Consider the following 115,343-nt stretch of genomic DNA (forward strand, 5'->3'; position numbering starts at 1 on the left):
CCGGTGCCGTCGACGTGGCCCTGCACGATGTGGCCGCCCATCCGGGCGCCGACGGCGACGGCGCGCTCCAGGTTCACCGGATCACCGGCGGTGACCTTCGCCAGGTTGCTCCGACGCAGGGTCTCGGCCATCACGTCGGCGGTGAAGTGGGCACCGTCGGTCTCCACCACCGTCAGGCACACCCCGTTCACGGCGATCGAGTCACCGTGCCGCGCGTCGGAGGCCACCAGCGGGCCGTGGATCGTGAGTCGGGAGGCGTCGGGCAGCGCGTCGAACGACCGCACCTCACCCAGCTCCTCGACTATTCCGGTGAACACGATGCGTGCTGCCTCCTCACGAGCCCGACCGAGGGCTCACCCCGTCCGACACCTCTACTCTCCCACTGGACACGGCGCGCGGACAGGATCGGGTTGACCAGTTGACGGGCCTCACACACGGCACCGGCCGCTGACCAGGCGTGATCGGTGGGGGTGAGCCTGGCCGGCCGACCGGTTGACCAGCGTCGACCCAGGGTTCCCGGCCGCTCAGCCCCGGTCGGGGGCCGCCGAGCGGGCCCGGTCCCGCAACGCCTCCACCGCCGCCCCGGGGTCCTCCGCCCCGTACACGGCCGACCCCGCCACGAAGCAGTCCACCCCGGCCTCGGCCGCCGCCTCGATGGTGTCGGCGCTGATGCCGCCGTCGATCTCGACCAGCACGTTGAGGTGCCCGGTGTCCACCAGCCGGCGGACCTGGCGCACCTTGTCCAGGACCTCCGGCATGAACGCCTGCCCGCCGAAACCGGGCTCGACCGACATCACCAACAGCGTGTCGTAGTGCCGCAGCACGTCCAGGTACGGCTCCAGCGGGGTTCCCGGCTTGAGGGACAGGCCGGCGAGGGCGCCGGCGGCCCGGATGTCCCTGGCCACGCCGATCGGGTCGGTGGCCGCCTCCACGTGCACCGTGACGTTGTGCGCACCGGCCTCCGCGTAGCCGACCGCCCAGCGGTCCGGGTCGGAGATCATCAGGTGGCAGTCCAGCGGGATGTCCGTGGCCGCGCGCAGCGAGGTGACGACCGGCAGGCCGAGGGTCAGATTGGGCACGAAGTGCGCGTCCATCACGTCCACGTGCAGCCAGTCCGCGCCTCGCCGGTCGGCGCTCGGAGCCACGGCGGCGGCCTCCTCGGCGAGGCGGGCGAAGTCGGCGGAGAGGATGGAGGGCGCGATCATGAGCTCGGAGGACACGGGGGCAGTCTAGGAGCGGGCCGACCGGCGGGGCGCGCCCAGGCGCCCAGGGCAACGGTGGGAGGCCGCCGGCCACGGCGCTCCGACGACCCCGGACCGACGGGAAGGAGCCGCCGGGCACGGCGCTCCCCGAGTGGACCACGCGGCGGAACGCCTCCGACGCCCCCGGCTCAGGGCCGGTGGCCCGCCGGGCCGGCCAGTGCCGCCGCCACCTCCGCGACACCGGCCGGCCCCACCCGACAACACCCCCCGACGAGGCGGGCACCGGCCGCCACCCAGGACCGCACCTCGCCGGCGTCGAACACGGCGGGACCACGCCAGCTCGCCGACCCCGCGTCCCACTCCTCGCCGCTGTTCGGGTAGGCCACCACCGGCTTGCCGCTGGCGCTCGCGGCCAGCCGCACGACCTCGGCGAGCCCCACGGGCGAGACGCAGTTCACCCCCACCGCCAGCACCTCGGGCCGCTCCCGCACCAACGCGAACGCCTCGTGGAGGTCCTGACCAGCCGAGGTGCGGCCGTCCCGGACGGTGTAGGAGAGCCAGGCCGGCGGTCCGCCGAGGGCGGCCAGCTCGTCGAGGAGCACCTCGGCCTCCTCGACGTCTGGCACCGTCTCGCAGGCCAGGAGGTCGGCTCCCGCCTCGGCGAGAACGGCCAGCCGGGGCCGGTGGAACTCGCGGAGCGACGCGCGGCTGACGCCGTACCGCCCCCGGTACTCCGACCCGTCGGCCAGGTAGGCCCCGTACGGGCCGACCGAGGCCGCCACCAGCAGTCCCGGGGGGACCCCCCGGCCCACCGCCCGGTCGGCCGCGTCCCTGGCTACCGCCACCCCACGCCGGAGCACCCCTTCGGCGTCGCGGCGGTCCACGCCGCAGTCGGCCAGGCCCGGGAAGCTCGCCTGGTAGGTGGCCGTCGTGGCGACCCGCGCGCCCGCCAGGTAGAAGGCGAGGTGGGCACGGGCCACGGCCTCGGGGCGTTCGGCCAGCACCCGCGCCGACCACAGCCCACCGGACAGGTCGAGACCGGCACGTTCCAGTTCGGTGGCCAGCCCGCCGTCGAGGGGCAGCGGGGTGGTCAGGTCGGGCGCGGCGGGCGTCATCGCGCCACTGTGCCACGGCCTCGCGGCCGTCGACCCGTCCGCACCGCCCTGGACCCCCACCGTGTCGGGGTGGGATCGAAGCGTCCCGGCCTGGGCTGGCCCGCCAGCGGAGCGCTCGGCCGCGCACGAGCCGCCCCACCCACCGCCGGCCCGGCGGTGTCCCCCGCCACCGGGCTCCCGCCGGACGCGCCCGCCCATGCCAACCCGCTCCCGGGACTCCCCTGGGGAGCACGACACCACGCCGCCCGCGACGCCGGCGACGAGTGGCATGGGGCGGGACACCGTCCGCGCGGCGTGCGCTGGCACCAGGCGCGCGGCGGCACCGTGTCACGGCGCGACCTCGCTCACCGCTGGTCGCCGCCCCACCGCACTCCCGAGGCGACCCGCTGAGCACGACCGGCGGGCCGCACGGCACGCACCAGCGCAATCCGCCCCGAACCCGGCCGGCGGACCGAGGGGGTCGGAGCGGCTGGCCCCGCCTCCCCCCGGACGACCGGCCGGCGGCGCGGATCGCGGAACCGCCAGCGGTGGCGGCAGCGGTGGCGCCGGTGGGGGCGGGGAGACACCCCGCATGACGGGAGGATCACGGTGGTCACGAGGCGTGGACCGGCGGTCCCGCCACCGCATAGGGTGATCTCGTCCCGCTCGCGGTGGACTGGTCACAGGGGGCCGAGATGAGCCTGCCGATGGGGTTCTCCTTGCTGCGCGTCACCGCCGTCCGGCGGATCACCCCCCGCCTGGCGCGCATCAGCTTCGGCGGAGACCTCGACGGTTTCCGCGACGTCGCTCCCGACCAGCAGGTGAAGCTCTTCTTCGCCAAGCCCGGCCAGGCCGTCCCCGCCCCGCCGCCGATGCCGGAGGACGGCGACGCCCTGCGCTGGTACCAGGCGTACCTGGCGATGCCGGACGCGGAACGACCGTGGATGCGCGCCTACACGGTCCGCCGCCACGACCCGCGTGCCGGCCGCATCGACATCGACTTCGTGCTCCACGACCACGACGGCCCGGCCGGCACCTGGGCGGCGTCCGCCCGGATCGGTGACCTGGTGGGGATGGTGGGCCCCGCGCCCAGCCACCGCCGGACGGCGGTGGAGCACGACTGGCAGCTCCTCGTGGGGGACGAGACCGCGCTGCCCGCCATCGCGGCGATCCTGGAGAGGCTGTCGCCCGGCGACCGGGCGGTCGCCTTCGTCGAGCTCGCCGACCCGGCCGAGCGCCAGGTCATCGACAGCGCCGGAGACGTCGACCTGCGCTGGATCGGCCGCCGCCCCGGGGCGCACGGCGCGGCGTTGCTCGACGCCGTGCGCGCGGCCACGTTCCCGCCCGGTCGGGTGGCGCCCTGGATCGCCGGCGAGGCGTCGACCGTCCGGGCGGTGCGCCGCCACCTGGTCGGCGAACGCGGTGTCGACCGGCGGTCCATCGCCTTCACCGGCTACTGGCGCGTCGACCGCAGCCAGGACGACCCCGCCCCCGAGGAGGACCCCACCGACGCGGAGGACCGGGTGGCGCGCGCCTGAGCACCGGCCACCGCTCCCCGCGCCCCGACGCCGGGCCACCGCTCCCGACACCACGGGTGACGCCGGTGCCTCGCTAGACTCTCGGGCCCGTCCCCGTCAGGAGGCGACCCGCGCCCGTGAGGGGAGGAGCAACCCGTGACCGCCCAGCCCCTCCGGCTCTTCGGGGACCCCGTGCTCCGCGCACCCGCCGTCGAGGTCACGGCGTTCGACGACGACCTCCGCCGACTGGTGCGCGCCCTGTGGGACACGATGGAGGCCCACCGGGGCGCCGGCCTGGCCGCACCCCAGATCGGGGTGGGCCTACGGGTGTTCACCTACCACTGCGACGGCGCCGCCGGTCACCTCGTCAACCCCACCCTGGAGGTGCTGGGCGACGAGGTCCGGGAGGCCGGGGAGGGGTGCCTGTCCATCCCCGACCTGACCACCTCCTGCCGCCGCCACCGCTCCGTCCTGGCCCGTGGCTGGAACATGCGCGGGGAACCCGTGGAGGTGCGGGGCGGTGAACTGCTGTCCCGCTGCCTGCAACACGAGACCGACCACCTCAACGGGGTGCTCTACCTCGACCGGGTCTCCTCCGACACCCGGCAGGACGCCCTGGAGCGGATCCGGACGGCCGACTGGTTCGGTCACGGCCGCTCCACCCCCGACGACAACCCGAACCCGTCTCCCGGAAGGGGCCGCTGACTCGTGCGACTCGTCTTCGCCGGAACCCCGGAGGTCGCGCTGCCCTCGCTGCGCGCGCTGCTCGCCTCCCCACGGCACGAGGTGGCGGCGGTCGTCACCCGCCCCGACGCCCGCGCCGGCCGGGGCCGCCGCGTGCTGCGCTCCCCGGTCGCGGAACTCGCGGCCGACCACGGCGTGGAGGTCCTCTCCCCCGCCAGGGCCGGCGACCCCGAGTTCCGGGCCACCCTCACCGACCTGGCGCCGGACTGCTGCCCGGTCGTCGCCTACGGGGCGCTGCTCCCGCAGGCCACGCTCGACATCCCCCGGCACGGCTGGGTGAACCTGCACTTCTCGCTGCTGCCCGCGTACCGTGGTGCCGCCCCGGTGCCCGCCGCGGTGCGGGCCGGGGAGGACCACACCGGTGCGTCCACGTTCCGCCTGGTGCGTGAGCTCGACGCCGGCCCGGTGTACGGGGTGGTGACCGAACGGATCGACCGGCGGGACACGGCGGGGGACCTGCTGGACAGGCTCGCGGTGTCCGGGGCCGACCTGCTCCTCGCCACGCTCGACGGCATCGAGGACGGCTCGCTGCGGGCCCGGGACCAGCCGGCGGAGGGCGTCAGCTACGCCCCCAAGATCGAGGTGGCCGACGCCAGGGTCGACCTGACCAGGCCGGCCCTCGCGGTCGACCGCCTGGTGCGGGCCGTCACACCGGACCCCGGTGCCTGGGCGGAGTTCCGGGGCGAACGGTTGAAACTGGGCCCGGTGCTGCCGGTCGTGGTCGACGACCGACCGCCCCCGGGCCGGATCGTCGTGGAACGCCGGCGGGTGCTGGTGGGCACGGCGACCGACCCGGTGGTCCTCGGCGAGGTCCAGGCACCGGGGAAGAAGCGGATGGCCGCCGTCGACTGGGCGCGCGGCGCCCGAGTCGAGGCAGGAGAGGAACTGGCGTGAGCAACCCCGACCGACACGGCCGACGCAGGCCCCGACCGAACGACAGGTCCCGGCCGCCCCGGGGCAGGAAGGGACCGGCCCGACCCCCGGTGGAGGACGCCGCCAGGCAGGCCGCCCTGGACACGGTGGCGGCGGTCCGCGAACGCGACGCCTACGCCAACCTGGTGCTGCCCGGGCTGCTGCGGGAACGGCGGATCTCCGGCCGGGACGCGGCCCTGGCCACCGAACTCGCCTACGGCACCTGCCGGGCCAGGGGCCTGCTCGACGCCATCCTCGACGAGTGCAGCGACCGGCCCTTCGACAAGGTCGACGGCCCGCTCCAGGACGTCCTGCGGCTGGGCGCGTACCAGCTGTTGCGCACCCGGGTTCCCGAGCACGCCGCGGTGTCCACCACCGTGGATCTGGCCAGGGCCGCCGTCGGGTCCTTCGCAGCCGGGTTCGTCAACGCGGTGCTGCGGCGGGTGCTGGAGCACGACGAGGCGGGCTGGGTGGACCGGTTGGCTCCGGACCCCGCTCGCGACGCGGTGGGGAACCTGGCCTTCCGCCACGCCCACCCCCGGTGGATCGCGCAGGCCTTCGCCGACGCGCTCGGCGACACCGGCGAGGAACTGCGGGAGGCCCTGGCGGCCGACGACGCCCGGCCGGCCGTGCACCTGGTCGCCCGCCCCGGTGAGGTCAGCGCCGACGAACTCGCCGCGATGACCGGCGGCGACGTCGCCCCCTACTCGCCCTACGCGGTGCGGCTCGACCCCGGTGCCGGGGACCCGGCCGACCTGGAGCCGCTGCGGGAACAGCTCGCGGCGGTGCAGGACGAGGGCAGCCAGCTCGCGGCACTGGCGCTGACCAGGGCCCCGCTGACCGGGTCGGACCAGCGGTGGCTGGACCTGTGCGCCGGGCCGGGCGGCAAGGCGACCCTGTTGGGCGCGTTGGTCGGGCTGGACGGGGGCACCCTGGACGCCGTGGAACCGTCCGCGCACCGCGCCGCCCTGGTACGCGGGGTGACGGGCGACCTGCCGGTCACGGTCCACGAGGCCGACGGTCGCGCGCCGGAGCTGCCGGCCGGCTCCTACGACCGGGTCCTGGTCGACGCGCCGTGCACCGGGCTGGGAGCGCTCCGCCGCCGCCCGGAGGCCCGGTGGCGTCGCCAACCCTCGGACCTCGCGGCGTTGGCCCGGCTCCAACGGGAACTGCTGGCCTCCGCCCTGGGCCTGGTCCGACCGGGCGGGGTGGTCGCCTACGTCGTCTGCTCGCCCCACCTGCGGGAGACCGTGGAGACGGTGGACGACGTGCTGCGCGGCGGCGGGGTGGAACAGCTCGACGCCCGTCCCGCGTTCCCCGGGGTCGACCAGCTGGGCGACGGGCCGCACGTCCAGCTGTGGCCGCACCGGCACGGCACGGACGCGATGTTCTGCGCCCTCCTCCGGAAGCTCTGACCCACGAGGTCGCGCGCGGGCCGGCGCCGGACGCGGTCCGTCGGCCTCTGGTGGGGAGCCGTGGCCGGCCTGGTGGCGCTCGGATCGCCCGGGCGGTGGGTCAGTTGGCGGCTGCCGCCCCGCCGACCGGTCGGGTCGGCGGGGCGCGCGCACGCCGTCCCGCCCGCGCCTCCCGGGGTTCGCGGCCCCGACCCGGGCCGACGTCGCCCGCCGTTCGGCCGCGCCGCCCTTCAGAGCGGGTCGGGCGGATCCACCCGCACCCGGACCACCTCGGTGTCCTTCCGGGCGGACCGCACGGCCGTCGCCGCCGCCACCGCCGCCACCAGCTCCCGTCCGTGCTCGACCGGCACCCGCAGCAACACCCGCTCCCTCGGCCCGCCCGCGTCGTCGCCACCACCGGCTCCCGGCCCCGGCGCGCCCCGGGGCTCCACGGGGACCGGGCCGAGCACCTCGGCCGTCGGGGGGAGGGTGAGGGTGTCGAGCATCTCGGCGAGCGCGGCGGGACCACCGTCCAACGCGCACATCCGCACCGTCGGGGGGAAGCCGAGTTCCCGCCGCTCCGCCAGCTCCCGTGAGGCGTGCCAGGCGGGCGCCCACCGGACCAACGCCCGCACCGGGGACAACCCGGGGTCCGCGACCACCACCACCCGACCGCCCTCGCCGGCCGGTCGCACCAGGGCCGCGGCGGTGAACCAGCGGCGCAACGCCTCCTCGGCCGCCCGGAGGTTCGGCCGTCCCAGGAACGCCCACCCGTCCAGCAGCAGCGCGGCGCCGTACCCACCGGGAACGACGGGTTCGGCGCCCGGGGTGCACACCACCAGCGCGGGCCCGGCGGGGACGTCGTGCAGCACCTCCTCCCCCCCGGAGGTGCGCACCACCGCCCCCGGGAAGGCCCGGCCGAGCTCCTCCGCCGTCCGCCGCGCGCCGACGACGGTGGCCCGCAGGCGGCGGGAGCCGCACTGGGCGCACCGGAAACCCGCCTCCGGGCTGCCGCACCACCGGCAGGCCGGGGGCAGCGGCGTGCCGTCATCCCCCGCCGGCAGCGCCAACGGCCCGGCGCACCGCCGGCACCGGGCCGGGGCCCGGCAGCTCGCGCAGGCCAACGCCGGCACGTAACCGCGCCTCGGCACCTGCACCAGGACAGGTGCTCCCGAGGACAGCGCCGCCCGCGCCGCCTCGAAGGCGATCCCCGGCAGCCGCGCCGACCTGGCAGCCGGGTCCCGGGCCAGCTGCGTCTCGTCCCCGGCCGCGTCCACCCTGGGCGCGGCCACCCGGACCTGCTCCCGGGTGGGCGCGATCTCCCGCGCCCACCCGCTCTCGACGAACAGCTGGGCCTCCACGGAGCGGGTGAAGGCACCGACGAGCAGGGACGACCCGGCGACCCGCGCCCGCGTCGTGAGGATCTCCCGCACGTGGGGGTAGGGGACCCGGGGGAAGGCGTGCTCCTCGTCCCCGTCGTCCCAGATCGCCACCAGCCCCGGATCACGCACCGGGGCGAGCGCCGCCGCCCTGGTGCCCACCACGACCCGGGCCTGACCGCGCGACACCCGGAGCCACTGCCGGTAGCGCTTGGCCGGCCCGAGGTCAGCGGACAGGGTCGCCACCACGTCCGGCCCCATCAACGAGGCGCAGGCCTGCCCCACCCGGCGCAGGTCGCGGTAGTCGGGGACCACCAGCAGGGCCCCTCGACCGGTGGACGCGGCGGCCGCGGCGAGTTCGGCGAGACGCGCGGGCCAGTCCTCCCCCGGCATGGCCTGCCAGACCGCGCGCGCCGGGCGCCCCCCGCGCACCGCCTCCAGGAACGCGCCACCCAGGGGGTAGCGGTCCCATGCCTCCCCCGGTGGCGGTGCGGGGTCGGGGGCCGGCTCCCCGACCGGTTCCCGCTCCACCCTGGCGTGACGGGGAGGCACCGCCAGCCGGAGCAGGTCGTAGTGCGATCCGGCGTAGCGGTCGGCCAACGTCCTGGTGAGCTCCGCCATCTCCCGGTCGAACACCGGTTCGGGGGACACCACCCGCTCCAGCCACACCAGCCTGGCCGGGGGGACCTCGCTGCGCTCGACCCGCTCCAGCAGGAAACCGTCGAGGTGCTGCCCGGCGAACCGCACGCGGACCCGGACGCCCGGTGCGGCGTCCTCGTCGAGGTCGGCCGGCACGAGGTAGTCGAAGGCGTGGTTCAGGTGCGGGTTGGACAGGTCGACGCAGACCCTGGCGATCGGCAGGCGTTCCGCCGGCCTCCGCTCACCCCGTCGACCCGGGTCCCTCCCTGCCATACCGCCGGGTTTACCAGACCTCACCGACCCGGGGTGCCGGTGGTGCCGCCGGGGGCCACCCGGGGGAGCGGGCCGGTCCGGCCCGGGTGGTGGTCAACCGCCGCCGGGCCGGGAGGGGACCGGCGCGGCCGACGGCGGACCGGCCCTGAGCCCCCACCCCGCCGAACGATGCCAAACCCTTATTTGTGATTCCTCCCGCGACTTCCGTCAAGTTGGTTCACCCGCTCCAACAGAAAACAACTCTGACGGGCGACATTGATTTTGCCTGCCGAATACCCGCTTCTACGCTGCCCCGGAACGTGACACCTACCGCCGGACAGACAGGTGGACAACGCGCGATGACGACCTCGGCGACTCGGCCCACGCCCACGATCATTGAGGTAAGCCACCCGCCGCAGCCGAGGGGTTCGTCCTTCACCGTCTACCTGCGCACCACCGACCACAAACGGATCGGGCTGCTCTACCTGGTCACGGCGATGATGTTCTTCCTGGTGGGTGGCGTCCTGGCGCTGCTGATGCGCGCCGAACTCGCCCAGCCGGGGCTCCAGTTCCTCTCCAACGAACAGTACAACCAGCTCTTCACCATGCACGGCACGATCATGCTGCTGCTGTTCGCCACCCCCATCGCCTTCGGTTTCGCCAACTACGTCATGCCGCTCCAGATCGGCGCCCCGGACGTCGCGTTCCCCCGGCTGAACGCCTTCTCGTACTGGCTTTTCCTCTTCGGCGGCGCGATCGCGACCGCCGGGTTCCTCACCCCCGGCGGGGCCGCCGACTTCGGCTGGTTCGCCTACGCCCCGCTGCACAACGCCGAGCACTCGCCAGGGCTGGGCGGGGACCTGTGGGTGAGCGGCCTGATCGTCTCCGGCCTCGGCACCATCCTGGCCGCGATGAACGTGATCACCACGATCATCTGCCTGCGCGGCCCGGGGATGACGATGTTCCGGATGCCCATCTTCACCTGGAACATGTTGTTGACCAGCGTCCTGGTCCTGATGGCGTTCCCGATCCTGACGGCGGCGCTGTTCGGCATGATGGTCGACCGGCACCTTGGCGGAAACGTCTTCGACCCCGCCACCGGGGGCGCGATCCTCTGGCAACACCTGTTCTGGTTCTTCGGCCACCCCGAGGTCTACATCGTGGCGCTGCCGTTCTTCGGCATCGTCAGCGAGGTCATCCCGGTGTTCAGCCGGAAACCGCTCTTCGGCTACAAGGGCCTCGTCTTCGCCACCCTGGCCATCACCGGGCTCTCGGTCACCGTGTGGGCGCACCACATGTTCGCCACCGGGGCGGTGCTGCTGCCGTTCTTCGCCTTCACCTCGTTCCTCATCGCGGTGCCGACGGGGGTGAAGTTCTTCAACTGGATCGGCACGATGTGGCGGGGTCAACTGACCTTCGAGTCCCCGATGCTCTTCAGCGTGGGCTTCCTGGTGACCTTCCTGCTGGGCGGCCTGTCCGGGGTGCTGCTCGCCTCACCGCCGGTCGACTTCCACGTCTCGGACACGTACTTCGTGGTCGCCCACTTCCACTACGTGCTGTTCGGCACCATCGTGTTCGCGGTCTTCGCCGGCATCTACTTCTGGTTCCCCAAGATGACCGGCCGGATGCTGGACGAACGGCTGGCCAAGCTCCACTTCTGGACGACCTTCATCGGCTTCCACGGGACCTTCCTCGTCCAGCACTGGCTCGGGGTGGAGGGGATGCCCCGCCGCTACGCGGACTACCTGCCCAGTGACGGGTTCACCACGCTGAACACCCTGTCCACCGTGTTCTCGTTCCTGCTGGGCGCGTCGACGCTGGCGTTCCTGTGGAACGCGGTGAAGAGCTACCGCTTCGGGCAGCCGGTGACCGTGGACGACCCCTGGGGCTTCGGCAACTCGCTGGAATGGGCGACGAGCTCTCCCCCGCCCCGGCACAACTTCCTGGAACTGCCCAGGATCCGTTCGGAACGGCCGGCGTTCGAGCTGCACTACCCGCACATGATCGAGCGGATGCGCCTGGAGGCGCACACCGGCGGCGGTCACGGCCCGGCGGAGGACGCGCCGGCACCGTCCGAACGGGCCGCCCACGCCCTCCAGCCGCCGGAGGAGCGGCCCTCCGACCCGCGGGAACACTGATCGGGGAGCTTCCGGCAGGGGCGAGCGGGCGGCGGGTGGAGACCCGCCGCCCGAGGTGCGCCACGGGGCCGGGGGCGGCCCGGTCCGGCGGCCGGTACCGGGGATGGCGACGCCCCGACGGGGGATGGGGGTGGGTGCGGGTCAGGCGCCCGCGCTGGCCCGCAGCGCGTCCACCCGGTCCGCGCGCTCCCAGGGCAGGTCGAGGTCGGCCCGCCCGAAGTGCCCGTAGGCGGCGGTCGGCGCGTAGATCGGGCGCAGCAGGTTCAGGTCCCGGATGATCGCCGCCGGTCGCAGGTCGAAGACCTCGTTGATGGCAGCCTGGATCTTCAGCGGGTCCACCGTCTCGGTGCCGAAGGTCTCCACGAACAGGCCCACCGGGGCCGCCTTGCCGATCGCGTAGGCGACCTGCACCTCGACGCGGGTCGCGAGCCCGGCGGCGACGACGTTCTTCGCCACCCACCGCATCGCGTAGGCCGCGGACCGGTCGACCTTCGACGGGTCCTTGCCGGAGAAGGCGCCACCGCCGTGCCGGGCCATCCCGCCGTAGGTGTCGACGATGATCTTGCGTCCGGTCAGCCCGGCGTCGCCCATCGGGCCGCCCAGCACGAAACGGCCGGTCGGGTTGACCAGCAGGCGGACGTCGCTGGTGTCCAGGCCGATGTCGGCGATCTCCGGGGCCATCACCTGCTCGCGGATGTCGACGGCGAGCATCCGCTCCAGGTCGATGTCCGCCGCGTGCTGCGAGGAGACCACGACGGTGTCCAACCGCACCGGCTGGTCGCCGGCGTACTCGATGGTGACCTGCGTCTTGCCGTCCGGCCGCAGGTAGGGCAGCACGCCGTCCTTGCGGACCCTGGTGAGCCGGCGCGACAGCCGGTGGGCCAGGGCGATCGGCAGCGGCATCAGCTCGGGGGTGTCGGTGCAGGCGAAGCCGAACATCAACCCCTGGTCGCCGGCGCCCTGGCGGTCGATCTCGTCCTCGGCCCCGCCGACCCGGGACTCGAACGCGGTGTCCACGCCCTGCGCGATGTCGGGGGACTGCGCTCCGATCGCGACGTTCACCCCGCAGGAGTTCCCGTCGAAGCCCTTCGCGGAGGAGTCGTACCCGATGTCGAGGATGACGTCACGGACGATGGTGGGGATGTCGGCGTAGGCCTCGGTCGTGACCTCACCGGCCACGTGGACCTGGCCGGTCGTCACCAGCGTCTCCACCGCGACCCGCGAGCGCGGGTCCTTGGAGAGCAGGGCGTCCAACACCGAGTCGCTGATCGCATCGCAGATCTTGTCCGGATGTCCCTCGGTCACCGACTCCGAGGTGAACAATCTGCGCCCTTGCTCGCTCACGTGACTCTCCATCTGTTCTCCCTGCCCGGACCGTCCGAGGCGCCGCATGCTGATCCTGTCCGTAACCGACACGGGAACGCACGTGGATTCAGGCTAGCGTTGAGCCCTCGCCTCGATCTCGTCCGGCGGTGGCACGTGCCACCGCGTCCCAGAGTGTGGACGCCAGCAGGTTCTTACTGCCCACGGGGATCCGCCGTTCGGAGCCGTCGCCGCCCAACAACCAGCCGGAGTTGACCGGGACCTCGAAGGCCAGCCCGTCCCCGACGACGTTGACGAGCAGGAAGTCGACGCCCTTCCTGGCCAGCTTCGCCCGCCCGTGGTGCAGCGGGTCACCGGTCCCGTCACCGGTCTCCGCGGCGAAGCCCACCACCAGCTGACCGGGGCGCCGCCGCTCCACCAGCTCGGTGAGGATGTCGGGGTTGCGGACGAGGCGGACCGGTTCCGGGCCGCTCCCCGTCTTCTTGATCTTGGACGGCGCGGTCGACTCGGGCCGGAAGTCGGCGACGGCGGCGGCCATCACCAGGATGTCGGCCTCCGGCGCTGCCTCGTGCATGGCCTCGCGGAGCTCCGCGGCGGTGCGCACCCGCACGACGCGCACCCCCGAGGGCACGGGGAGGTCCGTGGTGTTCGCCGCCACCAGCGTGACGTCGGCGCCCCGCTGCGCGGCGACCCTGGCCAGGGCGTGCCCCTGCCGACCGGAGGACCGGTTGCCGAGGAACCGCACCGGGTCGAGGGGCTCGCGGGTGCCGCCGGCGGAGACCACGACCCGACGACCGACCAGGTCGCGGGGCAGCGCGTCCGCGCGGTCGAGCAGCAGCTCCGCGAGCTCGACGATCTCCTCGGGGTCGGGCAGGCGCCCCTTGCCGGTGTCGGAGCCCGTGAGCCGCCCGGAGGCGGGTTCCAGGACGACGACGCCCCTGCGGCGGAGGAGGGCCACGTTGTCCCTGGTCGCCGGGTGCTCCCACATCTCGGTGTGCATGGCGGGCGCCATCAGCACCGGGCACCGGGCCGTCAGCAGGGTGTTGGTCAACAGGTCGTCCGCGAGACCGTGCGCGGCCCTGGCCAACAGGTCAGCCGTGGCGGGGGCCACCAGCACCAGCTCAGCCTGACGGCCCAGCCGCACGTGCGGCACCTCGGGCACGTCCGCGAAGACGTCGGACCGGACGGGTTGCCCGGACAGGGCCTCGAAGGTGGCCGCTCCCACGAACCGCAGCGCCGAGGCGGTGGGCACGATCCGAACCCGGTTCCCCGCCTCGGTGAGCCGCCGGGAGACCTCGCAGGCCTTGTACGCGGCGATACCGCCGCCCACACCGAGAACGATGTCGTGGGCGGCTGCCGGGTTCGGGGTCACTCGCCTTCGGTGTGCTCGAGCAGGCCGCTGTGGATCTCGCGCAGGGCGATCGACAGGGGCTTCTCCCTGGGGCCGGGCTCCACCAGCGGACCGACGTACTCCAGCAGGCCCTCGCCGAGCTGGGCGTAGTAGTCGTTGATCTGGCGCGCGCGCTTGGCGGAGTAGATCACCAGGGCGTACTTCGAGCTGACCTGGCCGAGCAGGTCGTCGATCGGAGGGTTGGTGATGCCCTCCAGGTTGGTGCTCGACGGGGCACCGAGAGTGCCCAGTTCGGTGGGGGTGATCACGTGTGCGCTCCTGCTGTCGACGGTGTGGTCCGATTCTAGACGGCCATGCGTGCTCCGGGCCGGTGCCACGGTCGCGGGGCCGGCCGGTCGCCCGTGGCGGCCGGTGCGCGGACGTCTGTCAGGGGCCGTGGTCCGAGGCGTCCGCCGTGTTCCGGTGTCCTGCTCTCGGGTCAGGCCCGGTCAACAAGGCTAGCAACCGCTCGGCGGCGCTGTTCACGTCCTCGTTCACCACGACCACGTCGAACTCGGAACGGGCCGCGAGCTCGGCGCGGGCCGTCGCCAGCCGGCGCTCCACGACCTCCGGGCTCTCGGTGCCCCGGCCGACGAGCCGTTCCACCAGGACCTCCCAGCTGGGCGGCGCGACGAAGACCAGCAGGGCCTCGGGGAGCACCGCGCGCAGGCTCCTGGCGCCCTGGAGGTCGAGCTCCACGAGCGCCGGCCGGCCGCTGGCCACCCGGTCCTCGACCGGTTGCCTGGGGGTGCCGGAGCGGTGGGTACCGCCGTGGATCTCGGCCCACTCGAGCAGGTCGCCGTGCTCGATCATCTCGTCGAACCTGTCGGGGCCGACGAAGTGGTAGTCCCGGCCGTCCACCTCGCCCGGCCTGGGCTGGCGGGTGGTGGCCGAGACGCTGAACCACAGGTCGGGCAGCAGCTCACGAAGCCTGCCGACCACACTGCTCTTGCCTACGCCCGAGGGGCCGGCCAGGACGACCAGCCGACCCCTCTGATCAGGACTTCTCACTCCGCGCTGAACTCGGCGAGCAGCGCCTTGCGCTGACGGTCGCCAAGTCCGCGGAGACGACGACTGGGGGCGATTTCCAAGCGTTCCATGATCTGCTGCGCCCGGACCTTGCCGACACCGGGCAGGGCTTCCAGCAGGGCGGACACCTTCATCTTGCCCAGGACCTCGTTCTCGTCCGCGGCGGTCAGCACCTCCTTCAGGTTGGTGCCACCGCGCTTGAGGCGCTCCTTGAGCTCCGCCCGGGCACGGCGGGCAGCAGCCGCTTTCTCCAACGCTGCGGCCCGCTGCTCCTCGGTCAGCTGGGGAAGGGCCACGATCTCCTCCGTGGTGTGGGTTCCTCTGAATCGGTGCCGCGACCGTACCGACCGCGCGTGACGCGGCACAACACGGGTACGGCATATCCAGGCGATTTGGCCCGGACACCGCCAACAAACTGGCGTGGCGGCACAACGTACCGCTCGCCTCCGGACGGTTGTTACCCAGGGTACGGATCTTGTCCGAAGGGGATCCCGCCGGACGGCGGCCCGGGCACCAAATGAGATGATCTTGAATCAGGGAAGGGTGACGCACCTGCCCGGCGCGGCGGTGCGGCACGGTCCGGCGCCCACCGCCGGGCACCGGATCACCGCCATCACCGAGGAGGGGACCACCAGGTGGACGAGGCAGGAGGCCCCGACACACGCCACGGGACGTCTCGACTGGTCAGAGCGCTGTCGTGCTCCCCGCCGCCCTGATCCGGCCCCAGCCGGACCCCCGGCGGGAAGGGGGGCGGGGCGCCCTCGACCCCGGCGGCGGCGTCCGCTGGTACACCCTCCGCGCCCGACCCGAGGAGCGGCGCGGCGGCCCACCGCCGCCCGCCGCCAACCCGGCCGGGACGCGCCCACGGCCTCACCAGCGGCGGAGCGGTGGCCGGGGGTGAACTCCCCGACCCCGAACCCGAGGAGCGGCCTGGGGACGGTTGAAAGTGGCCACGCTCACAGCCGAAAGCGGGACATGGTCCGGTTCGCCTCCCGGCCACCGACCGATCCGCCGCCGACAACCGGTCCGAACCCGGCCACCTCCGGCCCACTCGCCCGCATCCCGGCGGCACCCGTCCGGCGGCGTGTCCCGCGCCACGGGGTGGTCCCGGTGCCCCGGGCGCGCGGGCTCGCCCGGGCGCTCCCACCACCGGTCGGCCCGTACCGGCCCGCTCCCGCGCCCCGGGCCGGGGGGACAGCGGTCAGCCGGCCAGGTCGGCCACCGCGTCCCTGGTCCGCCGTGCGGCGTCCCGCAGGGCGGCCACGTCGGGTCCGTGCCGCAGGACGTCCCGGGACGAGGTCGGCAGCACGTGCCGGAGCACCCCGCCGAAGTTGCGCCGCAGGTCCGCCACGGTGCCGCCCTGCGCCCCGAAACCCGGTGCCAGCACCGGGCCGTTGAGCCGCGACAGGTCCAGGTCGAGCCGGGGTAGGTTCGCGCCGATCACGACGCCGACCGCGCCCGGCCCCTCCCCTTCGGGGTTGTGCCGGCCGGCGGCGTCCACGATCCCCTGGGCGACGGTCCCCGACCCGGCGTCCGCCCGCTGCACCTCGGGGCCCTCCGGGTTCGAGGTCGCGGCGAGGACGAACAGCCCCCGGCCCGTCTCCCTCGCCGCCGCCAGTGCCGGGTCGAGCGACCCGAACCCCAGGTAGGGCGAGACCGTCAGCGCGTCGGCGGCCAGCGGGGCGCCCTCAGCGAGGTACGCGGCCGCGTAGGCGGCCATCGTGGAGCCGATGTCGCCGCGTTTGGCGTCGAGCAGGACCAGCGCCCCCGCGGCGCGCACGTCGGCCAGCACCCGTTCCAGCACGGCCACGCCCCGCGCGCCGTACGCCTCGAAGAACGCCGACTGCGGTTTCACGACCGCGACCTCCGAGGCGAAGGCCTCCACGCAGCTCCGCGCGAACGTCTCCAACCCGTCGGCGGTGGCGGGCAGCCCCCAGTCCGCGAGCAGCGCCGGGTGCGGGTCGATCCCGACGCACAGCGGGCCACGCTCGGCGCGCAGCGCGGCGAGCCGACGGCCGAAGGGTTCCCGCCGGCCGGAGTCCTGATCCGTCACGCGCGTCCCTTCCGCAGCGCCGCCTGCAGGTCCTGCAACGAGCGGACCCCGATGTCGTCCCTGATGGCGGCCTCGATGCCCTGCACGGCCGCCGCGGCGCCCTGCACGGTGGTGATGCAGGGGATGTCCCTGGCGACCGCCGCCGTGCGGATCTCGTAGCCGTCCACGCGGGGGCCGTGGTTGCCGTAGGGGGTGTTGATGACCATCTGGACCTCACCGGCCCTGATCTGGTCGACGATGTTCCCGCTGCCCTCGTAGTGCTTGCGCACCACGGTGGAGGCGATGCCGTTCCGGCGCAGCACCTCGGCGGTGCCCGAGGTCGCCAGGATCTCGAAGCCCAGGTCGACCAGCCGCTTGACCGGGAAGACCAGCGAGCGCTTGTCCCGGTTGGCCACGGAGACGAACACCCGGCCCGAGGTGGGCAGCGACCCGTAGGACGCGGCCTGCGACTTGGCGAAGGCCGGGCCGAAGGCCACGTCGATCCCCATCACCTCACCGGTGGACTTCATCTCCGGCCCCAGCAGCGAGTCCACCCCGTGCCCCTCCGGGGTGCGGAAGCGGTGGAAGGGCAGGACCGCCTCCTTGACGGCGACCGGGCTGTCGGCCGGCAGGTCGAGCCCGTCACCGGTGGCCGGGAGGAGCCCCTCCCCGCGCAGCTCGGCGATCGTCGCGCCGAGCATGATCCGGGCGGCCGCCTTGGCCAGGGGGACGCTGGTGGCCTTCGAGACGAACGGCACGGTCCGGCTGGCCCGGGGGTTGGCCTCCAGGACGTAGAGCACGTCCTCCTTCAGGGCGAACTGCACGTTGAGCAGGCCACGGACCCCGAGGCCCCTGGCGAGCCGTTCCGTGCAGCGCCGCACCTCCTCCAGGTCGGTCTGGCCGAGGGTGATCGGGGGGAGCGCGCAGGAGGAGTCGCCGGAGTGGACACCGGCCTCCTCGATGTGCTCCATCACGCCGCCCAGGAACACGTCGTCGCCGTCGCACAGGGCGTCGACGTCGATCTCGACGGCGTCGTCGAGGAACCGGTCCACCAGCACCGGGTGCTCCGGGGTGACCTCGGTGGCCCGCTCGATGTAGCTGGCCAGGGACTCCTCGCCGTAGACGATCTCCATGCCCCGACCGCCGAGCACGTAGGAGGGCCGGACGAGCACCGGGTACCCGATCTCGTCGGCGATGCGCCTGGCGCCCTCGAAGGAGGTGGCGGTGCCGTACCGGGGAGCGGTGAGCCCCGCCTCGCGGAGCACCTCCCCGAAGGCGCCCCTGTCCTCGGCCAGGTGGATCGCCTCGGGCGGCGTGCCCACGACCGGCACCCCGGCCTCCGCGAGCCGCCGGGCCAGACCGAGGGGGGTCTGACCGCCGAGCTGGACGACGACGCCCGCCACCGTCCCCGACCGCTGCTCGGAGTGGACGACCTCCAGGACGTCCTCCAGGGTCAACGGCTCGAAGTACAGCCGGTCGGAGGTGTCGTAGTCGGTGGAGACGGTCTCCGGGTTGCAGTTGACCATGACGGTCTCGAAGCCGGCCTCCCGCAGCGCCATCGCGGCGTGCACGCAGGAGTAGTCGAACTCGATGCCCTGACCGATGCGGTTCGGGCCCGAACCCAGGATGATGACCTTCGGGCGTTCCCGCTGCTCGGTGACCTCGGACTCCGCGGCGGGGTCGGCCTCGTAGGCCGAGTAGTGGTAGGGCGTGCGCGCGGCGAACTCGGCCGCGCAGGTGTCCACCGTCTTGTACACCGGGCGGACACCGAGCCGGTGGCGCAGCGCGCGCACCCCGTCCTCCCCGGCCAGTTCGGGGCGCAGGGCGGCGATCTGGCGGTCGGAGAAGCCGCACCGCTTGGCCCGCCGCAGCAGGGCCTCGTCGACCACCGGGGCCCCGATGACCGTGGCCCGCAGCTCGACGAGCGAGGCGATCTGGTCGACGAACCACGGGTCGATCCCGGAGGCCTCGGCCACCTGGTCGACGGTGGCCCCCAGCCGCAGCGCGCGCTCCACGGTGTAGAGGCGGCCGTCGTGGCCGGTGGCCAGCGCGGCGAGGGTGTCCTCCAGGCTGGTGCCCGCCGGGTCCTGCCTGGTCCAGAACCCGACCGCCTTGGTCTCCATCGAACGCAGCGCCTTGCCCAGCGCCTCCACGAAGCTGCGGCCGAGGGACATCGCCTCGCCGACGCTCTTCATGGTGGTGGTCAGGGTCGGGTCGGCGCCCGGGAACTTCTCGAAGGCGAAGCGGGGGATCTTGACCACGACGTAGTCGAGGGTCGGTTCGAAGCTCGCCGGCGTCTCGCCGGTGATGTCGTTCTGGATCTCGTCCAGGGTGTAGCCGATGGCGAGCTTCGCGGCGATCTTGGCGATCGGGAACCCGGTCGCCTTGGATGCCAGCGCGGAGGACCGCGACACCCGGGGGTTCATCTCGATCACCACCAGCCTGCCGTTCGCCGGGTTCACCGCGAACTGGATGTTGCAGCCGCCGGTGTCGACGCCGACCTCGCGGAGCACCGCGATGCCCACGTCGCGCATCCGCTGGTACTCGCGGTCGGTCAGCGTCATCGCGGGCGCCACGGTGACCGAGTCCCCGGTGTGCACGCCCATCGGGTCGACGTTCTCGATGGAGCAGACGACCACGACGTTGTCCGCGCGGTCCCGCATCAGCTCGAGCTCGTACTCCTTCCAGCCGAGCACGCTCTCCTCGATGAGCACCTCGTGCACCGGGCTCTCGGTGAGGCCGATGGTGGCGAGCCGCTCCAGCTCCTCCTCGGTGTGGGCCATGCCCGAGCCGAGACCGCCCATGGTGAAGCTGGGGCGGATCACCACCGGCAGCCCGAGTTCGGCGACGCACTCGCGGACCTCGTCCATCGAGCGGCACACCCGGCTCCCGGGGACCTCACCGCCGACGTCCCGGACGATGTCCTTGAACCGCTGCCGGTCCTCGCCCCGCTGGATCGCCTCGATGTCGGCGCCGATCAGCTCGACCCCGTACCGCTCCAGCACACCCCGCTCGGCCAGGGCGACCGCCGTGTTCAACGCGGTCTGGCCGCCCAGGGTGGCCAGGATCGCGTCCGGCCGCTCCGCGGCGATGACCTTCTCCACGAACTCGGGGGTGATCGGCTCCACGTAGGTGGCGTCCGCGAACTCGGGGTCCGTCATGATCGTCGCCGGGTTGGAGTTGACCAGGCTGACCCGCAGCCCTTCCTCCCGCAGCACCCGGCAGGCCTGGGTGCCGGAGTAGTCGAACTCACACGCCTGGCCGATCACGATCGGTCCGGAGCCGATCACCAGGACATGGGAGATGTCGTCGCGCTTGGGCATCGGGTTCGCCCCGCCCCTCTTTCGTCGTCAGCTCGCGGTCACCGGAAGCCGGCTCACCGTCGGTGTGCAGTGGTCAGGTGTGGGCGTCAGCGCCCGGAGCGGTCCATCAGCCCGGCGAAGCGGTCGAACAGCGGCGCCGCGTCGTGGGGTCCGGCGGCGGCCTCCGGGTGGTACTGCACGCTGAAGGCGGGGGCCTCCAGGCACCGCAGCCCCTCGACCGTGCCGTCGTTCGGGCAGTAGTGGCTGACCTTGGCCGGGCCGAAGTCGGTGTCGAACACCTCGCCCGGCTCGCCCTCGACGGCGAAGCCGTGGTTCTGCGCGGTGATCGCGACCTGCCCGGTCTCCACGTCGATGACCGGGATGTTGATGCCCCGGTGGCCGTACCGCATCTTGTAGGTGCCCCGCCCCAGGGCGCGGCCGAGGATCTGGTTGCCGAAGCAGATGCCGAACAGCGGCACCCGGGCGGCCAGCACGGCCCTGGCCAGGGCGACGGCGGTGTCGGCGGTGGCGGGGTCGCCGGGGCCGTTGGAGAGGAACACCCCGTCGGGCGCGGCGGCGAGCAGCTCCTCGGCCGACGTGCCCAGGGGGAGGACGTGGACCTCCATGCCCCTGGCCGCCATCATGCGCGGCGTGTTCGACTTGATGCCCAGGTCCAGGGCGGCGACGGTGTACCGGCGTTCGCCGACGGCGGGGACCACGTACGGCTCGCTCGTGGTGACGTCGCCGGCGAGGTCGGCTCCCACCATGCCCTCGGAGCCCAGGACCCGGGTGAGCAGTTCCTCGTCACCGGCCACCGCGTCGCCGGAGAAGACCCCGGCCCGCATGGCGCCCCGCTCCCGGAGGTGGCGGGTCAGCGTGCGGGTGTCGACGCCGGCGATGCCGACGACGCCCTGCTCGCGCAGCGCGTCCTCCAGCGAGCGGGTGGACCGCCAGTTGGAGGGGACCCTGGCGGGGTCGCGGACGACGTAGCCGGAGACCCAGATCCGGTGGGACTCGTCGTCCTCGTCGTTCCACCCGGTGTTGCCGATCTGCGGGGCGGTCTGCACCACGATCTGGCGGTGGTAGGAGGGGTCGGTCAGCGTCTCCTGGTAGCCGGTCATCCCGGTGGAGAAGACGACCTCGCCGAGGGACTGCCCCACGGCTCCGTACGCCTCGCCCCGGAACACCCTGCCGTCCTCGAGTACCAGCGCCGCTGCGGAACGGTCGATCATCGCGCCTGGACCTCCGATGTGGTCGTGTGGGGGGCCGCCGCCGCGGCGCTGCTCGCGCGCGGCGTCACGGCGTGGTCCTGGTGGTGGTGCTCTCCTCGGCCACCGCGCGGATCCGCTCGACCCAGGTCTCGTCGTCGGCGCGGTCGTCGGCCCGGAACGCGAGGTCGAGGACGTACTCGCCGTGCCGCCATGACACCACGAGCAGGCCGTCACCCGGCATGACCTTGCCGGCGAGCTTGCTGTCCAGCCGGGCGTCGACGAGGTCGGCCGCGGCGATCCAGATCGGGCTGGCGGCGACCCGGTCGACCAGCAGCCCCGCCGGCAGCAGCCGGAGGGTGGCCACCGAGCGGTGTCCCAGGTCACCGACCACGATGCGGTCCTGCCAGTTGCCACCGCTGGTGGCGCCGACGTAGACGCCGGTCAGCTCGGGCAGCAGCGCGGGGTCGGTGAGGGCGCCGGCTGGCGGGGCGGGGAAGTCGCCGAGCAGGGCTTCCTGCCGGGTGGCCCGGCGCTGCCAGCCGCGCCACATGCCGTACACGCACAGCGCGAACACCGCGAGCACCAGCAGGGTGAGAAGCAGTCGGATCACGAGAGAACCTTCCCGTCTAGCGAGGTCAACCGGCCGCGGAGCATCGTCGCGGCCACGGTGGCCGGCAACTCCATGCCCTCGAAGGGCGTGTTGTCGGCGATGCTGGCCAGCTCACCACCCCGCACGACCCAGCGGGCCTCGGGGTCGACCAGGGTCAGGTTCGCCGGCTCGCCGACGCGGAGGGGTCGCCCCTGGTCCGCGAGCCCGGCGATCTCCGCCGGGCGCTCGCTCATCACACGGGCGACCCCGCGCCAGTCCAGCAGGCCGGTCTCCACCATCGTCAGCACCACCACGGACAACGCGGTCTGGAGCCCGAGCATCCCCGGACGTGCGCAGGCCCACTCCGTGTCCTTCTCCTGGGGGGCGTGCGGCGCGTGGTCGGTGGCCACGCAGTCCACCACCCCCTCGGCCAGGGCGGTGCGCAGCGCCTCGGTGTCGGCGGCGGTGCGCAGCGGCGGGTTGACCTTGTTCACCGGGTCGTAGGTGGCCAGCCGCTCGTCGGTGAGCAGCAGGTGGTGGGGGGTGACCTCGGCCGTGATCGTGCCCTCACCCCGGCCCCGGGCCCACCGGAGCACGTCGGCGGTGCCGGCGGTGGAGACGTGGCAGACGTGCAGCCGCCCACCCGTGTGGTGGGCCAGCAGGCAGTCCCGGGCGACGACCGACTCCTCCGCGGGGGCCGGCCAGCCCGCCAGCCCCCGCTCGGCGGCCGCCGGCCCCTCGTGCGCCTGGGCGCCACCGGTGAGCCTCGGGTCCTCGGCGTGCTGGGCGACGACCCCGCCGAGCGCCCGGGTGTACTCCAGCGCGCGACGCATCAGCAACGGGTCGGACACGCAGTGGCCGTCGTCGGAGAACAGCCGGACCCCGGCCCTGGACCGGGCCATCGCGCCGAGTTCGGCGAGCCGTTCGCCGCGCAGGCCCACACTGACGGCCCCGATCGGGTGGACGTCGACGAGGCCGACGTCCCGGCCGCGCTGCCAGACGTACTCGACGATGACGGGGTTGTCGGCGACCGGGTCGGTGTTGGCCATCGCGAACACGGCGGTGTACCCGCCCAGGGCCGCCGCCTCCGAGGCGGTCTGGACGGTCTCGGTGTCCTCCCGCCCCGGTTCCCGCAGGTGGGTGTGCAGGTCGACGAACCCGGGCAGGGCCACCAGCCCCTGGGCGTCGACCACCCGGTCGGCCCGCTGGGTGACCCGCCCGATCTCGGCGATCCGGCCGTCGGCGACGAGCACGTCGACCGGCTCCCCCTCGCCGTAGGGCAGGACGCCCCGGAACAGGGTCGTTCCCGCGTCGGTCCCGCTCATACCGCGGTCTCCTCTCCGGCCAGCAGGTGGTAGAGCACCGCCATCCGCACGTGCACGCCGTTGCGGACCTGGTCGGTGACGAGCGACCGGGGCGAGTCCGCGACGGCGTGGCTGATCTCCATGCCCCGGATCATCGGGCCCGGGTGCAGCACCGGCGCGTGCTCGGGCAGCCGCGCGAGCCGGCGCTCGTTCAGGCCGTAGGCGATGGCGTACTCGCGGGCCGACGGGAAGAAGCTGCCGTGCATCCGTTCCGCCTGCACGCGCAGCACCATCACCGCGTCGGCGCCCTCGAGGGACTCGTCGAGGTCGTGGGTCACCCGCACCGGCCAGTCCCGCACCCCGGTCGGGAGCAGGGTGGGCGGGGCCACGAGGACGACCTCGGCGCCGAGGCGGTGGAGCAGGCGCACGTTGGACCGGGCCACCCTGCTGTGCAGGACGTCGCCGACGATGACGATCCGCCGGCCGGTCAGCTCGCCGAGGCTCTCCCGCAGGGTCTGGGCGTCCAGCAGCGCCTGGGTGGGGTGCTCGTGGGTGCCGTCGCCCGCGTTGACCACGGAGGTGCCGTGGTCTGCGAGCCAGTCCGCGACCCGGCGGGCGGCGCCGGACGCCGGGTGCCGCAGGACCACGCAGTCGGCGCCGGCCGCGGCCAGGGTGAGAGCGGTGTCACGCAGCGACTCCCCCTTGCCGACGGAGGACCCGGTCGCCGAGACGTTGATGACGTCGGCGCTCATCCACTTGCCGGCGACCTCGAACGACACCCTGGTCCGGGTGGAGTTCTCGTAGAAGGCGGTGACGACGGTGCGGCCCCGCAGCGTGGGCAGCTTGCGCACCTCCCGGCCGAGCAGGGTCTGTTTGAGCTTGTCCGCGGTGTCCAGGATGGCGGCGACGTCCTCGCCCCCCAGGTCGCTGGCGGACAGCAGATGCCTCATCGGCTGGTCTCCGTTCCCCTTCTCCGCAGCAGGACGGCGTCTGTCCCGTCGGTTTCGCGCAGCTGGACGGAGACGCCCTCGTCCCGCGCGGTCGGCACGTTCTTGCCCACGTAGTCGGCGCGGATCGGCAGCTCGCGGTGGCCCCGGTCGATGAGGACGGCCAGCTGCACGGCGCGTGGTCGCCCGTGGTCGCGCAGGGCGTCCAGCGCGGCCCGCACGGTGCGACCGGAGAAGAGGACGTCGTCGACCAGGACCACCAGCGCGTCGTCGATGCCGTCAACCGGAAGGCTGGTCGATTCGAGCGCCCGGGTGGGCCGGCGGCGGAGGTCGTCCCGGTAGAGGGTCACGTCGAGGGTGCCGGTGGGAATAGTCACACCGCTGAATTCCGCGATCTTCGCGGCCAGCCTGCGGGCCAGCGGGGCACCCCGGCTGGGGATGCCCAACAGCAGCACCCGGTCGGCGTCCTCCGCGTCGGGAGTGGTGCGCTCGATGATCTGGTGCGCGATCCTGGCGATGGTGCGCGCGACGTCGGCGGCGGCGAGCAGCTGGCGCTGTTCGCCCTGGTCCGCCGCGCCCGCGCGGGTGCGTGGCGCCACGAAGTGGACCCCCTTCCCCGCCTCGCTGGACGGGTCATTAAAGGACGTCTGGTCTCCGGCTGGGCCGGACACCCCGGACAGTAGCAGGCTGCGATGTGTCAATCTTCCGGGTGGTGTCACAAACTCGCCCGGCCGTCGCAGCGTCATCAGCTTGACCTAGTGACGTTGCCGAGCGACCATTACTCTGCGTATTGATTTAGGTCTTCCCGCAGCCCTGTCTAGCGGCTGACGGGGCGAATGAAACGGAGAACCGCTACATGGGCGACTACGCCAAGGCGCTGGGCGCCAAGCTCCGCGCGATCCGCCAGCAGCAGGGCCTGTCGCTGCATGGTGTCGAGCAGAAGTCCGGCGGGCGGTGGAAGGCCGTCGTCGTCGGGTCGTACGAGCGTGGTGACCGGGCCGTCACCGTCCAGAAGCTCGCGGAGCTGGCCGACTTCTACGGCGTCCCCGTGGCGGAGCTGCTGCCTGAGGGGCGGGTTCCGTCCGGGGCGGAGCCAGCCACCAAGATTGTGATCAATCTGGAACGGCTGCAACAGCTCCCCGCGGAGAAGGTGGGTCCGTTGGCCCGCTACGCGGCCACCATCCAGAGCCAGCGTGGCGACTACAACGGCAAGGTGCTGTCCATCCGCACCGAGGACCTGCGCTCGCTGGCCATCATCTACGACATGTCGCCGGGCGAACTCACCGAGCAGCTCATCGACTGGGGTGTGCTGCCGCCGGAGGCCCGGCCCGCCAAGGAGGACTGAGCCGAACCGGGCCCGCACCCCTCGCGGGCCCGGTCACCGCTCCCGTCAGCGGGTGGCCCGCAACCGGTGGGCTATCCGCCCGATCCGGTCCAGGACTCCGTTGACGAACCTCGGCGAGTTGTCCGTCGACAGGGTCCTGGCCAGCTCGACCGCCTCGTCGATGGCGACGGCGTCGTCGACGTCGTCCGCCCAGAGCAGCTCGTAGAGGCCGAGGCGGAGCACGGCCCGGTCCACGGCCGGCATCCTGGCCAGGGTCCACCCCTCGGCGTACTGGGAGATCAGCTCGTCGATCCTGGCCCGGTTCGCCGTGATCCCCTCGACCAACGTCACGGTGTACTCCCGGACGGGGGGCAGGTCCGGGTGGCCCATCCGCTCGGTCAGCATGGTCACCGCGTCCTCGCCACGCACGTCGGCCTCGAACAGGATGTCGACCGCGCGTTTGCGGGCCTTGCTGCGGGCACCCATTACGAGTTCACGCGCCCCAGGTAACGACCGTCGCGAGTGTCGACCTTGACCTTGTCCCCGGTGTTGAGGAACAGGGGCACCTGGATCTCCGCGCCGGTCTCGAGGGTCGCCGGCTTGTTGCCCCCGGTGGAGCGGTCGCCCTGGAGCCCGGGGTCGGTGTGCTTCACGACGAGCTCGACCGAGGCCGGCAGTTCGACGTAGAGCGGCGTGCCCTCGTGCACCGCCACGATGGCGGTCTGGTTCTCCAGCATGAACTTGGCGGCGTCCCCGACGGTCTCGGCCGGCACCGGGAGCTGGTCGTAGGTCTCCGCGTCCATGAACACGAAGTCGCCGCCGTCGGGGTAGAGGTAGGTCATCTCCCGCTTGTCGACGTTGGCGGTCTCCACCTTCACGCCGGCGTTGAAGGTCTTGTCGACAACCTTGCCGGACAGCACGTTCTTCAGGGTGGTGCGGACGAACGCACCACCCTTGCCGGGCTTGACGTGCTGGAACGACACCACGGACCACAACTGTCCGTCGAGGTTGAGCACCAGTCCGTTCTTGAGGTCGTTAGTGCTGGCCACTGTGGTGGTCTCTCCTGTGATACATGGCCCCAGCATGGGCCGGTACATGGGCGTGCCGCGGCCCTGCGGTGCGCACGGCCGCGGCGATACGGGTCTTAGCCTGTCGCGTCAGACGACCACGAGATCCTTCGTGGTCAGGGTGAGGAGCTCGGGGCCGCCCTCGCGCACGACCAGCGTGTCCTCGATGCGCACACCGCCCCGGCCAGCGAGGTACACGCCGGGCTCGACGGTGACCGCCATACCTTCCTCGAGTGTACCTTTGCCCAGCTGCGAGAGCGTTGGTGCCTCGTGCACCTCCAGGCCGACGCCGTGGCCCAGACCGTGCAGGAACCGCTCCCCGTGGCCCGCATCCTCGATGACCGACCGGGAGGCCGTGTCGACGTCCCGCAGTGGGACCCCCGGCGCCAACGCCTCCCTGCCGGCGGCCTGCGAGCGGGCCACCACCTCGTAGAGCTCCCGCTGCCAGTCGGCGGGCTCCCCGAGCACGACCGTCCTGGTCATGTCGGAGTGGTAGCCGTCGACCAGTGCGCCGAAGTCCATCTTGACGAAGTCACCGGCGGCCAGGACCGTCTCGGTGGGGCGGTGGTGGGGCACGGCCGAGTTCGGCCCGGCCGCCACGATGGTGTCGAAGGACGGACCGGCGGCACCGTTGGCGACCATCCGGCGCTCCAGGTCGCGGGCCACCTCCAGCTCGGTCCGGCCCGGCCGCAGCTCGCCTTCGGCGATCAGCTCGGCCAGTGCCCGGTCGGCGGCCGCGCACGCCATGCGCAGCGCCTCGACCTCGCCCTCGTCCTTGATCGCGCGCAGTCGCTCGACCAACTGGGGTGCCCGGACCAGTTCGACGGCCCCCGCCGCCTCGGCCAGGGCGTCCAACCCGTCGACGGTCACGTGCTGCGACTCGAACCCGGCCCGGCTGACGCCCGACCCGCCCCGCGATGCCCGCTCCGCCAGGGCCGCCCCGCTGCGGCGCTCGATGATCCGTTCGAGGTCGGGGACCTCGACGCCGGCCTGGGTCAGGTACCGGCCGTCGGTGCAGAAGATGGTGCGGGACTCGTCCCCGGCCGAGTCCCCGGCGTGGACGAGCAGGGCGGCGTTGGACCCGGTGAAACCGCTGAGGTACCGCACGTTGAGCAGGTCGGTGACGAGCAGGGCGTCGATCTCCCGCTCCCGCAGCAGCTCGCGCAGCGCCCCACGGCGGCGAAGGTGTGTTTCTGGCATGTCGGGCAGCCTAGTTAACCCTGGGCCCACCGCCGACCCCGTTCCTCCTCGGGGCGGGGTCCGCGCCGTCCGCCGGCCGCCGCTCGGTCGCCTTCGTGTGGTCCGCACCCGGTCCGGCGAGCGGTCCAACCCGGATGGCACCGACCGGGCACATCTCCTCGGCCATCCGGACCGCCGCCCCCTCGCCGGCCGGCGGAGCGGGGTCGAGGAGGACCACGACCCCGTCGAACTCCCCCTGGTCGAAGACCGCCGGGGCGAGCTGGGCGCACTGGCCGGAGGCGACGCAGCGCTCGACGGCCACCGCGACCCGGAGCGGGCCCTCCGCCGCGGCGCCGCCGGCCGTTCCGCCGCGTCCCGGGTGTCCGGCGCTCACCACGTCACCGGCAGGGCGCGGATGCCGTAGACGAAGCCGTCGTCCTTGAAGTCGAGCTCGCCGACCTCGGTGGCCAGCCGGAGCGCGGGCAGCCGACGCGCCACCGCACCGACCACCTCCTGGAGCTCGACCCTGGCGAGGGCGTGGCCGAGGCACTGGTGCACCCCGTGACCGAAGGCGAGGTGGCGGCGGGAGTTCCTGGTCAGGTCCAGGGTGTCGGGATCGGGGAACACGTCCTCGTCCCGGTTGGCCGGCCCGAGCAGCACCAGGACCCCCTCCCCCGCCCGGATCCGCACGCCGCCGACCTCGACGTCCGCCACGGCCACCCGGCGGGGGAAGAACTGGGCGGCCGTGGTGTACCGGAGGAGTTCCTCGACGGCGACCGCCACCCTGGCCTCACTGGGATCCTCGGCGAGCCAGGCCAGCTGGTCCGGGTGGCGGAGCAGCGCGAGCAGGCTCAGCGCCACCGTGTTGGACGTCGTCTCGTGCCCCGCCAGCAGGACCATCGTGGCCAGCGCGACCACCTCGTCCCGGCTCAGCCGGTCGGCACCCCAGTGCTCGACGGCGAGCCGGCTGATCACGTCGTCCGCCGGCTGCTCGCGGCGGTCGCACACGAGCGCCGTCATCGCCATCCGCAACTCGCCGAGCACCCCGGCCAGCAACGCCGGGTCCGGTTCGGTCGCCTGGATGAGAGCGGAGTGCCGCTCGAAGAAGAGGCGGACGCCGCTGGGGAGCCCCAGCACGCGGGAGATGGTCAGGGCCGGCAGGGGGACGGCCAGCCTGGCCACCAGGTCCGAGGGACGACCGTCCCCGCACACCCGGTCGAGGAGCCGCCCCACGTCGGCGCGCACCGCGGGTCGCTGTGCCTCCATCGCCCGGGGGAGGAACCCGCGGCTCAGCGTCAGCCGGTAGTGCCGGTGCTCAGGCGGATCGAGGTTCACCAGGCTCAGCCCCCTGGCGACCGGAACGGCCGGAGCCACCTCGGGGAAACCGGGGCGGGTCGGATCCGCGCTGAACCGCTCGTCCCGCAGGACCGACCTCACCTCCTCGTACCGGGAAACGACCCACGCCCGCGCCCCATTCCAGAGCGTGACCCGCGAAACGGGTTCACGACGCCGCTGATTCGAATAGCACGGGGGCGGGTGGAGCGGGCATCCACGGGGGACCGGAAAACGGGGTTCCTCGGGCAGGACGGTTGTCATCGACTGTTCGCAATCGGACGGTGGGACGGAGGAATCGGCCGCCGGAACGGAGAACACCGGGCCGGGCACGTGCCGGAGCGCCCCGCCAGCGATGACGTGGTCCGCCCAGCGTCGTCGAGGTTGTCCCCCAGGTCGCGTCGACGCGGTACCGCCGCCGCGCCGGTCCGCCGGGTAGTGGTCGACTCCCCGCTCGGCACCTGCCGACGGGGACAGCTTAGGGCCCGACCACCGCGAAAACCAATTCGACCACTACCACCTATCGGGTTAAATTCCCGCCCGGCCCCCCGACCGGGAGACGCGCTCTCGGGACCGAAAACCGCGAATCGAAAAAACACTCGGAATTGTTGTCTGAGTGAGCAAACAGTTCGACGATTGCCGGTGCCGTTTTCCGCGTCAGGACGGTACCGAATGGGCCGCCGGCGCGCGGGGAGGACGCGGAGCACCGGAGGGGAACGCCCGAGGAGGAGCGGCGCGGTCGGCCCCCGCCACGCGGGGGCCGACCGGGAGGGTTCACGCCCAGCCGGGCATCGGGTAGCCGGACAGCAGTTCGGAGATCTCGGCGGACACGGTGGGCAGCACCTCGCCCTGCTCGCCCTTGGCGGTCGCCGTCACCACGGTGTCGATCCACTCCGCGACCCGGGGCATCTGCTCGGGCCGCAGGCCCCTCGTGGTGATCGCGGCGGTCCCGAGCCGGACCCCGGACGGGTCGAAGGGCTTGCGGGGGTCGAAGGGCACGGTGTTGTAGTTGAGCTCGATCCCCGCCTCGTCGAGCGCCTTGGCGGTGGGCTTGCCCGCCACGCCCTTGCTGGTGAGGTCCACCAGGATCAGGTGGTTGTCCGTGCCGCCGGACACCAGGTCGAAGCCGCGCTCGACGAGCGCCTCCGCCAGCGCCCTGGCGTTGGCGACCACCGTGTGGGCGTACTCACCGAAGGCGGGCGCCGAGGCCTCCCGCAACGCCACGGCGATCGCCGCGGTGGTGTGGTTGTGCGGCCCGCCCTGGAGACCGGGGAACACCGCCTTGTCGAGTGCCTTGGCGTGCTCCGCCGTCGACATCAGCATCGCGCCACGCGGACCCCGCAGCGTCTTGTGCGTCGTCGTGGAGATCACGTCGGCGTGCCCCACCGGGGACGGGTGCGCCCCACCGGCGATCAGGCCGGCGATGTGCGCGATGTCGGCGACCAGCACCGCGCCGACCTCCCTGGCGATCTCGGCGAACGCCGGGTAGTCGATGGTGCGGGGGATGGCGGTGCCGCCGCAGAAGATCAGCTTGGGGCGGTGTTCCCTGGCGAGGTCGCGCACCTCGTCCATGTCGACCCGGCCGGTGTCGGCACGGACCCCGTAGCGCACGCTGCTGAACCACTTGCCGGTGGCCGACACGCTCCACCCGTGGGTCAGGTGACCCCCGAAGGGCAGCCCCATGCCCATCACCGTGTCGCCGGGCTTGGCGAAGGCGAGGTACACGGCCAGGTTGGCCGGCGAACCCGAGTAGGGCTGGACGTTGGCGTGCTCGACGCCGAACAGCTCCTTCGCCCGGTCGACGGCGAGCGTCTCGACGGGGTCGATGAACTGCTGGCCCTCGTAGTAGCGGCGACCGACGTAGCCCTCGGAGTACTTGTTGGTCAGCACGGTGCTGGAGGCCTCCAGCACCGCCTGGGAGACGTAGTTCTCGGAGGCGATCAGGCGGAGCTTGTCGAACTGGCGCTGGGCCTCCCCCTCCACGAGGTGGGCGATCTCCGGATCGGTGGCGGCCAGGCTGGGCAGTGGCGGCTGGTGCATCAGGGCTCCTGGGGGGTTCGTTCGTACCTGGCCCCGGCACCCAGGCGCGCGGCGCCGGGATCTTCGCTCCACGGTGGTCGTTTCCACCTCGTACACGCCAGTCGCGACGGCGCGAGGATAACGCACCGCGCGGTGGCCGCCGGCGGTCAGTCCAGCCCGTTCCCGCTGGCCGGGAAGCATGCCGCGAGCCGAGGCCCGTGCTCCTCACCGGCCCGCGCGCGGACCCGACCGGCCGAGGGCGGGAAGCCGGGGACACCCTCGGGGCGGCGGGACGGCGGCAGGACCCGGCGAGGCACCCGGCCGCGCGAGGAGCCCCGACCGGGATCCCGGCCGGGGCGGCCGCTCGACCGGGAGGGGTCGACGGCGGCGGAACCCGCCGCCTCAGCGGCTACCGGCGTGCAGCACCGCTCCCAGCTCGTGCCGTTCCCAACGCTCGACGGAGGTGTCGACGATGGTGGAGTCGTTCAGCTCCGCCACCTCCGGATCGACCACCGGCCACAGCCGGTCGTCCTCGAGCAGCAGGGCCAGCGGGCGGTCGGGCGCGTTGACCACCGTCGCACCGGGGTTCACCCGCGCGATCACGGGGAGCCCTTCCAGCGCCGGCACCCGCTCGTCCAGCACCCGCACCGCCAGCCGCTCGGCCACCGACCGGCGTTCGACCCGGACGAGCGCCCCGTCGACCACCAGGTCGACGGTCCGTTCGGGGGAGGGCACGGCGAACCCGTCGAGGACGGCGGCGGCGCGGTCCTGATCGCGACACCCGTCGATGCCGTGGATGTCGAGGCCGAAGTGGGCGATGCCGGTGGGCGCGGTCTCCTCCGTCGTCGCCCGGAGCAGGTCGATCGGAACCCGACCGCAGGGATCGGTGACGCTGGTGGGAGCGTGGCCGAGCGGGTCGCGCACCAGGCCCGGTCCCTCCCGCCAGGGCCCCTCGACGAGGATGCGTTGGTAGGGGTGGTACCGGAACTCCCGGTCCCAGAAGGTGATCGAGGTGCCGGTCTCGGTCTGGTGGGCGATGGCGAAGGCGTCCAACGCCTCCACCCACATCCAGTCGGCGCTGAAGGCGTCCACCACGGAGAAGGTGCGGGGCTCGGCGGCGGAGGCCACCGGGCGGAAACCGTCCTCGGTCAGGGCCTGGAGATCGGTGCGGAACTCGGGGTCGCGCGCCCGGAGGACGAACTGGCCGGCCCCGTTCCAGCCGGCGGCGGCGGCCGTGGTGTCGGTGAACATCACGTGGAACCAGCCGTCGAGGTGGAGGACGGCGGGCTGGCCCGCGCCGTAGGCGTTGTCCCGGATCTCGTCCTCGGCCGCGGTCACCACCGGCTGCCCCTCGGCGAGCCGCGTCCAGCTCAGACCGTCGTGGCTGCTGGCCACCCCGATCGCGTTGCCGTCGGCGTGGTCACCCGGCGCGCCCGTGTAGTAGAGGTAGTAGACGCCGTCGACCTTGATGACGGACGGATCGCAGGTGTGCATCCCGTCGAAACCGCCGGGGTTGCCCGAGAAGACGGCGACCGCCGGGCTCCCGTCGGCGGCGCGGTACTGACCGCCCGGTTCGGTGGCCTCCGCGTGGAGGATGTCGTCCCCCGGCGGCGGGGAGTACGGCACCTGGCTGCACCACCAGGCCCGGTACCGCCCGCCGTCGCGCAACACGGTGGGGCCGTAGTTGTAGGGGGCGCTGGCCCCTCCCGAGGCGACGACGCCGGGGCTCGACCGGTGGGCGTCGGTGGCCAGCGGCACCGGTTCGGCCGGCGGCTCGTCCCCCTCGGCGGGCACCACGAGGGGTTCGACGGCGTCGACGTGGACCGATGGGGAGCCCTCGGCACCGGTGCACCCGACGAGCAGCGTGACGGCGGCGAACCCGGCGCACAGCCGGCCCAGGTGGACGGCCCCCGTCCGGCGTCCCACCGACGGCCCGCGCTTCTCGGTCAACCAACCGGGCAACGCCAAACCCCTTCGCGCTCGCCGCGACCCGGAGGAACCAGACCGGGCCCCCGGAACGGACGACCCGGGCAGCGTCAGTCTAGAGAGGGCCCGAGGCGCGCCGGGACACCTTCACCGACTTGTGGGCGAGTCCGATCCGTTCGACCTGACCAGGCCCGGTTCGCAGGGAGCCGGCGCGGCCCAGGACGACCGGCCGTGGCTCACTCTGCGCAGGGACCGGCGGGGTCGACCTCGGCCAGCACCGCCTCGGGCACCACGAGGGGGAACTCCAGCACGTTCATGCCGAGCGCGGGCGCGCTGGCGAGGACCTCCACCCCTCCCCCCTCCGAGGGCGGGCAGCCCGTCAGCGGCAGTGCGACGCGCGCGGCTCCCCCGGCGGCGATCACCCCGACCTCGGATGGGGGTTCCTCGGCCCTCGGTTCCGCCCCCGCCCACGTCACCCGGCGTACGACGGTCTCCAACGGTCCCTCGTTGGCGACCTCGAGTTCGAGGGCTGGGGCGTCCGTGCCGCTGACTCCCACCACCTCCACCGACAGGTGGGGCCAGAACACGCCGGCCCACCAGAACAGCACGCCCACGGCCCCGGTTCCCAGCACCGCGCCCAGCGCGCCGAGCACCCTGCGCCGCGCGCCCCAGTTCGTCTCCACCTCGGAGCTCCTCACCGTCCACCGCCCATGTGAGCTAATGTATCAACTCGATGATACACCGAGGGAGGAACACCGTGCCCGACGCCAACTCGATCGCGCTCCTGCTGGGCCTCACCCTGCTGGTGCCGCTGTGGACCTTCGTCGCCGCCACCCAGCCCATCGCCCGCCGCTCCCTGCGCACGTTCGCCGCGTGGCACAACCTGCCCGCGACGGCGGCGGAGGCCCCCGCGCTGGTCAGCGCCCTCGGTCGGAGCCGTAGGTACGCACTGGTCGGCGGTGGCCTGGGCTGGCTGACCGCTCCCCTGACCCAGGCGCCGGGCACCCGGGCCGTCCTGTTGGGGCTGGCGGGCTCCCTCGGCGGGATCGTGCTGGCCAGCGCGCTGCGGCAGCGGCGCCTCGCCCGACGCCCACCCGACGACCAGCCCCGGGCCGCCCTGCTGGCCCCCCGCCTGGCGGAGCACTACGTCAGCTCGTGGGTTCGGGCCGTGCCCGTGATCGCCCTGAGCTGCACGGCGGTGTTCCTCGTCCTCGCCGTGGCGCTGCCGACGCCCGAGGGGTACTCACCCTGGGCCTCGTTCGCGATCGCCTGCCTCACCATGACCGTGGGCCTGGCCAGCCTGCTCGCCCGACGCCGGCTGCTGGAAAGCCCCGCTCTCGACGGCGAGGACGAGGACCGCGCCGTGGGGGAGTCGATCCGGTCCCACGACGCGCAGCGCCTCACCGCGACCGCCGGAGCCCTGCTGTGCCTGCTGGCGGGCGCGGCGATGCCGCCGGCGGCGGCGCTCCCACCCTGGGCCGGGTGGACGCTGCTCGCGACGGGCACCGCGCTGGCCGGGCTCGCGCTGGCCTGCTGGCTACACGGCCGCGAGGCACCGCCGGTGCGGGGCAGGACGGCGGCGTGATCCTCGAGATCGACCCGAAGGCGCCGGTTCCCCCGTACGAACAGGTCAGGGCACAGCTCGCCACGGTGATCGACACCGGCGCGCTGCCCGCCGGTTCGCGCCTGCCGAGCATCCGGCAACTGGCCCAGGACCTGGGGATCGCGACCGGGACCGTGGCCCGCGCCTACCGCGAACTGGAGGGGGCGGGCTACCTGTCCAGCCGGGTCGGGAGGGGCACCGTCGTCCTCGACCGCCCCCAGCTCGGCGAGGAGGAACGCGAGGAGCTGGTGCGGGCGGCGGCGCGGGACCTGGTCGCCGCCGCCCGGCGGTGGGGCGTTCCCCCCGACCGGGTGCGCGCCGTGCTCGACGAGGAACTGGACCGGCACTGAGAACGCCGGGCGGCGGGTGCCCGAGCCCCGGGCACCCGCCCTCGGTCGAGGGCCGTGGCCGGCTACGCGCCGGCGGTGAGCTCCTCGGCCAACCAGTCCAGGGCGAGCAGGTACCCGCGCACGCCGAGGCCGGCGATCACCCCGGTGGCGACCGCCGAGAGGTAGCTGTGGTGCCGGAACGACTCCCTGCGGTGCGTGTTGGAGATGTGCAGCTCGATCAGGGGCGCCGTGAGCTGGGCACAGGCGTCGCGGACCGCGACGGAGGTGTGCGTCCACGCCCCCGCGTTGAGCACCACCGGCGTCCCCGCGTCGGCGGCCTCGTGCAGCCAACCGAGGAGTTCGCCCTCGTGGTCTGTCTGCCGGACCTCCACCTCCAGCCCGCGCTCGGCGCCACGGCCGCGACACCGCTCGACCAGCTCGGCATGGGTGGTGCTGCCGTACACGGCGGGTTCGCGGCGTCCCAGCCTGCCGAGGTTGGGGCCGTTGAGCACGAGGACCCTCACAGCAGGATCCCCCCGCTCTTCTTCCTGCCGCCACCGCTGATCTCGGCGTAGGCGGCGGCCAGCAACGTCGGGTCCGGCCCCTCCAGCCGACCGGGACGGGCCAGGCCGTCGAGCACCACGAAGCGCAGCACCCGCGACCGGGCCTTCTTGTCGCCCCGCATCGACTCCAGCAACTGGGGGAAGGCGTCCGGGTCGTAGGAGATGGGCAGGCCCAGCGCGGTGAGCACCGACCGGTGCCGCTCCACTGTCTCGTCGTCCAGCCGGCCGGCGAGCCTGGCCAGTTCGGCGGCGAAGACCAGGCCGACGCTGACGGCGGCGCCGTGCCGCCAGCGGTAGCGCTCACGGCGCTCGATGGCGTGGCCGAGGGTGTGCCCGTAGTTCAGGACCTCCCGGTGGTGGGACTCCCGGAGGTCGGCGGCGACCACGTCGGCCTTCACCTGGACCGACCGGCGCACCAGCTCACCGAGCACGTCCCCCTGGGGGTCGGTGGCGGCGGCCGGGTCCGCCTCGATGAGGCGCAGGATCTCGGGATCGGCGATGAAGCCGGCCTTGACCACCTCGGCCATGCCCGCCAACAGCTCGTTCCTCGGCAGGCTGTCCAGCGTGGTCAGGTCGACCAGCACCTCACCGGGTTCGTGGATCGCGCCCACCAGGTTCTTGCCCGCGTCGGTGTTGATGCCCGTCTTGCCGCCCACGGCGGCGTCCACCATGCCGAGCAGCGTGGTCGGCACGTGCACGACACGAACGCCCCGCATCCAGGTCGCGGCGACGAACCCGGCGAGGTCGGTCGCCGCGCCGCCACCCAGGCTCACGACCACGCCGTCCCGGGGCAGGCCGATCCTGCCGAGCACGTCCCAGCAGAACCCCGCCACCGCGAGGCTCTTGCCGTCCTCGGCGTCGGGGGTCTCCACCCGGTGCGCGTCGACGCCAGCGGCGACGAGGTCCTCCCGAACGGCCTCGGCGGTCGCGGCCAGGCTCGGCTGGTGCACGATCGCCGCGACGGGCGCGTCGCGCACGGCCTCGACCAGCTCACCCAACAGTCCACGACCGATCACCACGTCGTAGGGGGCGGCCGTGGCCACCCGCACCCGTACCGGTTCCGTCATCACGCTCCCTCGTGGTCCGGGGCGCGGCCGGGCCCCCGTGCGCGCCACCCGTCTCTCCCGAACCAGCATTTCACCCGGTGCGGGGCGCCCGCCGGCCGGCCCCGCGCCGCCCGGGCCCCTGCCGGCACCCGCACGGCGGACCAGACTCGGTCTCCCGACCGGGCGGATACCGCCCATCGGGGGACAACAATTCGCGCGTTCATCGCAACCCGTACGTCATTTTCGGACAGCCGCTGCACAGAGTCAGAGGAAAGGGGAGGAAATTGACCTGAAAGGGAGAGGACACCGTGATCGATTTTTGGCAGACTGACAACGGCAACCATCCGCAGCCGGTCAACCGGGAACGTCGACACCGACAACCAACCGGACGGGGGAGGGCGTCGCCGCCGTTCCCGCATTTCCGCACGGGTCCCACCAATCAGGGCGATCGGGCGCGCCAGCGCTGCCTCAGGGCCACGACGTGCCACGTCCGTCCAGCCCCCGTCCCCGACTCGAGGTGATCCGATGGCGTACGCGACCTGGCTGGCCGACGCCCTGCGCGCCCAGGGACTGCGGGTGCACGAGGAGGGCGGCTGGACCAGCCGAGGACACGGGCAGCTCAGCGCGATCAGAGGCGTCATGCTGCACCACACCGCCGGCGCCGCGACCGGCAACTTCCCCTCGCTCGGGGTGGTGCGCGACGGCACCGGCTCCCTGGCCGGTCCGCTGGCCAACCTGGGCCTCGCCCGCGACGGCACCTGGTTCGTCATCGCCGCCGGACTCGCCTACCACGCGGGCGCGGGTGGTCCCTGGCGCGATGTCGCCGCCAACGCGGGCAACCAGCACCTGTTGGGGATCGAGGCGGAGAGCGTGGGCACCAGGAACGACTGGACCGAGGCCCAGCTGGACTCCTACCCCCGCGGGGTGGCCGCGCTGCTGGCGCACCTGCGGATGGGCGCCGACCGGGTCGTCGCCCACAAGGAATGGGCGCCGACGCGGAAGATCGACCCCGCGCACTGGCCAGGGGACATTCCCGGTTTCCGGGACTCGGTAGCCCGCATTCTCGAAGGAGACACCGTGAACTGGTCGCAGACCTGGACCAATCCCGTCACCGGAACCACCGAACCGGCGTCGGTGACCCTCCGGTACATGGAGGACCGCATCGTCAAAAGGCTGAGCGGCGCGATCGCCAACGCCGGTCTCGACTCGACGGTGAGCAACCCCGTGGTGAACACCACCGAGAAGGCGCGGACCGCCATCGGTTACGCGGAACAGCGCATCATCAACGGCGTGGTGCGGTCGGTGGCCAGCCTGTTGGACGGCCAGCAGACCGAGCCGGCCACCCCGGAGGCCATCGCGAACGCCCTCGCACCGCTGATCACCTCGGCCGTCACCGACGCGCTCGGCCAGGACAACGAGGACCAGGCCAACGCGATCGTCGAAGCGCTCGCCAGGAGACTGGCCGAGTAACCGGAGTGGACTGGCTCCTCAGCCGGTGCCCGTCAGCTCCGCCACGACGAGGTCGACGACCCGCGTCGGCTCGATCCCGTCCGTGCTGATCTCGATGGTGGCGACCTCCCGGTACAGCGGCAGCCGCGCTTCCAGCAGCGCGCGGAAGGTGGCCCGGGGGTTCAGACCGGCCAGCAGCGGGCGGGCGGTGGACAGCCCGGTGCGCCGGGCTCCCTCGGCGAGGCCGACGTTGAGGAACACGACGCGGTGGTCGGCGAGCAGCGCCCTCGTGCCGGGAGCGAGCACCGCACCGCCGCCGAGCGCCAGCACCCCGTCGTGCTCGACGAGGGCCCGGCGGACGGCCTCCTCCTCCAACTTCCGGAAGGCGGGTTCGCCGTCCTCGGTGAAGATGTCGCCGATGGCCTTGCCGGTGGCCGCGACGATGTCCTCGTCGACATCACGGAAGGGCACCCCCAGCCGCTCGGCGGCGAGTCGACCGACGGTGGTCTTCCCCGCGCCGGGAGGGCCGACGACCACCAGGACGGGTTGGACGCCGGTCATCTCAGCCACGCTCCAGTTCGGCGAGGTAGGCGCGCGCGTTGCGGGTCGTCTCGGCCAGCGAGTCGCCGCCGAACTTCTCGAGCGCCGCGTCGGCCAACACCAGCGCCACCATCGACTCGGCGACGACACCCGCCCTCGGCACCGCGCAGATGTCCGACCGTTGGTGGATCGCCTGCGCCGGCTCGCCCGTGGTCACGTCCAGGGTGGCCAGGGGCCGGGGGACCGAGGAGATGGGTTTCATCGCCACCCTCGCCCGCAGCGGTTCCCCGTTGCTGATGCCCCCCTCGACGCCGCCGGCCCGGTTGCTGCGGCGACGCACGCCGGTCCCGGTGGGCACCGGGTCGATCTCGTCGTGGGCCTGGCTGCCCCGGCGGCGGGCCGTGGCGAAGCCGTCACCGATCTCCACGCCCTTCATCGCCTGGATCCCCATCAACGCGCCGGCGAGCCTGGCGTCGAGCCGCCGGTCGGCGTGCACATGGGACCCGAGACCGGCCGGCAGGCCGTAGGCGATGACCTCGATGACGCCACCGAGGGTGTCCCCGTCCTTCTTCGCGGCCTCCACCTCGGCCATCATCGCCTCGGTCGCGTCGGCGTCGAAGCAACGCACCGGGTTCTCGTCGATGGCGGCGAGGTCCTCCGGGCCGGGCAGCAGATCGCTGGTGGACTCGGCGGGGCCGATGGACAGCACGTGGCTGACGATCTCGACGCCCAGCGCCTGGCGGAGGAACTGCCGGCACACCGTGCCGAGCACGGTCCTGGCGGCGGTCTCCCGTGCGCTCGCCCGTTCCAGGACGGGACGGGCCTCGTCGAAGCCGTACTTCTGCATCCCGGCCAGGTCGGCGTGACCGGGGCGGGGCCGGGTCAGCGGCTTGTTGCGGGCGAGCCCGGCCAACACGTCCTCGTCGACCGGGTCGGGGGACATCACCTGTTCCCACTTCGGCCACTCGGTGTTGCCGATGCGCACCGCGACCGGGCCGCCCTGGGTCAGACCGTGCCGCACCCCGCCGATGATCTCGATGTCGTCGGCCTCGAAGGACATCCTCGGACTGCGGCCGAAGCCGAGCCGACGTCGGGCGAGCTGCTCGTTGAGGTCGGTGGTGGTGACGCCCACCCCCGCCACCATGCCCTCGAGCACCCCGACCAGAGCGGGACCATGCGACTCACCAGCGGTCATCCAGCGCAACACGCGCCGATCCTGCCATGTCCGGCCTCGCTCACCCCCTCCGGGCGGCGGGTGGGCGGTACGGGCTCAACCGAACACCGGCCAGGCCGTCACCAGCCACGCGCACCCGAGCATCGGCAGCCCGTGCGGCAGGGTGGCTCGCGGGCCGCACCCGACGAGCAGGGCCAGCGCCCCCGCCAGCCCGGTCACCAGCACCGCGCCGAGCGCCCCGAGCAGCAACGCCGGCCAGGACACCGCAGCCAGCACGGTGCCGGTGCTGGCGGCGAGCTTGACGTCGCCAAGGCCCAGGGCCTCCGGCGCCCACCGGTGCGCCACCAGGTAGAGACCGGTGAGCAGGATTCCCCCCAGCGCCGCGCGGGCGAGCATGTCGGGATCCGGGGCGAGGGCACCGGCGAACCAGACGACGACCAGGGCGGCGGGCACCGCGGGCAGGGTCAGCGCGTCGGGCAGCCGCCGGTCGGTGAGGTCGGTGGCGGCGAGGAGCACGGCGAGCCAGCCGAGGGCGAGTGGGACGGGCAACCACCACCAGGGCAGGTCGCCAGTGGCCGACCGGAGCAGGGCCGCCGCCCACAACGCGGCGAGCGCGAGCTCGCACCACGGCGCTGGCACCCGGATCCCCCGGGGTGGCCGCCGGAGGAGCCGCCGGCCGAGGGTGGCGGCTCCCCCGCCCAGGGCCGCCCCCAGCGCGAGGTGGACGGCGAGGAGCACCGGCGCAGCCTCGCCGGTCCCGGCGCCCCGGGGCTATCCCACGGAGGGGTGATTCCTCAGCGATTCCAGGTGAACAGGGCCGCACCGATCTCGACGGTGCGGGGCACGACGAGGTCGGACAGGTCCTCCGCCGTCGCGTCCAACGCGATCACCGGGCAGGTCGAGGAGTAACCGGCCTCCCGGACCGCGTCCGGTTCCCACTCGACGATCGGCTGACCGGCTCGCACCTTCTCCCCCTTGACGACGCGCAGGGTGAAGCCCTCACCTCGGAGTTTCACCGTGTCGATCCCGAGGTGCACCAACACGCCCAGGCCGTCGTCACCGGCGATGACGAAGGCGTGGGGGTGCAGGGTGGCGACGGTGCCGCCGATCGGGGCGCGCACCTCGGTGGACTCGGGGTGGGGCTCGATGGCCACCCCCGGGCCCACCATCGCTCCGGCGAAGACCGGGTCCGGGACGGCGGAGAGCGGCACGACCTCCCCGGCGAGGGGGGCGGCCACCTGGAGGGTCACAGCAGGTCCTCGATGTCGCTGGCGATGGTGTCGGCGTCCGGGCCGACGACGATCTGCACCGCGCCACCAGCGCGGAGCACGCCGTGCACGCCGAGCGCGCGCAACGCGGGCTCGTCGATCAGGGCCGCGTCCCGCACCTCGCACCGCAACCGGGTGATGCAGGGTTCGATCTCCACCACGTTGTCCGCGCCGCCGATCGCCGTGAGGATCGCGCTCGCCTTGTCCTGGGACACCTGTTGCCTCCTCGTGCCAGTGCCTGCCGTCAGGAGATCACGCGTGCCGCGTGAACGCCATGACGACCCGTAACGGACCGATCACTTTGATGGTTGACACCCGATCACGGTGAGAGGATTCTCACTCCACCGAGTGGTCTGGACCAGACGGTAGCAAGCTGGCGCGGGCGGACAACCCTCACTCACACGGGTGAGTCGGTGGCCGGGTGCCCCGCGAGGGTCAAGGCTCGGCGCAAGGTCAGTGACGACCGTGTGGAAGGTAGGGACCGTGGGAGGTAGGGGATGAGCACCACGTCCGACACCAGGACCGCTGACTTCCGAACGAAGGCGTTCGGGGTCGCCCAGCGGCTGGGGCGCAGCCTGATGCTGCCGATCGCGGTGCTGCCGGCGGCGGCACTGCTGGCGCGGCTGGGTTACCAGGACGGCTCGGGGCAGGGCCAGGGTGAACTGGTCGCCGCGATACCCGGGGAGTTCTTCGACCGGGTGGCGGCTGTCATGGGGGCGGCCGGGAACTCGCTGTTCGACTACCTGCCCCTGCTGTTCGCGCTGGGGGTAGCCATCGGCTTCGCGAAGAAGTCGGACGGCTCCACCGCGCTCTCGGCCGTCGTGGGCTACCTGGTCCTGCACAACGTGCTCTGGGCCCTGCTGGACCCCGAGCTCACCGACGGCAAGAGTTTCAACAACGGGCCGTACGGCGTGCTCGGCGGCATCGTCTCCGGGCTGATCGCGGCCGGGCTCTGGCAACGCTTCCACCGCATCAAGCTGCCGACCTACCTGGCCTTCTTCGGCGGCCGCCGGTTCGTACCCATCATCACGGCCTTCACCATGGTGCTGGTCGGCGTGCTGATGGCGCTGATCTTCACCGGGTTCAACGCGGGTCTGACCTGGGTGGGCGAGGCGGTCGCCGGGTCCACGGTGGTGGGTGCGGGCGCCTACGGTGTGCTGAACCGGTTCCTGCTCCCGTTCGGCCTGCACCACATCGGCAACTCCTTCGTGTGGTTCATCTTCGGTGACCACGAGGGCACCTCCGGCGACCTGAACAGGTTCTTCGCCGGCGACCCGACCGCCGGGACGTTCATGTCCGGCTTCTTCCCGATCTTCATGTTCGCCCTGCCGGCGGCGGCGCTGGCGATCTACCACACCGCGCGGGCCTCCCAGCGCAAGCTGGTGGGCGGTCTGATGCTCTCGGCCGCGCTCGCCTCCTTCCTCACCGGCGTCACCGAGCCACTGGAGTACGCCTTCGTCTTCGTCGCCTGGCCGCTGCTGGTGGTGCACGCCCTCCTCACCGGGCTGTCGATGGCCGTCACCAACGCGCTCGGTGTGCACCACGGCTTCGGGTTCTCCGCCGGGGCGATCGACTACGTGCTGAACTGGGGCATCGCCACCAGGCCCTGGCTGATCATCCCGATCGGGCTGGCGTTCGCCGTCGTGTACTACCTGGTCTTCCGCTGGGTCATCACACGGTGGAACCTCGCGACGCCAGGACGGGAGCGGGACGAGGAACCGGAGGGCGCGGCGGCGTCCCCGCCCGACGAGGGCGAGCGGCCCACGCCACTCGCCGAGGGGGTGGCCGGCGGCGACGGGGCGAGCGCGCCGTCCACCACGACGCCCGCGAAGGGCGAGACCGGCCGCTCCCCCGCCACGGACTGACCCGTACACCGCGCCAACGGGTCACGCGGAACGGCCCGCCGACCGTCGAGGTCGGCGGGCCGCCCGCATCCACCGCACCGCGTGTCCCACCACCGCGCCGCGGGCCCACGCCGGCGCCCGAGCGGCACCGGACGACCGGTCAGGCCGGCCGACCGCCCGCACCGCGCAGGGACGCTCGCAACACGTCCTGGTTGAACTGGGCGATGTCGGCCAGGGGAATCCCCTTGGGGCAGACCGCGGTGCACTCGCCAATGTTGGTGCAGCCGCCGAAACCCGCCTCGTCGTGCGCGGCGAGCATGTCCAGCGCGCGGGTGTCCCGCTCCGGCGCTCCCTGTGGCAGCCGGCCGAGGTGGGTGACCTTGGCGGCGGTGAACAGCATCGCCGACCCGTTGGGGCAGGCCGCCACGCAGGCACCGCAGCCGATGCAGGCGGCCGACTCGAAGGCCTTGTCCGCGTCGGCCCGCGCGACGGGCGTCGCGTGCGCCTCCGGCGCGCTGCCGGTGGACACGCTCACGTACCCGCCGGCCCGGACCACCTCGTCGAGCGCGCCCCGGTCGACCACCAGGTCCCGCACCACGGGGAACGGCGCGGCCCGCCACGGTTCCACCACGATGGTGTCGCCGTCGGTGAACTCCCTCATGTGCAGCTGGCAGGTGGTCGTGGCCCGCCGAGGGCCGTGCGCCACCCCGTTGATGGTCAGCCCGCACATGCCGCAGATGCCCTCACGGCAGTCGTGGTCGAAGGCCACCGGTTCCTCGCCCCGCAGCGTCAACCGCTCGTTGAGCACGTCGAGCATCTCCAGGAACGACATGTCGGGGCTGACGTCGTCGACGTCGTACTCCACCAGCCGGCCGGCGTCCTCCGACCCGGTCTGGCGCCACACACGCACGGTGAATCTCACTGGTAACTCCGCTGGGTCGGTTCGACGTGCTCGAAGGTCAGGGACTCCCGGCGCAGGAGCGGGGGCGTGCCGGTTCCCGTGTACTCCCAGGCCGCGACGTAGGCGAACTCGTCGTCGCGGCGCAGGGCCTCACCGTCGGGGGTCTGGCTCTCGGCCCGGAAGTGGCCGCCGCAGGACTCGGTGCGGTGCAGGGCGTCCAGGCACAGGAGCTCGGCGAGCTCCAGGAAGTCGGCGACGCGGCCGGCCCGCTCCAACGACTGGTTCAGGCCCTCCCCCGACCCTGGTACCCGCACCCGGCGCCAGAACTCGGCGCGGAGCTCGGGGATCCGCTCCAGGGCGTGCCGCAGCCCCTCCTCGGTGCGTTCCATCCCGCAGTGGTCCCAGAGCAGGCTCCCCAGCTCGCGGTGGAAGGAGTCGACGGTGCGGTCACCCTCGACCGACAACAGCCGCCGCACCCGTTCCTCCACGTCGGAACGCGCGGCCACGAGGTCGGGGTGCGCGTCGGTGACCTCGGGGAACGGTCCGTCGGCGAGGTAGCCGGCGATGGTGTTGGGCAGTACGAAGTACCCGTCGGCCAGCCCCTGCATCAGCGCGCTCGCACCGAGCCGGTTCGCCCCGTGGTCGGAGAAGTTCGCCTCACCGATGACGAAGAGGCCGGGGATGGTCGACTGGAGGTCGTAGTCCACCCAGAGGCCGCCCATCGTGTAGTGCACGGCCGGGTAGATGCGCATCGGGACCTGGTAGGGGTCCTCGCCGGTGATGCGCTGGTACATCTCGAACAGGTTGCCGTAGCGGGTCTCCACGGCCTCCCGGCCGAGCCGGTCGATCGCGTCGGCGAAGTCGAGGTAGACCCCGAGGCCGCCCGGTCCGACGCCGCGTCCGTCGTCGCACACCTTCTTCGCCGCCCGGGAGGCGATGTCCCGGGGCACGAGGTTGCCGAAGCTGGGGTAGGTCCGCTCCAGGTAGTAGTCGCGGTCCTCGGCGGGGATGTCACCGGGAGCCCGCCGTTCGTCGGGGTCCACCGGCACCCACACCCGGCCGTCGTTGCGCAGTGACTCGCTCATCAGGGTCAGCTTGGACTGGTGGTCGCCGCTGACGGGGATGCACGTCGGGTGGATCTGGGTGTAGCAGGGGTTGGCGAACAGTGCCCCCCGCCGGTGCGCCCGCCAGATCGCGGTGGCGTTGCACCCCTTCGCGTTGGTCGACAGGTGGAACACGTTGCCGTACCCGCCGGTCGCCAGCACGACGGCGTCGGCGGTGTGCGTGCTCACCTCCCCGGTCACCAGGTCGCGGATGACGACTCCCCTGGCCCGGCCGTCCACCACGACGAGGTCGAGCATCTCGGTGCGCGGGTGCATGGTGACGGTGCCGGCCGCGATCTGGCGGGACAGCGCCTGGTAGGCGCCCAGCAGCAGCTGCTGCCCGGTCTGCCCCCGCGCGTAGAAGGTGCGGGAGACCTGCGCCCCGCCGAAGGACCGCGTGTCCAGCAGCCCCCCGTACTCGCGGGCGAAGGGCACCCCCTGGGCGACGCACTGGTCGATGATGGCGGTGCTGATCTCGGCGAGCCGGTACACGTTGGACTCCCTGGCCCGGAAGTCCCCGCCCTTGACGGTGTCGTAGAACAGCCGGTACACGCTGTCCCCGTCGTTGCGGTAGTTCTTGGCCGCGTTGATCCCGCCCTGGGCGGCGATGCTGTGCGCGCGCCGGGGGCTGTCCTGGTAGCAGAAGGACGTCACCCGGTAGCCGAGCTCGCCCAGGGTGGCGGCGGCCGAGGCCCCCGCCAGCCCGGTGCCGACCACGATGACCCGCAGCCGCCTGCGGTTGGCCGGGTTCACCAGTCGGGTGCCGAAGCGGGCCCGTTCCCACCGGGTCTCGAGGGGGCCGTCCGGCGCCGCGCGGTCCACCAGCGGTTCGCCTTCGTCGTATCGCACGGGAAACCTCACTCCACCAGGCCGAACAGGACGGCGTACGGGACGGACAGGTAGCCGGCGGTCAACGCGACGGCCACCACCAGGGCGACGGTCCTGGCGAGCGGGCCGTGGCTGGCCCGCACCGTGCCCAGGCTCCGCAACGCGCTCCAGACGCCGTGCCGGACGTGGAGTCCGAGGGCCAGGATCGCGACCGTGTAGATGAGTACGACCCACCACTGCTGGAAACCCGAGGTGACGTTGAGGAACGGTTCCTCCGGCACGCCGTGCGGGTTGAGCCAGCCGACGGTGAGGTCGAGGACGTGGTAGATGACGAAGAGGGCGATGATGACCCCGCCCCACCGCATGGTGCGCGCGGCGTAGCCGCCCTGGACCGGGGGGCGGTGGCGGTAGCCGGACGGTCTGGCCGCCCGCGCCCTCCTCGCGAGCTGGATGGCCGCCGTCATGTGCAGGAGCACGCTGACCAGCAGGACGATCCGGATGGTCCACAGCACTCCGCTCTCGCCGAGGACGGCCGACCCCATCGCGCGCAGCCAGCGGGCGTAGGAGTCGAAGGCCGTCTCCCCGAAGAAGATCTTCAGGTTGCCGACCATGTGCGCCACGACGTAGAAGAAGAGGATGAAGCCGGTGACGGCCATCACCGCCTTCTTGCCCACGCTGGAGGCCCAGAGCCGGCGGAGCGGACCGGATCGGCGCGGGCTCCGGGCGGCGCGGCCAGGCGTCGCTGCCTTACCACTGGTGAGGGTCACGGAGCGACGGTAGGACCAGACACCACGAGTCGTCCAATATATGGAGATTCTGCTGTTAGTAGCCATACGCTATACATCGTGACCCTCCAGCAGCTCGTCTACTTCCTCGCGGTCGCCGAGACCCGCCATTTCACCCGGGCGGCGGACCAGTGCCACGTCGCGCAGCCCTCGTTGAGCAAGCAGATCCGCGCGCTGGAGGGCGAGTTGGGCGCGGCCCTGTTCCGCCGGTCGCGGGGGAACATCACCCTCACCCCGGCCGGGGAGGCGCTGCTCCCGCTCGCCACCCGCATCACCGCCGACGTGGACACGGCCCGCCGGGAGGTGGGCGAACTGGTGGGACTGCGCCGGGGGCGGGTCCAGATCGGCGCGACCCCGAGCCTGTGCCTCACCGTGCTGGCCCCGGTGCTGCGGCGCTTCCACCAGAGCTTCCCCGGGATCAGGCTGGTGGTGGAGGAGGGCGGCTCGCAGGACCTGATCCGGGAGCTGACCCAGGGCCGGCTCGACCTGGCCCTCATCATCACTCCCCCCGGCGGTACCGACCCCGCCCTGTCCACCACGGAGCTGCTGCGGGAGGAGCTGGTGGTCGCCTCGTCGGAGGCCAACCCGCTGCCGAGGCACCCGCTGGACGTCCGGGCGTTGGCCGACCACCCCATGATCATGTTCCGGCCCGGCTACGACCTGCGCACCGTCACGCTCGCCGCGTTCCGCGCGGCCGGCCTCGAACCGCGCATGGTGGTCGAGGGCGGCGAGCTGGACGCGGTCCTCCGCTTCGTCCAGGTCGGGCTCGGCGTCGCGATCGTGCCGAGCATGGTGCTGGCCGACCGCCCCGGGCTGCGCAGGACGCCGCTGGCCGCCCCCGGGCTGTCACGGACGGTGGCGCTGGCGCACCGGGGTGACACGGCGCCGACGCACGCCGCCCGTGCCCTGCGGGACACCCTGTTGGCGGTGCTCGCCGACACCGCCGCCGACGGGCTGCTCGGGCCGGGGGTTCGGGTTCTCGACGGCGCGGTCGACTGACATCCCGGGCCGCGTCGGTGCCGGCCTGGGTCTCAGACGTCCCCGGGGGCCAGCGGGAGCGGCAGGGTGTTCCCGGTGGCGGCCCGCAGGGCGTCCCGCATCGCCTCCCTCGGCGCGACCCGGCCGGTGAACTGCTCGAACTGCCCGAAGGCCTGGTGCAGCAGCATGTCCAGTCCGGTGACCAGCCGCCCACCCGCGCCGGCGACGGCCGTGCCCACGGGGGTGGGCCACGGGGCGTAGACGACGTCGAAGAGCCACCGCGCCACGACGAGGTCCTCGGCGTGGCGGTCGGCGGCCCCGGCCGGCACCGTCGAGACCACCAGGTCCGCCTCGGCGGCCAGCGCGCGCAGGGACACGCGGTCGAAGGTGACGACCTCCACGTCGAGCCCGACCCGGCCCGCGCAGGCCACCGTCTCCTCGGCGCGCGCGGCGTCCCGCACCACCAGCGTCACCCCGGACAGCCCGAACTCCGCCATCGCCGCCACCACCGCGTTCGCGGTACCACCCGCGCCGAGGACGAGCCCCGGGCCACCGGCTGGCCGGTATCCGACGGCCCGCAGCGCCCCGGTCACCCCGGCGACGTCGGTGCAGTCCGCCCGCCACCGGCGAGGACCGTCGCCGCCCAGGGTGAGCGGGACGAGGGTGTTGGCGGCCCCGACGGCCCGGGCGGTGTCGGTGACCTCGTCGGCGAACCGGACGGCGGCCTTCTTGCCGGGCATGGTCACCGACAGGCCCGCCCATTCCGGGCCGAGCCCGCGCACCAGGCCCGGCAACCGGACCTCGTCGCACTCGATGCGCCGGTAGCTCCACCCCTCCAGGCCGAGGGCCGCGTAACCGGCCTCGTGCAACACCGGGGAGAGCGAGTGCTCGACCGGGGAACCGAGCACGGCGGCGTGACGCGCCGCGTCACGAGCCGTCACCACACCCCTGCCTCCTGTGCCCGCTGCACGTCCGCCTGGTGCTCGTCCAAGGTGTAGTTGAAGCAGGTGGTGCCGTCCGTCTCGCACTTCACGAAGTACATCCAGTCGCCCTCCTCGGGCTGGGCGGCGGCCTGGAGGGCCTCCACGCTGGGCGCGGAGACCGGCGTGGGCGGCAGCCCGAGGTGCTGGTAGGTGTTGTACGGGTTGGAGGTGTCGGCGCGTTCCTCCGGCCGCGTCCTGATCGCGGACTTGTTGTTCCAGTAGTTGACCGTCGAGTCGTACTCCAGCTTCTGCTGGTCGGCCTGGAGCCGGTTGTAGGTGACGCGGGCGACCTTCGCGAAGTCGCGCTCGACGGCTTCCTTCTCGTTGAGGGAGCCGATGATGAGCACCTCGTAGGGGGTGAAGCCGGTCTCGTTGGTCAGCTCCGGCATGCCGATCGCCTGCATCGACTGCGCGGACCTGCTGATGACGTGGGTCAGGATCTCCTGGGCGTCCCAACCCGGCCGCACCGTGTACATGCCGCGCAGGATCAGGCCCTCCAACCGCCGTTCCGGCGCGGGCGCGGCCGACGCCGGGCCGACCGCCCACTCCGGCACGCCCAACTCGGCCAGGTCGGCGTTGGTGGCGACGTCCCACAGCTCCTCGGTGGAGACGCAGGACTCGGCCCCGTCGGCCTCGTGGCAGCTCGCCTGGGCGAGCAGCGAGATGATGCCCGGGTCGACGTCGCCGTTGGGCAGGTCGACGTCGTGCAGCAGCTTGCCGCCCCGGATCTCGACCTGGCCGAGAGAGCCGCCGTCGAGCAGCATCGACACGGCCGCCTCGCCCGACATCTCCGAGCGCAGTTCGTAGAAGCCCGGCTGGACGCCCCGGGCCCGGGCGTCCTGCTCGGCGGCGACCGTGAAGGCGCGGACGCTGGCGACCACGCCCTCGTCGACCATCGCCTGGCCGATCTGGCTCAGGTTCGCGCCCTCCGGCACCTCGACGATGACGCTGCCGCTGCCCTCGCCCTCGAAGTCCTCGTACCCCCCGATGCCGGACAGCTCCCGCACCCCGTAGTAGGCCCCCACGCCGACCACGCCGAGCAGCAGGACCGCCACGGCGAGGGTGACCACCGACTTCCTGTTCCGCCGCTTGCCCGCGCCGCCCCCTCGGGCGTCACTCGCGCGGTCCTCCTCGGCCTCGTCCTCGAACAAGCCCAGGTCATCGCTCACGAGTTCTCCTCACAGGTATCCGGTTGGGGCCGGAGTGCCGCCGCACGCGCGTCCAGCCAGCCCTGCAGAATCTCCGTGGCAGCGGCCTGGTCGATGACCTGCCGCTGACGCCGCCCTCGGACCCCTAGATCGGACAACATGCGGGTCGCGCTGACGGTGGTGAGCCGCTCATCGGCCAGTTTCACCGGAACCGGTGTCACTCGCTCGGCGATCTTCGCGGCGTAGCGCCTGGCGTAGTCGGCGGAGGCGCCGTGGTCACCGGCCAGGGTCCTGGGCAGTCCGACGACCACCTCCACCACCCCGTGTTCCGCGACGAGCGCGCCGAGCTGGTCGATGTCCCGGTCCGCCGCCTCGTCGCGGGCCAGCGTGGTGAGCGGGGTGGCCAGCACCGGTCCGGGGTCGCTGAGCGCGAGGCCCACCCGGACGGAGCCGACGTCGACCCCGAGGCGGCGCCCCGGTCCGGCGTCGGCGTGCCCCGGGCGGTCCGGGTCACCCGGCCGCCACCGCTTGCCCCGCTCCCGGCGGCTCACCGATCGGCCACCGCACCGGCCAGCCCGACCCGCAGCGCGACGATCGCGTCCGGGATCCCGGCGGGACGCCCGCCGCCGCCCTGGGCCATGTCGGGCTTGCCGCCGCCCCGACCGCCGATGTGCTCGGCGAAGGAGGGGACCAGCTTGCCGGCGGCCACGCCGAGCTCGCGGGCACCGCTGGTGGTCGCCACCACGAAGTTGGCCTTGCCGGCGGCCTGGTCCCCGGAGAAGAGGGCGACGACGCCCGGCCCGGCCCCCAGCCGGTTGCGCACCTCGGTGGCCAGGTTCCGCAGGTCGCCACCCGAGGCACCGCTGACCTCCCTGGCCACCAGGCGGACGCCGTGGACGTCCTCGGCGGCGGCCGCCCACTCCCCCGCCGAGGACAGCAGGGCCGCCGCGCGCAGCTTCTCCAGCTCCTTCTCGGCGGCCCGCAGCCGCTCGACCAGGTTCTCGACCCGGGCGGGCACGTCCTTGCTCGGGATCTTCAACATGCCGGCCACGTTCTGCACGAGGGCGCGTTCCCTGGCCATGAAGCGGAAGGCCTCGATCCCGACGTAGGCCTCGATCCGCCGGGTGCCCGAGCCGACGGAGGACTCGCCGAGCAGGGCGACCGGGCCGATCTGCGCCGAGCGCTCCACGTGGGTGCCACCGCACAGCTCGCGGGACCACTCACCGCCGATCTCGATGACGCGCACGGTCTCGTCGTAGGTCTCCCCGAACAGCGCCAGCGCGCCGAGCCGCTGCGCCTCGGGCATCGAGGTGTAGAGCACGTGCACCGGGAAGTCGCTGCGCACCGCCAGGTTGGAGACCTCCTCGATCTCGCTGCGGGTCTCCGGGGAGAGGCCCCCGGGCCAGGCGAAGTCGAGCCGCAGGTACCCCGGCTTGTTGTAGGAGCCGCTCTGCAAGGCGGACGGGCCGAGCACCTCGCGCAGCGCGGCGTGCACCACGTGCGTGCCGGAGTGGCCCTGCCGCGCCCCGACCCGCCACTCCGGGTCGACCTTGGCCAGCACCTGCTGGCCCTCCACAAGTTCGCCGCGTCGGACGCGGACCTGGTGCACCCACAGCTTGCGCGCGACCTTCTGGACGTCCACGACCTCCAGCTCGAGGCCGTCGGCCACGACCGTCCCGGCGTCGCTCTCCTGCCCGCCGGACTCGGCGTAGAGCGGGGTGCGGTCCAGGACCAGCTCGACGATGTCGCCCTCGACGGCGCGGCCGGTGCGGACGCCCTCGCTGAGCACGCCCAGGACGGTGGCCTCGCTCTCCAGCTCCTCGTACCCGGTGAACTCGGTCGCACCCCGGTCCAGCAGCTCCCGGTACACCGAGCGGTCGCCGTGACCGGTCTTGCGGGCGGCGGCGTCCGCCTTGGCGCGGGCGCGCTGCTCGGCCATCAGCTTGCGGAAGCCGTCCTCGTCGACGGTGAGCCCGGCCTCCGCCGCCATCTCCATCGTGAGGTCGATGGGGAAACCGTAGGTGTCGTGCAGCTGGAAGGCCTTGTCACCGGCGAAGGTCGTGCCACCGGCTGCCCTGGTCTCCCCGGCCGCGATGTCGAAGATCCTCGACCCGCTGGCCAGCGTGGTGAGGAAGGTGTTCTCCTCGGCGCGCATGATCGACTCGATGCGGGCGTAGTCGGTGGTCAGTTCGGGGTAGGCCGGGGACATGGCGTCCCGGACGACGGCGCTGAAGTCGCCGAGCACCGGGTCGGTCACGCCGAGCAGGCGGGCGGAGCGCACGATGCGGCGGAGCAGGCGCCGCAGCACGTACCCCCGGGCCTCGTTGCCGGGGGTGACGCCGTCGGCGATCAGCATGACGCCGGAACGGGCGTGGTCGGCGATCACCCGGAACCGGACGTCGTCGACCGGGTTGGCCCCGTAGCGGCGCCCGGTCAGCGCCTCGGCCCGCTCGATCACCGGGCGGACCAGGTCGGTCTCGTAGACGTTGTCCACGCCCTGGAGCAGCGCGGCCAGCCGCTCGACACCGAGTCCGGTGTCGATGTTCTTGGCTGGCAGGGTGCCCAGGATCGGGTAGCCCTCCTTGCCCGGCCCCTCGCCTCGGATGTCCTGCATGAACACCAGGTTCCAGATCTCGACGAACCGGTCCTCGTCGACCACCGGGCCGCCGTCGGGGCCGTGGGCGGGGCCCCGGTCGTAGTAGATCTCGGAGCTGGGGCCGCAGGGTCCCGGCACGCCCATCGACCAGAAGTTGTCCTGCATCCCCCGCCGCTGGACGCGCTCCTCCGGCAACCCGGCGATCCGCTTCCACAGGCCGGCGGCCTCGTCGTCGTCGTGGTAGACGGTCACCCAGATGCGGTTCGGGTCCAGGCCGTAGCCACCGTCGGCCTCGGAACCCGTGACCAGGTTCCAGGCGTGCTCGATGGCCCCCTCCTTGAAGTAGTCGCCGAAGGAGAAGTTGCCGGCCATCTGGAAGAAGGTGTTGTGCCGGCTGGTCTTGCCGACCTCGTCGATGTCCCCGGTGCGCACGCACTTCTGGATGCTGGTCGCCCTCGGGTAGGGGGCGGTGGCCTCACCGAGGAAGTAGGGCTTGAACGGCACCATGCCGGCGTTGACGAACAGCAGGGTCGGGTCGTCGAGGATCAGCGAGGCGCTGGGGACGACGGTGTGGCCGGCGCGCTCGAAGTGGTCCAGGAAACGCTTGCGGATCTCGTGGGTCTGCACGATCGGGTTCCTCGCGTGGTGCGGCGCCGCGGGCGCCGGTGGTCGGGACGGTCGGGGGCGGCGGAGGAGGACGGGCGGCGGTGGCCGCCCGGTCTCAGCTCTCCGCCCGACGCGCTCGTCCGCGCCCCGACCGGTCCACGGACCGGGCACGGACCGGCCTGGCCGCGTCCGCCGGAGCGAGTTCGCCGGCGACCGGGCGGAACCGCTCGGTGCGCGCCGAGTACTCGAAGTCGACCCGGCGGGCGGTGGGGAGCCCGGTGCGCCGCTCGACGACGTCGGCCAGCTCACGCTCCCGCTCGTTCATGCCGGCGCGGACCTCCGCGCCGAAGGCACCGACCGCGCTCGCCAGCTCGCTGATCGCCTCGCCGAGGTTGGCGGCCACCCCGGCCGGGGTGGCCTGCCGCGCGGCGGCGGTCGCCCGCCTGCTCAGCGCCACGCCGGCGGCGATTCCGACACCGAACCAGAACATCCTGCTCATCGACGCCCTCCCCGGCGGCCGGACCGACGGGACGGGCGGTCCTCCCCGGCCTTCTTCTTCCCGCGCCGACGAACCGCCTTGCTCACGCCGTAGGACAGAGCCGCCACCTTGACCAGCGGCCCACCGAGGGTCGCGGTGAACAGGGAACTCAGCGCGGAGACGTTGCCCGACACGGTACGCGCGTTCGAGGTGATGCCGTCCACTCGCTCCAACTGGGTGTTGACGTGGGTCAACGTGGTGTTGGCCTCGGTGAACAGGGGTTCGGACTGTTCGTGCGCCTTGCGGATGGCGATGGTCGCCTCGTCCAGCGTCCGCCCCAGCTTGACCAGCGGGATGGCCAGCAGCAACACCAGCAGCACGAACGCGCCGGCAGCCACGAGAGCGGCGATCTGGCCTGCCGACACACATGCCTCCTGGGAAATACGAGAAATGTTCGACAACGGGCGCCGAACGCCCGTCGGGTGAGAAGGCGCCACACTCCACCGCGCTCGTCCACGGGGACGGACGGCGAATCTCACGGGATCAGCGGTCAGGGTACCCCGTCCCGCCTCGGCGGCGGCCAGGAGTCCCCCGCCCGACCAAGATCAGCACGAGCGCTGGCTGAACGTGAGCCGCGACTCAGTTCTTGACAATGTTGATGTTGTGGTTAGCCTAACCTAACAACACGTACGGTGGCCGTTCGGTTACCTGAACGCCCTGATCACCCGCCGGAGGTTCCGTGCCCCAGGTCGCCAGAGCGTCCCTGCTGACCGTCCCGGCCCCACCACCGAGCCCGGAACCCTGGACGCGGTCCGATCCCGTGGCGGAGCTCCTCACCCACCTCACCGCCGTCCGCGAGGACGCCATCCCACCCGGCCGACCGCTGCCGGCCGGTGATCCGGCCGAAGTGCTCGACACCGTCGACCGGCTGCTCGGTCCGCCCCAGCTGCCCGGACGCGGCATCGGCGAGGCCGCCGCCCTGCGCCGGCTCGCGATCGCGCTGTCCGGGTTCGGGGTGGACCTCCGCCACCCCAGGACCGCCGCCCATCTCCAGGCACCGAGCCTGCCGATCGCGGCCGCCGCCGACGCCCTGGTGTCCCTGGCCAACCCCTCCGTCGACACCTACGACTCCGGCCCGTCCGGGGTGGCCGTGGAGCGCTGGGTGGTGCGCACCCTCGCCGGGCTCGCCGGCCTCGGCCCCGCCTCCGACGGGGTGCTCACCCCGGGCGGATCCCTGTCCAACCTGCTCGGCCTCCTGCTCGCCAGGGACACCGCCGCGGCCCGTCTGGGGATCAACACCCGGCAGGACGGGCTCGCGGCCCTCCCCGGCCCGGTCGTGTTCTGCTCCGAGCTCGCCCACTTCTCCCTGCACCGCGCCTGCGCGGCACTCGGCCTCGGTGAGGCCGCGGTGCACCCGGTCCCGGTCGACCGCCACCGGCGGATGCGACCCGAGGCGCTCGTGCGCGAACTCCGCGACCTCCCCGGCCGGCGGACCCCGGTCGCCGTCGTCGCCACCGCCGGCACCACGGACTTCGGGAGCGTCGACCCGCTGCCCGAACTCGCCGAGATCGCCGCCGACCACGACCTCTGGCTGCACGTCGACGCCGCCCACGGCTTCGGCACCCTCTTCTCCGAACGGCTCTCCCCCCTGCTGGCGGGCATCACCGGCGCCGACTCCATCACCGGCGACCTGCACAAGCTGGGCTGGCAGCCCGCCCCGGCCAGCGTCCTGCTCGTCGCCGACGGCGCCTCCTTCGCGCCGCTGTCCCGGGAGGTCGCCTACCTCAACCCCTCCGACGACGCCGCCGAGGGGTTCGGCGGCCTGCTGGGCCACACCCTCCAGACCACCCGGCGACCCGACGCGGTGAAGATTGCCACCTCCCTGCTCGCCTACGGCCGGGCCCGACTCGGCGCGATGGTCGACCACTGCCACGACCTCGCCAACCACGCCCGGGGCCTGGTGGCCGCCGAACCCCGTCTCGAACTGCTGGCCGAGCCGACGATCAGCACCCTCCTCTTCCGCTACCTGCCCACTCCCGGCGTCGACGCCGACGCCGTCAACGCCGCGCTGCGCCGCGACCTGCTGCGGGACGCGCGGGCACTGGTCGGGCGGAGCGCCGTCACGCTGCACGGGGCCGAGACCGCACCGCTCACCAGCCTCAAACTCACCCTGATCAACCCGGCCGCTGCCACCGAGGACCTCGACGCGATCCTCGCCGCCGTGCTCGACGCCGGAGAACGGGCCGAGGCCGCCTGGAAGGAGCGCTACGCATGACCGAACAGCCCGCCGGCACGGCCGTCGCCGACGATCACGCCCCCCGGCCATCGGAACCTCCCGGCCCCGACCCGCTGTGCGACCCGGACCCGGGCGTCGCGGCCGCGCACGCCCACCTGGAGGCCCTGCTGCGCTGCTGGGTGCGGGAGAAGGCGATCGCCGTACCGGCCACCGGGGAGTTGACCGTGCCGCTCCGGCGCGGCGGCCTCGTGCTGCGCGCCCCGGTGCTGCGCCGCTCACCCACCGAATGGCACCGCTTCGGGCCGGTCCGCCTCACCGGGACCTCAGGGGAGGACGCCGGCGAGGCCGACCCGGTCGTCGTCGCGGCCCTGCTCGCCGACGAGGCCGCCCGGGGGGAGGCCGGCCGGGACCCGGCCAGGGGCGGCGTCGACCCCGGCGAGGTGGCCGACCTCGTGGCGCGGACGGCCGACTCGGTCATCCGCGTCCGGGGGTTCATCCGCCACCACCGGGAGCGCCCGACCGACGAGCGGGACGGCTTCCTGGCGGCCGAGCAGTCCCTGGTGCTGGGGCACCTGCACCACCCGGCGGCCAAGAGCAGGGACGGACTGGCCGAGGAGGAGGCGGCGCGGTACTCGCCGGAACTGCGGGGCTCGTTCCAGCTCCACTGGTTCGCCGTCGACGCCGACCTCGTCTCCCAGGACGCGGTCACCGGCTCGCCCGCGCTCGGCGGCCGCGACACCGCCGCGCTGCTCGCCGAGATCTCCGGCCTGGACACGCCCCCCGGCCGGGTGCTCGTCCCCGCCCACCCGTGGCAGGCCGCCGTCGCGGTGCGCCGGCCACGGCTGGAGGCGATGGTGCGGGCGGGCCGCCTCGTGCCGCTCGGCGCCGCCGGCCGGCCGTGGTGGCCCACGTCGAGCGTGCGGACCCTCTACCAGCCCGGCTCCCCCGTCATGCTGAAACTCTCGCTCGGGCTGCGGCTGACCAACTCACGACGCGAGTCGACCCGCACGGAACTCCGGCGGGGACTGGAGGTCCACCGACTGCTCGACGCCGGCCACGGCGAGGCCACCGAGCGAGCCCACCCGCGCTTCCGGATCATCCGGGACCCGGGCTGGCTGGCCATCGACGACCCAGGCCGACCGGGAGGCCCGGAGGTCACCGGCCTCGACGTCGCCGTGCGCGAGTCCCCGGAGGACATCGCCGAACACCGCTGCCTGGCCGGTCTGGTGGCTCCCCGACCGGGTTGCGGGCCCAGCCTGCTCGGCGGGCTGCTCGCCGGTCGCGGCCCGGCCGCGGCCCGGCGCTGGGTGGTCGACTACACCGACCGGGTGCTCGTGCCCATGCTGCACCTCTACGCCGCGACCGGTATCGGGTTGGAGGCGCACCAGCAGAACACCCTCGTCCGCCTCGACGGCGCCGGGGACGTCGTGGGCGGGGCCTTCCGCGACAACCAGGGTTACTACCTGGCGGCGTCCCGGCTGCCCTCGGTGCTGGCCCGCACCGGGAGCGAGGAGTCCACCCTCGCCGTCGTCGACGACCGCCTCGTCGACGACCGCCTGTCCTACTACCTCCTCCGCAACCAGGCGCTGGCCGTCGTCGGCTGCCTCGGGGAGGAAGGGCTGCTCCCCGAGGAGACGGGCCTGGTCCTGCTCGCCGACCGGCTGCGCGCCGCGCTGCCCGACCTGGCCGCCGCCGGGCCGGACGGCGACCGGCTGGCCCGGCGCTGGCTGGACACCGTCACCCTCCCCTGCAAGGCCAACCTGCTGACCCGGCTCCACGGCATCGACGAGGTCCTCGCCCCACTGGACGCCCAGTCGGTGTACCTGCCGGCCCCCAACCCGCTGACAGGAGCCACCCCGTGAGCAGTCCTCCCACCAGCCCGGCCCCCTCCGACACCTCCGTCCCGGACCGCACCGAGGTGCCGGCTCCCCCGGTCCCGGAGCTCGCCGGGCGCTGGCGACTGCGGGCGATGGCGTCCCCCGGCTCCGGTGCCCGCGCCGCCGAGGACCTCGACCTCGTCTACCAGTGGATGCGCACGCCGCACGTCGCCGCGTTCTGGGCGCAGGCCTGGACCCGTCACCGCTGGGAACAGGAGATCGACGACCAACTCGCCGGTGCCCACTCGCGGCCGGTCCTGGCCCTCCGGGACGGCGTCCCCCTGGCGTACCTGGAGATCTACCGGGTGTGCCGCAACCGCCTGGCCGCCCACTACCCGTTCCTTCCCCATGACGTCGGGGTCCACCTGGCGATCGGGGACCGCGCCCAGCTCGGCCAGGGCCTCGGCCGCGAGCTGCTCGTCGCACTCGCCACCGCGGTGCTGGCGGAGGAACCGGCCTGCCGCCGGGTGGTGGCCGAACCGGCCGTCGCGAACGTCGGATCGGTCCGGTGCTTCCTGGCCGCCGGGTTCCGCCACCTCGGTGAGATCACGCTGCCCGACAAACTCGCCGCCCTCATGGTGCGTCCCCGTTCCGAAGGAGACCTCCCCACGTGAGCACGTCCCCACCCCGGTCCACCGCTCCGCTGCCGGCCAGCACCGACCTGCTGGCGGTGGGGTGTGGTCCGTTCAACCTCGGACTCGCCGCCCTCGCGTCCACGGTGCACGACCTCGACCTGGTCGTCTGCGAGGAGCACGACGAACTCAGCTGGCACCCGGGGCTGATGTTCGACGACGCGCTGCTCCAGGTCAGCTTCCTCGCGGACCTGGTGACCCTCGTCGACCCCGGGCACCCGTTGTCCTTCCTCCACTACCTCCGGGACCGGGGCCGGCTGTACCGCTTCTACGTGCGGGAACGCTTCCACCCGACCAGGCTGGAGTACCAGGACTACCTCCGCTGGGCCGCGGACCGGTTACCTGCCGTCCGGTTCGGGCACCGGGTGGAGACCGTGACCTGGGACGGCCGTTCCGGCCGCTTCGCCGTCGACGTCCGGGACACCTCGGGAACCACCACCACGGTGCTGGCCCGGGACCTGGTCCTCGGGATCGGCACCGAACCCTCGATCCCCCCGGCACTCGCCGGACTCCCCGCCGAACGCCTGGTGCACAGCGGGGACTACCTGCGCCGCGCCACCGCCGTCGACCAGGCGGGCAGGGTCACCGTGGTGGGCTCCGGGCAGTCCGGAGCGGAGGTCACGCTCGACCTGCTGCGCAGGGCAACCGAGGCCCCGGCGGTGAGCTGGCTGACCAGGACACCCGTGTTCGCCCCGCTCGACTACAGCAAGCTCGTGCTCGAGATGACCACACCCGACTACGTCCGCTACTTCCACGGCCTGGACGGCGCGGTGCGGGACACCCTCGTCGCCGAGCAGTGGCGGCACTACAAGGGCATCTCGGAATCCACCCTGGAGGAGCTGCACGACGCGCTCTACCGGCGGCAGCTGCGCCCGGGATCCGCCGACGTGGAACTCCGTGCCGGCGTCGCCGTGCTCGGAGCCGAGGAGGACCCGTCCGGGGGTGTCGTCCTGACCTGCCACCACGCCGACACCGGCCGGGAGTTCCGGCACCGGACGGACCTGGTCGTCGCGGCGACGGGCTACCGGCACCGCCCCCCGAGCCTCCTCGACCCGCTGACGCCGGCGATCCGCACCGACCACGCGGACCGGCCGGTGGTGCGGCTCGACCACTCCGTCGAGCTCGCCCCCCACGTCACCGGGCGGGTGTTCGTCTCCAACGCCGACCTGCACAGCCACGGGGTGGCCGCGCCCGACCTGGGCATCGGTGCGGTGCGCAACGCGACCATCCTCAACGCCGTCACCGGCCGGGAGTGCTACCCCCCGCCCCGCGACACCGCGTTCACCCGTTTCGCCCCACCGACGCTCGACGGAGGTGCCTGAGGTGGCACGACGCACGACGGAGGGGACCACCGCCGGCTCGGCCCGGCCCGCCCCGGCCGCAGACCCGGCCGAACCCGGTTCGGGTTCCGGCGGGCGCTCCACCCCGGGCGTCCGGGGAACGCGGACACCGGACCGCGACGCGCCGTCGCCCCCCGGGGGCGCCGAGGGCACGTCGAGCGCCGCCCCGGAGGACGCCACACGGAGGGACGGCCCTCCCGTGCCCCGGGACGACCGGCACCCGTCCCCACCGACCCGCACCGCCCTCCGCGCGGCGGCCTGGTCCAGGGCTTCCCGGGCCCTGCTGGCCAAGCTCATCGGGGAACTGTCCTTCGAGGACCTCCTTCGCCCCGCCCGCCAGGAGGACGGCGACCACCTCCTGGAGCTGCCCACCGCCACCTACCTCTTCTCCGCCGACCGCACCGACTTCGGCGGGTGGTCGGTCTGCCCCGGGAGCATCCGCCGCCGGGCCACCGGCCTGCTCGGTGACCGGCTCACCCAACCGGCGGAGGACGTCCAGCAGTTCCTGCTCGACGCGGCCCCCGTGATCGGGATGCCGCCGGCCACCCTGGCGAACTACCTCTCGGAGCTGACCGCGACGCTCACCGCCGACGTGGAGCTGGCGACGACGGCGCTGCCCGCGAGGACACTCGCCACCCTCGGCCACGCCGAAGTGGAGGGCCACCTCACCGGACACCCCTGGCTGGTGGCGAACAAGGGCCGGGTCGGATTCGCGGCCTCGGACCTGGCCGCCTACGCACCGGAGGCCAGGACCCCGCTGCGGCTGCCGTGGCTGGCCGTCCAGCGGGGGCTCGCCGAGTTCCGCGGCACCCCCGACCTCTCCGAGGACGGCGTGGTGGCCAGCGAACTCGACCAGGACACCCGCGAACGGTTCGCCTCCGTACTCCGCGACGCCGGCCTCGTCCCCGGCACCCACGTGTGGTTCCCGGTCCACCCCTGGCAGCTCGACCACGTGGTGCGCACCCTGTGGGCTCCGGAGCTGGCCACCGGGCGGATCGTCGAACTGGGCACGGCCCCCGACCGGTACCTGCCCACCCAGTCGATCCGGACCATGTCCAACGTGGACAGGCCGGACCGGCTCCAGGTGAAGCTGCCGCTGCGCATCCTGAACACCGCCGTCTGGCGGGGCATCCCGCCGCACTGCACCGTCGCCGCGCCCGCGGTGACGCGGTGGCTGCGGGGCCTCTGGGCCGCCGACGAGCGGTTCGCCGGCTGGGGGGCCACCCTCCTGGGCGAGGTGGCGTCGGTGACGGTGCGGCACCCACGGCTGAGCGCGGCCGGCGAGGTCCCCTACACCTGGTTGGAGACGCTGGGCTGCGTGTGGCGGGAACCCGTGGACCCGCTGCTCGGCCCCGACCAGGGCTGCTGGCCCCTCGCCGCGGTCCTGCACGTCGACCCGCACGGCGGCGACCTGGTGGGTGCCTACCTGGAGGCCGGTGACCACGACGTGGACGCCTGGGTGGCCGCGTTGCTGCGCGTGCTGCTGCGCCCGCTGCTCCACCTGCTCTACCGCTACGGGATCACCGTGAACCCCCACGGGGAGAACGTGCTGATCACCACCGACGCGCGGGGGCTCCCGACCGGGGCGGTGCTCAAGGACCTCATCGACGACGTGAACGTGTCCCTCGACGCGGTCCCCGAGCGCGGCCCCGAACCCGATTCCCACGACAGGGTGCTCCCCAGGAAGCCGTGGCCCGTGCTGCGCCAGTACCTGGTGGACGCGCTGCTGGTCGGCGTCCTCCGCCCCCTGGCGGTCCTGTTGGAGGAGCGGCACGGCCTGGCGCGCCCCCGGCTGTGGGGGCGGGTGCGCGGCGAGATCGACGCCTACCGGCGGCGGTTCCCGGAACTCGCCGACCGGATCGAGGCCGGGTCCCTGACGGTGCCGGAGTTCCCCCGGTACCCGCTCAACGGCGACCGCCTCGTCCAGACCGGGTACGCCGAACTCCCCTACCGGCACGCCATCCGCCCGAGGGGGACCGTTCCCAGTCCGCTGCGCGACGTGCCGCCGCTCCCACCCCCCGACGGCTGGTGACTCGTGGGGGCGCGCCCGGGCCGGCCGGTGGGGCCGCTGGGCCCAGCGCTCCCCGGGCACGCCGACGCCCACCGGGCGGCGACTGTCGACCCGGTGGGCGTCCTCGCGGCGCTCAGGCCGAGGTGGTCACCCGCCGCCTGGCGCGCCAGGCGGCGAAGCCGGCCCGCTCGGCGTCGTCGGCCGACCGGAACCAGATGTCCGCCTTGGTGCGGCGGTAGTAGGGCGAGTCCTCGGTGTGGTAGGTCATGGACCGCTTCTTGGCCTTCACCGGGTAGCCCTCCGGGTGGCCGGTGGCATCGGCCTCCGCGAGCACCGAGTTCGGGTACGGGCCCGTCGAGGGCGTGTCCTCGCGTTCCGGGGTCGCCAGTTCGGTGCCGGCCGGGCCGTCCTCCTCCACGGGCGCGTGCGCCCGGCTCCCGTTGGTCGCGGCCCGGCCGTTCAGGTCGGGGTCGGTCCGGGCGCTGGGCACCGACGTCGCGCCGCTGGCGGCCTCCGGTGCGCCGGCTCCGTCGTCCGCACCGGCCACGGCGACGGCTCCGGCCCGCCGGTCGGATGTGCCCGGGGCACCGTTCGCGGACCCCACGGGCTCCTCCTCGGCCCGGTCGGCCGACGTCTCCTCCTGGTCGGCGACGACGATCACGGAGACGGGTACGTCCCGCAGCGCCTCCGCGTCCCGCTTCTCCCGCTCCGACACGTCCTCCGACCCGTCCTCCGGCTCCTCCAGCCCGTCGGCGGCCGGCCGGTCGGAGCCCGCCACGGGGGCGGCGTCCCGCTCGCCCTCGGAGAGCAGGTGGTCGAGAGGCGCCTGGTCCGTCGCCGAGGTGTTCTCGGCGTCGCCGGCCGCCGCCGCCCCGCTCGCCCGCCTCCGCATCGGGCGGAGCACGAGCAGCGTGACCGCGACCACCCCGAGCGCGAAAGAAACCAGGCACCACAGGAATATCTGGCTGAACAGCCAGCCCATACGCGTTTCCCTCCCTTGAGCACGATCACACCCGATCACCGGAAAGGTCCGCGCGATTCCCGACCGTGCCGATTCCCGGCCGGACCACCGCGGGCTTCTCGGCTGTGGCGTGTCCTCTGGTTTCCACTGGTGGCCACGAACCACCGTTGGCGGCTGTCGTGCGCCGGGCCACCGTCAGCCCGCCCGGTCCGGTGGTCACCGTGTCGCCGCTGACCACCGCGACCTCGGGTTGTCCCGTCCGCTCGGGGACTACCCGCACTGGTCGGGCCGACGCACGGCTTGATCGCCAGCAGGTACTTCATACTTGACTGGCAGCGCCCATGCCAGCGCCAAGACCACAAGGTGTGAGTCCTCCGCCGAATTTCACCAATTCGAGCAAGGAGTTCCGCACTCCCGGTCAGAATTCTCCCCGCCGCATCCCGTACTTCTCACGAACAAGCGACAAGTCCGGTGGCAGCACTCGACATTCTCCGGATCGTGTCACACGCGGTGATCAACAACGGACACGCCCGGGTCGCCGGCCATGCGGACCAGCGACGGCCCGCGACACACCGCGCGGCCGGCCGCACTCGCCGGCCACCTCCGGAGCCCCGCACCCCCGGGGCCGCGCCCGCGACGACACGCACCGGTTCACTGACCGTCCCGGCCGGCTCCGTCCCCGCTCGACTCGTCGCCGCGCACCACCCGTCGCAGCCGGGGGACCCGGTCGGCGAGGGCCCGTTCCGCTCCCCGGGCCGCCGGCTGGTAGTAGTCGCGGCCGACGAGCTGGTCGGGCGGGTACTGCTGGGTCAGCACGCCCTCGGGCACGTCATGGGGGTACCGGTACCGCTCGGCGTGCCCGAGCCGAGCGGCGCCCGCGTAGTGCCCGTCGCGCAGGTGCGGCGGCACGGCGCCCACCGCCCCCCGGTTCACGTCGGCCACCGCCGCGTCGATCGCCGTGATCACCGCGTTCGACTTCGGGGCGGTCGCCAGGTGGATCGTCGCCTGGGCCAGCGCGAGCCGTGCCTCGGGCATCCCGATGAGCTGCACGGCCTGGGCGGCGGACACGGCGGCGGTGAGGGCCGTCGGATCGGCGAGGCCGATGTCCTCACTGGCGTGCACGACCAGCCGGCGCGCGATGAAGCGCGGGTCCTCCCCTGCGGCGACCATCCTGGCCAGGTAGTGCAGCGCGGCGTCGACGTCCGACCCCCGGATGGACTTGATGAAGGCGCTGGTCACGTCGTAGTGCTGGTCGCCCTGCCGGTCGTAGCGCACGGCGGCCCGGTTCACCGTGTCCTCCACGGTGTCGAGGGTGATCGTGGCCTCCCCGACGGAGTCACTGGCCTCGGCGGCCGCCTCCAGGGCGGTGAGCGCCCTCCTGGCGTCGCCGCCGGCGAGGCGGACCAGGTGGTCCTCGGCGTCGGTGGCGAGCTCCAGCCGTCCCCCCAAGCCCCGTTCCTCGGCCAACGCCCGCCGGACGAGTTCGCGGACCGCCTCGTCCTCGAGCGGCCGCAGCTGGAGGACCAGCGACCGGGAGAGCAGCGGGGCGACCACGGAGAAGAACGGGTTCTCGGTGGTCGCGGCCACGAGCAGGATGATCCGGTCCTCCACCGCACCCAACAGGGCGTCCTGCTGGGTGCGGGAGAAGCGGTGGACCTCGTCGATGAACAGCACCGTCCGCTCGGACCGCCGGCCGAGGCGACGCCGCGCCTCCTCGATGACCGCGCGCACCTCCTTCACCCCGGCGGAGAGCGCGGAGAGCGCGACGAACCGGCGACCGGTGGCGAGCGACACCAGGGAGGCGAGGGTGGTCTTGCCGGTGCCGGGCGGCCCGTACAGCATCACCGAGGCGGGAGCCCCGCCCTCGACCAACCGCCGCAGCGGCGCCCCCGGGTGCAGGAGGTGGTCCTGGCCCACCACCTCGTCCAGCGTGCGGGGTCGCATCCGCACCGGGAGGGGCGCGTTCGCCGCGACCGCCTCGTTGGCGTCCTGCTGGACCTGCGCCTCGAACAGGCCCTCGTCGAAGAGTCCGTCTGCCACGGCGACGACGCTACCCGGCGACCCGGTCGGGTCGGTCCGGCGACCGCCGGGGGGACGCCGTGGTCAGCGGAAGGCCGGGTAGGTGGGCAACTGCTGGGTCTTGAGGCCGAAGTGCGCCCGGATGCCCTCCGCGACCTGATCGGCGTGCTCCCGCATGGTGGGGCTGAGCCGCTCGTCCCCGGCGAGGCGCTCCCACTGCGTGAGCAGGGTGAGGTACCGCAGGATCGGGTCGCCGTGGTCGTTGGCGGCGGGGACGTCGGCGCTCCGCTCGTTGGCGATGCCCAACAGCTTCCAGGTGGTCAGCCAGGCCCACAGCAGCTGCGCCCTGAGCAGCCACGGCATCAGCACGGCGTCGTCGTCGAGCTCGGGCCACACGGCGCTGACCTCGGACCGCCACGCCGCGAGCATCGCCTGGGACATGCGAGCGGGTATCGCCGAGCCGCACCAGCAGGAGGCGAAGGGCACGCTGAGGTTGACCGCGTCCAGCGCGATGTCGCGCATGCAGCCGCCCTCGAAGTCGAGGAAGCGGACCCCGGAGCTGGTGACGACGCTGTTGTCCGGGCAGATCTCCGAAGGGCTGAACGCGCGGTAGCGGCCGCGCGCGAAGAGGCGGACCTCCTCACCCAACTCCGCCAGCACCGCGTCCGGGGTGTCGACGCCGACCGTCTCGGCCAGCAGGGTCGGCAGCTCGGCCAGCATCCGTTCGGAGTCCTCGACGGCGGCCGGCCGCGCCGGTTCGAGCCCGCCGAGCCGGCGGACCAGGGTGTCGAAGTCCGCTTCCCGCCCGGCCGTGCTGGCGTGGAGGCGACCGAGCCCCCTCGCCCAGGCGAGCAGGGCCGTCTCGGCGGCCCGGGTGTCCGAGCCCTCCAGCCGGTCGGTCAGGGTCGGGGCGCGCCCGAGGTCCTCCAGGATGACCAGCCGCTCGCTGGCGTCCTGACCGACGAGTTCCGGACCCACCCAGGTCTCGGAGGGCAGGGCGGTGAGCAACTGGCAGCTGGCCGCCTCGTGGGCGAAGGGGTCGGCGGCCGCCTCGGGCGCGGGGCCCTGGTAGTGCTTGATCACCAGCGATCGGGGCAGCGAGAACGGGTTCTCGACCACCCTGACCCTGATCACCACAGCGCGGCCGCTGCCGCCCAGGTCCTCCGGGTCGCCCAGCCGCACCGGGGCTCCGAAGCGACGGGACAGCGCGGACTCAGCGGCGGCAACCGTTGGAGTCATCCCAGTGGTTTCTTCGGTTGTGCCGTCGACCGCCGTTGGCCGACCGACCGCAATCTCCAGACTCATCTCTTCCGACCCTACCGCTGTTCGGGTCCTCATTTGGCCACTCTGCGTAGTACATCAAGGTGAATTCGGGGTGTCCGGGCGTGTCGCACCCGGACACCCCGCGTTCCTCATGCCTCCGCGGTCTTCCTGACCGGCTTCGCGTCAACACCGGCCTCCCGGCGCTGCTGGAGGGTGATGGGCGCCGGAGCCTGCGTCAACGGGTCGAAACCGCCTCCCGACTTCGGGAACGCGATGACGTCGCGCAGCGAGTCCGCGCCAGCCAGCAGCATGACGATGCGGTCCCACCCGAAGGCGATGCCGCCGTGCGGCGGGGGGCCGAACTTGAAGGCGTCCAGCAGGAACCCGAACTTCTCCCGCGCGTCCTCGGAACCGATCCCCATGACCTCGAAGACGCGCTCCTGCACGTCGCGCTGGTGGATCCGGATCGAGCCACCGCCGATCTCGTTGCCGTTGCAGACGAGGTCGTAGGCGTAGGCGAGGGCGTGCTCCGGGTCCTGGTCGAACCGGTCGATCCACTCGGGGGTCGGCGAGGTGAAGGCGTGGTGCACCGCCGTCCACCGGCCGGAGCCGACGGCGACGTCGTCGGTCTCGTCGACGGACTCGAACATGGGCGCGTCGGTGACCCAGACGAAGGACCACGCGTCCTCGTCGACCATTCCCGTGCGGCGCGCGATCTCCAGCCTGGCCGCCCCCAGCAGCGCCCGGGCGTCGGAGGGCCGGCCGGCCGCGAAGAAGACGCAGTCGCCGGGAGCGGCGCCGACCGCCTTGGCCAGTCCCTCCCGCTCCCCGTCGGAGAGGTTCTTGGCGACCGGGCCACCCAGGGTGCCGTCCTCGGCGACGAGCACGTAGGCCAGCCCCTTGGCGCCGCGCTGCCTCGCCCAGTCCTGCCAGGCGTCGAGCTGGCGGCGCGGTTGGTCCGCGCCACCCGGCATGACCACGGCGCCCACGTAGGGCGCCTGGAAGACCCGGAAGGTCGTCTCCGAGAAGTACTCGGTCATCTCGGTCAGTTCGAGACCGAACCGCAGGTCCGGCTTGTCCGTCCCGTACCGCGACATGGCCTCGTGGTAGGTGATCCTCGGGATGGGCGTGGTGATCTCGTGGTCCGCCAGCTCGGCCCACAGCGCGGAGACGATGCGCTCGCCGAGCTCGATCACGTCCTCCTGCTCGACGAAGCTCATCTCGATGTCGAGCTGGGTGAACTCCGGCTGCCGGTCGGCCCGGAAGTCCTCGTCCCGGTAGCAGCGCGCGATCTGGTAGTAGCGCTCCACCCCGCCCACCATGAGCAGCTGCTTGAACAGCTGCGGGGACTGCGGCAACGCGTACCAGGAGCCGGGCTGGAGGCGGGCCGGGACGAGGAAGTCCCTGGCGCCCTCGGGAGTGGACCGGGTGAGGGTCGGGGTCTCGACCTCGACGAACCGCCGCTCGTCCAGCACGGAGCGGGCGACGCGGTTGGCCTCGCTGCGCAGCCGCAGCGCGCGGGCGGGACCGGAACGCCGCAGGTCCAGGTACCGGTACCGCAGCCGGACCTCCTCCCCCGCCTCCACGTGCTCGTCGAGCGGGAAGGGCAGCGCGGCCGACTCGGACAACACGTCCAGCTCGGTGACCGTGACCTCGATCTCGCCGGTGGGGATCTCGGGGTTCTCGTTGCCCTCCGGGCGGACGACGACCTCGCCGGTGACCCGCAGGCAGAACTCGGAGCGCAGCCGGTGGGCCCGCTCGGCCATCTCGCCCTCGCGGAAGACCACCTGGGCGACGCCGGAGGCGTCGCGAAGGTCGATGAAGATCACTCCCCCGTGATCGCGACGGCGCGCCACCCACCCGGTGAGGGTGATGGTCTGGCCTACATGCTCGGCGCGCAGGGCGCCGGCCTCATGCGTGCGCAACACGAGTTCGGGTCTCCTTGTCCTGAGATGTGCGTAGGCTGGGTCGCCAGCCAGGTACGCCAGGGTGACCTCAAGAGGCTAGCCAATCCCCGACCACCGCCGTCGAGCAGGTTTCCCGGCCCACGGCCCGGCGACCGCGAATCGCCCGGCCCCCGCGCCGGCGACGGACCGCGGACCCCCGGCCCCGCCTGATCCGGCCGAAGCGTTCCGCCCCCCGAGTGAGGGGCCGATCGCCCGATCGCGCCGCGGCGGCGTCGTCCGTTACGACTAGTTGCAACACCGTCACAGCTTGCTCCGATGAACAGGCGTTACCGACCCCTTGGAGGAGTCCGACGTGACCGATGACAACAGGTCGAAGATCTGGATCCGCAGACACGGCTGGTGGCAACCGCCGCAGCCCTTCACCGAGGACAGCGGCTGGCACCTGTGGCCGGCGGGGCAGGTGCTGAGCCGGTCGCCGCTGTCGGTGATGACCCCCGGCTTCGAGTACTACGTGTGCGACGGCGGCCCCTCCCGGCGCCGGGCCTTACGCCGGCTGGTCCGGGTCGGCAGCGTCTCCCCGCGTTTCGTCGTCACCTCGCTCGACGACGGGTTCGACCAGTTGGGCACCTTCTTCCGCGACCAGGACCGCACCCTCAGCGTCGACGGCTGGTACAAGGACCAGTACACGCGGGACAAGTTCCGCTCACCGAGGAACTTCCACCTGTTGGCCTGGACCTTCGAGGTGGCCGAGACCGTCGCCGTTCCGCTCCCCTCGACGCTGCGGTTCGCCCCGAGCGGGTGGCTGAACCTGGAGCGCGACGCGCTGTCGCCCGCCGAGGTGGGGTGACCGGGAGGGGCGAGCGCCCGGGGCGCGAGCACGGTTCCCGGCCGGCTTCTGGGTCGTGCGGGCGTCCTCCTGGCACGATCTCGCACCCATGCGCCAGGCGACGGCGGCACGCGGTCCCGGGCGGGAGGGGTTCACCCAGATCCGGCGCGCACCAGGTGGGTCATCACCGGCGCGTGCTCGCCCGGCAGGTCGAGGGTGGCGCTGACCTCACCCGCCGCCGCGTCGATCACGGAGATGCTGCTCTCCCGCGCGTTGAGCGCGAAGACCCGTCGCCCGTCCCCCGAGACGGCCAACGCGGTGGGTCCCGCTCCGACCGGGACGGCGGAGGCCGCGCCGGTCTCCCGGTCGATGGCGGAGACGGCGTCCTCGTCGACGCGCACCGCGTAGACCGGGTCGTCGGGTCCCGCCGAGACCGCGGCGTCGCCGTGCGCGACCTCGGTCCGCGCCTCCCAGAGCACCTCGAAGGTGCCCGCGTCGAGGTCGCGGAGGAGCCGCTGGTCACCCTGGTCGACGAGGAGGAGCCGCCCACCGGTCGGGCGGAGCAGCGCCGCCGGCGAGGGCAGCCGGGCGGTGCCCACCGACAGCTCCGCCGCGTCGACGACTAGGACCTCGGGCGCGGCGGCGGCGGGCAACAGGGTCCGCCCGTCGTCCGTGCTGACCGGCCGCAGGGTGCGGACGCCGAGGTCGACCGTGCCGTGGAGCTCGCCCGTCGCCGCGTCGAGCACGGTCAGGGTGTCCCCGGCGACGGCCTTGACGACCAGCATTGACCCGTCGGAGGTGACGTCGAGGTAGAAGGCATCGCGGTCGCGGGCGGGGAAGGTGGCCACCACCCCACCGTCGGCGGTGTCGATCACGGTCACGACGGCCTGGGCGCCGGCGCGCGTCAGGGCGTAGACCCGGCCACCGTCCGGCGAGGCCGCCAGGTCGCTGGGCGGGGCGTCGACCGGGACCGTCCGCACGACGTCCCCGGCGGCCGGGTCGACCACCAGCACGGCGTCGGGGTTCGCCGAGCCCACGTAGAGGCGGTCGCCCCCGTTCCGCTGCTCGGGAAGGGCTGTGCCGTTCGTCCCGGCGGGAGTGGCGGCGGCCGGACGCCCGCCGGGGGCCGTCGGCGCGACGAGCGCGAGGAGCAGCGCGAGCGCGCCGACCGCGACCCGCCGCGCGGTGCGGAGGGGCCGCCTTCCCGGTGCGGGCGCGCCGCGACGGGCACGGGGCCGGGCGGTGTCGGCCACGGAGGTGGGGTCCGGGCGCGGGCGACGACTCGGAGCGGCGGAGCTGCGCATGGGGGTGTCCCTCCGGCTGGGTCACGGACGCGCGGGAAGTGAAGCAAGTTCGGACCGGTTCCGGCGAGCCGCCGCTCCGGTGGGATGCCGAACCTGTCCGGGGAACACTCCGGGCGGGTGACGGGCGAGCGGCCACCCCCGCGCCCGAACCGAGGCTCCCGTCGGCGGAGCCCGGAGCTGGGTTCGGCGGCCGCCGCCTCGTCCCCGTCGGCGGCCGGCACGGCGCCGGGGGTCCGGGTGGTGCCCCCGGAACGGGGGTCAGAGGAGCGTGAGCTGGGTGGCGTGCTCCCGGCTCGGACGGCTGGGCGGGGTCGCCGACGACGTCGCTCCGGCGCCCCGGTGCTCCCCGGGCCGTTCGCGGAGCAGGCCGTGCGCACGGGCGGCCAGCCGGACCCGTTCGGCGACGACGCGCTGGTAGGCCTTCGGCGCGTACGCACCATCCCGGTACAGCCGTTCGTACCGCTCGACCAGGCCAGGGTGCTCCCGGGCCAGCCACCCCAGGTACCACTCCCGCGCCCCGGGGCGGAGGTGGAGCACCACCGGCGTCACGCTCGTCGCGCCAGCGGCGGCGATCGCGGCCACGGCGCTGTCGATCCGCTCCGCCGAATCCCCCAGGCCGGGGAGGATCGGGGCCATCAGCACACCGCACCCCACCCCGGCGTCGGTCAGCCGGCGCACGGCGTCCAGCCGCGCTCGGGGGGAGGGGGTGCCCGGCTCCACCGAACGCCACAGCCGCTCGTCGAGGTGACCCACCGACATCGACACCGAGACGGAGGTGCGGCGGGCGGCGCGCTCGAGGAGGTCCAGGTCCCGCAGGAGCAGCGTGCCCTTGGTGAGGACGGAGAAGGGGTTGGCCGCGTCGGCCAAGGCTCCCAGGATGTCGCGCATCAACCGGTAGCGGCCCTCCGCCCGCTGGTAGGGGTCCGTGTTGGTGCCCATCGCCACGTGCTCCCCCGTCCAGCCCGGTCTGGCCAGTTCCCTGCGGAGCACCTCGCCGGCGTTGACCTTGACGATGACCCGGGTGTCGAAGTCGTGGCCGGCGTCCAGGTCGAGGTAGGTGTGGGTCCGCCGGGCGAAGCAGTAGACGCAGGCGTGGGTGCACCCCCGGTAGGGGTTGACCGTCCAGCCGAAGGGCATCGACCCGCCCGGTACCCGGTTGAGGACGCTCCTGGCCATCACCTCGTAGAAGGTGATGCCGGCGAACTCCGGCGTCGTGGTCTCGCGGAGGAACCCGTGGAGCCGTAGCGGCTGTTCCATGCCGGGGAGCACCGCCTCGCTCCGGGCCGCTCCGTCCGCCCGCTGTCCGTCCCATCGCACGGCGAGCATTCGAACACACATTCGAGCGACGGACAACGAGCACCCGGTTGCGACGCATGTAAGATCTCACTTACAGGTGACACTCCACCAGTTCACCAGTCAGTCAAGCGAGGGCACCGGACCCGGGCGGTCGCGCACCGCCGGCCGAGGGGACTCGTCCTCCTCGTGCGCCCCTCACCGACCACCGGGAGCACCGACATGACCGATTCGCGTCTCCACTCGCCGGGAACGCTGAAGGACCACCGTGCCCGCCCGGCCGTCGGCGGGACGACATCCGACCCGGCCGAACCACCGCCGTTACCCGAGGACCGGGGCCGCACCGCCGGGCGACGGCGGGAACCGCCGATGAGCGCTCCGACACGGGCACGTCCCCGGCCTCACCTGCCCGCCCAGGACGTCAGGGCGGACGCGGGAGCCACCGCCCCGGGAGCCGCGCCACCCGCCGCGGGCATCACCGCCCTCCGACCATCGACGGCCAGGCCGGGCCGGGACCGCCTGGTGGACCTGCTGCGCGCCTGGGGAACGATCTGCGTGATCGTGATGCACTGGGTCATCCCGGAGGTGGCCTGGAACGGGCATCAGCTGGAGATCGGCAACGCCCTCGTCCACGGGTGGGGCTGGCTGGCCACCTGGGCGTTCCAGGTCATCCCGCTGATGTTCTTCGCCTCCGGCTGCGCCACCCACCTCCAGCTCAGCCGCCGCCCGCGCCCGACCCTGTCCTTCGTCCGGGCTCGGATCCGACGTCTGCTCCCGCCCGTCGCGGTGTTCGCCGCGTTCTGGATCGCCGCCGCCGTCGTGTTGCCCCTCATCGGGGTCCCGACGTCGGCCGCGCACTCGGCGGCGACGCTCGCACCGCAGCTCCTGTGGTACCTGGGCGTCTACCTGATCCTGCTGCTGCTGTCGCCGCTGCTGTTCCGCGCCTTCGCGCGGTTCGGCCACCGGCTGACCCTCGCGGTGGCCGCCGGCGCGGCGCTGGTCGACCTCGCGCGCTTCACCCTGGACCTGCCGGTGCTCGGCCTGATCAACATCGTGTTGGTCTGGGCGGTCCCGTACCTGCTCGGCTACGCCTACGCGGCCGGTCCGCTGACCACGATCCCCCGCGGCACGCTCCTGGTCGGCGCCCTCGGGAGCCTGGCCCTGCTCGCGCTGCTGGTGGCGGTTGGGCCCTACCCGGCCAGCATGGTCGGTATGCCGGGCGCCCCGCTGTCGAACATGAACCCGCCGACGGTCTGCCTGCTCGCCCTGACCGGGCTGCACCTGTCGCTCGCGCTGCTGTGGCGGCGACGCCTGGAACGGCTGGCCGCCCGCCCCACGGTGGCCGCCCTGGTCGGCTGGATCGGGCGGCACAGCATGACGCTGTACCTGTGGCACCTCACCGCGATGTTCTTCGTCATCGGCGCTGCGCTGTTCGCGCTGGACCTGCACCTGCCCGACAGCTGGAGCACCCAGTGGTGGCTGACCCGTGCGCTCTGGTTCGGCGCGGCCGGCCTGGTCCTCGCCGTGCTGGTGCTGGCCTTTCGGCGCGCTGAGCTGCGCCGGCCCCCTCGGCCGGGGACCCGCCCCTCCCCCGTTCCCCTCTCCCCTGTTCTCCCCGCCCCGGTGGACCTCATCGGCCCCGAGCTGCCGTCGGCGGGAGGCGGCGCCGGGCTGCGAGCCCGGACCAACGCCGCACCCGCCGTCCAGCCGGTCCACAGCGCCCGCTGGGACCAGCGCCGGTGACGGCGGGCACGCTGCCCGGTCCGGACCTAGGATGAGCCGGCGGCGCTGATCGGTCCCGCGTCGCGGCCGACGCACCCCGGCGGTCCTCGGACCGCCCACGCGTGCCCAGGGGACGCGCCGCCACCGGCCCGACCAGCACGGAGGGGAGGACCCGGCGCTCCCGCCGCGCGAAGCGGCGGCCGTCGGCGAGTCTGGATGAACGGCAACGGCGACCAGGACTGGTTCCGCTCGGCGGGAACCCCCGCCCCCGGCCGGGAGCACCCCCCGGAGAGCGCCACCGAACGCACCGACGAGCTACCACCTGTCGCCGGTTCCCCCCACCGGGACGGCCGGCCCAGGAGCAGTCGTCGACCAGCGGGTGCGGGCCACGGGCGAGGCGACCTCCCCGGCACGTCGGTGCCCGGCGAGACCGGTGAGACCGGGGAGCCGCCGTCCGCCCCACCGCCCGACCCGAGGCCGGGGTCCCGGTCCTCCACCGGCGCGGGGCGTGCCGAGGCGCCGACCTCAGCGCCGGGCGGCACCCGACGGGCCCGGCCCCGGCCGGACGACGGCTCCGAACCGGGTACGGCGCCACGACGTGAGCGGCGGGGCGCCGGGGCCGAGCGGGACCGCGCCGGCCGAGCCCGCCCAGGAGGACGGCCGGCGACCCCCGGTGGAGGGGCTGGCCGCGTCCGAGGGAGGCGGCCGGCGGAGGGGAACCCGGCCCCCGGTGGTGGCGGGGGCGGATCCGGCCCACCGCCGCAGGGCCCGCCCCCAGCCGGGCACGGGCACGGACACGGGCACGGGCACGGGCCGAGCACCCCTGCCTCGCGCCGGGTCCGGCTGCTGCTGGCCTGGCTCCTCACCCCGTGCCTGCTGGCCGCCCTGGGCGGCATGGTGTGGCTCTACCCCTCCGGGTACGAGTCGCCCAACCCCTCCGAACTGGGCTTCGGCGCCGAACCGGTGAACGGCGACATCACCGCCACGGCGGCGTCCTCGTGCCAGACGAGCCTGGCCGAACCCGGCGCGAGCCCCCCACCTCCCGCGCCGCCGCCAGGAGGTGGCGACCAGGACTGCGTGCGGCTGGACGTGACCCTCACCAGCGGTGAGGGAGCGGGGCGGGTCATCACGCAGGTCCTGCCCGTCGAACCCGGCACCCCGCGCTTCGCGGTCGGGGACCAGGTGGTGCTCTCCTACGCGGGCAGCGAGCCGGACAACCCGATGTCCTACCAGGTCGTGGACTACCAGCGCGGGCCGGCGTTGGCCTGGCTCGCGGCGCTGTTCGCGCTGTCCGTCGTGCTGCTCGCCAGGTGGAAGGGGCTGACCTCCCTCCTCGGACTGGCGCTCAGCTTCCTCGTGCTCGTCTTCTTCGTGCTCCCCGCGATCCTCGCCGGGCAGGACGCCGTCCTGGTCGGTGTCGTCGGCTCCGGCGTGATCATGTTCATCGTCCTGTACCTCGCGCACGGCTTCTCCGCCCGGACCTCGACGGCGGTGCTGGGCACGTTGCTCAGCCTCGGCCTGATCGCCCTGCTCGGGGTGTTCTTCGCCTCGACGACCCGGCTCACCGGCCTGGACGACGAGACCACCAACCTCATCACCATCGTCGGCGGCAGCATCGACCCGCGCGGTCTCCTCCTCGCCGGTGCACTGATCGGCGCGCTCGGCGTGCTCGACGACGTCACCGTCACCCAGACCAGCGCGGTCTGGGAGCTCCGCGCCGCGAACCCCGCCCTGGGGTGGCGGCAGCTGTACGCGGCCGGGCTGCGCATCGGTCGGGACCACATCTCGGCGGCGGTGAACACGCTCGCCCTGGCCTACGCGGGTGCCGCGCTGCCGATGCTCCTCGCCTACTCGCTCTCCGGGATCGACTTCGGCACGCTCGTCGGCGCCCAGGTGGTGGCGCAGGAGATCGTCCGAACCCTCGTGGGCAGCATCGGCCTGGTCGCCGCGGTCCCGATCACCACGGCGATCGCGGCCGTCGTCGCCTCCCGGGAGGACCCGCCGAACCCCGGCGACCGCACCCCCCGGTCCGACCCCGGCCCCGAGGACGGCGGCGGCACCGAGCAGGAGGACCGGAACGGGGACGGTCCCGCCGGCGGCACGTCGGACACCCGGGAACGGACGGGGGAACGGGCGCCTTCCGAGGCCGGCGGTCGGCGCCGGCGCGCGGAACCGGACCACCGCCCCCCGTCCTCCTCCCCGGCGGAGCGACCGCCGCGGCGGGACCGCCGGGATCAGTCCAGGGCGGCGACGAAGCGGGCGACCGCGTCGGAGCCGATCCGCCGGGGCACCCGACCAGCCGGCACCAACGACGCCAGCTGGTAGAGGGGCCGGTCGGCGGCGGCCTCCCCACGCGCGTCGGCCCGGAGCTGGGCGATCAACAACTGGGACAGGACCAGCGCCCGGGTGTCCCCCGTGGCCGCGAGGGCGTCCGCGAGACGCCGCAGCTCGTACACGCCCAGTTCCCGGCCGCCGGAACCCGCGTAGAGGGCCACGGCCACGTTGACCAGCCGCCGCCGTGGTCCGCCCTGGACCAGGACGCCGATGGTCCGCACACCCCGCTGGTCGGCGACCAGCACCGTGATGTCGGTCAGCTCGGCCAGGTCGACGGTCCGCGTGCCCAGGGCGCGCACGGAGAGCTCCGAGCCCGAGAGCCAACACCGACGGCGCGACTCCGCCCAGGCGAGGAGCAACAGCGGAACGGCGACGACCGCCGCCGCCACCAGACCGGCGGTGCGCCCCCCGACCAGGCCGAACAGGCCGCCCAGGGCGGCCCCGACGAGCACAGCGCCGATCCCGACCGACTTCGCCCGTTTGCGGAGGAACTCCGGCGGGAGCAGGTCGAGCGGGATGCGGTCGGTCTCGGCTGCCCGCTCACTCACCCGGCCAACGCCTCCTTCACGGTGGTGAGCAGCTCGGCACGCCCGACGGCGCGCTGGGACCCGTCCCGGAGGTCCTTGAGCTGCACCTCGTCCTGCTCCAGGTCCCGGTCCCCCGCGACGACGGCCAACCGGGCCCCCGAACGCCCGGCGGCCTTCATGGCCCCCTTGAGCCCCTTGCCCCCGTAGGCGAGGTCGACCCGGACCCCGGCGCCGCGCAGCGCCGCCGCGATCCGCACCAGCTGCCGCTTCGCCGCCTGCCCCAGGGGGACGCAGTAGACCTCGCAGCGGGCCTCGTCCCCAACGGCCAGCCCCTCGGCGCGCGCCGCGAGCAGGGTCCGGTCGACCCCCAACCCGAAACCGATGCCGGACAGCTCCTGACCACCCAACTGGGCCATCAGGCCGTCGTAGCGGCCACCGCCGCCGATACCGGACTGCGCGCCCAGTCCGTCGTGGACGAACTCGAAGGCGGTCTTGGTGTAGTAGTCGAGGCCCCGGACCAGGCGCGGGTTCTCGGTGAACTTCACCCCCAGCCCGGTCAGGTGTTCCTTGACCTCCTCGTAGTGCTCACGGCACTCCGGCGAGAGGTGGTCCACCATCAGGGGGGCGTCGGCCAGCAGCTCCCGCACCTCCGGTCGCTTGTCGTCGAGCACCCGCAGGGGGTTGATCTCGGCGCGCCGGCGGGTCTCCTCGTCCAACGGAAGGGCCCGCAGGAACTCCTGGAGCCGCTCCCGGTACTCGGGGCGGCAGGTCGAGTCACCCAGGCTGGTCAGTTCCAGCCGGTACCCCGTCAGGCCGAGCGCCCGGTAGCCCGCGTCGGCGACCGCGATGACCTCCGCGTCCAGCGCGGGGTCGTCCACGCCGATCGCCTCGACGCCGACCTGGAGCAGCTGCCGGTACCGGCCGGCCTGCGGGCGCTCGTAACGGAAGAACTGCCCCGTGTAGTACAGCTTCACGGGCAGCTGTCCCCGGTCCAGGCCGTGCTCGATGACGGCGCGCATCACCCCGGCCGTGCCCTCGGGGCGCAGGGTCACCGACCGGCCGCCCCGGTCGGTGAAGGTGTACATCTCCTTGCTGACCACGTCGGTCGACTCGCCGACGCCCCGCGCGAAGAGGGCGGTGTCCTCGAAGACGGGCAGCTCGACGTAGCCGTAGCCGGCGCGTCGCGCGGCTTCGGCGAGGGTGTCGCGGACGGTCAGCAGCGCGGCGGACTCCGGCGGCAGGTAGTCCGGGATGCCTCGGGGTGCGGTGAAGGCGGTCATGGTGTGCGGATCACAGTCCTCTGCGCAGGAAGGGGTTGACGGCACGCTCGCGGCCGATGGTCGTGGTCGGTCCGTGGCCGGGCAGCACGGTCGTCTCGTCTGGCAGCGTCAACACCCTGGTCCGCAGGGTCGTCAGCATCCGCTCGTGGTCGCCGCCGGGGAGGTCCGTCCGCCCGATCGAACCGGCGAAGAGGGTGTCCCCCGACAACATCAGACGGTCCGGACCGTCGCCTCCCGGCGGGCCGGTGTGGAAGCACACCGACCCGCCGGTATGGCCTGGCGTGTGGTCCACCCCGATCGACAGGCCACCGAACTCGAGGGTGGCGCCGTCCGCGAGGTCCCGGACCTCCGCCGGCTCGCTCATCTCCAGTCGCCCACCCAGCAGCGCGGCGACGTCCGGTCCGAGTCCCCGCAGCGGGTCGGCCAGCATCGGCCGGTCGTCGGGGTGGACCCACACCGGAACCCCGTACTCCTCGCAGATCGAGGCGGCGGAGTAGGAGTGGTCGAAGTGCCCGTGGGTGAGCAGCACCGCCAGCGGGGTCAGCCGGTGGGTGCGGAGCCGTTCGGCCAGCGGCTCCCCGACCTCCTGGCCGGGGTCGACGATGACGCAGCCCTCGCCCTCCGCCGGTGCCAGCAGGTAGCAGTTGGCCTGGAGCGGACCGGCCGGGAAGCCGACGACGAGCACGCGAGAACCTCCAGCGGGGTGGTGTCCGTGGTCGCGTCGCGTGACGGTCCGGCACACCGTGTGAGCGCCGGGCAGCGCGGAGCGACCCGCCACAGCCTAGCCAACCGGTGTGGCCACCTCGGTTGGCATCTCGTCCCGGCTCCCGCTCCGGCCTCGACCCGACGACCCGGGTGGGTGCCGACGCGCCGGGGACGCGCGTGCGGTGTCACCGGCGGAGGCGTGCGGTGTCACCGGCGGAGGCGTGCGGTGTCACCGGCGGAGGCGTGCGGTGTCACCGGCGGAGGCACGGCACGAACCCGGTCCGGGTGGTGGCCCGCCACGACGTCGAGGAGGGGGCATGGCGGCGGCCCACCGGAGCCGGGCGCCACGGTCGCGACCGGCTCGGGGCCGTCGGCGGTCGGCGCAACGGTGCGGTCCCTCCCGGCCCGTCCCCCGACCTCCCGCCCCCGCCGGCCGGAGGTCGTCCGCCCCCGGCCCGGCGCGCTCCCCACCGCCCTGCCCGCGCCGCCACGGGTCGGAGTCGACTGCCCCGTCCGCACCAGGCACGAACCTCTCACTACGCTCGTACGGCTTCTCGACATAGACTCACCGGCTGCCACCGCCGTGTCGATCCCTGGGAGGGAGCGAGGTGCCGAGCAACGAGCAACGCCGCCAGGCAGCCAAACGCAAGCTGGAGCGCCAGCTGGAACGCCGGGCACAACGGGCCAAGCGCCGCCGCACGATCGGCGTCAGCGCCACCGTGCTGGGGACCGTGCTGGTCGTCGGTCTGGTCTACTTCCTGGCCACGATGGGCGGCGGTGACGACGAGCAGACCGCCTCGGACGCCACCGACCCCGCCACCAGCGGCGAACCCGAGATGCCCGAGGCGGTGACCACGGAGGGCCCCTGCGCCTACATCGAGGCCGAGCAGCCGCCCGTCGACGGCCTGCCCGAGGTCGGGATGCCGGAGGACCCGGACCCGACGCCCTCGGAGGGCACCGTCTCGGTGACCCTCGGCACGAACGAGGGCGAGATCCCGCTGACCCTCGACCGTGAGCAGGCGCCGTGCACGGTGCAGAGCTTCCTGCACCTCGCGGAGAGCGGCTACTTCGACGCCTCCCCCTGCCACCGGCTGGTGGACAGCACCGACGCCCTCGAGGTCCTCCAGTGCGGCGACCCGAGCGGCACCGGCATGGGCGGCCCCGGGTACAACGTCCCGGACGAGATCGACCCGGAGCAGACCTACCCGCGCGGCACGCTGGCGATGGCCAACTCCGGCGCCCCGAACAGCGGCGGCAGCCAGTTCTTCATGGTCTACGGCGACTCCAACGCCCTGGGCCCGCAGTACACGGTGTTCGGCTCCATCGACGAGGGCGGGCTCGAGGTCGTCGACGAGATCGCGGCCGCCGGTCACGACGGCTCCATGGAGGCGCAGGCGGGCGGTGGCGCACCCAACACCGAGGTGACCATCGAGACCGTCACCATCGCGAGCTGAGCCACCCGGACGAACCGACGTCCCCCGAGGCCCGGCCGCCGCACGGCGGCCGGGCCTCGTCGTGCCCGGGGGTCGCTCGCGCGGTGGTGCCGGCCGACGCGCCGGACGAGCCCGCCCTACCCACCAGGCGGGGGACGGAGCGACAGCCCGCCGGTCGTACCGGAAGGGGAGGGCCACCACCAGCGCCCCGCCTCCAGCGCGGGTCACGGCCGGGGCCGGGCGACAGGCCCGCCGGCATCCGCCGCGCGAGCCGGGCCGCGTTGGGGTGCCGCGCTCCACCGGCGGCGGGGTGCCCAGCACCGGGGAAGCGCGCGGGGCTCCCGCTCAGCCCACCGAGGTCACCCGGTAGACGTCGTAGACACCCTCGATGTTGCGCACCGCCTTGAGCACGTGACCGAGGTGCTTCGGGTCGCCCATCTCGAAGGAGAAGCGGCTGACCGCCACCCGGTCGCGGGAGGTGGTGACGGACGCGGAGAGGATGTTCACCCGCTCGTCGGCCAGGATCTTGGTGACGTCGGAGAGCAGCCGGTGCCGGTCCAGGGCCTCCACCTGGATGGCGACGAGGAAGACCGAGGACGCCGAGGGCGCCCACTCCACGTCGACGAGCCGTTCGGGGGCCGCGCGCAGGTCGTCGGCGTTGGTGCAGTCGGTGCGGTGCACGCTGACCCCGCCGCCCCTGGTGACGAACCCGAGGATCTCGTCGCCCGGGACCGGGGTGCAGCACCGGGCCAGCTTCACCCAGATGTCGCGCATCCCCTTGACCGTCACGCCGGCGTCCCCGGTGACCCGCCGCCGGTGCGGCACGGTGGAGGGCGTGGACCGCTCGGCCAGCTCCTCCTCGGCGTGCTCCTCGCCGCCCACCAGGGCCATCAACCGTTGCACGACGTGCTTGGCGGAGGACTGGTTCTCCCCGACGGCCGCGTACAGCGTGCTGATGTCGGTGTAGTGCAGCTCCCGCGCGACGGCGCCGATCGTGTCGGCCGAGACCAGCCGTTGGAGCGGCAGGCCCACCCGGCGGAGTTCCTTGGCGATCGCCTCCTTGCCGGTCTCGATCGCCTCCTCCCGGCGTTCCTTGGCGAACCACTGCTTGATCTTCGCCTTGGCCCGGGGCGAGGAGACGAACGACAACCAGTCGCGGCTGGGTCCCGCGCCTTCCGCCTTCGAGGTGAAGATCTCGACGACCTCACCGTTCTCCAGGGTCCGCTCGAGCGCGACCAGCCGCCCGTTCACCCGGGCACCGATGCAGCGGTGCCCCACCTCGGTGTGCACGGCGTAGGCGAAGTCGACCGGGGTCGAGCCGGTCGGCAGGGTGACGACGTCCCCCTTGGGGGTGAAGACGAAGATCTCGCGGGCCGCCAGGTCGTACCGCAGGGACTCCAGGAAGTCGCCGGGGTCGGCCGCCTCCCGCTGCCAGTCCAGGAGCTGCCGCATCCAGGCCATCTCGTCGACCTCGACGGCCTTGCCCCGATGGGTGCCCTTGGTCTCCTTGTACCGCCAGTGCGCGGCGATGCCGTACTCGGCCGTCCGGTGCATCTCGTGGGTCCGGATCTGCACCTCCAGCGGTTTCCCGTCCGGACCGATGACCGTGGTGTGCAGCGACTGGTAGACGCCGAAGCGCGGTTGGGCGACGTAGTCCTTGAAGCGCCCGGGCATCGGCTGCCACAGCGCGTGCACCACGCCCATCGCCGCGTAGCAGTCGCGGACCTCGTCGACCAGGATGCGCACCCCGACCAGGTCGTGGATGTCGTCGAAGTCCCGTCCCCGGACGATCATCTTCTGGTTGATCGAGTAGTAGTGCTTGGGGCGGCCCTCGACCTTGGCGCCGATGCGGGCCAGGTCGAGGTTGGCCGACACCTGCTGGATGACCTCCCGCAGGTAGGTGTCCCGGGACGGGGCGCGGTTGGCGACCAGGCGGACGATCTCGTCGTACTTCTTGGGCTGGAGGATCGCGAAGGCGAGGTCCTCCAGCTCCCACTTCACGGTCGCCATGCCGAGCCGGTGGGCCAGCGGGGCCAGGACCTCCAGGGTCTCCTTGGCCTTCCTGGCCTGCTTCTCCGGCGGCAGGAAGCGCATCGTCCGCATGTTGTGCAACCGGTCGGCCAGCTTGATGACCAGCACCCTCGGGTCGCGGGCCATCGCGATGACCATCTTGCGGATCGTCTCGGCCTCGGCGGCCGCTCCCAGCTTGACCTTGTCGAGCTTGGTCACGCCGTCGACGAGGTGCGCCACCTCGTCACCGAAGTCCGCGCTCAACCGCTCCAGGGAGTAGTCGGTGTCCTCCACCGTGTCGTGCAGGAGCGCGGCGACCAGCGTCGTGGTGTCCATCCCCAGCTCGGCCAGGATCGTGGACACGGCCAGCGGGTGGGTGATGTAGGGGTCGCCGGACTTGCGGCGCTGGGAGCGGTGCTTCTCCTCGGCGACGTCGTAGGCGCGCTGCAACAGCGCCAGGTCGGCCTTGGGGTGCAGCTCGCGGTGGACGGTGGCCAGCGGTTCCAGCACCTGCTTGACGGAGGAGGACCGTTGCGCGGTGATCCTCCTGGCCAGCCGAGCCCGGACACGTCGGGTCGCCGACGGCTGCCGGTTTCCCGTCGCGGGGACGGCCGCCGTGGTCGCACGCTCGACGTCCTGACTCAACGGCACGCTCCAGGCTCTTCTCGACGTTCTGCTCGGCCCGCCTGCCGGCGGTCCGCCCGCTTGTGCCCCGAAGCACCTCCGGACACTGAGAATAACGCCGGGGCTGGCCGAGGTCTTCCGCCAGGTCGGACTCGCCGACGAACGGTCCTCACCAGGCGGCGGGACGCCCGGGCGTCACCCTCGTGCCGCGACCCGACGAACGCCTGTCGGCCTCCCACCGTCGGTGGAAGGCCAACCACGGGCGTCTCCTGGAGAACCCGGGCCCGACGAGCCCGGGCAACCGGGTCAGTCGTCCTTCTTGCCGTCCTTGGCGCCGACGGAGGTCGTGGCCTTCTCGGCGTCCGAACCGTCCTTGTCGTCGGCCAGCTCGCTGGCCAGGCCGTTGGTCTCGGGCAGCCCGACGGTCTCGTCGGTGGACTCGCTGGTGGCCTCCGAGGCCTCGGCCGGCGGCTGCACGCGCTCACGGACGGCCGCGCGCACCCAGGTGGTCACCACGCCGGGGGCCACCTCCAGGCCGATCGTCTCGTCATCGCTGGTGTCCGCGACGGTGGCGTAGAGCCCCGAGGTGGTCATGACCTTGTCGCCGACCTCCAGCGAGCCCTGGAGCTGCTGCATCTCCTGCATGGCCTTCTTCTGCTTCCGGCTCGCCAGGAACAGCGGCAGCACGATGAGCAGCAGGAAAAGCGGAAGGATGAAGGATTCCATCATTCTCCGTTCGGGGACGCCCACGCGGGTTGACACGTCCGATTGTTCGGGTTTGCGATTCCCAGTGTGCCAGTCCCCGAGAGGTCCTCCGCGTTCCGCCCCTTACCGGGAGCACACACTCCGTTCGTGCGCGTGCACCGAATCGCCGTGCGTCACCACTCTAACCCTCGCCGCCAGGGGCGGTCCGCCCCGCGGTCTGCGCGGCCGCCGCGTCCTCCGGTGGGCGCAGACCCAGGTGTTCCCAGGCCGCGGCCGTGGCGACCCGCCCTCGGGGGGTCCTGGCGAGCATTCCCGCCCGCACCAGGTACGGCTCGCAGACCTCCTCGACCGTCCCCGGCTCCTCCCCGACGGCGACGGCGAGCGTCGAGACCCCGACCGGGCCTCCCCCGAAGGACCGCACCAGGGCGGTGAGCACGGCCCGGTCCAGCCGGTCCAGTCCCAGTTCGTCGACGTCGTACACCAGCAGGGCGGCCCGCGCGGTCTCCACGGTGACGGCGCCGTCCGAACGGACCTCCGCGTAGTCGCGGACCCGGCGGAGCAGCCGGTTGGCGATCCGGGGCGTGCCCCGCGAGCGCCCGGCGATCTCCCGGGCGCCGTCGGGTCGGAGGTCGACCCCGAGGATGCTGGCGGAACGGGTGATGATCCGCTCCAGCTCCGCCGGGGAGTAGAACTCCATGTGGGCGGTGAACCCGAAGCGGTCCCGCAGGGGACCGGTCAGCGCCCCCGACCTGGTGGTGGCGCCGACCAGGGTGAACGGCGCGATCTCCAGCGGGATGCTGGTGGCGCCCGGCCCCTTGCCGACGACCACGTCAACCCGGAAGTCCTCCATCGCCAGGTACAGCATCTCCTCCGCCGGCCGGGCCACCCGGTGGATCTCGTCGATGAAGAGCACGTCGCCCTCGGCCAGGTTGGAGAGCATGGCGGCGAGATCCCCGGCCCGCTCCAGGGCGGGCCCCGAGGTCATCCGCACCGAGGCGCCCAGCTCCGCCCCGATGATCATCGCCATGCTGGTCTTGCCGAGTCCGGGCGGCCCGGAGAGCAACACGTGGTCGGGAGGGGCACCCCGGTTCCTGGCCCCGGTCAGGACGAGTTCGAGCTGCTCGCGCACCCGGGGCTGCCCGACGAACTCCGGCAGCGACCGGGGCCGCAGTGTGGCCTCGACATCCCGGTCCCCGGGTTCCGCGCTGGTCGACAGCGCGTCCTCGCCGCCCCGCTGACCGGCCCCCGTTCCGCCGGAGCCGACGTCGAGGTCCGCCCAGTCATTCGCCCAGTCGTCCGTCACGTCACCGCCCCGTCGTCCTCACGTCGTCCCACCTGGCCACGCCTCACCGCTTGCGCCCCAGCAGCGCGAGGGACTTCCGCAGGATCCCGGAGGTGTCCCCGCCACCGTCGGTGGCCAGCACCTTCTCCACCGCCTGCTCCGCCTGCTTCGCCGTGAACCCGAGACCGACCAGGGCCTCGACCACGTGGGTGCGCCGCTGGCCGGCGTCCGGCGCCGCCGCCCCGTCCCCACCGCCGGCGGGAGCCACCGGGCCGAGCTTGTCCCGCAGCTCCACGACGAGGCGCTCCGCCCCCTTGCGGCCGATGCCGGGCACCTGGGTGAGGGTGGTCAGGTTGCCCTCGGACACCGCCGTGCGCAGCTGGTCCGGTTCCAGCACCGCCAGCATGGCCAGCGCGAGCCGGGGACCGACGCCGGAGACGGTCTGGAGCAGTTCGAAGAGCTCCTTGACCTCGTCGGTGGGGAACCCGTACAGCGTCCAGGAGTCCTCCCGGATGACGAGGCTGGTCACGAGCTCGACCTGTTCGCCACGTCGCAGCCCGGCCAGCGTGGTCGGGGTGGTGCGCACGGCGAGCCCGATCCCGGAGACCTCGACGACGGCGTGGTCGAGACCGACGGAGCGCACCGTTCCGCGTACCGAGGAGATCACCGGCTCATTCCTTCCTCCTGGCCGCCGCCAGCCTGGCCCGGTGGGCCTTGGCGAGCTGGGCCGCCTGGGCCTGGGCCTGGGCCAGCCGCGCGGACACCGGGCCCCGCCACAGGTGGCAGATCGCCAGTGCCAGGGCGTCGGCGGCGTCGGCCGGCCTGGGCACCTCGGTGAGCCGCAGGATGCGGGTGACCATGGCCCCGACCTGCTTCTTGTCCGCCCGACCGGAGCCGGTCACGGCGGCCTTGACCTCGCTGGGGGTGTGGAACACGACCGGGAGGGAACGGCGGGCCGCCGCGAGGGCGACGACGCCGCTGGCCTGCGCGGTGCCCATCACCGTGCGCACGTTGTGCTGGCTGAACACCCGCTCGACGGCGACGGTGTCGGGTCGGTGCGCGTCCAGCCACCGTTCGACGGCGTCGGACACGGCCAGCAGCCGCTCCGGGAGTTCCGCGTCGGCGGGCGTGCGCACCACGTCGACGGCCACGAAGCGCACGGCCCGGCCGTGGCCACCGTCGACGACACCGATCCCGCACCGGGTCAGGCCGGGATCGACGCCGAGCACCCGCACGCCTCGCCTCCCGCCGGTCGGCCCGCCCTCCGGTGCCGGTGGCCACCCGGCCACCGCCCGGCCTGGGGCGGACGAACATCAGTTCGAGCGATCAGGCTACCGGTTCGAGTGGATCACGCCGCGAGCGGCGCGCCCGCCCGCCTCCCACCGGCGGTCCGATCCGCCGCCGCCGTGCGAGGGGCTCGGAGGCCCGGTTCCCCGGCGCCCGGAGCGGGCGCGGCTCACCCCGGTGGTTGGCAGCGGGGGCACCACAGGCTGGATCGTCCGGCGGTGCGGCTGTGCTCGAGGGTGGTGCCGCAGACCGGGCAGCTGGCGTCCGGTTGGTCCCGCAGCCCGGTCAACCAGCCCTTCTTGTCGGGAACCCGGCCGGCCTTGACCGCCTGCGGGAGCAGCCGCCGCAGCTGGCGGTGCAGCGTCCGCCGCTGGGAGGGGGTCAGGCGGGCCAGGCTGCGGTCCGGGTGGATGCCCGCGCGCCACAACATCTCGTCGGCGAGCAGGTTGCCGATACCGGCCAGGACGCCCTGGTCGATCAGGGCGGCCTTGACGGCACGTCGGGACGGGGGCAGGCGGGCGTCGAAGTCGCGGAAGTCGAGGGTGGCGGCGTCCGGCCCCTGGCCGGCGAGCAGCTCGTCGACCCCGCGCTCGTCCTCGGCCAGCCAGATGCCCTGGAGCTTGCGCTGGTCGCGGAAGCGCAGCTCACCCTCGTCGAGGACGATCCGCACCCGGTCGTGGCGGTGACCGCGCCGGCGGTCGGGAGGCGCCTGCCAGCGCAGCGACCCCGTCATCCCGAAGTGCAGCGCGAGGACGGGGCCCCCAGGCACCCGTCCGGCCCCTGCCACGCCGTCCCCGTCGGCGGGGGCGGGGGCGGGAACGGCCGGGTTCCCGTCGGCGGGCGCGGCGGGCCGGTCCTCGCCGGTCGGCGCGGCGTGGTCCTCGAAGCGCAGCAGCAGCCACTTGCCGTGCCGATCCGCCCGGGCGAACCGACGCCCGCGCAGGGCGGCGGCGAGCTCCTGGGGAGAGGCGCCGTGCAGGATCGCGGCGTCGAACACGACGACATCCCGGACGGGCCGGCCCAGGGCGTGTTCCACGACGACGCGACGGAATCCCTCGACATCGGGCAGCTCAGGCATCGCAAGAAGGCTGCCACGTGCCGTGCCGGGTGTCGACACCGGCCGACCGGCACCGCCGGTGGCCGCCCGGGCAGGTGGCGCGCGTGCGCGGAGGTGAGGGGGCGGCGTTCCCGCGGGCGCACCCGGAGGGCACGGCCGGCCCGGGGTGCCCGGAGCCGTCCGGGGTGCGGCGGGGCCCGTCAGGGACCGGTCTCCCCCGGCACCCAGCTCTCGGGGCGGCCGCTGTCGGTGAGCACCGGCTGGTACTGGGCGAACCCACCCGGCGCGTCCGGTTGCCACGGCCAGGACCCGTCCGGCGCGGCGACGATCATCTGGAGGGCGGGGAAGGTGCCCTTGCGGTTGAGCAGGAAGGCGTGCCCGAAGTACTCGGCGTAGAAGCCCCGGTGCACCCGTTCGAAGGTGACGGGCAGGTCCTTGAGGAACCGTTCGTAGCACCGGCCCGGGACGAAGTCCTCCCCCGCGCGGGCCCGCTCCGAGTATGTGCTGAGCACCGCGTGGGCGACCTTGGGCGGCAGGCCGATCACCACGACCTCCGGCATGCCGCAACTGCGGTAGACGCCGACGGTCTGGGCGAAGGGCGGCGCGTTCCGCTCCTCGGCGACGTGCACGATCGCGACGCCGTCCTCCTCGGCGGCGGTCCGCAGCCTCCGTCGGAGCTCCTGGTCATCGGCCACGAAACGCACCTCCGGGCGGGACGTCGCGCTACTTCTCCCGTCAGCGCGACCCTACGGGACGCCCCACCGGGGCTGGGAGGAAGCCCTCCGCGTCGCGGGGAGCCGTCACGACCTCCGGAGCGGGCCCGGGCCCGGACACCCGGGACCGGGCCGCCCTGGCCCGGTCGTCAGCCGACCTCGGCCATCACCTCGTCGGAGACGTCGAAGTTCGCGAAGACGTTCTGCACGTCGTCGCAGTCCTCCAGCGCGTCGATGAGGCGGAACACCTTGCGGGCGCCCTCGGCGTCCAGGGGCACCGTGGTGGAGGGCAGGAAGCTGGCGTCGGCCGAGTCGTAGTCGATCTCGGCCTTCTGCAGGGCGGTCCGGACCGCCACGAGGTCGCCGGCCTCGGCGACGATCTCGAAGCTCTCCCCCAGGTCGTTGACCTCCTCCGCGCCCGCGTCCAACACGGCGAGGAGGATGTCGTCCTCGGAGAGACCGTTCTTGGGCGCGATCACCACACCCTTGCGGTTGAACAGGTAGGAGACCGAACCCGGGTCAGCCATCGAACCGTTGTTCCTGGTCATCGCCGTCCGCACCTCACCAGCGGCGCGGTTGCGGTTGTCGGTGAGGCATTCGACGAGCACGGCGACACCGTTGGGGCCGTAGCCCTCGTACATGATGGTCTGCCAGTCGGCCCCACCAGCTTCCTCGCCCGCGCCCCGCTTGCGCGCCCGCTCGATGTTGTCGAGGGGGACGGAGTTCTTCCGCGCCTTCTGAATGGCGTCGTACAGGGTGGGGTTGCCGTCCGGGTCCCCTCCCCCGCTGCGGGCCGCGACCTCGATGTTCTTGATCAGCTTGGCGAACAGCTTGCCACGCTTGGCGTCGAGGGCGGCCTTCTTGTGTTTGGTCGTGGCCCACTTGGAGTGGCCGCTCATCTCTCCTCCGTCTTCGTCGCGATGCGTCTTCCTGCGCTCCGGGCGCTGCGTGGAGCCGTGACGATCCTACTGGTCGCCGGGACGAGGCGAGTCGCCTCCGGTCGGGCGCGGCCGGGGGTCAGGCCTCGCGCACGGTGCGGACGAACAGCTCGTGCACCCGGCCGTCCCGGCCGTCGGCCGCGAGCAGTTCGGGGTGGAAGGCGGTGGCCAACGCGTTGCCCTGGCGCACCGCGACCACCCGCCCGGCGGCGGGGCCGGCGGCCGGGATCTCGGGGACCCTGGCCAGCACCTCGACCCGGTCACCCACCGACTCCACCCAGGGGGCCCGGATGAAGACGGCGCGCAGCGGTGCCGGTTCCGCGTCCCCGCCCGACCCGAGACCGGCGAAGTCGAGGTCGGCCTCGAAGGAGTCGACCTGGCGACCGAAGGCGTTGCGCCGGACCACCATGTCGATGGCACCGAGGGTGTGCTGTCCCTCCCGCCCGTCGAGGACCTCCTGGGCCAGCAGGATCATGCCGGCGCAGGACCCGTAGACCGGCAGCCCCGCCGCGACCCGGTCGCGGAGCGGTTCCAGCAGTTCGAAGGTCTCCAGCAGACGGCTCATCGTGGTGGACTCCCCGCCGGGGAGCACGAGGCCGTGCACCTCCGCGAGTTCCTCGGCGCGGCGCACCGGGCGCGCCACGACGTCCTGCTCGGCCAGCGCGAGCAGGTGCTCCCGCACGTCGCCCTGGAGTGCGAGCACCCCGACGACCGGCTGCGCAATCGACACGGAGAAGACCTCCAAGCTGGGAAAACACTCGACGTCACATCTTAGGTACTCACCCGGTCGGCGGAAGGCGCGGGTGAGCTCGGTACGGGCGGGACGGGGGCCAGCCGGTTCAGGGCAGTCCGAGCAGCCGGAGGCCCGCCGCCGTCCCGGCCGCCGCCAGCACGACCACGACGAAGGGGGCTCGGCGCCAGGCGAGGAGTCCGCCGACCGCGACGCCGATCGGCCGGGCCCAGCCGGCGAATCCCGGCCCCTCGGTGAGCGCGGCGGTGGCCATCAGGGCGGTCAGCAGTGTCGTCGCCGCCACGGCCAGTCCCCGCCGCGCGGCCTCCGACAGCCGTACCCGGTCGCGCAGGAGCGGGCCGGCCACGCGGAAGGCGTAGGTGCCGACCGCGAGCAGCACGATCGTCGTGACGGTCATGGGGACTCCCTCCTCGCCCAGCGGGGCAACGGCAGCAGCAGGGCGACACCGCACAGGGCCAGCAGGACCGGAACGCCGGCGGGGAGCAGCGGAGTGGTGAGCACGGCGACCGCCCCGCCGACGAGGGCCGCCCGGCGGGTGGCGGCGTCCCGCAGGGAGGGCAACAGCAACGCCAGCAGCGCCGCGGGGAACGCGGCGTCCACGCCGAAAACGGCGGGGTCACCGACGGCGCCGCCGATCAGGCCGCCGAGCACCACGGCCGGCTGCCACACGACGAAGAGCGTGATCCCGGAGATCCAGAAGACCCGGCGCGCCCGGTCCGGATCCCGCTGGGCCATCGCGAAGGCCACCGACTCGTCGATGATCAGGTGGCTGCCGACCAGCTTCGCGGCGAGTCCGCGCCCGAGGAGGTGGCCGATGGCCAGGCCGAAGGGCAGGTGGCGGGCGTTGAGGATGAGCCCGGCGGCGAGCGCGGCCAGCGGAGCGCCCCCCGCGGCCACGACGCCGACGGCCATGAACTGTGAGCCGCCGGCGAACACGAGCAGGGACATCAGGACCGCGAGCCAGATCGACAGACCGCTGGCCACCGCGATCGCGCCGAAGGACAGGCCGACGACGCCGACGGCCACCGCCATCGCGGCGATGTCCCGACGTGCCTCCGGCTCCAGGACCGGGCCGCGTCGACGGGTCCACGGGCTCACCACGGGGCCCGCCTCACTAACCTGAACAGGAGGAGATCGTTCGTCACAACGAACAATCGTACAAAGGAGCGAACGAATGGCCGAGGCCCTCCGAGGAACGGGCGACGCCCCACCCCTCGCGACCATCGCCAGGGCGCTGCGCAGGGAACGACAACGCGCGGGGATGTCCCTCTCCGAGCTGGCCCGCCGGGCCGGCGTCGCCAAGTCCACCCTGTCCCAGCTCGAAGGCGGCGGCGGGAACCCCAGCGTCGAGACCCTGTGGGCGCTGGGAGTGGCCCTGGGGGTGCCCTTCAGCCGGCTCGTCGAGCCCGCGGCCCCCAGGGTCCGCGTCGTCCGGGCCGGTGAGGGCCCGGTGGTGCGGTCGGAGACGGCTCCCTACCAGGCGGTCCTGCTGGCCTCCTGCCCACCGGCGGCCCGGCGCGACGTCTACACCATCACCCTGGAACCCGGGAACTCCCGCGAGGCCGACCCCCACATCCCGGGCACCGTCGAACACCTGGTGGTGAGCAACGGCCGCCTGCGCTGCGGCCCCCACGACGACGTCATCGACCTGGGCCCCGGCGACTACGCGAGCTTCCCCGGCGACGTGCCGCACCACTACCAGGCGTTGGAACCCGGGACCAGCGCGGTGCTGATCATGGAACACGTCTGAGGGACCGGGAACCGGTCCACCCCCTCCGACCGCGAGCCGTCGACGCGCGACCTGGACCCACCACCGGTGGATCAGGTCGCGCCGACGACGTCACCAGCCGCGGCTGGCGTACCGCCGCTCCTCGGGCAGCTCGCTGAGGTTGATGCCGACGATCGCCTCGCCCAGGCCACGCGAGACCTTGGCGACGACGTCCGCGTCGTCGTGGAAGGTGGTGGCCTTCACGATGGCCTCCGCGCGCCTGGCCGGGTCGCCGGACTTGAAGATCCCGGACCCGACGAACACGCCCTCGGCGCCGAGCTGCATCATCATCGCGGCGTCGGCCGGGGTGGCGATGCCGCCGGCGGTGAACAGCACGACCGGCAGCTTGCCCAGCGACGCCACCTCACGCACCAGCTCGACCGGCGCCCGCAGCTCCTTGGCCGCCGCGTACAGCTCCTCCTCGTCCAGCACCGTCAGGCGGCGCAGGTCGGCACGGATCTGCCGCATGTGCCTCGTCGCCTCGACGACGTTGCCCGTCCCGGCCTCCCCCTTCGACCGGATCATCGCCGCGCCCTCGGCGATCCGCCGCAGCGCCTCGCCCAGGTTGGTGGCACCGCAGACGAACGGGACCGTGTAGGCCCACTTGTCGATGTGGTGCGCCTCGTCGGCCGGCGTGAGGACCTCGGACTCGTCCACGTAGTCCACACCGAGGGACTGGAGGACCTGCGCCTCGGCGAAGTGACCGATGCGGGCCTTGGCCATCACCGGGATGGACACCGCGTCGATGATGCCGTCGATCATGTCCGGATCCGACATCCTCGCCACGCCACCCTGCGCGCGGATGTCGGCGGGCACCCGCTCCAACGCCATCACCGCGACCGCGCCGGCGTCCTCCGCGATCTTCGCCTGCTCCGGGGTGACCACGTCCATGATCACACCGCCCTTGAGCATCTCGGCCATGCCCCGCTTGACGCGGGCTGTCCCGGTCACCGGCGCCGCCTGCTCGTTCGTGGGGTCCGTCGTCGTGCTGTCAACCGAGCTCACTGCCTCGCGCCTTTCGCGTCACCCGGCACCGGGGGCCAGGCCACCGGCACCGCGTCTTACCTGGTCGGCGTCATCGTACGTCCGACGTGGCCTACCAAGGTGGCCAGTTCGACCGCGTTTCGGCAGACCACTCGGGGGTGCCGGCCCGCCCCGGGCAGCAGCGCCAGCCCCGGCAAGGGACGCCGGTCGACGGCGCGCATTCGTACCGGCCCGGCGGGTAACCGACCGGGAGGGACAGCCGGCGGGGCGCGCCCGCCCAACGGGTCGGAGGTGCGGACGATGGCACACAGGCGATCGGGAGAGGGCCGGCGGCCCGCCACCCCGCCGGTGGACACCACACGGATCCGCGACGTCGTCCTCGTCGGCCCGTCGGGCGGCGGGAAGACCACTCTCGTCGAGGCCCTGCTCGCGGCCACCGGCACCATCCCCAGGGCGGGTTCGGTGGACGAGGGCACCACCGTCACCGACCAGGACGCGGCGGCCCGCCAGCAGGGGCGGTCCGTCGGCCTCGCGGTCGCGCCGCTCCGCCACGGCGACCACCACGTCAACCTCGTGGACACCCCGGGCTACCCGGACTACCTCGGCCAGGTCCGGGCCGGGCTCCGCGCCGCCGACGCCGCCCTGTTCGTCCTCGGCGCCAACGGCGGTGTGGACGAGGCGACCACGCGGTTGTGGCGGGAGTGCGCCCAGGCCGGAACACCGCGAGCGGTGGTCATCACCCAGCTCGACCACCGGAGGGCTGACCCGGAGCGGGTGCTGGCGGAGTGCGCCCGGGCCTTCGGTCCCGGCGTCCTCCCCCTGTACCTGCCGGTCACCACCCCCAGCGGGGAACCGGCCGCTCCGCACCCGGTCCTCGCCCGGGCCGACACCCGGGGTGGCGGCCGGATCGGCCTCCGGGATCCCGCCGTGGCCCACCGCGAACTCATCGAGGCCATCATCGCCGAGAGCGAGGACGAGGCGCTGATGGAGACCTACCTCCTAGGCGAATCCCCCACCCAGGACCAGCTGTTCGACGACCTGGCGCGGGCGGTGCTCACCGGGGACCTTCACCCGGTCATCCCGGTCTCCGCCACCCGGGGGGTCGGCCTGACCGAGTTGTTGGACGTCGTGGCACGCGTCCTCCCCTCCCCGGCCGACCGGGAGTGCCCCGAGGTCACGGGGGCGGACGGCGCACCGGAGACGGTCCCGTGCGGCGACCCGGACGGCCCGCTGCTGGCCGAGGCGGTGGGCTCCTTCGCGAACACCTACCTCGGACCGGTGACGCTGCTCCGCGTCTTCTCGGGCACGCTCCATCCCGACGACCGGGTGCGCGTCGCCGGTCACGGCCTGGACGGGGCGGGCCGCCCCGAGCACGCGACCATCGAACGGGTCGGCCGGATCCACTCGCCGCTGGGCACCGAGCTCCGGGAGACCGGCCACTGCGCGGCCGGCGACATCTGCGCCGTGACCAGACTGGCGAACGCGGAGACCGGCGACACGGTCTCCGCCTCGGAACGCCCCCTCACCATCCGCCCCTGGGCCCTGCCGGAGCCGCTGCTACCGATCGCCGTCGCGGTGGCCGACCCGGCCACCGAGGACCTGCTCGGCAGGAACCTGTCCCGGGTGGCGGCGGCCGATCCCGGGCTACGGATCGAACAACACGAGGACACCCACCAGCTCGTGCTCTGGTGCACCGGCGAAGGGCACGCCGACCTGGTCCTGGCCCGTCTCGGGGTGGGGGACGTGGACCTGCGCGTCGAACCGGTGCGGGTCGCGCTCCACCAGACCTTCGCCGGCCCCGCGCACGGGCACGGCCGGCACGTCAAGCAGACCGGAGGCCACGGCCAGTACGCCGTCTGCGACATCGAGGTGGAACCGCTGCCCCGGGGCGCGGGCTTCGACTTCGAGGACCGCACCGTGGGCGGGTCGGTTCCGCGCCAGTTCGTCCCCAGCGTGGAGCGGGGCGTCCGCGCGTTGATGGCTCGTGGCCTGACCGAAGGCGTGCCCCTGGTGGACGTGCGGGTCACCCTGCTGGACGGACGGGCGCACAGCGTCGACTCCTCGGACGCGGCGTTCCAGGCCGCGGGCGCGCTCGCGCTCCGCGACGCGGCGAACAAGGTCGCCCTCCCCCTCCTGGAACCGGTCGACGAAGTGGCCATCCACACCCCCGACGACTGCCTCGGCTCGGTGCTCGGGGACCTCGCCGCACGCCGGGCCCAGGTGCTCGGGACCGATCCCGCGCCGGAGGCGGGCTGGACCGTCGTCCGGGCCGAGGTCCCGGCGGCCGAGCTGAGCAGGTACCTGGTGGAACTGAACCAGCTGACCTCGGGACGGGCCGACTTCAGCCGCGCGTTCTGGGGCTACGAGGCGCGGGGCGCCTGAGCCGGGCTGGACCGCGACGGCCACCCCCGCCCGCCGAACGCCGGGAGACCCGGCCGAGGAGGTCACCGGTGGAGACCGACGACGCCGCTCCGGGTGTCGACCGCGGCGAGGAGGACTCGTCCGCGCGACCGCTCGGTTGCGCGAGGAAACACCAGCCGAACGCCCCCGGAGCGGGTCACACCAGCGCCGTCCCGACCGTCGACCACCACCCCCGGCCGCGCCGGTGTCGACCACCCGCGTGACACGATCGGAACCATCGAGCCGCTCCCCCCGTCCGATCGGGCACCTACCATCACATCGGGCGCCCCACGGTCGAGTGGGCGGTGCGCCGTCGGGGGAAGACCATGACTCAGACCTGGGGCATCAGCGGGCCGGCGTTCCTGGCCCTGTACGCGGTCCTCCTCCTGTTCGGGCTGCTGCTGGGCCTGGCGATCCCCCGCTGGAGCCGGAGGACGGCGGCGGTGGGGCCGCCGCCCGAGGTGGACGCGCACCGCCTCGCCTACCTGGCCGGCGGCGCGAGGCGCCTCACCGACACGGTCACCGCCGGACTCATCGCCGACGGCGTGTGGCGCGTGTCCCGGGGCGGGCGGCTGCACGCCACCGGCGCGACACCCACCCACCGGCTGCACCTCGCCGCCGTCGAGGTGTCGACGGGCTCGGGCCGCGAACGGCGGCGGCTCAGCCCGGTGGCCCTGATGGGCACCGGCGCCGCACGGGAACTGCTCACCGACCTCAGGGACCGGGGGTTGGTGGTGCCCTCCGGGCGGCACGCCCTGCGCCTGCTGGCGATGGTCCCGCTGGACCTGGCCCTGGTCCTCGGCGTCCTCCGCCTCGTGACCGGCGTCAACGCGGGCCGCCCCGTCGGCTTCCTCATCGGGCTGGTCGTCGTGAACCTGGCTCTGGTCGCGCTCGTGCTCCTCCGAGCACTCCGGGCGCCGGACCGCACCCCGTTGGGGGAGGCCGTCGTCGCCGAAGCACGTGGCCGGTTCCCGGGCGGCACGCCGACGACCTCCGCCCGGAGCCGTAGCGGGTCGGCCGCCGGGCCGGCCGCCCTGACCTCGGTGGCGCTGCTCGGCTTCGCCGGCCACCCGGATCCGGAGGTGCGCGACGCGTTGCACACCGCGAGTACCTCCTCCGGTGGCGGCGGAGGGAGCTCGCACTCCTGCGGTGGCGGCGGTGACAGTGGCGGCGGCGGTGGTGGTGGCTGCGGCGGGTGAGCGCCATCGCGGCCCTGGGCAGAAGACCCGGTGACCTGCCCGGAGGCGGTGGGAGATCACCCTGGAGGAGGACACGTGAGGACGTCACCCAACACGCCGGAGGAGCCGGCCCCCCGGATCGGCATCGGATGGCGCCCGGAGATCGACCTGACCGTCGAACGACTCCCGGGCGTGGACTTCGTCGAGGTCGTCGCCGAGAACCTCAGCCCCACCGAACTCCCGGAGTCCATCGAGGTCCTGCGCCGCCGGGGCACCCCGGTCATCCCGCACGCGGTCACGCTGTCACTCGCCGGGGCCGAACCCGTCGATCCGCGGCGGGTCCGGCACCTCGCCGAGCTGGGCGAGGCGCTGGACGCCCCCGTGGTCAGCGACCACATCGCCTTCGTCAGGGCCGGCGGCCTCGACGTCGGCCACCTGCTCCCGCCGCCCAGGACGAGGGACGCGCTGGACGTCCTGGTCAGCAACGTCAACGCGGTCCAACGCGACCTCCCCCGACCGCTGGCCCTCGAGAACATCGCCGCCCTCCTCGACTGGCCAGAACGGGAACTCAGCGAGGAGCACTTCCTGACCGAACTCGTCGAACGCACCGACTGCCTGCTGCTGGTCGACCTGGCCAACCTCCACGCCAACGCGCACAACATCGGAACGACCCCCTCGACGTTCCTGGACACCCTGCCCTGGGAACGCCTCGCCTACGCGCACGTCGCCGGCGGGGTGTGGCGGGACGGCCTGTACCACGACACCCACGCCCACCCGGTGCCCCGCGAGGTGCTCACCCTGGTCCGGGAGCTGGCCGCACGCGCACCCGCGCCACCCTGGGTGATGGTGGAACGCGACGACGCCTACCCCACCGACGCGGAGTTGGCCGACGAACTCGCCGGGATCCGGGCCGCCGCCCTCGCCGGCACCGCCACCCGGTCCCCCGCACGACGGGCCGACGATGACCGCTGACCCCGGGCAGCGGCGCGAAGCCGGGCGGGCGCTCCCCTCCGACCCGCCCACCCCGGAGGAACCGCTGACGGCACGGCGCGCCGAGCTCGCCGCCCGGCAACGGGCGCTGGTGGCGGCGCTGCTCGGCACCGGTCCCGTGCCACCGGGGTTCCCGCCGGACCGGATCGCGGCGCAGGCGAGGGCGCTGGTCGCCAAACGCACGCGGGTCGCGGGCCGTCTCCGCCCCGACCTGGTCGCGGCCCTGGGGGATGCCTTCGCCGACCTGTTCGCCCGTTACGCCGAGGACCACCCCCGCGAGGTGGGGGTCGGCGCCCGCGAGGACACCCGGAGGTTCCACCGCTGGCTCGTCCGCGAGGGCGCCGTGCCCAGGAGGTGGACGCTCTCCCGGCTCCTCCGCCGACATCGCTGACCCGCCGCCAGGCGTGACCGAGCAGCGGACGAGGGGCCCGGGCCTCCCACCTCACCGGCGCCGTCGGCGGAGTCCGCACGACCGGGCCGCCGCGACCCCCGTCGGCGACACGCCGGTCGCCCGCGACAGCGGCCCCCGAACCGGTGCGCCAGCACGGCCGCCAGGGCACGCCGGGACGCCGACGCCGCGGGTGTCAGTGGACGGTCCGGGTCCGGCCGTCCCACTCCCCGGCGAGCACCTCCGGCAACATCTCGGCGAGCCGCACCGGGTAGACCGTCACGTCGGAGGCGGCCAGCTCGTCCAGGTCCCACCACCGGTGCCGCAGGACCGTCCGCCGTTCCAGGTCCGAGAACCCGGAGGTATCCGGGGCGAGCTGGTCGGCGATCCGCAGGAGGAAGTACCACTCCTCGGTCTCCGTCTCCTGCTCGTCGAAGCTGTAGACGGCGTACCGCCGCCACACCGGTCCGACCAGCGCCGCCGGGGCGACGGCGAGCCCGGTCTCCTCGGTCAGTTCCCGCGCGGCGGCCGTGCGGGGGTTCTCACCGTCCTCCACGCCGCCACCGACGGTGTACCAGAACGGCGCGGTCGGCCGGACCGGGTCGATCCCCTCGAAGAGCAGCAGCCGGTCGTCGGGGTCCACGAGCAGCACGCGGGCGGCCGGGCGCAACCGCAGGCTCGCCGTGCCGGCGGCGTCCATCCCGCCCTCGGGCTCGGCGATCTCGAAGTAGGTCGGCGGTGGGGCGCCACCCGCCAACCGCAACCACCGCACGGCCCGGTGCCGGCGCAACGCCAGCGTGTCGCGCACCGCGTCGTTGTGCACCCGCCTGGCCAGGATCACCCGCAGCTCGGCCTCCTCGAGCTCGGCGCGCAGCCCCGGGGACAGCGCGACCCGGTCCCACTCGGCCAGCAACCGCCCGACCGCGTTCTCCTCGTCCTCCCGCCGGTCGCGGTCGGCCGTCTCCGCCCGGTCGGCCGCGGTGCGCAGCCGGGTCGCCAACGCCTGGTCCGGGCACACCTCCGCCACGGCCCTGGCCACCACGGACCGGCGCGCCAGGGCCGAGTCCACCGCGGCCCACGCCGCGTCGGTGCGGACGTGCAGCCGGTTCAGCCGGTTCGCGACCAGCACCGACCACCCACCGAGCACCACCAACGACACCAGCAGCACCAGCGCCAGGGTGAGCAGCGTGGTCACCGTCATCCGGCCCGCTCCCCGTCCGCCTCGGCGACGCGCCGGGGGTCCGCGGCCATCGCGGTCTCGTAGACCCGCATCACCTGCCTGGCGACGACCGGCCAGTCGAAGGTCTCCACCTGCCGTCGCCCCTGGGCGGCGATCCCCGCCCGGTGGTCGTCGTCGTCGAGCAACCCGGCCAGCTCCCCGGCCAACGCGCCGGCGTCACCCACCGCGTGCAGCACCCCCGCACCGCCACCCGCGAGGACCCGGCGGAACGCGTCCAGGTCACTGGCGAGCACCGCCGCGCCGGCGGCCATCGCCTCGGTCAGGATGATGCCGAAGCTCTCCCCCCCGGTGTTGGGCGCGCAGTAGACGTCGACGCTGCGCAGAGCCCGGGCCTTGGTCTCGTCGTCGACCTGGCCGAGCAGGTCGATCCGGGAGGCGAGCACCGGCCCGGCCGCCCGGAGCAGTTCCTCGCCGTCCCCCCGGCCCACGACCAGCAGCCGCAGGTCCGGCCGGTCGGGTGCGATGCGGCGCAACGCGTCGAGCAGGATCGGCATCCCCTTGCGGGGCTCGTCGAAGCGCCCCACGAAACCGACCGTCCCCCCGGCTCGTGGATAGCCGGCCAACGGGGCCGCCTCGGAGAAGAACCCGACGTCCACCCCGTTCGGGATGAGCACCGCGTCCCCACCGAGGTGCTGGACCTGCACCCGCCGCGCCAGGTCGGACACGGCGATGCGGGCGGTGATCTTCTCCAGGAACGGCCGCAGCACACCCTGGAACGCCGTGAGCGCCCGCGACCGGGGCGTGGAGGTGTGGAAGGTCGCGACGATGGGCCCGTCGGCCACCATCAGCGCCAGCAGCGCGAGGCTCGGCGCCACCGGCTCGTGCAGGTGCAGCACGTCGAACTCGTGTTCCCGCACCCAGCGCCGCACCCGGGCGAAGGACCTCGGCCCGAACGACAGCCTGGCCACCGAACCGTTGTAGGGGATGGCCAGCGACCGACCGGCGGAGGTGACGAACTCGGGGAGTTCTGCGTCCTCGGCCGCCGGGGCCAGCACGTCGACCTCGTGCCCCAGGCCGCGCAGCGTCGCGGCGAGGTCCGCGACGTGGGCCTGCACCCCGCCGGGCACCTCCAGCGAGTACGGGCAGACGAGTCCCACCCTCACGGTCGCGGCTCCTTCACGGTCTCCCGACCGGTGCGCGGCGCCACCCGCGCGTCCCCCGGCTCCGCCCGCCGGCCGCGTGCCCGCAGGTCGGACAGCCACAGGGGCTGGAGCATGTGCCAGTCCTCGGGATGGCGGCCGATCTCCTCGGCGAACGCGTCCGCCACCGCTTGGGTCGCCCCGGCCACCCCGGCCGCGCCGCCCGCCGCCGCCACCGGCCGCGCGAACCGCAACCCCCAACCAGACGGGGTGAACCAGGTGGTCGCGGGCAGGAGGGTGGCCCCGGTGCGGGCCGCGAGCCAGGCCGGCCCGGCCGGCATCCTGGTCCGCTCCCCGAAGAAGTCGACCGGCACGCCCCCACTGCTGAGGTCCCGGTCGGCCACCAGGCACACGAGCCCGCCCGCACGGAGCCGCTCCAGCATGGTCATCATCGTGCGACGCCCACCATCGGCCGGCAGGATCTCGAACCCGAGCGACTCCCGGTAGGCGACGAACCGCTCGTACACGGATTCGGGGCGCAGCCGCTCGACGACCGTGGTCAGGCCCCCGTAGCGGTGGGCGGCCCACAGGCCAGCCATGTCCCAGTTCCCGCTGTGGGGCAGCGCGACGACCACCCCGCGCCCGGCGGACATCGCCTCGTCGAGGGCCGAGGGGTTCTCGATACCCCGGTCGAAGGTCCGGCGGACGGCGGCGTGGTCCACGGCCGGCAACTGGAACGCCTCCCGCCAGTACCGCGCGTAGGAACGCATCGCCGTCCTCACCAGCCGCGCGAGCTCCGCCGGTCCCGCGTCGGGCACCACCCGGCGCAGGTTGCGGGCCAGCTGCCGGACCCCCCGGCCCCGCCGTTCGAAGGCCAGGTCGGCACCGAGGGTGAACAGCCGGTCGGCGAGAGGTGGCGGCACCGTCCGGACGAGCGCCCAGCCGGCCCCGTAGCCCCTGTCGGCCAGGGCGGCCCGCCAGTCGGCCCCCCGCGCGACCGTGTCACTCACGCTGCGTTCTCCTTCGCGGATCGGTACACGGCGACCAGCCGCTGCACCACCGTAATCACCGAGAGCACCGCGAGGAGCCACAATGACGCGGGCAGCACGTAGGGAACGCCAAGACCGTGCAGTCCGACACCGACGAGTCCGAAGGTCAACCGTTCGGCGCGCTCCACCAACCCCCCGTCGGCGTTCAGCCCGGACGCCTCGGCCCGCGCCTTGACGTAGGAGATGACCTGCCCGCTGACCAGGGACACCAGGGCCAGCGCCGCGAGCGTCGTGTCCTCGGCGAGGACGAAGCAGTACCAGGTGATCGCGGCGAACAGCGCGCCGTCGGCGATCCGGTCGCAACAGGAGTCCAGCACCGCGCCGAACCTCGTGCCACCACCGTTGGCCCTGGCCATCGCCCCGTCGAGCAGGTCGAAGAGCACGAACAGCGTCACGACGAAGGCGCCGAGGAAGAGGTGACCGGTCGGGATCAGCCAGAGCGCGCCGACGACGGTGCCGACCGTGCCGAAGACCGTGACCGCGTTGGGTGACAGGCCCCGCCGCACCAGCCACGCGCCGACCGGGTCCGTCAGCCGCGACACCGGTGCGCGGGCGAAGATGTTGAGCATCGCAGGAGGTAGTCCAGACCTGTTAGCAGGGAAGACCGTCGCTCCAGCCTAACGAGCCGGCCTCGGCGAGCGATCGGCAGCAGACCTCTCCCTATATAGCAGCACCGGCGCGGGGACGACCACCCATCGAACAGGACGGCCCCGAGGACGAGCGGCACCGGCGCCTCCCACTCCGGTCGAGCCCGGGCCAGGACGCATGCGTTCCGTGACGGCGGGCACCCCACGAGGAGGACACACGCACACGACGGCCCGCCCACCCGTCCCGCCGGTCGGTCAGCCAGCGGGACACCAGCGGGTCGTCACCGAGGGACCGGGAGGTCAAGGTGAAGGCACTGGTGTACGAGGGACCCCGGCAGGTGAAGGTCGCCGACGTCCCCGACGCGCGGGTGGAACGGCCCACCGACGTGCTGGTGCGCATCACCAGCACCAACATCTGCGGCTCCGACCTGCACATGTACGAGGGCCGCACCGACCTGGAGACCGGCCGGGTGCTCGGGCACGAGAACCTCGGTGAGGTGGTGGAGGTCGGAGCCGGTGTGGACCGGGTCCAGGTCGGCGACCGCGTCTGCCTGCCGTTCAACATCGGCTGCGGCTTCTGCGCCAACTGCGAGCACGGCCGGACCGCGTACTGCCTGACGGTCAACCCCGGTGCCGCGGGCGGCGTCTACGGCTACGCCGGGATGGGGCCCTACCAGGGCGGCCAGGCCGAGTACCTGCGGGTCCCCTTCGGCGACTTCAACTGCCTGGTGCTCCCCCCGGACGCTGAGGAGAAGGAAGCCGACTACGCCATGCTCTCCGACATCTTCCCCACCGGCTACCACGCCACCGAGCTGGCGGACGTCTCCGTCGGCGAGTCGGTGGTGGTGTTCGGGGCGGGACCGGTCGGCCTGATGGCCGCCTACTCCGCGCTGCTGCGGGGCGCGTCGAAGGTCATGGTCGTGGACCGCCACCCGGACCGCCTCCAGCTCGCCGCCGACATCGGCGCCATCCCGGTGGACGACTCCCGAGGTCCCGCCGTGGAGCAGGTCCTCGACCTGACCGGCGGCACCGGAGCGGACAAGGGGTGCGAGTGCGTCGGGTACCAGGCCCACGACCCCGACGGCCGGGAGGAACCCGCCTCCACCCTGAACGACCTCGTCGGATCCGTCCGCGCCACCGGGGCGATCGGCGTGGTCGGGCTGTTCCTCCCCCAGGACCCGGGTGGACCCGACCAGCTGAGCAGGGAGGGCAAGGCCGTCTTCGACCTCGGCGAGTTCTGGTTCAAGGGACAGCGGATCGGCACCGGGCAGGCCAACGTGAAGGCCTACAACCGCCGGCTGCGCGCCCTGATCCACGAGGGCCGGGCGAAGCCGTCGTTCCTGGTGTCCCACGAACTACCGCTCCAGCGCGGACCGGAGGCCTACGAGCACTTCGACCGGCGCGACGAAGGGTGGACGAAGGTCATCCTCCGCCCCTGAGGACGCTGCCCCGGGGTCAGGCCGTGCGCCGCCAGGCCTCCGCCAACAGCGACCGGGTCTCACCGAGCAGTTGGGGGAGCACCTTGGTGTGCCCCACCACCGGCATGAAGTTGGCGTCCCCTCCCCACCGGGGAACGACGTGCTGGTGCAGGTGGGCCGCGATGCCGGCACCGGCGACCGCCCCCTGGTTCATGCCCAGGTTGAACCCGTGGGGCGCCGAGGCCGCCCGCACCACCCGCATCGCCCGCTGGGTGAACTCCGCGAACTCGACCGTCTCCGCCGGGTCCAGGTCCGTGTAGTCCGGGATGTGCCGGTAGGGCAACACCATCAGGTGCCCGGGGTTGTACGGGTACAGGTTGAGCACGGCGAACACGGTGCGCCCCCGCGCGATGACCAGGCCGTCCTCGTCGGCCAGGCCGAGCACCCGGCAGAAGGGGCACCCGGCCTCGTCATCACCACCGGGTTTGTCCGCGCCCCGGATGTAGCTCATCCGGTGCGGCGTCCACAGCCGCTGGAGCGGGTCGGGGACCCCGACGCCCCGCTGCTCCTCGAACTCGGTCATCCAGCCGCCCCCGCCGGCTCGAAGGTCTCGGCCGTCGGGGAGCTGTTCTCCCGGCGCCCGATCCAGTCGGCGATGGCGGCGACGGCGGTCGCCACCGGCACCCCGTTGAGCTGGCCACCGTCGCGGAACCGGAAGGACACCGCGCCGTTCTCGACGTCGTTCGCTCCCGCCAGCACCATGAACGGCACCTTCTGGGTGGTGTGGTTGCGGATCTTCTTCTGCATCCGGTCGTCGGAGGTGTCCACCTCGACCCGCACGCCCCTGCTCCGCAGCTCCTTGGCCACCCCGAGCAGGTGCTCGACGTGGTCGGAGGCGATCGGGATCCCCACCACCTGCACGGGGGCGAGCCATGCGGGGAAGGCGCCCCCGTAGTGCTCGGTGAGCACCCCGAAGAACCGCTCGATCGACCCGAACAGCGCGCGGTGCACCATCACCGGGCGCTGCCGGGACCCGTCCGGCGCCGTGTACTCCAGGTCGAAGCGGTCGGGCAGCTGCATGTCCACCTGGATCGTCGACATCTGCCAGGTGCGACCCAGGGCGTCGCGGGCCTGCACGGAGATCTTCGGCGCGTAGAACGCCGCGCCGCCCGGGTCGAGGACCAGTTCCAGACCGGAGGCCTCGGCCGCCGCCCGCAAGGCGTCGGTCGCCCGCTCCCAGTCCTCGTCCGAACCGACGTACTTCTCCTCGTTCCTGGTCGACAGCTCGAGGTAGAAGTCGTCCAGCCCGTAGTCGCGCAGCAGGTCGAGCACGAAGGTCAACAACGACCGGATCTCGTCCTGCAGCTGGTCGGGGGTGCAGTAGATGTGCGCGTCGTCCTGCGTCATCCCGCGCACCCGGGTCAGCCCGTGCACCACACCGGACTTCTCGTAGCGGTAGACGGAGCCGAACTCGAAGAGCCGCAGCGGCAGCTCCCGGTAGGAACGCCCGCGCGAGCGGTAGATCAGGTTGTGGAACGGGCAGTTCATCGGCTTGAGGTAGTAGTCCTGCCCCTGCCGGCGCACGACACCGTTCTCGTCCCTCTCCTCGTCGAGGTGCATGGCCGGGAACATGCCGTCCCGGTACCAGCCCAGGTGACCGGAGGTCTCGAACAGCGCGCCCTTGGTGATGTGCGGCGAGTAGACGAACTCGTAGCCGCCCTCCTCGTGCCGCCGGCGCGAGTAGTCCTCCAGTTCCCGGCGCACCAGCCCCCCCTTGGGGTGGAACACCGGCAGACCGGAGCCGACCTCGTCCGGGAAGCTGAACAGGTCCAGCTCGGCACCCAGCCGGCGGTGGTCCCGCCGCTCCGCCTCCGCGAGCAGTTCCAGGTGCCGGTCCAGGGCCTCGGTCGACTCCCACGCGGTCCCGTAGATGCGCTGGAGCTGGGGGTTGCGCTCGTTGCCCCGCCAGTAGGCAGCGGCGACCCTGGTGAGGGTGAACGCGGGGATGTGCCTGGTGGTGGGCACGTGCGGCCCCCGGCACAGGTCCCCCCACACCCGGTCGCCGGTCCGGGGGTCGAGGTTGTCGTAGACGGTGAGCTCGCCGCCGCCGACCTCCATGACCTCGGAGGTGTCGACCTCGCTCTTGAGGTCGACCAGTTCGAGCTTGTAGGGCTCCGAGGCGAGTTCCTCGCGGGCCGCCTCCACCGAGTCCACCACGCGCCGGGAGAACCGCTGGGAGCCCTTGATGATCTGCTTCATGCGCTTCTCCAGCGCGCGCAGGTCCTCGGGGGTGAAGGGCCGCTCCACGTCGAAGTCGTAGTAGAAGCCGTCCTTCACGGGGGGCCCGATCCCGAGCTTGGCCTCCGGGAAGAGTTGCTGCACGGCCTGGGCGAGCACGTGCGCCGCCGAGTGGCGGATGACGGACCTGCCGTCCTCGGTGTCGGCCGCGACCGGCTCCACCTCGGTGTCCTCGGCGGGAGCCCAGGACAGGTCACGCAGCCGACCCTCCGCGTCGCGGACGACCACGACGGCGTCGGGACCCTTGCCGGGGAGACCGGCTTCCCGCACCGCGCTGCCCGCGGTGGTCCCGGCGGCCACCACGACCAGCGGGGTGGGCTCGGGAACGGGGGCCTGCGGTCGGGACACGGTGACTCCTCCATCGCTGCTGCCGGCGGTCGACGACCCCGGCGGACCGGTTGACGCGGCCTGCCGGCCGCCCGGTGCATGCTATCCGCACCGGCGCGAGCGGTGACCTGTCGGTTTGACCATCGCCGGTGCGGGGGCCGGTCCCGGGGGTGAGCGCCCCGGCCCCGCACTGCGCACGGTCACCCGCGCCAGTCGACCGGATGAAACCCGCCGCTCCGCCGGGTGTGTCCAGGCGCGGCTACCCGGCGGCTGTCGGTTCGGCGCGGACGATGAGCCGTATGCGGGATACCCTGAACAGCATGACTCCCGGGTTGGAGGCGGCCCTCGCACGGGCTGGGCTGCGGGTGAACGCGAGCGAGTTCCTCGCCTACGTCGAGGACGCCGCGCGCCGCTTGACGCCCCCGCACCCCGACCCGGGGGCGTTCCTGTCCCCCGACCAGCAGCGGGTGCTCACCGAGGTGGGGCTGGACCTGAGTCCGCAGGACCCGGGGGAACCGGACTACCGAGCGGGCACGGTGGCCGCCGAAGCGGTGCTGCTGGACTCCGCGTTGACCCTGACCGAGGCGGCCGACCGGCTGCGCGTCGGGATCGCCGACGTGGAGGCCAGGATCGCGGCCGGCCGGGTCGCCGGGTGGCGCGGGCGCGGGGGGTGGCGGCTGCCCGCCTGGCAGTTCACCGAGATCGGCGTCCTGCCAGGGCTCGCGGAGGTGTTGGACGCGGTGCCCGATGACCAGCCCGACCTGGTGGTGGCCGGGTTCATGATGACCGCGCAGGCCACGCTGCTGGTGGACGGCCACCCGGTCACCCCACGACGATGGCTGCTCACCGGCGGTGCCCCCGAGGCCGTGGCGGAGCTGGCCGCTCTGCTGGGCCGTCCCGTGTGACCGCGGTCGAGCTGGAATCGGCGCCAGGATGTCCCGGCTTCCCCAGCCGCCAGAACCAGCGACCCTGCGCGCGCTGCTGCGCAGGTCGGAGGACATCGTCGCGGTGCACCACGCCACCCGGCTGGTGCGCGTCTACACCTCGTCCGGGAGACACCCGCAGACCTGGAACGGCTTCCGGACCACCGGGCCGCTCCCGCACGCCCGCTTCGACTCCCACCCGCTCACCCCGAACGGCCGTCCCACCGACCACTCGGGTCACGGTGTCCTCTACTTCGCGCTGTCGATCCGGACGTGCGTGGCCGAGGTGTTCCAGTCGTCCTCGGTCGTGGACCGGCGGACGCGCTCCCCTCGGCTCGTCGTGCTGCGGCCGAGCCGAACGCTGAAGTTGCTGGACGTGGCCGGGTTGTGGCCGACCAGGGCGGGCGCGTCCCAGGCCATCAGCAGCGGCCCGAAGGAGGCGACCCAGGCGTGGGCCCGCGCGATCCGGGAGGCCTACGACGACCTGGACGGCCTCTGGTACCGCTCCTCGATGGACGCTGGTAATCCGGCGGTCTGCCTCTGGGACCCGCCGTCGGGCAGCGCCATCCCGGAACACCCCGACCTGCTCATCCCGCTGGACCACCCCGGCCTGGACCTGCCACTGGGCCGGATCTGCCACCAGCTGGACTACACGCTCTCGCACTGAGCCTGCTCCGCGCGGCCCCCACCTGGTCGCCCTCCCGGCGTGCGCGCACCGCGCCCAGGTCGGGAGGACGGGCCCCGCCGGTGCCGGCGGGGCCGGGCTCGGGTCGGGACGACGGGTCAGCCGGCGGCCGGCAGGGGGTGGTGCCGGTCCCCCAGCCAGGTCAGGCGGGTGGCGCGCCCGTACCGGATCTCGGTGACGGGGCGGCCACCGATCGCCGCCTCGATCTCCGCGCCCTCCGGCCGCCAACCGTGTCGTTCGGAGAAACGCGCGCCCTCCTCGTTGCCGGCGAGGACCCACGACACGACGTGCTCGAAGCCCCGCGCGTGCAGGTAGTTCACGGCGGCCTCGTGGACGGCGTGCCCGGCGCCGGTACCCGCCACCTCGGGGTCGGCGTACATCGCGACCAGTTCCGCGGTCAGCAGGCCGGGCCGGGCGTCACGTTCGCACCGGACCGGGGCGACCCCGCAGTAGGCGCCGACCCGGCCCTGCCGATCCACCGCGACGAACACCCTGCCCGGCTCGGGGACGGCGAGCCAACGTTCCCAGCCCGGGACCCTGGTGTCCTGGGACATGGCGTCCAGGAAGTCGTCGGGCAGCAGGCCCCGGTAGGACCGCCGCCACGCCGAGACGTTGATTCTGGCCAGGTCGGACGCGTCGTCGGGAGTGGCTCGGCGAACGGTCCAACGCACTGCGCGCTCAGTCATGGATTCAGCATCACCCACCGCGCGGTGGAGCGGCGAAGGGTTTTCAGCCCGTCCCACCAGGGGTCACCGGCAGCCAGCGGCCCCACCAGTCGAGGACGGCCTCGAACCGCTGGACGCGATGCCTGGGCCGGCCGGACCTGCTCAGTTCGTGCCCCTCCCCGGGGAAGAGCAGGAACTCCGTCTCGGTGCCCTGGGCCAGCAGGGTCACGAACATGCGCTGCGCCTGTTCGAGCGGGCACCGCCAGTCCTGCTCGGAGTGCACGACCGCGAAGGGCATCGTGATCCGGTCCGCGTGGTGGAGCGGGCTCTTCTCCCGCCAGACCACCGGGTCGGTACCGATGTAGCCGTGGGTGAACATCCAGCCGATGTCCGAGGAGCCGTGGAAGGAGTCCCAGGCGTTCACGGCCCGCTCGCTCCAGGCCGCGGTGAAACGCTCACCGTGGTGGGCGGCCAGCCAGCCCGTCATGAAGCCGCCGTAGGAACCGCCCATCACCCCCACCCGCCGCTCGTCGAGCTCGGGGCGCGCCAGGGCCAGGTCGAGCAGGCCGAGCAGGTCGACGGCGTCAACCGTGCCCATCGCGCCGACCACCGCCCGTCCGTGGCTCTCGCCGTACCCGGCCGAGCCCCGGGGGTTGGGGAGCACCACGGCGTAGCCGGCGGAGGCGTACACCTGCGCCTCGTCGAAGAAGCCCCAGGTGTAGTGCTGGAAGGGACCGCCGTGGATGACGAGCAGCACGGGGTGGGGGCCGGGGCCCTCCGGCAGGACGAGCCACCCGTGCAGCGGGTAGCCGTCCTCGCCCGTGCCCCGCAGTTCCTCCACCGCGGCCAGGCCGCTCTCCCCGATCCCGGCGCCGAGGTCGGTGAGCACCCGCTGGGGTTCGGGGGCGTCCTCGGTCAGCCGCAGGACCGCGACCTCCCCTGGTCGCTCCGTGGTGGACACCACGGCGGCGACCAGCCCGGACGCGGGGCAGTGGTCGAAGTCGGTGACCACCTGCTCGGCGTCGCCGACCAGCCGCAGACCCTCCAGGGGGGTGGGGGCGGGGTCCGGGGGCACGAGGCGCAGCTGGACGGAGCCCTGGACGCGCACCGCGACCAGCAGGCCCTCCGAGGTCGGCACGGCGGGACGGAGGCCCTGCACGTCGACGGTCTCGCGGTCGGTGAGCCGGGTGGGGGCGCTGACCTCGCCGGCGGCCGGGAGTTCGGCGTGCCAGAGGCCCGTGTTCCTGGCGACCGAGTCGAAACCCTGGAACTCGGTGCCGTAGTAGTGGACGCCACCGTCCTCGCCGACCACGGGCAGGTGGACGTTGCCCTTGCTCCGAACGGCGAGCTGAGGTTGGCCGCCCTCGGCCGGGACGAGGTAGAGGTCGTGGTGCAGGGTGTCGCGCGCGTTCAGGTCGCGCTGCGCGGCGAAGACCAGCCGCCGGCCGTCCGGCGTCCACGCCGGGTCCCGCACGTCGAAGGAGTCGCCACCGGCGACCTCCCGCGCCTCGGCGGCGCGGTCCTCGACGTCGACGGTGAAGAGGCGGTGCCGCCGGTCCAGCACGAACCCGACGTTGTCGAGGCGGTACTGGAAGGTCGTGATCCGGCGGGGCGCCTCCTCGTCGGGCGCGACGTCCTCGTCGGTGCCGTACCGGCCGGGTTCGGGGACGCGGGCGGTGAAGGCGAGCCGGGTCGAGTCGGGGCTCCAGACCGGTGCTCCGGCGCCGAGGGGGGCCTGGGTGAGCCGGCGGGGCTCACCACCCCCGACGGGCATCACGTACAGCTGCGGCGCCTTCTCCCAGCCGCGCGTCGAGGGGTCTCCTGACCGCAGGAAGGCGATCCACCGCCCGTCCGGCGAGATGCTCGCGGCCTGGTCGCGTTCCGACTCGGTCCACGGGGTGAGCGGCCCGCCGTCGAGGGGGAGCCGGTGCAGGCCGCCGAGGTAGGAGTTCTCCTCCCGGTCGGGGCGCACGGTGGCGACGATCAGCAGGTCCTCGCGCAGGGTCACCCCGCGCGCGGAGCGCAGTCGGTAGAGGTCGTCTGGACGCACATGCGGCAACCTACCGGATGCTTAGCAAGACTTACTAAGGGTTCCGGGGACTTGCGGCGGGGACGCGACCAGCGGTCAGCGCCGATCGCCGCCCCCCTCCTCCGAACGACCGGGGCGGCCGGCGCCGCTCGCGCCGCCGTCCTCGACGTCCTCGGTCGGGGTAGCGGCGGGCGCGGTGCCCTCGCCGTCCGCCTCCGGAGCGGACGGCGGCTTCTCCACGTGCTTGATGGCGCTCGGGTCGCGACGCACCTTGATCAGGCTCGCCACCGTGGTGACGACCAGGACGATGCCGATGACCGTGAGCGAGACCCCGATGCCCACCTCGGGGACCGGGACGCCCTCACCGCCGTTGATGAAGGGCAGGTTGTTCTCGTGCAGGGCGTGCAGCACCAGCTTCACGCCGATGAAGCCCAGGATGACCGAGAGACCGATCGAGAGGTAGACGAGGCGGTTCAGCAGGCCACCGATGAGGAAGTAGAGCTGCCGCAACCCCATCAGTGCGAAGGCGTTGGCGGTGAAGACGAGGTAGGGCTCCTGGGTCAGCCCGAAGATCGCGGGGATCGAGTCCAGCGCGAAGAGCAGGTCGGCGCTGCCGATGGCGATCATCACGACGAACATCGGCGTGACCCACCGCTTGCCGTCGATCCGCACGAAGCTCTTCGACCCGTGGTACTTCTCGGTGACCGGCAGGAACCTCCGCACCGCCCGCAGGGCCGCGTTGTCGCCGCTGAAGCTGTCGTCGTCGCCGGACTTGACCAGCTTCCACGCGGTGTAGATGAGGAAGGCACCGAAGAGGTAGAAGACCGCGGCGAAGCGGTCGATCACGACGGCACCGGCCGCGATGAAACCGCCGCGCATGATCAACGCCATCACGATGCCGATCAGCAGCACCCGGTGCTGGTGGATGGCGGGCACCGCGAAGCTGGACATGATGATGACGAACACGAACAGGTTGTCGACGCTGAGCGCCTTCTCGGTCACGTACCCCGCGAAGAACTCCCCGGCGAAGGTGCTGCCCGAGAAGTACCAGATGCCGGCACCGAACACGATCGCCGCGACCACGTAGACGGCCGACCAGATCGCGGCCTCCTTGATGGAGACCTCATGGGGCTTGCGGTCGACGATGAGGAGGTCGAGGAGCACGACCAGCACGAGGGCCGCGATGGTGACGAACCACAGCCAGTTGGGGATGTCCATGAACTTCTTTCCTCCGGTGCGCAGGCACAGCTGACCACCGGAGGTCTCTTCCACCGACCGTGGGCCGGTCGACGGCACCGGGCGTCGAGCGCCGTGATGACGATGCCGCCGCGAAGGAATACTCCCCTCCACGTACGAGCGCCATTGTTCACCATGTGCGGCCCCCACCAACAGTCAGGGGGCCGGGAGATCATGGTCACACCGCCCCCGACCCCCCGCCAGCCGGGAACCGGTGACCTCGGCGAGGGCGCCGGTGGTGGCGGTGGAGCGGCTCCGGCACGGGGTCGAGGGGACCACTCCCGCCCCGGCGACCGCGCCGCGCTCCCGTTCCGGGGTGCGACGACCGGGTGACCGGGGCCGACGCGCCTCGTCGCCGGGACGGTTGCCCCACCGCCCTCGACGCCGGACGGTGGGGCCGGACCGTCAGCGGTACCCGGTGGTGTCGGCGGGCTTCCCGGCATCCTGGACCTCGACGACGTACCGCCACGCATCGGGGCGCGAACCGTCCAGGTCGGTGAATCCGTACTCCTGGGCGAGACCCCCGCTGGACAGCGACCGGCCGTTCCACCGGGCGAGGTCGGGGTCCGCCGCGAGAGCCGCCACGGCACGTCCCACGAACCGAGGGGTCTCGGAGATCGCGAAGTGCGGTTCCCGGGGGAGCGCGTCGCGCCAGTTCTCCTCCCGCACCCCGTAGTGGTCGAGCATCATCTCCGACCTCATCCAGCCCGGTGTCAGGGACACCGCCGTCGCCTCGTGCTTGACCAGGTCCCGCGCGTGCGCCCACGCCATGCGGTTCACCGCGACCTTCGCGAGGTCGTAGAAGGGCGAGACGCGGTAGTTCCGCTCGTTGTACTCGACGGTCCCGTCCGTGACCTCGACGAGCAGACCGCCCGGCCGTTCGATCAGCAGGGGGAGGGCGTGGTGCGCGGTGATGAGGTGGGTGTCGACCGCCAGCCGGAGCAGCCGCAGGCCGTTGTCGAGATCGTGCTCCCACACCGGCGTGTCCCACCCGAAGAGGAGCTCGCCACCCCAGATGTCGTTGACGAGGACGTCGAGGCGCCCCTGTTCCTCGCGGATGCGGTCCACCAGCGCCCGCACCTCCTCCGGCACGAGGTGGTCGACGGCGACCGGAACACCGACCCCGCCCGCGCGCTCGACCAGCTCGGCGGTCTCCTCGATCGTCTCGGGCCGCCCGTACTCGGAGGCACGATCCCTGGTGGTGCGGCCGGTGACGTACACCGTGGCTCCCGCCGCCCCGAGCTCGACGGCGATGCCCCGCCCCGCGCCCCGCGTCGCTCCCGCGACCAACGCGACCCTTCCTCGCAGGCTCATGCCCAACCTCCCCAGCCATACATAACCGATCGATCGTTTATATTCATAGCATGGCACGCACCAAGACCCGGACCGACGAGGAGGTCCTGGACACCGCCCTCTCCCTGATCGGGGACATCGGAGTCGGGAACCTGACCTTCGCCGCGCTCGCCACCCGGTCCGGTCTCTCCTCGGCGACGCTGGTCCAGCGCTTCACGAACAAGGCCACGCTGATCCAGCGCGCCCTCCTCCAGGGCTGGGAGAAGCTCGACGCCACCACGCGGTCCCTCGCGGCGAGCACCCCCCTGACCCCCCGGGGAGCGGTCGAACTGCTGGTGGGCCTGTCAGGGCAGTACGCCGACGCCGAGGCTTACGCGAACGGGCTGCTGATCCTGCGCGAGGACCTCCGCGACCCCCTCCTGCGCCGCCGAGGGACCGCGTGGGAGGCCGAACTGACCGCCTTGCTCGACGCGCGGCTCTCGACGGCCCCCGGAACCCCGACCGGAGCCGGTCACGCACTCGCCACCTACTGGCAGGGCTCACTGACCTGGTGGGCCTTCCAGGCGGACACCCCGCTCGAGGAGTACCTGACCGACCGGCTCAGCCAGTTCCTCGCCCTGGTCAACCGTCCCTAGACCGGCACCTCGCACCGGGGTCCACGCCCACCGTCCCCGGGACGACACGCACGCGCGGTCACGCCCACCGTCCCCGGTGGACGCCCGATCCTCGGCCGCACCGGACCCGCGACGTGATCCACACCCCCTCGGGCGGGAGTCGGGCGGCTCCTCGAGCCCACCACCGCCCACCACGCGACGCACCACGCCACATGCCCCACCACCAGGCACGACGGCCGTCCACGCTGGATTCCGCACCTGACGAGCACTGTCCGGAATGTCCCCGAAAGTGTGACCCCTGACATGGCCGGTCCCGCGACTTCGCATACTGTCGACTGGTGTCGTTCCTCGCGCGGAATCGTTGGTGGCTGATCGCCCTCGGAGCGGTCGTGCTCCTCGTGGCTGGCGCGATCGCCTGGCCCTCCGATGACGAGGACACCTCCGACATCCCGTCGCGGGAGTTCCGGCTGGAGGTGCCCGAGGAGCCCGGCTCCGACAGCCTCATCAGCCTCGACGCCACCGTCTACCTCCCCGAGACCACACCCGCCCCGGCCGTCCTGCTCGCACACGGCTTCGGCGGCAGCAAGCTCGAGGTCTCCGGCGACGCCCGGGAACTGGCCGACCGCGGCTTCGTGGTCCTGACCTACTCCGCGCGCGGCTTCGGCGAGAGCGAGGGGCTGATCGGGCTGAACTCGCCGGACCACGAGGTCCGGGACGCCTCCGCCCTCATCGACTGGCTGGCCGAGCAACCCGAGGTGCTCACCGAGGACGGGGACCCGGTGGTGGGCGTCACCGGCGGCTCCTACGGCGGCGCGTTGTCGCTCATGGTGGCCGGCACGGACGACCGGGTGGACGCGATCGCCCCGGTCATCACCTACAACGACCTGGTCAAGGCCCTCATCCCGAACTCGGGCACCGAGGACGCCACCCCGATCACCTCGGCCGGTACCCCGGCCGCCAGCCCGTTCCCCGACCCCGGGGTCTTCAAACGGTTCTGGGCGGGTCTGCTGTTCACCGCCGGCAGCCCCTCCGTGGAGGCACCGCCGGTCGCCTCGCCGGAACTCGGCACCGACGACGAGGACGGCGAGGGCGACGAGGGCAGCGAGGGCGCACGCCCCACTCCCGAGGAGGGCGGGACCGGCGACGCCGACGGGGGCACGGGGCCGACCCCGCCCGGCTGCGGACGCTTCAGCCCCGAGCTCTGCGCCGCCTACGTCGAACTCGCCACCACCGGGGAACCCAGCCAGGAGACCGTGGACCTGCTCGCGGACCTCTCCCCCGCGCGGTTCACCGAGAACATCACCGTGCCCAGCCTGGTCGTGCAGGGCAGCCAGGACACCCTGTTCGGCCTGGACCAGGCCGACGCCAACGCCCGGGAGATCGCCGAGGCGGGCGGCCGGGTCAAGGTGGTGTGGTTCGCCGGCGGCCACGACGGCAGCGGGACACCCGGCGAGGTCCGGGACCAGATCGGCGCGTGGTTCGACTTCCACCTCGCCGGCCGAGGACCCGACCCGGGAACCACCTTCGAGTACGGCATCCCGCGCAGCGTCGCCGGCGGTGGCGGTACCCGGGTGCGCACCCTGACCGCTCCCGAGTACCCCGGCCTCGTCGACACCGCGGCCACCGAGTTCCAACGACACCGGATCACCGGAGACCCGACGCCGGTCCTCACCCCGGCCGGGGGCCAGCCCGCCGCCATCACCGGACTGCCCGGGCTGTCCGGCGTGCTCGGCGGCTCGCCCGACGTCGCCGGCCGACTCCACCGGGACGTCCCCGGCCAGGTGGCCCGCTTCACCTCCGAGCCCCTGGCCGAGGCCGTCACGATCACCGGAACCCCCCGGGTCCGCGTCCAGGTCAGCCAGGCGCCGGGCGCCGCCACCTCCGGCACCGCCGTGCTCTTCGCCAAGCTCTACGAGGTCAGCCCCAACGGCACCCGCACCCTGCCGGGACAGGGCGTCTCCCCGGTCCGCGTCACCGGCCTACCAGCCGACGGCACCCCGATGGAGGTGGACATCGCGCTGCCCGGCATCGCCTACACCGTCGACAGCGGCCAGCGGCTTGAGGTCGCGATCTCCACGACCGACCAGGCCTACGCCAGCGTCACCGAGCCGGTCACCCACGTGGTCGGCATCGCGGAGAACACCGACCTGGCACTCCCGACGACCCAGGGCGAGCACGCCACCTCCCCGGTGCCGTGGGGGGCGCTCGCCGGCGCTGGTGGCGTCGTCGCCCTCGGCGTGGTCCTCGCGCTGGTCTCGGCGTGGCGCCGGCGGCACTCGACGGACCTCGTCCCCGACCTGGAGGACGTGCCGATCGTCATCTCGGGCCTCAGCAAGCGCTACGCCAGCGGGTTCACCGCGGTGGACGGCATCTCCCTGCGGGTCGAACGGGGACAGGTCCTCGGGCTGCTCGGCCCGAACGGCGCGGGCAAGACCACGACGCTGCGGATGCTGATGGGGCTGATCCGTCCCACCGCCGGCCAGGTGCGGGTGTTCGGGCACCTGGTGCGCCCCGGCGCGCCGGTGCTGTCCCGGATCGGCGCCTTCGTGGAGGGTTCCGGGTTCCTCCCCCACCTCTCGGGCATGGAGAACCTGCGCCTGTACTGGGCGGCCACCGGTCGGGGTCGGGAGAGCGCCCACTTCGAGGAGGCCCTGGAGATCGCCGGCCTCGGCGCGGCGGTGCACCGGAAGGTGTCCACCTACAGCCAGGGGATGCGGCAGCGGTTGGCCATCGCGCAGGCGATGCTCGGGCTCCCCGACCTGCTCGTCCTCGACGAACCAGCCAACGGCCTCGACCCGCCCCAGATCCACCAGATGCGGGAGGTGCTGCGCCGCTACGCCTCGGGGGGACGGACCGTCGTCGTCTCCAGCCACCTGCTGGCCGAGGTGGAGCAGACCTGCACCCACCTGGTCGTGATGCACCGGGGCCGGGTCATGGCCACCGGCGAGGTCCGGGACATCGTCGCGGGCGGGCACGGGTACACCTTCCACGTCGACCAGCCCGAGCGGGCGGCCGAGGTGCTCGCCGCGATGGACGGCGTGTCGGAGGTCGAGGCCCACGACAGCAGCGTGCAGGCCCTCCTCGGGCCGGTGCGCCCGGGAGCGGCGGTCACCGAACTGGTGCGGGCCGGGATCGCGGTCGAACAGGCCGGGCCCACCGGCCGGTTGGAGGACGCGTTCCTCCAGATGGTCGGAGAGGAGTCGGCGCCGTGACCGAGCCACATCGGAACACGTCATCCGGGGAGCCGGCGGCACGCGGGAGCGTTCCGTCCGCCGAGGCGGCCGCCGTGTTGGAGGAGCGCAGCCGGCACGCCGATCCGGCCGGCCGGGTGGCCCACGACGGGTCGATCGCCGGGTACCGCGCGAACCACACCCTGCCGATCAGGGTCGAGCTGCGGCGCCAGCTGCTGCGGCGCCGCACCCAACTCACCCTCGGCCTGCTGGTCGCCCTGCCCGTGGTCCTGCTGCTGGCGTTCCGGATCGGTCAGGACGACGTCAGCGGCGGCGGCCTGGTGGAACTCGCCACCCGCAGCGGGGTCAACTTCGCGCTGTTCTCCATCTTCGTGTCGGTGAGCTTCCTCTTCGTCGTCGTCGTCGCCCTGTTCTTCGGCGACACGGTGGCCAGCGAGGCGTCGTGGTCGAGCCTGAAGTACCTGCTGGCCGCGCCCATCCCCCGGCACCGACTGCTC

The 115,343-nt window shown here is 73.3% G+C and carries 102 protein-coding genes and 1 riboswitch (2 of these 103 running past the window's edge); of the genes, 31 read left to right on the forward strand and 71 right to left on the reverse strand.

Translation table 11 applies throughout. The annotated features are described in order from the left end of the window. The 3 genes from C1701_RS03205 to mmuM form a co-directional block, all read right to left on the reverse strand. On the reverse strand, positions 1-317 hold the 5' portion of the coding sequence (locus C1701_RS03205; protein ID WP_026418854.1) for a riboflavin synthase. 316 nt of this gene lie to the left of the window's left edge; only the first 317 of its 633 coding nucleotides appear in the window; it begins with the start codon at positions 315-317; the stop codon falls past the left edge of the window. 207 nt (positions 318-524) lie between these two features. Beyond that, the gene (gene rpe, locus C1701_RS03210; protein WP_081715453.1) at positions 525-1,205 is read right to left on the reverse strand and encodes a ribulose-phosphate 3-epimerase; all 681 of its coding nucleotides are present in this window, start codon (positions 1,203-1,205) and stop codon (positions 525-527) included. A gap of 185 nt (positions 1,206-1,390) precedes the next feature. Further along, the gene (mmuM, locus tag C1701_RS03215) at positions 1,391-2,317 is read right to left on the reverse strand and encodes a homocysteine S-methyltransferase (protein ID WP_103055520.1); all 927 of its coding nucleotides are present in this window, start codon (positions 2,315-2,317) and stop codon (positions 1,391-1,393) included. Between the two features lie 674 nt (positions 2,318-2,991). On the opposite strand from mmuM, the gene C1701_RS03220 reads away from it, so the two are divergent. From C1701_RS03220 to C1701_RS03235, 4 genes are all read left to right on the forward strand, one after another. Continuing rightward, complete coding sequence (locus C1701_RS03220) at positions 2,992-3,834, forward strand: siderophore-interacting protein (RefSeq protein ID WP_026418856.1); 843 nt, start codon at positions 2,992-2,994, stop codon at positions 3,832-3,834. Between the two features lie 135 nt (positions 3,835-3,969). After that, positions 3,970-4,518, forward strand: coding sequence for a peptide deformylase (gene def / locus C1701_RS03225; protein WP_103055521.1), 549 nt, complete (start codon positions 3,970-3,972; stop codon positions 4,516-4,518). Positions 4,519-4,521: 3 nt separating this feature from the next. Further along, positions 4,522-5,451 carry a methionyl-tRNA formyltransferase gene (gene fmt / locus C1701_RS03230; protein WP_026418858.1) on the forward strand — a complete coding sequence of 310 codons (930 nt, stop codon included), beginning with the start codon at positions 4,522-4,524 and terminating at the stop codon, positions 5,449-5,451. Next, positions 5,448-6,884 carry an RsmB/NOP family class I SAM-dependent RNA methyltransferase gene (locus C1701_RS03235; protein WP_026418859.1) on the forward strand — a complete coding sequence of 479 codons (1,437 nt, stop codon included), beginning with the start codon at positions 5,448-5,450 and terminating at the stop codon, positions 6,882-6,884. The genes fmt and C1701_RS03235 overlap by 4 nt, the downstream gene beginning before the upstream one ends. A gap of 230 nt (positions 6,885-7,114) precedes the next feature. Here the strand turns inward: C1701_RS03235 and C1701_RS03240 are convergent, their stop codons facing one another. Next, the gene (locus C1701_RS03240; protein WP_103055523.1) at positions 7,115-9,154 is read right to left on the reverse strand and encodes a primosomal protein N'; all 2,040 of its coding nucleotides are present in this window, start codon (positions 9,152-9,154) and stop codon (positions 7,115-7,117) included. Between the two features lie 338 nt (positions 9,155-9,492). On the opposite strand from C1701_RS03240, the gene ctaD reads away from it, so the two are divergent. Continuing rightward, positions 9,493-11,271 carry an aa3-type cytochrome oxidase subunit I gene (ctaD, locus tag C1701_RS03245; protein ID WP_081715433.1) on the forward strand — a complete coding sequence of 593 codons (1,779 nt, stop codon included), beginning with the start codon at positions 9,493-9,495 and terminating at the stop codon, positions 11,269-11,271. Positions 11,272-11,412: 141 nt separating this feature from the next. Here ctaD and metK read toward each other — a convergent pair whose 3' ends face one another. From metK to pyrR, 12 genes are all read right to left on the reverse strand, one after another. Continuing rightward, on the reverse strand, positions 11,413-12,615 hold the full coding sequence (gene metK, locus C1701_RS03250; protein WP_026418861.1) for a methionine adenosyltransferase: 1,203 nt from the start codon (positions 12,613-12,615) through the stop codon (positions 11,413-11,415). An 88-nt stretch (positions 12,616-12,703) separates the two neighbouring features. Continuing rightward, positions 12,704-13,966 carry a bifunctional phosphopantothenoylcysteine decarboxylase/phosphopantothenate--cysteine ligase CoaBC gene (coaBC, locus tag C1701_RS03255; protein WP_103055525.1) on the reverse strand — a complete coding sequence of 421 codons (1,263 nt, stop codon included), beginning with the start codon at positions 13,964-13,966 and terminating at the stop codon, positions 12,704-12,706. After that, the gene (gene rpoZ / locus C1701_RS03260; RefSeq protein WP_051313960.1) at positions 13,963-14,253 is read right to left on the reverse strand and encodes a DNA-directed RNA polymerase subunit omega; all 291 of its coding nucleotides are present in this window, start codon (positions 14,251-14,253) and stop codon (positions 13,963-13,965) included. Before rpoZ ends, coaBC begins: the two co-directional genes overlap by 4 nt. 118 nt (positions 14,254-14,371) lie before the next feature. After that, positions 14,372-14,926, reverse strand: coding sequence for a guanylate kinase (gmk, locus tag C1701_RS03265; RefSeq protein WP_026418864.1), 555 nt, complete (start codon positions 14,924-14,926; stop codon positions 14,372-14,374). Positions 14,927-14,991: 65 nt separating this feature from the next. Next, entirely contained in the window at positions 14,992-15,309 is a 318-nt protein-coding gene (gene mihF / locus C1701_RS03270) for an integration host factor, actinobacterial type (RefSeq protein ID WP_026418865.1), read from the reverse strand. A 905-nt stretch (positions 15,310-16,214) separates the two neighbouring features. Then, positions 16,215-17,066 (reverse strand): orotidine-5'-phosphate decarboxylase, encoded by an 852-nt coding sequence (pyrF, locus tag C1701_RS03280; protein WP_030106304.1) that lies wholly within the window; start codon positions 17,064-17,066, stop codon positions 16,215-16,217. Then, a complete protein-coding gene (carB, locus tag C1701_RS03285; RefSeq protein ID WP_026418867.1) occupies positions 17,063-20,368 on the reverse strand; it encodes a carbamoyl-phosphate synthase large subunit in 3,306 nt (1,101 codons plus the stop codon). Before carB ends, pyrF begins: the two co-directional genes overlap by 4 nt. An 86-nt stretch (positions 20,369-20,454) precedes the next feature. Next, positions 20,455-21,579 carry a glutamine-hydrolyzing carbamoyl-phosphate synthase small subunit gene (gene carA / locus C1701_RS03290; RefSeq protein WP_026418868.1) on the reverse strand — a complete coding sequence of 375 codons (1,125 nt, stop codon included), beginning with the start codon at positions 21,577-21,579 and terminating at the stop codon, positions 20,455-20,457. Positions 21,580-21,643: 64 nt separating this feature from the next. Continuing rightward, positions 21,644-22,168, reverse strand: a complete 525-nt coding sequence (locus C1701_RS03295; RefSeq protein WP_030106306.1) for a PH-like domain-containing protein — start codon at positions 22,166-22,168, stop codon at positions 21,644-21,646. Beyond that, positions 22,165-23,472 (reverse strand): dihydroorotase, encoded by a 1,308-nt coding sequence (locus tag C1701_RS03300; protein ID WP_026418870.1) that lies wholly within the window; start codon positions 23,470-23,472, stop codon positions 22,165-22,167. The genes C1701_RS03295 and C1701_RS03300 overlap by 4 nt, the downstream gene beginning before the upstream one ends. Beyond that, entirely contained in the window at positions 23,469-24,401 is a 933-nt protein-coding gene (locus C1701_RS03305) for an aspartate carbamoyltransferase catalytic subunit (protein ID WP_026418871.1), read from the reverse strand. The genes C1701_RS03300 and C1701_RS03305 overlap by 4 nt, the downstream gene beginning before the upstream one ends. Beyond that, complete coding sequence (gene pyrR / locus C1701_RS03310; RefSeq protein WP_026418872.1) at positions 24,398-24,997, reverse strand: bifunctional pyr operon transcriptional regulator/uracil phosphoribosyltransferase PyrR; 600 nt, start codon at positions 24,995-24,997, stop codon at positions 24,398-24,400. Before pyrR ends, C1701_RS03305 begins: the two co-directional genes overlap by 4 nt. A gap of 257 nt (positions 24,998-25,254) precedes the next feature. Between pyrR and bldD the strand changes: the two genes are divergently transcribed. Further along, a complete protein-coding gene (gene bldD / locus C1701_RS03315; RefSeq protein ID WP_016698573.1) occupies positions 25,255-25,743 on the forward strand; it encodes a transcriptional regulator BldD in 489 nt (162 codons plus the stop codon). Positions 25,744-25,788: 45 nt separating this feature from the next. Here bldD and nusB read toward each other — a convergent pair whose 3' ends face one another. The 8 genes from nusB to C1701_RS03355 form a co-directional block, all read right to left on the reverse strand. Then, positions 25,789-26,208, reverse strand: coding sequence for a transcription antitermination factor NusB (gene nusB, locus C1701_RS03320; protein ID WP_026418873.1), 420 nt, complete (start codon positions 26,206-26,208; stop codon positions 25,789-25,791). After that, the gene (gene efp, locus C1701_RS03325) at positions 26,208-26,771 is read right to left on the reverse strand and encodes an elongation factor P (protein WP_026418874.1); all 564 of its coding nucleotides are present in this window, start codon (positions 26,769-26,771) and stop codon (positions 26,208-26,210) included. Before efp ends, nusB begins: the two co-directional genes overlap by 1 nt. A 108-nt stretch (positions 26,772-26,879) precedes the next feature. Further along, complete coding sequence (locus tag C1701_RS03330) at positions 26,880-27,989, reverse strand: M24 family metallopeptidase (protein ID WP_103055526.1); 1,110 nt, start codon at positions 27,987-27,989, stop codon at positions 26,880-26,882. A gap of 10 nt (positions 27,990-27,999) precedes the next feature. Continuing rightward, positions 28,000-28,362 carry a ferredoxin gene (locus tag C1701_RS03335; RefSeq protein WP_081893596.1) on the reverse strand — a complete coding sequence of 121 codons (363 nt, stop codon included), beginning with the start codon at positions 28,360-28,362 and terminating at the stop codon, positions 28,000-28,002. After that, positions 28,359-29,405, reverse strand: coding sequence for a cytochrome P450 (locus C1701_RS03340; RefSeq protein WP_051313961.1), 1,047 nt, complete (start codon positions 29,403-29,405; stop codon positions 28,359-28,361). Before C1701_RS03340 ends, C1701_RS03335 begins: the two co-directional genes overlap by 4 nt. A 669-nt stretch (positions 29,406-30,074) precedes the next feature. Beyond that, complete coding sequence (gene glyA, locus C1701_RS03345) at positions 30,075-31,343, reverse strand: serine hydroxymethyltransferase (protein WP_211237534.1); 1,269 nt, start codon at positions 31,341-31,343, stop codon at positions 30,075-30,077. A 28-nt stretch (positions 31,344-31,371) separates the two neighbouring features. Beyond that, positions 31,372-31,455, reverse strand: a riboswitch (ZMP/ZTP riboswitch). A 266-nt stretch (positions 31,456-31,721) separates the two neighbouring features. Then, positions 31,722-33,281 (reverse strand): beta-xylosidase, encoded by a 1,560-nt coding sequence (locus C1701_RS03350; RefSeq protein WP_245588802.1) that lies wholly within the window; start codon positions 33,279-33,281, stop codon positions 31,722-31,724. 200 nt (positions 33,282-33,481) lie between these two features. Further along, positions 33,482-33,928 carry a hypothetical protein gene (locus tag C1701_RS03355; RefSeq protein ID WP_103055528.1) on the reverse strand — a complete coding sequence of 149 codons (447 nt, stop codon included), beginning with the start codon at positions 33,926-33,928 and terminating at the stop codon, positions 33,482-33,484. Positions 33,929-34,002: 74 nt separating this feature from the next. Here C1701_RS03355 and C1701_RS03360 point away from each other — a divergent pair, with 74 nt between their 5' ends. Beyond that, a complete protein-coding gene (locus tag C1701_RS03360; protein ID WP_103055529.1) occupies positions 34,003-34,830 on the forward strand; it encodes a hypothetical protein in 828 nt (275 codons plus the stop codon). After that, a complete protein-coding gene (locus C1701_RS03365) occupies positions 34,827-35,198 on the forward strand; it encodes a GntR family transcriptional regulator (protein ID WP_103055530.1) in 372 nt (123 codons plus the stop codon). The genes C1701_RS03360 and C1701_RS03365 overlap by 4 nt, the downstream gene beginning before the upstream one ends. 62 nt (positions 35,199-35,260) lie before the next feature. On the opposite strand, the gene aroQ is transcribed toward C1701_RS03365, so the two are convergent. Continuing rightward, positions 35,261-35,701: a type II 3-dehydroquinate dehydratase gene (gene aroQ / locus C1701_RS03370; protein WP_026418882.1), complete on the reverse strand. Its 441-nt coding sequence runs from the start codon at positions 35,699-35,701 to the stop codon at positions 35,261-35,263. Beyond that, entirely contained in the window at positions 35,698-36,807 is a 1,110-nt protein-coding gene (gene aroB, locus C1701_RS03375) for a 3-dehydroquinate synthase (RefSeq protein ID WP_103055531.1), read from the reverse strand. Before aroB ends, aroQ begins: the two co-directional genes overlap by 4 nt. A gap of 504 nt (positions 36,808-37,311) precedes the next feature. On the opposite strand from aroB, the gene C1701_RS03380 reads away from it, so the two are divergent. Then, positions 37,312-38,256, forward strand: coding sequence for a peptidoglycan recognition protein family protein (locus tag C1701_RS03380; protein ID WP_103055532.1), 945 nt, complete (start codon positions 37,312-37,314; stop codon positions 38,254-38,256). A gap of 18 nt (positions 38,257-38,274) precedes the next feature. Here the strand turns inward: C1701_RS03380 and C1701_RS03385 are convergent, their stop codons facing one another. The 5 genes from C1701_RS03385 to C1701_RS03405 form a co-directional block, all read right to left on the reverse strand. Next, positions 38,275-38,796: a shikimate kinase gene (locus tag C1701_RS03385; RefSeq protein WP_030106317.1), complete on the reverse strand. Its 522-nt coding sequence runs from the start codon at positions 38,794-38,796 to the stop codon at positions 38,275-38,277. A 1-nt stretch (position 38,797) separates the two neighbouring features. Continuing rightward, positions 38,798-39,982 (reverse strand): chorismate synthase, encoded by a 1,185-nt coding sequence (gene aroC / locus C1701_RS03390; RefSeq protein ID WP_030106318.1) that lies wholly within the window; start codon positions 39,980-39,982, stop codon positions 38,798-38,800. Positions 39,983-40,045: 63 nt separating this feature from the next. Continuing rightward, positions 40,046-40,687 (reverse strand): A24 family peptidase, encoded by a 642-nt coding sequence (locus C1701_RS03395; protein WP_337662117.1) that lies wholly within the window; start codon positions 40,685-40,687, stop codon positions 40,046-40,048. A 56-nt stretch (positions 40,688-40,743) separates the two neighbouring features. Continuing rightward, a complete protein-coding gene (locus tag C1701_RS03400) occupies positions 40,744-41,199 on the reverse strand; it encodes a PTS sugar transporter subunit IIA (RefSeq protein ID WP_103055533.1) in 456 nt (151 codons plus the stop codon). Beyond that, positions 41,196-41,432, reverse strand: coding sequence for a glucose PTS transporter subunit EIIB (locus tag C1701_RS03405; RefSeq protein WP_026418888.1), 237 nt, complete (start codon positions 41,430-41,432; stop codon positions 41,196-41,198). The genes C1701_RS03400 and C1701_RS03405 overlap by 4 nt, the downstream gene beginning before the upstream one ends. Before the next feature lie 282 nt (positions 41,433-41,714). Between C1701_RS03405 and C1701_RS03410 the strand changes: the two genes are divergently transcribed. Beyond that, a complete protein-coding gene (locus C1701_RS03410) occupies positions 41,715-43,082 on the forward strand; it encodes a PTS transporter subunit EIIC (protein WP_081715438.1) in 1,368 nt (455 codons plus the stop codon). Between the two features lie 139 nt (positions 43,083-43,221). On the opposite strand, the gene C1701_RS03415 is transcribed toward C1701_RS03410, so the two are convergent. From C1701_RS03415 to C1701_RS03425, 3 genes are read right to left on the reverse strand one after another with little or no spacing between them, the layout of a single operon-like run. Continuing rightward, positions 43,222-43,983 (reverse strand): succinate dehydrogenase/fumarate reductase iron-sulfur subunit, encoded by a 762-nt coding sequence (locus tag C1701_RS03415; protein WP_103055534.1) that lies wholly within the window; start codon positions 43,981-43,983, stop codon positions 43,222-43,224. Continuing rightward, positions 43,980-45,914 (reverse strand): fumarate reductase/succinate dehydrogenase flavoprotein subunit, encoded by a 1,935-nt coding sequence (locus C1701_RS03420; RefSeq protein WP_030227748.1) that lies wholly within the window; start codon positions 45,912-45,914, stop codon positions 43,980-43,982. The genes C1701_RS03415 and C1701_RS03420 overlap by 4 nt, the downstream gene beginning before the upstream one ends. Before the next feature lie 8 nt (positions 45,915-45,922). Then, the gene (locus C1701_RS03425) at positions 45,923-46,660 is read right to left on the reverse strand and encodes a succinate dehydrogenase cytochrome b subunit (protein WP_308208842.1); all 738 of its coding nucleotides are present in this window, start codon (positions 46,658-46,660) and stop codon (positions 45,923-45,925) included. A 78-nt stretch (positions 46,661-46,738) separates the two neighbouring features. Between C1701_RS03425 and C1701_RS03430 the strand changes: the two genes are divergently transcribed. Beyond that, positions 46,739-47,677, forward strand: a complete 939-nt coding sequence (locus C1701_RS03430; protein ID WP_026418892.1) for a LysR family transcriptional regulator — start codon at positions 46,739-46,741, stop codon at positions 47,675-47,677. Between the two features lie 32 nt (positions 47,678-47,709). Here C1701_RS03430 and C1701_RS03435 read toward each other — a convergent pair whose 3' ends face one another. From C1701_RS03435 to C1701_RS03460, 6 genes are all read right to left on the reverse strand, one after another. Beyond that, positions 47,710-48,600, reverse strand: coding sequence for a shikimate dehydrogenase (locus C1701_RS03435; protein WP_103055535.1), 891 nt, complete (start codon positions 48,598-48,600; stop codon positions 47,710-47,712). Beyond that, complete coding sequence (locus tag C1701_RS03440) at positions 48,594-49,808, reverse strand: endolytic transglycosylase MltG (RefSeq protein ID WP_026418894.1); 1,215 nt, start codon at positions 49,806-49,808, stop codon at positions 48,594-48,596. The genes C1701_RS03435 and C1701_RS03440 overlap by 7 nt, the downstream gene beginning before the upstream one ends. Further along, positions 49,805-50,338, reverse strand: a complete 534-nt coding sequence (gene ruvX / locus C1701_RS03445) for a Holliday junction resolvase RuvX (protein ID WP_016696739.1) — start codon at positions 50,336-50,338, stop codon at positions 49,805-49,807. Before ruvX ends, C1701_RS03440 begins: the two co-directional genes overlap by 4 nt. Further along, a complete protein-coding gene (gene alaS, locus C1701_RS03450; RefSeq protein ID WP_103055536.1) occupies positions 50,335-53,010 on the reverse strand; it encodes an alanine--tRNA ligase in 2,676 nt (891 codons plus the stop codon). Before alaS ends, ruvX begins: the two co-directional genes overlap by 4 nt. Before the next feature lie 94 nt (positions 53,011-53,104). Then, the gene (locus tag C1701_RS27100; RefSeq protein ID WP_081715440.1) at positions 53,105-53,488 is read right to left on the reverse strand and encodes a hypothetical protein; all 384 of its coding nucleotides are present in this window, start codon (positions 53,486-53,488) and stop codon (positions 53,105-53,107) included. Continuing rightward, positions 53,485-53,892 carry a DUF948 domain-containing protein gene (locus C1701_RS03460; RefSeq protein ID WP_016696743.1) on the reverse strand — a complete coding sequence of 136 codons (408 nt, stop codon included), beginning with the start codon at positions 53,890-53,892 and terminating at the stop codon, positions 53,485-53,487. Before C1701_RS03460 ends, C1701_RS27100 begins: the two co-directional genes overlap by 4 nt. Before the next feature lie 314 nt (positions 53,893-54,206). Here C1701_RS03460 and C1701_RS03465 point away from each other — a divergent pair, with 314 nt between their 5' ends. From C1701_RS03465 to C1701_RS03485, 5 genes are all read left to right on the forward strand, one after another. Next, on the forward strand, positions 54,207-55,742 hold the full coding sequence (locus C1701_RS03465; protein WP_030106329.1) for a pyridoxal phosphate-dependent decarboxylase family protein: 1,536 nt from the start codon (positions 54,207-54,209) through the stop codon (positions 55,740-55,742). After that, positions 55,739-57,565 (forward strand): IucA/IucC family protein, encoded by a 1,827-nt coding sequence (locus C1701_RS03470; protein ID WP_030106330.1) that lies wholly within the window; start codon positions 55,739-55,741, stop codon positions 57,563-57,565. Before C1701_RS03465 ends, C1701_RS03470 begins: the two co-directional genes overlap by 4 nt. Then, positions 57,562-58,194, forward strand: a complete 633-nt coding sequence (locus C1701_RS03475; protein ID WP_337662118.1) for a GNAT family N-acetyltransferase — start codon at positions 57,562-57,564, stop codon at positions 58,192-58,194. Before C1701_RS03470 ends, C1701_RS03475 begins: the two co-directional genes overlap by 4 nt. Further along, the gene (locus C1701_RS03480; protein ID WP_035275292.1) at positions 58,191-59,534 is read left to right on the forward strand and encodes a lysine N(6)-hydroxylase/L-ornithine N(5)-oxygenase family protein; all 1,344 of its coding nucleotides are present in this window, start codon (positions 58,191-58,193) and stop codon (positions 59,532-59,534) included. The genes C1701_RS03475 and C1701_RS03480 overlap by 4 nt, the downstream gene beginning before the upstream one ends. 217 nt (positions 59,535-59,751) lie before the next feature. Continuing rightward, positions 59,752-61,584 (forward strand): IucA/IucC family protein, encoded by a 1,833-nt coding sequence (locus C1701_RS03485; protein ID WP_103056955.1) that lies wholly within the window; start codon positions 59,752-59,754, stop codon positions 61,582-61,584. Between the two features lie 112 nt (positions 61,585-61,696). On the opposite strand, the gene C1701_RS03490 is transcribed toward C1701_RS03485, so the two are convergent. The 4 genes from C1701_RS03490 to aspS form a co-directional block, all read right to left on the reverse strand. Then, positions 61,697-62,545, reverse strand: a complete 849-nt coding sequence (locus C1701_RS03490; protein WP_103055537.1) for a sunset domain-containing protein — start codon at positions 62,543-62,545, stop codon at positions 61,697-61,699. 630 nt (positions 62,546-63,175) lie between these two features. Further along, positions 63,176-64,564 carry a replication-associated recombination protein A gene (locus tag C1701_RS03495; RefSeq protein WP_103055538.1) on the reverse strand — a complete coding sequence of 463 codons (1,389 nt, stop codon included), beginning with the start codon at positions 64,562-64,564 and terminating at the stop codon, positions 63,176-63,178. 63 nt (positions 64,565-64,627) lie between these two features. Next, positions 64,628-65,782 (reverse strand): hypothetical protein, encoded by a 1,155-nt coding sequence (locus C1701_RS03500; protein WP_337662119.1) that lies wholly within the window; start codon positions 65,780-65,782, stop codon positions 64,628-64,630. A 173-nt stretch (positions 65,783-65,955) separates the two neighbouring features. Then, positions 65,956-67,734, reverse strand: coding sequence for an aspartate--tRNA ligase (gene aspS / locus C1701_RS03505; RefSeq protein WP_026418903.1), 1,779 nt, complete (start codon positions 67,732-67,734; stop codon positions 65,956-65,958). A gap of 331 nt (positions 67,735-68,065) precedes the next feature. Between aspS and C1701_RS03510 the strand changes: the two genes are divergently transcribed. Continuing rightward, on the forward strand, positions 68,066-68,560 hold the full coding sequence (locus tag C1701_RS03510) for a hypothetical protein (RefSeq protein ID WP_026418904.1): 495 nt from the start codon (positions 68,066-68,068) through the stop codon (positions 68,558-68,560). Positions 68,561-68,691: 131 nt separating this feature from the next. On the opposite strand, the gene C1701_RS03515 is transcribed toward C1701_RS03510, so the two are convergent. Then, on the reverse strand, positions 68,692-69,843 hold the full coding sequence (locus C1701_RS03515) for a hypothetical protein (protein WP_337662120.1): 1,152 nt from the start codon (positions 69,841-69,843) through the stop codon (positions 68,692-68,694). Between the two features lie 258 nt (positions 69,844-70,101). Continuing rightward, positions 70,102-71,169, reverse strand: a complete 1,068-nt coding sequence (locus C1701_RS03520) for an Rv2578c family radical SAM protein (protein WP_337662121.1) — start codon at positions 71,167-71,169, stop codon at positions 70,102-70,104. Positions 71,170-71,358: 189 nt separating this feature from the next. Here C1701_RS03520 and C1701_RS03525 point away from each other — a divergent pair, with 189 nt between their 5' ends. Both C1701_RS03525 and C1701_RS03530 read left to right on the forward strand, forming a co-directional pair. After that, positions 71,359-72,879 (forward strand): acyltransferase family protein, encoded by a 1,521-nt coding sequence (locus tag C1701_RS03525; RefSeq protein ID WP_337662122.1) that lies wholly within the window; start codon positions 71,359-71,361, stop codon positions 72,877-72,879. A gap of 873 nt (positions 72,880-73,752) precedes the next feature. Further along, positions 73,753-75,183: a YibE/F family protein gene (locus tag C1701_RS03530; protein WP_337662123.1), complete on the forward strand. Its 1,431-nt coding sequence runs from the start codon at positions 73,753-73,755 to the stop codon at positions 75,181-75,183. Here the strand turns inward: C1701_RS03530 and C1701_RS03535 are convergent. From C1701_RS03535 to C1701_RS03545, 3 genes are read right to left on the reverse strand one after another with little or no spacing between them, the layout of a single operon-like run. Beyond that, the gene (locus C1701_RS03535; RefSeq protein ID WP_026418907.1) at positions 75,093-75,740 is read right to left on the reverse strand and encodes a hypothetical protein; all 648 of its coding nucleotides are present in this window, start codon (positions 75,738-75,740) and stop codon (positions 75,093-75,095) included. The two genes, C1701_RS03530 and C1701_RS03535, sit on opposite strands and share 91 nt — an antisense overlap. Next, positions 75,737-76,999, reverse strand: a complete 1,263-nt coding sequence (gene hisS, locus C1701_RS03540) for a histidine--tRNA ligase (RefSeq protein WP_026418908.1) — start codon at positions 76,997-76,999, stop codon at positions 75,737-75,739. Before hisS ends, C1701_RS03535 begins: the two co-directional genes overlap by 4 nt. A gap of 10 nt (positions 77,000-77,009) precedes the next feature. Then, entirely contained in the window at positions 77,010-77,684 is a 675-nt protein-coding gene (locus C1701_RS03545; RefSeq protein WP_026418909.1) for an MBL fold metallo-hydrolase, read from the reverse strand. Between the two features lie 628 nt (positions 77,685-78,312). On the opposite strand from C1701_RS03545, the gene C1701_RS03555 reads away from it, so the two are divergent. Then, the gene (locus tag C1701_RS03555; protein WP_026418910.1) at positions 78,313-79,158 is read left to right on the forward strand and encodes a peptidylprolyl isomerase; all 846 of its coding nucleotides are present in this window, start codon (positions 78,313-78,315) and stop codon (positions 79,156-79,158) included. 324 nt (positions 79,159-79,482) lie between these two features. On the opposite strand, the gene C1701_RS03560 is transcribed toward C1701_RS03555, so the two are convergent. From C1701_RS03560 to C1701_RS03610, 11 genes are all read right to left on the reverse strand, one after another. Beyond that, positions 79,483-81,792: a RelA/SpoT family protein gene (locus tag C1701_RS03560; RefSeq protein WP_026418911.1), complete on the reverse strand. Its 2,310-nt coding sequence runs from the start codon at positions 81,790-81,792 to the stop codon at positions 79,483-79,485. Between the two features lie 285 nt (positions 81,793-82,077). Then, complete coding sequence (gene yajC / locus C1701_RS03565; RefSeq protein WP_026418912.1) at positions 82,078-82,497, reverse strand: preprotein translocase subunit YajC; 420 nt, start codon at positions 82,495-82,497, stop codon at positions 82,078-82,080. 160 nt (positions 82,498-82,657) lie between these two features. Next, entirely contained in the window at positions 82,658-83,692 is a 1,035-nt protein-coding gene (ruvB, locus tag C1701_RS03570) for a Holliday junction branch migration DNA helicase RuvB (RefSeq protein ID WP_103056957.1), read from the reverse strand. A gap of 130 nt (positions 83,693-83,822) precedes the next feature. Then, positions 83,823-84,425 (reverse strand): Holliday junction branch migration protein RuvA, encoded by a 603-nt coding sequence (ruvA, locus tag C1701_RS03575; RefSeq protein WP_026418914.1) that lies wholly within the window; start codon positions 84,423-84,425, stop codon positions 83,823-83,825. Between the two features lie 4 nt (positions 84,426-84,429). Next, on the reverse strand, positions 84,430-84,993 hold the full coding sequence (gene ruvC, locus C1701_RS03580) for a crossover junction endodeoxyribonuclease RuvC (protein WP_026418915.1): 564 nt from the start codon (positions 84,991-84,993) through the stop codon (positions 84,430-84,432). A gap of 221 nt (positions 84,994-85,214) precedes the next feature. Further along, a complete protein-coding gene (locus tag C1701_RS03585; RefSeq protein WP_103055544.1) occupies positions 85,215-86,123 on the reverse strand; it encodes an Fpg/Nei family DNA glycosylase in 909 nt (302 codons plus the stop codon). 179 nt (positions 86,124-86,302) lie between these two features. Continuing rightward, positions 86,303-86,797 carry a DUF4262 domain-containing protein gene (locus C1701_RS03590; RefSeq protein ID WP_026418917.1) on the reverse strand — a complete coding sequence of 165 codons (495 nt, stop codon included), beginning with the start codon at positions 86,795-86,797 and terminating at the stop codon, positions 86,303-86,305. 167 nt (positions 86,798-86,964) lie between these two features. Beyond that, the gene (locus tag C1701_RS03595; RefSeq protein WP_026418918.1) at positions 86,965-87,714 is read right to left on the reverse strand and encodes a YebC/PmpR family DNA-binding transcriptional regulator; all 750 of its coding nucleotides are present in this window, start codon (positions 87,712-87,714) and stop codon (positions 86,965-86,967) included. Between the two features lie 118 nt (positions 87,715-87,832). Further along, entirely contained in the window at positions 87,833-88,477 is a 645-nt protein-coding gene (gene pdxT, locus C1701_RS03600) for a pyridoxal 5'-phosphate synthase glutaminase subunit PdxT (protein ID WP_026418919.1), read from the reverse strand. Positions 88,478-88,592: 115 nt separating this feature from the next. After that, positions 88,593-88,901: an AzlD domain-containing protein gene (locus tag C1701_RS03605; RefSeq protein WP_026418920.1), complete on the reverse strand. Its 309-nt coding sequence runs from the start codon at positions 88,899-88,901 to the stop codon at positions 88,593-88,595. Next, positions 88,898-89,605: an AzlC family ABC transporter permease gene (locus tag C1701_RS03610; protein WP_417853732.1), complete on the reverse strand. Its 708-nt coding sequence runs from the start codon at positions 89,603-89,605 to the stop codon at positions 88,898-88,900. The genes C1701_RS03605 and C1701_RS03610 overlap by 4 nt, the downstream gene beginning before the upstream one ends. 73 nt (positions 89,606-89,678) lie before the next feature. Between C1701_RS03610 and C1701_RS03615 the strand changes: the two genes are divergently transcribed. Beyond that, positions 89,679-90,254 (forward strand): helix-turn-helix domain-containing protein, encoded by a 576-nt coding sequence (locus C1701_RS03615; RefSeq protein WP_026418922.1) that lies wholly within the window; start codon positions 89,679-89,681, stop codon positions 90,252-90,254. Positions 90,255-90,344: 90 nt separating this feature from the next. Here C1701_RS03615 and pdxS read toward each other — a convergent pair whose 3' ends face one another. Beyond that, entirely contained in the window at positions 90,345-91,193 is an 849-nt protein-coding gene (gene pdxS / locus C1701_RS03620; RefSeq protein WP_337662278.1) for a pyridoxal 5'-phosphate synthase lyase subunit PdxS, read from the reverse strand. 363 nt (positions 91,194-91,556) lie between these two features. Here pdxS and C1701_RS03625 point away from each other — a divergent pair, with 363 nt between their 5' ends. From C1701_RS03625 to C1701_RS03640, 4 genes are all read left to right on the forward strand, one after another. Then, positions 91,557-93,638: an elongation factor G-like protein EF-G2 gene (locus C1701_RS03625; protein ID WP_030227782.1), complete on the forward strand. Its 2,082-nt coding sequence runs from the start codon at positions 91,557-91,559 to the stop codon at positions 93,636-93,638. Positions 93,639-93,982: 344 nt separating this feature from the next. Then, on the forward strand, positions 93,983-94,855 hold the full coding sequence (locus tag C1701_RS03630; protein WP_103055546.1) for a TIGR04222 domain-containing membrane protein: 873 nt from the start codon (positions 93,983-93,985) through the stop codon (positions 94,853-94,855). Positions 94,856-94,930: 75 nt separating this feature from the next. Beyond that, the gene (locus C1701_RS03635) at positions 94,931-95,806 is read left to right on the forward strand and encodes a DUF692 domain-containing protein (RefSeq protein WP_245588805.1); all 876 of its coding nucleotides are present in this window, start codon (positions 94,931-94,933) and stop codon (positions 95,804-95,806) included. Further along, positions 95,796-96,215, forward strand: a complete 420-nt coding sequence (locus C1701_RS03640; RefSeq protein ID WP_081893525.1) for a hypothetical protein — start codon at positions 95,796-95,798, stop codon at positions 96,213-96,215. The genes C1701_RS03635 and C1701_RS03640 overlap by 11 nt, the downstream gene beginning before the upstream one ends. Positions 96,216-96,408: 193 nt before the next feature. Here the strand turns inward: C1701_RS03640 and C1701_RS03645 are convergent, their stop codons facing one another. Genes C1701_RS03645 through pgsA form a run of 4 tightly spaced genes read right to left on the reverse strand, consistent with a single transcriptional unit; the run spans position 96,409 to position 100,149 of the window. Continuing rightward, positions 96,409-97,413, reverse strand: coding sequence for an NUDIX hydrolase (locus C1701_RS03645; RefSeq protein ID WP_026418926.1), 1,005 nt, complete (start codon positions 97,411-97,413; stop codon positions 96,409-96,411). Beyond that, a complete protein-coding gene (locus C1701_RS03650) occupies positions 97,410-98,555 on the reverse strand; it encodes a glycosyltransferase family 4 protein (RefSeq protein WP_026418927.1) in 1,146 nt (381 codons plus the stop codon). The genes C1701_RS03645 and C1701_RS03650 overlap by 4 nt, the downstream gene beginning before the upstream one ends. Next, on the reverse strand, positions 98,552-99,541 hold the full coding sequence (locus tag C1701_RS03655; protein WP_245588806.1) for a phosphatidylinositol mannoside acyltransferase: 990 nt from the start codon (positions 99,539-99,541) through the stop codon (positions 98,552-98,554). The genes C1701_RS03650 and C1701_RS03655 overlap by 4 nt, the downstream gene beginning before the upstream one ends. Further along, the gene (gene pgsA / locus C1701_RS03660) at positions 99,538-100,149 is read right to left on the reverse strand and encodes a phosphatidylinositol phosphate synthase (protein ID WP_026418928.1); all 612 of its coding nucleotides are present in this window, start codon (positions 100,147-100,149) and stop codon (positions 99,538-99,540) included. The genes C1701_RS03655 and pgsA overlap by 4 nt, the downstream gene beginning before the upstream one ends. A 323-nt stretch (positions 100,150-100,472) precedes the next feature. On the opposite strand from pgsA, the gene C1701_RS03665 reads away from it, so the two are divergent. After that, positions 100,473-101,606: a glutathione-independent formaldehyde dehydrogenase gene (locus C1701_RS03665; RefSeq protein ID WP_026418929.1), complete on the forward strand. Its 1,134-nt coding sequence runs from the start codon at positions 100,473-100,475 to the stop codon at positions 101,604-101,606. Positions 101,607-101,622: 16 nt separating this feature from the next. Here the strand turns inward: C1701_RS03665 and C1701_RS03670 are convergent, their stop codons facing one another. Beyond that, complete coding sequence (locus C1701_RS03670; protein WP_030105776.1) at positions 101,623-102,168, reverse strand: HIT family protein; 546 nt, start codon at positions 102,166-102,168, stop codon at positions 101,623-101,625. After that, positions 102,165-104,231 (reverse strand): threonine--tRNA ligase, encoded by a 2,067-nt coding sequence (gene thrS / locus C1701_RS03675; protein WP_026418931.1) that lies wholly within the window; start codon positions 104,229-104,231, stop codon positions 102,165-102,167. Before thrS ends, C1701_RS03670 begins: the two co-directional genes overlap by 4 nt. Before the next feature lie 299 nt (positions 104,232-104,530). Between thrS and C1701_RS03680 the strand changes: the two genes are divergently transcribed. Together C1701_RS03680 and C1701_RS03685 are read left to right on the forward strand one after the other, a co-directional pair. Next, entirely contained in the window at positions 104,531-105,115 is a 585-nt protein-coding gene (locus C1701_RS03680; protein ID WP_026418932.1) for a hypothetical protein, read from the forward strand. 28 nt (positions 105,116-105,143) lie between these two features. After that, positions 105,144-105,800, forward strand: coding sequence for an RES family NAD+ phosphorylase (locus C1701_RS03685; RefSeq protein ID WP_103055547.1), 657 nt, complete (start codon positions 105,144-105,146; stop codon positions 105,798-105,800). Between the two features lie 116 nt (positions 105,801-105,916). On the opposite strand, the gene C1701_RS03690 is transcribed toward C1701_RS03685, so the two are convergent. From C1701_RS03690 to C1701_RS03705, 4 genes are all read right to left on the reverse strand, one after another. Then, on the reverse strand, positions 105,917-106,504 hold the full coding sequence (locus tag C1701_RS03690) for a GNAT family N-acetyltransferase (protein WP_245588807.1): 588 nt from the start codon (positions 106,502-106,504) through the stop codon (positions 105,917-105,919). A gap of 43 nt (positions 106,505-106,547) precedes the next feature. Next, positions 106,548-108,533 (reverse strand): S9 family peptidase, encoded by a 1,986-nt coding sequence (locus tag C1701_RS03695; RefSeq protein WP_337662124.1) that lies wholly within the window; start codon positions 108,531-108,533, stop codon positions 106,548-106,550. Positions 108,534-108,608: 75 nt separating this feature from the next. Then, the gene (locus C1701_RS03700) at positions 108,609-109,730 is read right to left on the reverse strand and encodes a TerC family protein (RefSeq protein WP_030105781.1); all 1,122 of its coding nucleotides are present in this window, start codon (positions 109,728-109,730) and stop codon (positions 108,609-108,611) included. Positions 109,731-110,153: 423 nt separating this feature from the next. Further along, positions 110,154-111,062, reverse strand: coding sequence for an SDR family oxidoreductase (locus C1701_RS03705; RefSeq protein WP_026418936.1), 909 nt, complete (start codon positions 111,060-111,062; stop codon positions 110,154-110,156). A 50-nt stretch (positions 111,063-111,112) separates the two neighbouring features. Between C1701_RS03705 and C1701_RS03710 the strand changes: the two genes are divergently transcribed. From C1701_RS03710 to C1701_RS03720, 3 genes are all read left to right on the forward strand, one after another. Next, a complete protein-coding gene (locus tag C1701_RS03710; protein WP_026418937.1) occupies positions 111,113-111,676 on the forward strand; it encodes a TetR family transcriptional regulator in 564 nt (187 codons plus the stop codon). A gap of 317 nt (positions 111,677-111,993) precedes the next feature. Next, a complete protein-coding gene (locus C1701_RS03715) occupies positions 111,994-114,867 on the forward strand; it encodes an alpha/beta fold hydrolase (RefSeq protein ID WP_026418938.1) in 2,874 nt (957 codons plus the stop codon). Next, positions 114,864-115,343: the 5' end (the start) of an ABC transporter permease subunit gene (locus C1701_RS03720; RefSeq protein WP_026418939.1), read on the forward strand. 483 nt of this gene lie beyond the right edge of the window; 480 of the gene's 963 nt are visible here — the first part of the coding sequence; the start codon lies at positions 114,864-114,866; its stop codon lies beyond the right edge, outside the window. Before C1701_RS03715 ends, C1701_RS03720 begins: the two co-directional genes overlap by 4 nt.

The organism is Actinoalloteichus sp. AHMU CJ021, assembly GCF_002895405.1.
Lineage (GTDB): Bacteria > Actinomycetota > Actinomycetes > Mycobacteriales > Pseudonocardiaceae > Actinoalloteichus_B > Actinoalloteichus_B caeruleus.

Coding starts and splice junctions, on each gene's coding strand:
- pgsA (WP_026418928.1), bottom strand. CDS start 100,149: ATGCTCAACATCTTCGCCCGCGCACCGGTGTCGCGGCTGACGGACCCG.
- mmuM (WP_103055520.1), bottom strand. CDS start 2,317: ATGACGCCCGCCGCGCCCGACCTGACCACCCCGCTGCCCCTCGACGGC.
- C1701_RS03300 (WP_026418870.1), bottom strand. CDS start 23,472: ATGAGCGGGACCGACGCGGGAACGACCCTGTTCCGGGGCGTCCTGCCC.
- C1701_RS03640 (WP_081893525.1), top strand. CDS start 95,796: ATGACCGCTGACCCCGGGCAGCGGCGCGAAGCCGGGCGGGCGCTCCCC.
- C1701_RS03520 (WP_337662121.1), bottom strand. CDS start 71,169: ATGCTCGCCGTGCGATGGGACGGACAGCGGGCGGACGGAGCGGCCCGG.
- C1701_RS03705 (WP_026418936.1), bottom strand. CDS start 111,062: ATGAGCCTGCGAGGAAGGGTCGCGTTGGTCGCGGGAGCGACGCGGGGC.
- rpe (WP_081715453.1), bottom strand. CDS start 1,205: ATGATCGCGCCCTCCATCCTCTCCGCCGACTTCGCCCGCCTCGCCGAG.
- C1701_RS03500 (WP_337662119.1), bottom strand. CDS start 65,782: ATGACTCCAACGGTTGCCGCCGCTGAGTCCGCGCTGTCCCGTCGCTTC.
- C1701_RS03525 (WP_337662122.1), top strand. CDS start 71,359: ATGACCGATTCGCGTCTCCACTCGCCGGGAACGCTGAAGGACCACCGT.
- C1701_RS03690 (WP_245588807.1), bottom strand. CDS start 106,504: ATGACTGAGCGCGCAGTGCGTTGGACCGTTCGCCGAGCCACTCCCGAC.
- C1701_RS03605 (WP_026418920.1), bottom strand. CDS start 88,901: ATGACCGTCACGACGATCGTGCTGCTCGCGGTCGGCACCTACGCCTTC.
- C1701_RS03220 (WP_026418856.1), top strand. CDS start 2,992: ATGAGCCTGCCGATGGGGTTCTCCTTGCTGCGCGTCACCGCCGTCCGG.
- hisS (WP_026418908.1), bottom strand. CDS start 76,999: ATGACCGCCTTCACCGCACCCCGAGGCATCCCGGACTACCTGCCGCCG.
- C1701_RS03685 (WP_103055547.1), top strand. CDS start 105,144: ATGTCCCGGCTTCCCCAGCCGCCAGAACCAGCGACCCTGCGCGCGCTG.
- C1701_RS03530 (WP_337662123.1), top strand. CDS start 73,753: ATGGTGTGGCTCTACCCCTCCGGGTACGAGTCGCCCAACCCCTCCGAA.
- C1701_RS03595 (WP_026418918.1), bottom strand. CDS start 87,714: ATGAGCGGCCACTCCAAGTGGGCCACGACCAAACACAAGAAGGCCGCC.
- C1701_RS03670 (WP_030105776.1), bottom strand. CDS start 102,168: ATGACCGAGTTCGAGGAGCAGCGGGGCGTCGGGGTCCCCGACCCGCTC.
- C1701_RS03585 (WP_103055544.1), bottom strand. CDS start 86,123: ATGCCTGAGCTGCCCGATGTCGAGGGATTCCGTCGCGTCGTCGTGGAA.
- C1701_RS03615 (WP_026418922.1), top strand. CDS start 89,679: ATGGCCGAGGCCCTCCGAGGAACGGGCGACGCCCCACCCCTCGCGACC.
- carA (WP_026418868.1), bottom strand. CDS start 21,579: ATGATCGACCGTTCCGCAGCGGCGCTGGTACTCGAGGACGGCAGGGTG.
- C1701_RS27100 (WP_081715440.1), bottom strand. CDS start 53,488: ATGAGCAGGATGTTCTGGTTCGGTGTCGGAATCGCCGCCGGCGTGGCG.
- C1701_RS03380 (WP_103055532.1), top strand. CDS start 37,312: ATGGCGTACGCGACCTGGCTGGCCGACGCCCTGCGCGCCCAGGGACTG.
- C1701_RS03645 (WP_026418926.1), bottom strand. CDS start 97,413: ATGACGGTGACCACGCTGCTCACCCTGGCGCTGGTGCTGCTGGTGTCG.
- ctaD (WP_081715433.1), top strand. CDS start 9,493: ATGACGACCTCGGCGACTCGGCCCACGCCCACGATCATTGAGGTAAGC.
- C1701_RS03630 (WP_103055546.1), top strand. CDS start 93,983: ATGACTCAGACCTGGGGCATCAGCGGGCCGGCGTTCCTGGCCCTGTAC.
- C1701_RS03330 (WP_103055526.1), bottom strand. CDS start 27,989: ATGCCAGAAACACACCTTCGCCGCCGTGGGGCGCTGCGCGAGCTGCTG.
- C1701_RS03680 (WP_026418932.1), top strand. CDS start 104,531: ATGACTCCCGGGTTGGAGGCGGCCCTCGCACGGGCTGGGCTGCGGGTG.
- C1701_RS03385 (WP_030106317.1), bottom strand. CDS start 38,796: ATGACCGGCGTCCAACCCGTCCTGGTGGTCGTCGGCCCTCCCGGCGCG.
- C1701_RS03625 (WP_030227782.1), top strand. CDS start 91,557: ATGGCACACAGGCGATCGGGAGAGGGCCGGCGGCCCGCCACCCCGCCG.
- C1701_RS03470 (WP_030106330.1), top strand. CDS start 55,739: ATGACCGAACAGCCCGCCGGCACGGCCGTCGCCGACGATCACGCCCCC.
- C1701_RS03700 (WP_030105781.1), bottom strand. CDS start 109,730: ATGGACATCCCCAACTGGCTGTGGTTCGTCACCATCGCGGCCCTCGTG.
- yajC (WP_026418912.1), bottom strand. CDS start 82,497: ATGGAATCCTTCATCCTTCCGCTTTTCCTGCTGCTCATCGTGCTGCCG.
- carB (WP_026418867.1), bottom strand. CDS start 20,368: ATGCCCAAGCGCGACGACATCTCCCATGTCCTGGTGATCGGCTCCGGA.
- bldD (WP_016698573.1), top strand. CDS start 25,255: ATGGGCGACTACGCCAAGGCGCTGGGCGCCAAGCTCCGCGCGATCCGC.
- C1701_RS03410 (WP_081715438.1), top strand. CDS start 41,715: ATGAGCACCACGTCCGACACCAGGACCGCTGACTTCCGAACGAAGGCG.
- C1701_RS03515 (WP_337662120.1), bottom strand. CDS start 69,843: ATGCGCAGCTCCGCCGCTCCGAGTCGTCGCCCGCGCCCGGACCCCACC.
- C1701_RS03240 (WP_103055523.1), bottom strand. CDS start 9,154: ATGGCAGGGAGGGACCCGGGTCGACGGGGTGAGCGGAGGCCGGCGGAA.
- aroB (WP_103055531.1), bottom strand. CDS start 36,807: ATGACGGAACCGGTACGGGTGCGGGTGGCCACGGCCGCCCCCTACGAC.
- nusB (WP_026418873.1), bottom strand. CDS start 26,208: ATGGGTGCCCGCAGCAAGGCCCGCAAACGCGCGGTCGACATCCTGTTC.
- C1701_RS03710 (WP_026418937.1), top strand. CDS start 111,113: ATGGCACGCACCAAGACCCGGACCGACGAGGAGGTCCTGGACACCGCC.
- pdxS (WP_337662278.1), bottom strand. CDS start 91,193: ATGGCCGAGATGCTCAAGGGCGGTGTGATCATGGACGTGGTCACCCCG.
- C1701_RS03305 (WP_026418871.1), bottom strand. CDS start 24,401: ATGAGGCATCTGCTGTCCGCCAGCGACCTGGGGGGCGAGGACGTCGCC.
- C1701_RS03490 (WP_103055537.1), bottom strand. CDS start 62,545: ATGGGCTGGCTGTTCAGCCAGATATTCCTGTGGTGCCTGGTTTCTTTC.